The sequence below is a fragment of the Paraburkholderia sp. C35 genome (assembly GCF_003121405.1).
In the GTDB taxonomy this organism is placed as follows: domain Bacteria; phylum Pseudomonadota; class Gammaproteobacteria; order Burkholderiales; family Burkholderiaceae; genus Paraburkholderia.
In genome coordinates, this window is record NZ_QBUY01000025.1 from 1 (window position 1) to 87,389 (window position 87,389).

76 protein-coding genes are annotated in these 87,389 nt (G+C 61.5%); 32 read left to right on the forward strand and 44 right to left on the reverse strand.

The annotated features are described in order from the left end of the window. Positions 1 to 132: 132 nt before the first annotated feature. The 11 genes from DK391_RS17360 to DK391_RS17415 all read right to left on the reverse strand — a co-directional run bounded on the left by DK391_RS17360 (position 133) and on the right by DK391_RS17415 (position 12,713). The gene (locus DK391_RS17360) at positions 133 to 477 is read right to left on the reverse strand and encodes an AraC family transcriptional regulator (RefSeq protein WP_109479208.1); all 345 of its coding nucleotides are present in this window, start codon (positions 475 to 477) and stop codon (positions 133 to 135) included. Continuing rightward, the gene (locus tag DK391_RS17365) at positions 474 to 1,673 is read right to left on the reverse strand and encodes an FAD-binding oxidoreductase (protein WP_109479209.1); all 1,200 of its coding nucleotides are present in this window, start codon (positions 1,671 to 1,673) and stop codon (positions 474 to 476) included. Before DK391_RS17365 ends, DK391_RS17360 begins: the two co-directional genes overlap by 4 nt. After that, entirely contained in the window at positions 1,670 to 3,241 is a 1,572-nt protein-coding gene (locus DK391_RS45310; RefSeq protein ID WP_239482863.1) for an NAD(P)/FAD-dependent oxidoreductase, read from the reverse strand. The genes DK391_RS17365 and DK391_RS45310 overlap by 4 nt, the downstream gene beginning before the upstream one ends. Next, a complete protein-coding gene (locus DK391_RS17380; RefSeq protein WP_109479210.1) occupies positions 3,220 to 3,540 on the reverse strand; it encodes a (2Fe-2S)-binding protein in 321 nt (106 codons plus the stop codon). The genes DK391_RS45310 and DK391_RS17380 overlap by 22 nt, the downstream gene beginning before the upstream one ends. Next, positions 3,537 to 5,366, reverse strand: coding sequence for an ABC transporter ATP-binding protein (locus tag DK391_RS17385; protein WP_109479211.1), 1,830 nt, complete (start codon positions 5,364 to 5,366; stop codon positions 3,537 to 3,539). The genes DK391_RS17380 and DK391_RS17385 overlap by 4 nt, the downstream gene beginning before the upstream one ends. Continuing rightward, entirely contained in the window at positions 5,363 to 6,319 is a 957-nt protein-coding gene (locus DK391_RS17390) for an ABC transporter permease (RefSeq protein WP_109479212.1), read from the reverse strand. The genes DK391_RS17385 and DK391_RS17390 overlap by 4 nt, the downstream gene beginning before the upstream one ends. After that, on the reverse strand, positions 6,316 to 7,272 hold the full coding sequence (locus DK391_RS17395) for an ABC transporter permease (protein ID WP_109479213.1): 957 nt from the start codon (positions 7,270 to 7,272) through the stop codon (positions 6,316 to 6,318). The genes DK391_RS17390 and DK391_RS17395 overlap by 4 nt, the downstream gene beginning before the upstream one ends. A 69-nt stretch (positions 7,273 to 7,341) precedes the next feature. Beyond that, positions 7,342 to 8,964 carry an ABC transporter substrate-binding protein gene (locus tag DK391_RS17400; protein ID WP_109479214.1) on the reverse strand — a complete coding sequence of 541 codons (1,623 nt, stop codon included), beginning with the start codon at positions 8,962 to 8,964 and terminating at the stop codon, positions 7,342 to 7,344. Between the two features lie 81 nt (positions 8,965 to 9,045). Then, positions 9,046 to 10,320, reverse strand: coding sequence for an FAD-binding oxidoreductase (locus DK391_RS17405; RefSeq protein WP_109479215.1), 1,275 nt, complete (start codon positions 10,318 to 10,320; stop codon positions 9,046 to 9,048). A 31-nt stretch (positions 10,321 to 10,351) separates the two neighbouring features. Next, positions 10,352 to 11,020 carry a haloacid dehalogenase type II gene (locus DK391_RS17410; protein ID WP_109479216.1) on the reverse strand — a complete coding sequence of 223 codons (669 nt, stop codon included), beginning with the start codon at positions 11,018 to 11,020 and terminating at the stop codon, positions 10,352 to 10,354. Positions 11,021 to 11,234: 214 nt separating this feature from the next. Then, the gene (locus DK391_RS17415; RefSeq protein WP_109479217.1) at positions 11,235 to 12,713 is read right to left on the reverse strand and encodes an aldehyde dehydrogenase family protein; all 1,479 of its coding nucleotides are present in this window, start codon (positions 12,711 to 12,713) and stop codon (positions 11,235 to 11,237) included. A 239-nt stretch (positions 12,714 to 12,952) separates the two neighbouring features. Between DK391_RS17415 and DK391_RS17420 the strand changes: the two genes are divergently transcribed. Further along, positions 12,953 to 13,822, forward strand: coding sequence for a GNAT family N-acetyltransferase (locus tag DK391_RS17420; protein ID WP_109479218.1), 870 nt, complete (start codon positions 12,953 to 12,955; stop codon positions 13,820 to 13,822). Positions 13,823 to 13,886: 64 nt separating this feature from the next. Here the strand turns inward: DK391_RS17420 and DK391_RS17425 are convergent, their stop codons facing one another. Then, on the reverse strand, positions 13,887 to 15,716 hold the full coding sequence (locus DK391_RS17425; RefSeq protein WP_109479219.1) for an ABC transporter ATP-binding protein/permease: 1,830 nt from the start codon (positions 15,714 to 15,716) through the stop codon (positions 13,887 to 13,889). A gap of 143 nt (positions 15,717 to 15,859) precedes the next feature. Then, positions 15,860 to 17,233, reverse strand: a complete 1,374-nt coding sequence (locus DK391_RS17430) for an MFS transporter (protein WP_109479220.1) — start codon at positions 17,231 to 17,233, stop codon at positions 15,860 to 15,862. 302 nt (positions 17,234 to 17,535) lie between these two features. Here DK391_RS17430 and DK391_RS17435 point away from each other — a divergent pair, with 302 nt between their 5' ends. Further along, the gene (locus DK391_RS17435) at positions 17,536 to 18,051 is read left to right on the forward strand and encodes a GNAT family N-acetyltransferase (RefSeq protein WP_109479221.1); all 516 of its coding nucleotides are present in this window, start codon (positions 17,536 to 17,538) and stop codon (positions 18,049 to 18,051) included. Positions 18,052 to 18,082: 31 nt separating this feature from the next. On the opposite strand, the gene DK391_RS17440 is transcribed toward DK391_RS17435, so the two are convergent. The 3 genes from DK391_RS17440 to DK391_RS17450 all read right to left on the reverse strand — a co-directional run bounded on the left by DK391_RS17440 (position 18,083) and on the right by DK391_RS17450 (position 20,593). Then, positions 18,083 to 18,934 (reverse strand): alpha/beta hydrolase, encoded by an 852-nt coding sequence (locus DK391_RS17440; RefSeq protein WP_109479222.1) that lies wholly within the window; start codon positions 18,932 to 18,934, stop codon positions 18,083 to 18,085. Positions 18,935 to 19,141: 207 nt separating this feature from the next. Next, a complete protein-coding gene (locus tag DK391_RS17445) occupies positions 19,142 to 19,714 on the reverse strand; it encodes a hypothetical protein (RefSeq protein WP_162600840.1) in 573 nt (190 codons plus the stop codon). Between the two features lie 39 nt (positions 19,715 to 19,753). Next, the gene (locus DK391_RS17450) at positions 19,754 to 20,593 is read right to left on the reverse strand and encodes a hypothetical protein (RefSeq protein WP_109479224.1); all 840 of its coding nucleotides are present in this window, start codon (positions 20,591 to 20,593) and stop codon (positions 19,754 to 19,756) included. Between the two features lie 83 nt (positions 20,594 to 20,676). On the opposite strand from DK391_RS17450, the gene DK391_RS17455 reads away from it, so the two are divergent. The 10 genes from DK391_RS17455 (at position 20,677) to ptsP (ending at position 31,416) form a co-directional block, all read left to right on the forward strand. Further along, positions 20,677 to 21,660: a sugar-binding transcriptional regulator gene (locus tag DK391_RS17455; RefSeq protein ID WP_204117384.1), complete on the forward strand. Its 984-nt coding sequence runs from the start codon at positions 20,677 to 20,679 to the stop codon at positions 21,658 to 21,660. Positions 21,661 to 21,841: 181 nt separating this feature from the next. After that, positions 21,842 to 23,254: an SAF domain-containing protein gene (locus tag DK391_RS17460; RefSeq protein WP_275426827.1), complete on the forward strand. Its 1,413-nt coding sequence runs from the start codon at positions 21,842 to 21,844 to the stop codon at positions 23,252 to 23,254. A 12-nt stretch (positions 23,255 to 23,266) separates the two neighbouring features. Next, entirely contained in the window at positions 23,267 to 24,307 is a 1,041-nt protein-coding gene (locus DK391_RS17465; protein ID WP_109479226.1) for a thiamine pyrophosphate-dependent dehydrogenase E1 component subunit alpha, read from the forward strand. Then, positions 24,304 to 25,299, forward strand: coding sequence for an alpha-ketoacid dehydrogenase subunit beta (locus tag DK391_RS17470; protein WP_109479227.1), 996 nt, complete (start codon positions 24,304 to 24,306; stop codon positions 25,297 to 25,299). Before DK391_RS17465 ends, DK391_RS17470 begins: the two co-directional genes overlap by 4 nt. A 1-nt stretch (position 25,300) precedes the next feature. Further along, positions 25,301 to 26,692, forward strand: a complete 1,392-nt coding sequence (locus DK391_RS17475; RefSeq protein WP_109479228.1) for an acetoin dehydrogenase dihydrolipoyllysine-residue acetyltransferase subunit — start codon at positions 25,301 to 25,303, stop codon at positions 26,690 to 26,692. 143 nt (positions 26,693 to 26,835) lie between these two features. Next, on the forward strand, positions 26,836 to 27,261 hold the full coding sequence (locus tag DK391_RS17480; protein ID WP_109479229.1) for a transcriptional regulator GutM: 426 nt from the start codon (positions 26,836 to 26,838) through the stop codon (positions 27,259 to 27,261). Positions 27,262 to 27,357: 96 nt separating this feature from the next. After that, a complete protein-coding gene (locus tag DK391_RS17485; RefSeq protein WP_204117385.1) occupies positions 27,358 to 27,912 on the forward strand; it encodes a PTS glucitol/sorbitol transporter subunit IIC in 555 nt (184 codons plus the stop codon). 31 nt (positions 27,913 to 27,943) lie between these two features. After that, the gene (locus DK391_RS17490) at positions 27,944 to 28,969 is read left to right on the forward strand and encodes a PTS glucitol/sorbitol transporter subunit IIB (RefSeq protein WP_109479230.1); all 1,026 of its coding nucleotides are present in this window, start codon (positions 27,944 to 27,946) and stop codon (positions 28,967 to 28,969) included. Between the two features lie 20 nt (positions 28,970 to 28,989). Then, entirely contained in the window at positions 28,990 to 29,367 is a 378-nt protein-coding gene (locus tag DK391_RS17495) for a PTS glucitol/sorbitol transporter subunit IIA (protein ID WP_109479231.1), read from the forward strand. Positions 29,368 to 29,421: 54 nt separating this feature from the next. Continuing rightward, positions 29,422 to 31,416 carry a phosphoenolpyruvate--protein phosphotransferase gene (gene ptsP, locus DK391_RS17500; protein WP_204117386.1) on the forward strand — a complete coding sequence of 665 codons (1,995 nt, stop codon included), beginning with the start codon at positions 29,422 to 29,424 and terminating at the stop codon, positions 31,414 to 31,416. 55 nt (positions 31,417 to 31,471) lie between these two features. Here the strand turns inward: ptsP and DK391_RS17505 are convergent, their stop codons facing one another. Further along, complete coding sequence (locus tag DK391_RS17505) at positions 31,472 to 31,888, reverse strand: cupin domain-containing protein (RefSeq protein ID WP_109479232.1); 417 nt, start codon at positions 31,886 to 31,888, stop codon at positions 31,472 to 31,474. 185 nt (positions 31,889 to 32,073) lie between these two features. On the opposite strand from DK391_RS17505, the gene DK391_RS17510 reads away from it, so the two are divergent. After that, positions 32,074 to 32,670 (forward strand): molybdopterin-dependent oxidoreductase, encoded by a 597-nt coding sequence (locus tag DK391_RS17510; RefSeq protein ID WP_109479233.1) that lies wholly within the window; start codon positions 32,074 to 32,076, stop codon positions 32,668 to 32,670. Between the two features lie 21 nt (positions 32,671 to 32,691). Here DK391_RS17510 and DK391_RS17515 read toward each other — a convergent pair whose 3' ends face one another. Beyond that, positions 32,692 to 33,633 carry a pseudouridine-5'-phosphate glycosidase gene (locus DK391_RS17515; protein ID WP_109479280.1) on the reverse strand — a complete coding sequence of 314 codons (942 nt, stop codon included), beginning with the start codon at positions 33,631 to 33,633 and terminating at the stop codon, positions 32,692 to 32,694. A gap of 234 nt (positions 33,634 to 33,867) precedes the next feature. Here DK391_RS17515 and DK391_RS17520 point away from each other — a divergent pair, with 234 nt between their 5' ends. From DK391_RS17520 to DK391_RS17530, 3 genes are all read left to right on the forward strand, one after another. Then, positions 33,868 to 36,612 carry a glucosidase gene (locus DK391_RS17520; protein ID WP_109479234.1) on the forward strand — a complete coding sequence of 915 codons (2,745 nt, stop codon included), beginning with the start codon at positions 33,868 to 33,870 and terminating at the stop codon, positions 36,610 to 36,612. Between the two features lie 31 nt (positions 36,613 to 36,643). After that, positions 36,644 to 37,195, forward strand: a complete 552-nt coding sequence (locus DK391_RS17525; RefSeq protein ID WP_109479235.1) for a thioredoxin family protein — start codon at positions 36,644 to 36,646, stop codon at positions 37,193 to 37,195. Positions 37,196 to 37,310: 115 nt separating this feature from the next. Beyond that, a complete protein-coding gene (locus tag DK391_RS17530) occupies positions 37,311 to 38,330 on the forward strand; it encodes a helix-turn-helix domain-containing GNAT family N-acetyltransferase (protein WP_109479236.1) in 1,020 nt (339 codons plus the stop codon). On the opposite strand, the gene DK391_RS17535 is transcribed toward DK391_RS17530, so the two are convergent. From DK391_RS17535 to DK391_RS17565, 7 genes are all read right to left on the reverse strand, one after another. Beyond that, entirely contained in the window at positions 38,317 to 38,931 is a 615-nt protein-coding gene (locus DK391_RS17535) for an HAD-IA family hydrolase (protein ID WP_109479237.1), read from the reverse strand. The genes DK391_RS17530 and DK391_RS17535 overlap by 14 nt on opposite strands. A 96-nt stretch (positions 38,932 to 39,027) precedes the next feature. Further along, a complete protein-coding gene (gene hpaH / locus DK391_RS17540; RefSeq protein WP_109479238.1) occupies positions 39,028 to 39,831 on the reverse strand; it encodes a 2-oxo-hept-4-ene-1,7-dioate hydratase in 804 nt (267 codons plus the stop codon). Positions 39,832 to 39,853: 22 nt separating this feature from the next. Continuing rightward, entirely contained in the window at positions 39,854 to 40,252 is a 399-nt protein-coding gene (locus DK391_RS17545; protein ID WP_109479239.1) for a 5-carboxymethyl-2-hydroxymuconate Delta-isomerase, read from the reverse strand. A 29-nt stretch (positions 40,253 to 40,281) separates the two neighbouring features. Then, positions 40,282 to 41,145 (reverse strand): 3,4-dihydroxyphenylacetate 2,3-dioxygenase, encoded by an 864-nt coding sequence (gene hpaD / locus DK391_RS17550; RefSeq protein WP_109479240.1) that lies wholly within the window; start codon positions 41,143 to 41,145, stop codon positions 40,282 to 40,284. Positions 41,146 to 41,196: 51 nt separating this feature from the next. Beyond that, entirely contained in the window at positions 41,197 to 42,654 is a 1,458-nt protein-coding gene (gene hpaE / locus DK391_RS17555; protein ID WP_109479241.1) for a 5-carboxymethyl-2-hydroxymuconate semialdehyde dehydrogenase, read from the reverse strand. A gap of 16 nt (positions 42,655 to 42,670) precedes the next feature. After that, a complete protein-coding gene (locus DK391_RS17560) occupies positions 42,671 to 43,429 on the reverse strand; it encodes a fumarylacetoacetate hydrolase family protein (protein WP_109479242.1) in 759 nt (252 codons plus the stop codon). Further along, entirely contained in the window at positions 43,426 to 44,190 is a 765-nt protein-coding gene (locus DK391_RS17565; RefSeq protein WP_109479281.1) for a fumarylacetoacetate hydrolase family protein, read from the reverse strand. The genes DK391_RS17560 and DK391_RS17565 overlap by 4 nt, the downstream gene beginning before the upstream one ends. A 306-nt stretch (positions 44,191 to 44,496) precedes the next feature. On the opposite strand from DK391_RS17565, the gene DK391_RS17570 reads away from it, so the two are divergent. Continuing rightward, positions 44,497 to 44,910, forward strand: coding sequence for a heme-binding protein (locus DK391_RS17570; protein WP_109479243.1), 414 nt, complete (start codon positions 44,497 to 44,499; stop codon positions 44,908 to 44,910). Positions 44,911 to 44,978: 68 nt separating this feature from the next. Then, entirely contained in the window at positions 44,979 to 47,159 is a 2,181-nt protein-coding gene (locus DK391_RS17575) for a malate synthase G (protein WP_109479244.1), read from the forward strand. Positions 47,160 to 47,226: 67 nt separating this feature from the next. Here DK391_RS17575 and DK391_RS17580 read toward each other — a convergent pair whose 3' ends face one another. The 3 genes from DK391_RS17580 to DK391_RS17590 form a co-directional block, all read right to left on the reverse strand. Then, positions 47,227 to 48,666: an MFS transporter gene (locus DK391_RS17580; protein WP_109479245.1), complete on the reverse strand. Its 1,440-nt coding sequence runs from the start codon at positions 48,664 to 48,666 to the stop codon at positions 47,227 to 47,229. A gap of 95 nt (positions 48,667 to 48,761) precedes the next feature. Then, positions 48,762 to 49,913, reverse strand: coding sequence for a CaiB/BaiF CoA-transferase family protein (locus DK391_RS17585; protein WP_109479246.1), 1,152 nt, complete (start codon positions 49,911 to 49,913; stop codon positions 48,762 to 48,764). 8 nt (positions 49,914 to 49,921) lie between these two features. Then, complete coding sequence (locus tag DK391_RS17590) at positions 49,922 to 50,860, reverse strand: hydroxymethylglutaryl-CoA lyase (RefSeq protein WP_109479247.1); 939 nt, start codon at positions 50,858 to 50,860, stop codon at positions 49,922 to 49,924. Between the two features lie 134 nt (positions 50,861 to 50,994). On the opposite strand from DK391_RS17590, the gene DK391_RS17595 reads away from it, so the two are divergent. Beyond that, on the forward strand, positions 50,995 to 51,912 hold the full coding sequence (locus DK391_RS17595) for a LysR family transcriptional regulator (protein ID WP_109479248.1): 918 nt from the start codon (positions 50,995 to 50,997) through the stop codon (positions 51,910 to 51,912). Positions 51,913 to 51,915: 3 nt separating this feature from the next. On the opposite strand, the gene DK391_RS17600 is transcribed toward DK391_RS17595, so the two are convergent. Continuing rightward, positions 51,916 to 52,806, reverse strand: a complete 891-nt coding sequence (locus DK391_RS17600) for a hypothetical protein (RefSeq protein ID WP_109479249.1) — start codon at positions 52,804 to 52,806, stop codon at positions 51,916 to 51,918. Between the two features lie 316 nt (positions 52,807 to 53,122). Beyond that, positions 53,123 to 55,285, reverse strand: coding sequence for a TonB-dependent siderophore receptor (locus DK391_RS17605; RefSeq protein ID WP_109479250.1), 2,163 nt, complete (start codon positions 55,283 to 55,285; stop codon positions 53,123 to 53,125). 704 nt (positions 55,286 to 55,989) lie between these two features. Here DK391_RS17605 and DK391_RS17610 point away from each other — a divergent pair. Then, entirely contained in the window at positions 55,990 to 56,736 is a 747-nt protein-coding gene (locus DK391_RS17610) for an SDR family oxidoreductase (protein WP_109479251.1), read from the forward strand. Between the two features lie 22 nt (positions 56,737 to 56,758). On the opposite strand, the gene DK391_RS17615 is transcribed toward DK391_RS17610, so the two are convergent. Beyond that, complete coding sequence (locus tag DK391_RS17615; RefSeq protein WP_204117387.1) at positions 56,759 to 57,679, reverse strand: LysR family transcriptional regulator; 921 nt, start codon at positions 57,677 to 57,679, stop codon at positions 56,759 to 56,761. Between the two features lie 114 nt (positions 57,680 to 57,793). Continuing rightward, positions 57,794 to 59,182 (reverse strand): multidrug transporter subunit MdtD, encoded by a 1,389-nt coding sequence (gene mdtD / locus DK391_RS17620; protein WP_109479253.1) that lies wholly within the window; start codon positions 59,180 to 59,182, stop codon positions 57,794 to 57,796. Positions 59,183 to 59,336: 154 nt separating this feature from the next. On the opposite strand from mdtD, the gene DK391_RS17625 reads away from it, so the two are divergent. After that, positions 59,337 to 60,197: a LysR family transcriptional regulator gene (locus DK391_RS17625; protein ID WP_109479254.1), complete on the forward strand. Its 861-nt coding sequence runs from the start codon at positions 59,337 to 59,339 to the stop codon at positions 60,195 to 60,197. A gap of 41 nt (positions 60,198 to 60,238) precedes the next feature. Here DK391_RS17625 and DK391_RS17630 read toward each other — a convergent pair whose 3' ends face one another. Continuing rightward, positions 60,239 to 60,925 (reverse strand): HAD family hydrolase, encoded by a 687-nt coding sequence (locus DK391_RS17630; protein ID WP_109479255.1) that lies wholly within the window; start codon positions 60,923 to 60,925, stop codon positions 60,239 to 60,241. A 446-nt stretch (positions 60,926 to 61,371) separates the two neighbouring features. After that, positions 61,372 to 62,427: an AraC family transcriptional regulator gene (locus DK391_RS17635; protein ID WP_239482864.1), complete on the reverse strand. Its 1,056-nt coding sequence runs from the start codon at positions 62,425 to 62,427 to the stop codon at positions 61,372 to 61,374. A gap of 268 nt (positions 62,428 to 62,695) precedes the next feature. Between DK391_RS17635 and DK391_RS17640 the strand changes: the two genes are divergently transcribed. The 3 genes from DK391_RS17640 (at position 62,696) to DK391_RS17650 (ending at position 64,764) form a co-directional block, all read left to right on the forward strand. Next, entirely contained in the window at positions 62,696 to 63,529 is an 834-nt protein-coding gene (locus DK391_RS17640) for a class I SAM-dependent methyltransferase (protein ID WP_109479282.1), read from the forward strand. Positions 63,530 to 63,766: 237 nt separating this feature from the next. After that, positions 63,767 to 63,904: a DUF3563 family protein gene (locus tag DK391_RS17645; RefSeq protein WP_109479257.1), complete on the forward strand. Its 138-nt coding sequence runs from the start codon at positions 63,767 to 63,769 to the stop codon at positions 63,902 to 63,904. Between the two features lie 41 nt (positions 63,905 to 63,945). Further along, positions 63,946 to 64,764 carry an alpha/beta hydrolase gene (locus DK391_RS17650; protein WP_109479258.1) on the forward strand — a complete coding sequence of 273 codons (819 nt, stop codon included), beginning with the start codon at positions 63,946 to 63,948 and terminating at the stop codon, positions 64,762 to 64,764. Between the two features lie 72 nt (positions 64,765 to 64,836). Here DK391_RS17650 and DK391_RS17655 read toward each other — a convergent pair whose 3' ends face one another. Then, the gene (locus tag DK391_RS17655; RefSeq protein WP_109479259.1) at positions 64,837 to 65,778 is read right to left on the reverse strand and encodes a hypothetical protein; all 942 of its coding nucleotides are present in this window, start codon (positions 65,776 to 65,778) and stop codon (positions 64,837 to 64,839) included. A 127-nt stretch (positions 65,779 to 65,905) separates the two neighbouring features. Between DK391_RS17655 and DK391_RS17660 the strand changes: the two genes are divergently transcribed. The 4 genes from DK391_RS17660 (at position 65,906) to DK391_RS17675 (ending at position 72,679) form a co-directional block, all read left to right on the forward strand. Then, a complete protein-coding gene (locus DK391_RS17660; RefSeq protein WP_109479260.1) occupies positions 65,906 to 66,751 on the forward strand; it encodes a M15 family metallopeptidase in 846 nt (281 codons plus the stop codon). A 165-nt stretch (positions 66,752 to 66,916) separates the two neighbouring features. Further along, positions 66,917 to 70,762 (forward strand): type VI secretion system membrane subunit TssM, encoded by a 3,846-nt coding sequence (tssM, locus tag DK391_RS17665; RefSeq protein WP_109479261.1) that lies wholly within the window; start codon positions 66,917 to 66,919, stop codon positions 70,760 to 70,762. Next, positions 70,759 to 71,748 carry a type VI secretion system-associated protein TagF gene (gene tagF / locus DK391_RS17670; protein WP_109479262.1) on the forward strand — a complete coding sequence of 330 codons (990 nt, stop codon included), beginning with the start codon at positions 70,759 to 70,761 and terminating at the stop codon, positions 71,746 to 71,748. The genes tssM and tagF overlap by 4 nt, the downstream gene beginning before the upstream one ends. A 4-nt stretch (positions 71,749 to 71,752) precedes the next feature. Beyond that, positions 71,753 to 72,679 (forward strand): OmpA family protein, encoded by a 927-nt coding sequence (locus DK391_RS17675; protein WP_109479263.1) that lies wholly within the window; start codon positions 71,753 to 71,755, stop codon positions 72,677 to 72,679. A gap of 43 nt (positions 72,680 to 72,722) precedes the next feature. Here DK391_RS17675 and tssA read toward each other — a convergent pair whose 3' ends face one another. From tssA to DK391_RS17720, 9 genes are all read right to left on the reverse strand, one after another. Then, positions 72,723 to 73,844 carry a type VI secretion system protein TssA gene (gene tssA / locus DK391_RS17680; protein ID WP_109479264.1) on the reverse strand — a complete coding sequence of 374 codons (1,122 nt, stop codon included), beginning with the start codon at positions 73,842 to 73,844 and terminating at the stop codon, positions 72,723 to 72,725. Positions 73,845 to 73,858: 14 nt separating this feature from the next. Continuing rightward, complete coding sequence (gene tssH, locus DK391_RS17685) at positions 73,859 to 76,513, reverse strand: type VI secretion system ATPase TssH (RefSeq protein WP_109479265.1); 2,655 nt, start codon at positions 76,511 to 76,513, stop codon at positions 73,859 to 73,861. A 45-nt stretch (positions 76,514 to 76,558) separates the two neighbouring features. Further along, positions 76,559 to 77,644, reverse strand: coding sequence for a type VI secretion system baseplate subunit TssG (tssG, locus tag DK391_RS17690; protein ID WP_109479266.1), 1,086 nt, complete (start codon positions 77,642 to 77,644; stop codon positions 76,559 to 76,561). After that, positions 77,608 to 79,446 (reverse strand): type VI secretion system baseplate subunit TssF, encoded by a 1,839-nt coding sequence (gene tssF, locus DK391_RS17695; RefSeq protein WP_109479267.1) that lies wholly within the window; start codon positions 79,444 to 79,446, stop codon positions 77,608 to 77,610. The genes tssG and tssF overlap by 37 nt, the downstream gene beginning before the upstream one ends. A gap of 55 nt (positions 79,447 to 79,501) precedes the next feature. Beyond that, entirely contained in the window at positions 79,502 to 79,981 is a 480-nt protein-coding gene (tssE, locus tag DK391_RS17700; protein ID WP_109479268.1) for a type VI secretion system baseplate subunit TssE, read from the reverse strand. Positions 79,982 to 80,051: 70 nt separating this feature from the next. Next, complete coding sequence (locus DK391_RS17705; protein WP_109479269.1) at positions 80,052 to 80,555, reverse strand: type VI secretion system tube protein Hcp; 504 nt, start codon at positions 80,553 to 80,555, stop codon at positions 80,052 to 80,054. A 74-nt stretch (positions 80,556 to 80,629) separates the two neighbouring features. Next, a complete protein-coding gene (gene tssC, locus DK391_RS17710) occupies positions 80,630 to 82,117 on the reverse strand; it encodes a type VI secretion system contractile sheath large subunit (protein WP_109479270.1) in 1,488 nt (495 codons plus the stop codon). A gap of 23 nt (positions 82,118 to 82,140) precedes the next feature. Then, positions 82,141 to 82,689, reverse strand: coding sequence for a type VI secretion system contractile sheath small subunit (gene tssB, locus DK391_RS17715; RefSeq protein ID WP_109479271.1), 549 nt, complete (start codon positions 82,687 to 82,689; stop codon positions 82,141 to 82,143). A gap of 40 nt (positions 82,690 to 82,729) precedes the next feature. Continuing rightward, complete coding sequence (locus DK391_RS17720; protein ID WP_109479272.1) at positions 82,730 to 83,413, reverse strand: tetratricopeptide repeat protein; 684 nt, start codon at positions 83,411 to 83,413, stop codon at positions 82,730 to 82,732. A gap of 349 nt (positions 83,414 to 83,762) precedes the next feature. Between DK391_RS17720 and tssJ the strand changes: the two genes are divergently transcribed. The 4 genes from tssJ (at position 83,763) to DK391_RS17740 (ending at position 87,188) form a co-directional block, all read left to right on the forward strand. Beyond that, entirely contained in the window at positions 83,763 to 84,389 is a 627-nt protein-coding gene (gene tssJ, locus DK391_RS17725) for a type VI secretion system lipoprotein TssJ (protein ID WP_109479273.1), read from the forward strand. A gap of 121 nt (positions 84,390 to 84,510) precedes the next feature. Beyond that, the gene (gene tssK / locus DK391_RS17730; protein WP_109479274.1) at positions 84,511 to 85,854 is read left to right on the forward strand and encodes a type VI secretion system baseplate subunit TssK; all 1,344 of its coding nucleotides are present in this window, start codon (positions 84,511 to 84,513) and stop codon (positions 85,852 to 85,854) included. Continuing rightward, a complete protein-coding gene (gene icmH, locus DK391_RS17735; protein ID WP_109479275.1) occupies positions 85,851 to 86,633 on the forward strand; it encodes a type IVB secretion system protein IcmH/DotU in 783 nt (260 codons plus the stop codon). Before tssK ends, icmH begins: the two co-directional genes overlap by 4 nt. Positions 86,634 to 86,723: 90 nt before the next feature. Then, positions 86,724 to 87,188, forward strand: a complete 465-nt coding sequence (locus DK391_RS17740; RefSeq protein ID WP_109479276.1) for a GNAT family N-acetyltransferase — start codon at positions 86,724 to 86,726, stop codon at positions 87,186 to 87,188. The last annotated feature ends 201 nt before the right edge of the window (positions 87,189 to 87,389 follow it).

The window sequence follows — 87,389 nt, forward strand, 5'->3', positions numbered from 1 at the left end:
TAGAGGGTGGTGTTCAGCGGCTTTCTTTTGCCTACTTTTCTTTGCCGCTGCAATGAAAAGTAGGTGCCGCCCCGCACAGGGGCAACGCCTGCAGCACCACTAACAAACCGCGGATGCCAGCAAAAAAAACCCTCACCCCACCCCCTTAGCCTTCTGCAAAAAAACACTCGGCGTCACGCCACAAAACCTTTTGAAATGCCGAGCCAGATGGCTCTGATCAAAGAACCCGACTTCAGTAGCAACAACAGCCCCTGGCACGCCTGCCAGCAGAAGAGTCTGCGCACGCCGAACGCGCACACCGCACAGATACCGATACGGCGACAGCCCCACCTGCTGCCTGAACACAGTAGCAAATCGCGAAACACTAAGCGCCGACAGTTCAGCCAGTTGAGCAAGACTCACAGCCTTATCGAAATTTGCCTCGATATAAACAAGCGCATCCCGCAGCGCGATAGAAGACGACTGAATGGCACTCATGAAGAAGCCTCAACAGAAGCAGAAGCAGAATCGGAAGCCGGCGCAGACGCAACTGCATGCTGCAAAGACCCACCGCATTGAAACCGCGCAATCGAAAACGCATCGAGTGGAATAACAGAACGCCCCGTATCGATCAGTTCAGCAAGCGTCTCCCCGACACCCGGCCCAATCTGAAACCCGGACCCGCTAAATCCGAACGCATAAAACAGGCCCTGCACGGCAGAACTCGCCCCGATCACAGGCTCGGAATCAGGCAAATAACTCTCGACACCACTCCACACCCGAATCACATTCAACGCCCCGAGCGCCGGAACGAGCCGCCGGAATTGCGCCATCTGCTGCACCGTGTTTTCCGGCAACACCGACGCCCGTCGCGTGCCGATATCGGCGGGACCGGACGGCCCGCCACCCAGCACGATATTGCCGCGCGGAATCTGCCGAAAGTACACGCTCTCTTCCTTGATCGACGTGTACACACCCATCGACGATCCAAACACGTATGGCACCGGCTCGGTCACCGCCATCTGCGGCCCGCGTGCAACCAGCGGCACGGGTTCGCCAAATTGCGCCGACAGCGCATTCGCCCAAGCGCCCGCGCAGATCAACACCTGTTCCGCCCGATACACGTCGCCCGCCGCGCTCTCGACCCTGAAGCCGCCCGCCTCGCGCTCGACCCGCACGATCTCCGTATTCTCGACGACGCGCGCGCCCAGCCGCGCCGCCGCACGCCCAAACGCCGGCGCAGCCAGCCGCGGATTGGCATGACCATCGAGTGGCGAAATCGACGCGGCCAGCACCTCGCGTCCGAGGAACGGAAAGCGTCTGAACATCGCCGCGCCGTCGAGCACTTCCAGATCGAGCCCGTAAGCGCGCGCCTCCGCTGCATACCGATAAAAATAGTCGGCGTCGCGCGCGTGATAGCAAACGCGCGTATGACCGGACGCGAGACACTCCACGTCTTCACCGAGCAGTTCTTTCGAACGCCGCCACGTTTCGAGCGCGCGATTCGCCATCGCAAGCTGGGTCAGCGCGCGGCCCTGACGGCGCACGCCGCCGAAGTTCACACCACTCGCCTGCTGCCCCGTCAAGCCACGTTCGAGCACGATCACCGAACGTTGCCTGCGGCGCAGAAAGAACGCCGTCGTTGTCCCGACGATCCCGCCGCCGATCACGATCACATCGGCCCGATCCGTCATTCGCTGAACTCCTGTGCGTGGCTTTCGTTGTTTTCCGAAGCGGCGGCCGTGGCGTGCGTGGACACCAGCGACATCGGCAGCGGCTTGACGGGCGCCTGACCGCGTAGCCGTCCAACGGCTTTGACCGGCACGCGAGCTTCGGCAGCGATGACTTCCGCGCCAGCATGCGCGCAGAAGCGCCCCTGGCAACGCCCCATGCCGACACGCGAAAATGCCTTCGCGCGATTCGCCTCCTGGGCGCCCAGGTCGCGCACCACGCGCCGCAATTCGCCCGCCGTGATCGCTTCACAACGGCATACGATAGTCTCGTCGGGCAGCGTCGCTGCAAGGCGCGCGGGCCACGGGAACGCCGCGCGCAAACCCGCCGCGAAGCGCGTGTACCGCGCAAGCTCGGCGCGTAGTTGCGCAACGCCTTTTCGCTCGACGTCGGCGACACGTGTCGCGCGGCCCGTTGAGTCGCCCTTGGCGTTACCCTTCGTCGCGAGCCTTGCGTCGGCTTTCATGTCGCTCCTCGTGTCGCCTGTCGCGCGCTCCTGTCCCTGGCTCTCTGCGCCACCCAGCGCATCAGCCAGCGCCGCCAACGCAGCAAGCCGTCCTGCGCGCTCAGCGGCATCGGCGCCGCGTACGCGCGCGCCATCGCCTGCCAGATACACGCCCGCTACACTGCTGCGGCCATCCGTATCGATGTGCGGCAGCCACGTCTGTGTCGCATCGTCGAAACGGAACTCGCAGCCGGCGAGATCGGCAAGCTGCGTCTCGGACCGCAAGTGATAACCCAGCGCGACGGCATCGCATGCCACGTCCAAATTCGCGCCGCTGGCAAGCTTCACGCGCACGCCCGTCACGCCCTGTTCCGTCGAACCGTCGATCACCACCGGCGTCACGCCGCGATGCACTGCCACACGCGCGCGACGCAGCACGCGCATCAAGGCGATACCTTTGAATAACGTCGAAGGAATAGCCAGCAACTGAGGCAACGCGCGCACGCGTTGCGCAAGCGTCGAGGTGTCGAGCACGGCACTCACCGTGGCGCCCGCCTTCACGTATTGCGCGGCGACGAGATACAGCAGCGGCCCGGTTCCCATCATCACGGTGCGCGCGCCTACTGCGCAGCCCTGCGACTTCAGCGCGACCTGCGCGCCGCCCAGACTGTACGCGCCCGCATGATGCCAGCCGGACACGGGCATCAGCCGGTCGGTCGCACCGCTGCAGATGATCAGCGCATCGAATGGAATCTCGCCGTAGCGCGTGCCGCTCACCACATGCACCGCCTTCGTGCCGATATTCCACACCAGCGTGTCGGGCCGATAGTCGATGTGCGCCCGCAAGCCGTCGAAATCGTGATGCAGCGACGCGGCCCGCGCCGCCTCCGTCCCGTACAGCGTGGCGTAGGAGCGCGAGAAGCCTTCAGGCTGGCGCCGATAGATCTGGCCGCCATCACGGCGCCCTTCGTCGATCACGACCGGCCGCAGCCCTGCTTCGACCAGCGCCTGCGCGGCGCGCACGCCCGCCGGCCCCGCGCCGATCACGATCACCCGCAGTGACGTCACGTCGCGATGCGCGGCCATACGCCCTCCCCGGCAAGCGCGATGCGCGTGACGATCGACATGCCCGGCGCCGCAGGCGTCGTGCAGGCACGCACGCGCTCGCCCTGCGCGGTCCAGACCCAGCAGTCCTGGCATGCGCCCATCACGCAGAAACCGGCGCGGCGGCCGTCGCCGAATTCTGAGTCGCGCAACGCGTCCTGCGCGGTCAACAGCGCGACCATCAGCGTGTCGCCTTCGGCTGCCTGCGTGACGATGCCATCGACGGTGATGTCGAAGGTCTTGCGCCCCGTCTCCGCCACTCTGACGAAGCGCGCCTTCATGCCGCCACCGTATCGGCGGTCTGCATGCGCGTCAGCTCTGCCGCCGAATGATGGCAAAGAATCTGCGCGCCCGACGGCAGCTTCTTGATCGAAGGCGGCGTGACATTGCACTTTCCATCGATACGCGCGGTACAGCGCGTGCGGAAACTGCACAAGTCATGCGCATCCACAGACGCGGCCATGGCAGGCAATGTGCCCGCCGTCACGGCCCGCCGCGAGTCGAGCCAGCCCGGCCGCAGCGCCGGCACGGAATCGACCAGCAGCCCCGTGTACGGGTGATACGGCGGCGCCGACAGCGCATCGCGCTGGCCCGCTTCGACGCATTGCCCCGCGTACAGCACGATCACTTCATCGCAGATCGCCCGCACGGTCGAGATGTCGTGGCTGATGAACATATACGACACGCCCAGTTCGCGCCGCAATTCGCCGAGCAGATCGAGAATCGCTGCGCCGACCACGGTATCGAGTGCGGAGGTCACTTCGTCGCAGAGAATCAGCGCAGGATTCGCCGCGAGCGCACGCGCCAGGTTCACGCGCTGCTTCTGCCCGCCCGACAGCCCGCCCGGCTGACGCTTCGCCACGGCAGCGGGAAGCTTCACGAGATCGAGCAGTTCGAGCATGCGCTTGTGCGCTGCCGCGCCACGCAGGCCGTGATAGAAATTCATCGGACGCGCGAGAATATCGGCGATCGTGCGGCTCGGGTTGAGCGCCGTGTCCGCGTTCTGGAACACGATCTGCACGCGCCGGTATTGCTCCAGCGTGCGCGCCGAGAGCTTCGCGGGCAGCGGCTTGCCGTCGAGCAACACCTCGCCGCGCGCACGATCGACGAGACCCGCCACCACGCGCGCGAGCGTCGTCTTGCCGGAACCCGATTCGCCGATCACACCAAGCGTGCTACCGCGCGCGATCTTCAGGCTCACATTGTCGAGCACGCGCACGGCGGGCACGCCGTTCGCGTCGATGCGTCCGTAGCCCGCGCTCAGGCTGCGGATTTCGAGCAGCGGCGGCGGCGCATCGCTCTCTTTCACTGCCAGCTCAGGCTCGCGACGTTGCGTCGCGGCGAGCAACTGACGCGTGTAATCGTCGGCGGGTGCGTCGAGCACTTGCGCCGTCGTGCCGTTCTCGCGCACGGTGCCGCCGTTCAGCACGACGATGCGGTCGGCCATCTGCGCGACCACGGCGAGATCGTGCGATACGTACACAGCCGTCGTGCCGAGTTCGCGCACCACCTTCTTGAATGCGGCGAGCACTTCGATCTGCGTGGTCACGTCGAGCGCCGTGGTCGGCTCGTCGAACACGACCACAGCGGGATCTGTAATCAGCGCCATCGCCGCCATCAGGCGCTGCAACTGACCGCCCGACACCTGATGCGGGTAGCGCGCGCCGATCGTCTCCGGCGCGGGCAGCGCAAGCGCGCGGAACAGTTCGACGGCCTTCGCTCGCGCGGCGGCGGGCGTCATCAGCTTGTGCAGCAGTGCGGGTTCCGTCACCTGATCCATGATCGTGCGCGCCGGATTGAAGCCCGCCGACGCGCTCTGTGCAACATAAGCGACGGTGCGCGCGCGCAACGCGCGCCGTCCTGTCTCATCGAGCGACAACACCTCCACGCCGCCGATCTTCACCGAGCCGCCCGCAATCGCGCATCCGCCGCGCGCGTGACCGAGCAAAGACAATGCAATCGTCGTCTTGCCCGAACCCGATTCACCGATCAGCGCCAGCACTTCGCCCTTCTTCACGCTGAAATCGACGCCCTTCACGATTTCGACGACAGGGTCCGGCGCCGCGCCCGCGACCACGCGCAGGCCTTTCACTTCGATCATGTTCATTTGCCGCCTCCGTGAGCGCGCGCACCGCGACGGCGCAGGCTGTCGATCAGCAGATTCACGCCGATGGTCAGCGTCGCAATGGCGACGGCGGGCATCAGCACGGCGGGTGCGCCTTCCGCGAGGCCGCCGATGTTCTCGCGCACCAGCGAACCCCAATCCGCGTTGGGCGGCTGCACGCCGAGGCCGAGAAAGCTCAGGCCGCTCAGCAGCAGCACGATAAACACGAAGCGCAAGCCGAAGTCGGCGAGCATCGGATGCATCATGTTCGGCAGCACTTCGACGCGTGCGATATAGAACAGCCCTTCACCGCGCGCCTTTGCGACCTGCACGTATTCGAGCGTCATCAGGTTGACGGCGAGCGAGCGCGAGATGCGAAACGCGCCGGGAATGTACGCAAGTGCCGCGACCATGATCAGCATCGGCACCGACGAGCCGAACGCGGCGATCACCACCAGCGCAAGCACCTTGCTCGGAATCGAGATCAGCGCATCGAACAGGCGGCTGAGCATTTCGTCGGCCCAGCGCCCAGACACGGCTGCCAGCAGCCCGAAGAACGTGCCGATGCAACTCGCCGCCAACGTCGACGCAAGCGCAAGCCCGACCGTGTACTGCGTGCCGTACAGCACGCGGCTCAGCATGTCGCGGCCCAGATAGTCGGTGCCGAGTGGATGCGCTGCGCTGTACAAGCCGAAGATTTCCGTCGACGTCACCGCGCCGCCCTTGTACGGCGCAACGAGTGGCCCGATGAACGCCACGCCGAGCCAGAACACGACAATCGCAAAGCCAATCAGGCCGAGCGTCGAAAAGCGGTCAGTGAGGCGGCGCAAGGCGCTGCGTTTGACGATCGGCGTTTCGGCAGGCGTTTCCTGAACGGCATCGGCGCAAGGCCGGGCTTCGTCGTCGGGCGCCGCGTAGAGAACGGTCGTCGCGTGAGATGTGGCGGGTCGGTTCATCGTTGACGCAGCCTCGGGTTGGAGATGATTTGACACAGATCGGCGATCAGCACGAGTGCGAGATACGCCGCGCAGAACACCATCACGCAGCCCTGCACCAGCGGCATGTCGCGGTTCGTGACGGCATCGACCATCAGGCTCGCAAGTCCCGGATAGTTGAAGATCGATTCGACGATCACTACGCCGCCGAACAGATACGACAGGCTCAGCGCAACGGCATTCGCAATCGGACCGATCGTGTTGGGCAGCACATGGCGCAGCACGATGCGCATCGGCGACGCGCCCTTGAGCAATGCCATCTCGACATACGAAGCATTCAGCTGATCGAGCACGGCCGCACGCGTCATGCGCGCCATCTGCGCGACGATCACGCAGCACAGCGTCATCACGGGCATCGCGTAGATGCGCAGCAACGCACCGAACGACGTCACCTCCGACAGATACGACAGCGCCGGCAACCAGCGCAGCTTCACGGCAAACACCAGCACGGCGATGGTCGCGATGAGAAACTCGGGCACCGCGACAGTCGAGAGCGTCAGCACGTTGAGCGTGCGGTCGAGCAGCGAGCCGCGAAACATCGCCGACACAACGCCGATCACCAGCGCAACAGGCACCGACACCAATGCAGTAAGACCGGCAAGCACCAGCGAATTAGGCAACCGCGTCGCGATCAGTTCGCTGACGGGCAGATTGTTCGACAGCGACGTGCCGAAGTTGCCGCTCACCACATGCATGAGCCACTGGACATAGCGCGTCAGCGCGGGCTGGTCGAGGCCGAACTGATGGCGCAGGGCCGCGACCTGTTCGGGCGTTGCGGCCTGGCCGAGCGCCTGTTGTGCTGCGTCGCCGGGCAGCAGGCCCGTGATCGCGAACACGATGGCCGACACCAGCAACAGCGTGAGCAGCGCGAGACCGAGGCGCGCGGCGATAAGTCGTTGCGCTTGGGCTTTCATCGGATATCGCCTCCTTCGTTTGAGACCGCGCACCGCCTCGCGGCGGCGCGCCTGCATGACATGCGTCGCTCAGGCGTCGAGCCAGACGATCTCGGCGAACATGAAACCCATCAACCCCGCCAGCGGAATCGAGCCGAGGCCTTGGAGCTTCGACGAATGCGCGTCGAGCGAACTCTGGAACATCGGAATGCCGATGCCGCCGTCTTCATGCACGAGCTGCTGCATGTCGCCGTAGATCTGCTTGCGCTTCGTGTCATCCGGTTCGCCGCGTGCGGCCACCAGCATCTGATCGAACTTCGGGTTCTTCCAGTTCGCTTCATTCCACGGCGCGTCGGATTTGAAGAACTGCGTGAACAGCACGTCGGCGCTCGGTCGCGCGTTGATGTTGCCGTAGCCGAGCGGATGCTTCATCCAGTGGTTCGACCAGTAGCCGTCCGACGGCACGCGCACCACTTGCAGATTGAGGCCCGCTTGCGGCGCGACCTGCTGCAGCAGCATCGCCATTTCGACAGAGCCTTCCGCTGCCGGCGATGCGTACAGTTGCACCGGCGCGCTGCCAAGCTTCGCTTTCTGGAAGTAGAACTTCGCCTTCTCAGGGTCGAACGCGCGTTGCGGCAGACCCTTCAGGTAGTACTTGTTGGTCGGATCGATAGGCTGATCGTTGCCGATCGCACCGTAGCCGAGAAACACCGCGCGGCGGATCTGTTCGCGATCCATCAGATGCATCAGACCACGGCGGAAATCGGCCGTGCCGGTGATGCCGCCATCGTCGCGGATGATAAGGTCCGTGTACTGGCCAGTCTTCGTCTCCAGTACCGAGAAACCGGGCGTGCCCTTGATGCGCGAGGTCGAGCGCGGGCTGACGGCGTTGATCAGTTGCACGTCGCCTGACAGCAGCGCATTTACGCGCGCCGATTCGTCGCCGATACCGATCAGTTCCACTTCGTCGAGATGCGGCATGCCGGGCTTCCAGTACTTCTCGTTGCGCACGCCGACCGTGCGCACGCCAGGCGAGAACTCCTTCAGCTTGAACGGGCCTGTGCCGACCGCCGTCTTGAAGTCGGTCGTGCCGTCCTTGATGATCAGGAAGTGCGAGGTCGCGAGAATCACGGGCAGATCCGCATTGGCGCCTACGAGCGTGATCGTCACTTCGTTCGGGCCGGTGGCCTTCGCTTCCTTGATCTGATCGGCGAGCGTCTTCGCTTTCGAGGCGACAGCGGGGTCCTTGTGACGCATCAGCGAATAGATCACGTCGTTCGGCGTGAGCGACTTGCCGTCGTGGAACTGTACGCCGCTGCGCAGCTTGACCACCCACACGGTCGCGTCCTTCGTATCCAGCGATTCCGCCAGCGCCATCTTTGCGCCCAGGTGCGAATCGAGTTCCGTCAGGCCGTTGTAGAACATATTGGCGCGCACGTAGTCGGTGCCGAGTGCGCCCTTGGCGGGGTCGAGCGTATCGGCGGCGGAAGCCGACTGCGTCGCCACGCGGATCTTGCCGCCCTGCTTCGGCCTGGCTTGCGTCTGTGCGAACGCGCCACTGCTGGCCGCAAGCAGGCCGGCGCCCGTCAGCGACATCAGGCCGCCTGCTGCCATCGCGCGCAGGACGTCGCGCCGCGAGGCGCCGCGCCGCGTCAACTCTTCGAGCCGGATGCCGGCTTGGGCGACTGCTTCAGGCGATTTATCGATGCTCATGAAACTCTCCGCGTCAGAGGGTCTTGGGGAAATCAATCGGCAGCTTCGGGCTGTCTGTGTGCGTGACGTCAACCGATGACGTCAGTAGAAAACATCTTTGATCTGGTAATACGCGCCGACCAGCGGCAGGAACCACGGCTTGCCCGTGTGTCCCGGAATCGCAGGCCAGTCGAAATCGCGCCACGGGTTAGCCGCCGCATTGCCGCCGATCACCTCGGCCATCACCTGGCCCATGTGCGTCGACATCTGCGTACCGTGGCCGCTATAGCCCATCGAAAAGTAGATGCCGTCATGCTGTCCGGCGCGCGGCAGACGGTCCGCCGTGATGTCGACGAGTCCGCCCCAGCAATAGTCGATGCGGGCATGCGAGAGGCTCGGGAAGGTCTGTGCAAGGTTGGCTTGCAGGATGCGTCCGCTTTTGGCATCGGAAGGCTGCTCGGATGCGGTAAAACGCGCGCGCCCGCCAAACAGCAGGCGCGAATCGGGCGTGACGCGGAAGTAGTTGTGCATCAGTCGGCTGGTCGTGTATGAACGGCGCTGCGGCAGCAGGCGCGCCAGCAGATCGGAGGGCAACGGCTCCGTCACGACGATGAACGAGCCGACAGGTGCGAGCCTGCGTCGATACCAGCCAAACGGCCCATGACGCGACGGACCCGTTGCGATCAACACCTGGTCTGCCCGCAACGTGCCGCGCGACGACTCGATGCGATACGCGCTGTGATCCTTTGCAATCGATGTGACGGCAGCGTGCTCGAACAGCTTGGCGCCCTTGCGTGCGGCCGCGTTTGCGAGACCAACCGCGAACCTGCCCATATGCATCTGGCCGCCACGCTTTTGCAGCAGGCCGCCGTAAAAGCTGTCCGACTCGACTTCACTGCGGATCGCGTCGCGCGAGATGATCTCGACATCGGGATCGACTTCGCGGCGGATCAGTTCGGCGGTCTGTTCGAGATGCGCGAGATGATGCGGCTTCGCGGCGAGCTTCAGCTTGCCCGACGCGAGATAGTCGCAATCGATCTGCTCTTCGCGAATCACGCGTTCAACCGTATCGACAGCCGCCGCATACGCGCGATAGCAACCCTGCGCACGCTCCACGCCGAGTTGCGCGCGCAGCGCCGCGTAATCCTGCGCGACGCCCGTATTGCACTGGCCGCCATTGCGTCCCGACGCGCCGCCGCCCATCCGGCCCGCATCGAGCACGGCTACGGATGCGCCACGCTTGCCCAACGCCAGCGCAGCGGACAACCCGGTAAAACCGCCGCCGATCACAGCGACATCGACATGTCCGTCAACAGGCCCTTCGCTCGCCTGAATGCCGGCGGGCGCGGTGTCGAGCCAGTAGGAGTCGAGTTTCATCGGGTGTCCTTGCGTGGATGCGCTGCTTGAATCAAAGGCCGAGTTGCGTCGCGAGATCGCCGATCGTGTCGACTTCGTAGTACTCGTAGTACGGCGTGCTGGGCTCGTGGCCGCGCTTGACGAAGGCCTTGTGTTTGATGCCCATGTCGTGCGCCGTCATCAGGTCGTAGCGCAGGCTCGACGACACGTGCAGCACGTCTTGCGGATTGCAGTTCAGCTGGTCGAACATGTATTCGAAGCCCTGCATGCGCGGCTTGTACGACTGCGCCTGCTGCGCGGTGAACACGCGATGGAACGGCGCGCCGAGCTTGTCGACGTTGCTCTGGATCTGATCGTTCGACGCATTCGACAGGATCACCAGCTTGTACTTCTTCGCCAGACGCGACAGGCCTTCGGGCACGTCCGGATGCGGGCCCCACGTCGGCACGGCGAGGTAGAACTTTTCGGCTTCGGCTTCGTTGAACTCGATGTTCATGCGCTTGCACGCACGGCGCACCGAATTGACGATCACATCGCGATACGGCTTCCATGCGCCGAGCACTTCATCGCGGCGATAGCCCGCGAAGAAAGCAACGAATTGCTCCAGTTCGGAACCGTGCAGGCGGTCCGCGTACATCTCGCGCGCCATGTCGGCCATGCGGAACTTCGTCAGCGTGCCGTAGCAGTCGAATGTGATGTACTTCGGCTCGAAATCGATCATGGTGTCAGTCCTATCGTGTTGTGAACTCATCGGGAGTTCAGTGGCGAAAACAGGAATCGCATCCCTGTGAAAAATTTAAACAGTGCAAAAAATCCGGCTGGCGCTGATTCGACGGGTCCCGGCGATACAAACCACGCGTTTTGAGGGGCATCGGCAGCAGACTATGCGGCGGCGTTTTTCGCGCTAACGCAGCGTAGAGAATTGCCCGGATTCGTCAGACCCTCGCGTCGATCAGCACGCTCTTGAAGCGCAGGTTCGCTTCGTACGCCTGCCGCCCGAGATCCTTGCCCAGGCCCGAGCGCTTGTAGCCGCCTGTCGGGATCATGAAATCGCTGGTGCGGCCGTAGCGGTTCACCCACACCGTGCCCGCCTCGATGCCGCGCACCATGCGCAGCGCGCGGCCCAGATCGGCGGTGTGCACGCCGGCGGCAAGGCCGTAGTCGGGATGCGCGGCGAGTTCGAGCGCTTCGTCTTCGGTGTCGAAGGTTTGCAGGGTCAGCACGGGGCCGAAGATTTCTTCGCGCACGGCTGGCGTCTGCTGCGTGACGTGGGTGAGTAGCGTTGGCGTATAGAACGCGCCCGGCGTGGCTGCGTCAGCGCGCTGGCCGCCGCAATGCAGTTGCGCGCCGCTCGCCACACTGCGTTCGACAATGCCTTCGATGCGCGCCGCCTGCGGCTCCGAAATGATCGGCGGCAGCGTCGCGCCCGGCGTCCAGGTCGGACCGGCTTTCAGTTCGCTGAAGATGCGCTGGATACGGTCAGCGAGTCCGTCTGCGATCGATCGTTCGACCAGCAACCGCGAACCCGCCACGCACACCTGTCCGGCATTGGCCGTGATCGCGCCGGCAATGCGGCGCGCGACGTCGTCGAGACGCGGCGCGTCGGCGAACACGATTTGTGGACTTTTGCCGCCCAGTTCGAGCGTGACGGGCTTCGTGCCGGTTTCGGCGCAGGCCGCCATGATGGCCGCGCCCGTGCGCGTCGAACCCGTGAACGTCACCTTGGCGATGCGCGGATGCCGCACGAGCGCATCGCCCGTCGTGCGTCCGTCACCTTGCACGACATTGAAGATGCCGGGCGGCACGCCCGCTTCAACCGCCAGTTCGGCGAGGCGCAGCACGGAAAACGGCGTCATCTCCGAGGGCTTCAGCACGACGGCGTTGCCCGCCGCGAGCGCGGGCGCGATCTTCCACGACGCCATCACCAGCGGAAAATTCCACGGTGCAATCGCGCCGATCACGCCGTACGGTTCGGCGATCGTCATGCCGAGATGATCGTGATCGGTCGCCACCACATCGCCGCCGATCTTGTCGGCGAACTCCGCGTAGAAGCGGATCCCTTCGGCGGTGAACGGCACGTCCCAGTTGAAGGTGTCGCGAATGGGCCGCGTCGAGCCGAGCGCTTCGAGCGGTGCGAGCGTTTGCGCATCGGCGGCGACGAGATCGGCGAAACGGCGCAGCACGCGCGCCCGTTCGCGCGGCGCGATGCGCGCCCAGCCGCTCGTTCGCCACGCAGTCCATGCGTTCTGCACGGCACGGTCGATCATCGCCGCATCGGCCACGGGCAGCGACGCGTACACGACGCCATCGGATGGCCGCGCGACGTCGATGCGGGGCCCTGCTTCATCGACATACGCGCCGCCGATGAAATGTCCACTGCGCACGCCGATCGTGTTGGGATCGAAACGGTCCATTTGCGTGAGTCCTCGATTGCCTTCGATGCTGGAAATCGTAGGCCCGGCGCCACGGCATATTTCACCGACAAAAAAGCGTCCACAGCACAATCGACGCGTTATCGCCGCCGGAACCTCGCGTTTTGCAGCGCGTCATCGGCGGCGTGCGGGGAGGCGCGCAGGACAGGCGGATCGTCCTAGCCACGCGTGCCGTACAGTGCGAAAGTCACGGTAACTGTCTTCAGAACGAGGAGGCCGGTGTGTCCGACCCAAACCAGCATGGCCTGATCGACTATCGCCCATTCACCTCCGACGATATCGCGGCGGGGCATGCGTTATCGAGTGCCGTCAGATGGCGGCATCGTCCAGATGACTGGCGTTTTGCTGCGCGCCTGGGCCAGGGCTTCGTCGCGGAAGACGAAAGCGGCGTGATCGGCACAGCGCTCGCGTGGCGGTTCGGTAGCGAAGCCGCGACGCTCGGCATGATCATCGTCGCGCCCGAGCGGCAGCGGCAAGGCATCGGGCGCAAGCTGATCGAACTGTTGATGAAAGATCTCGGGCCGCGCACGCTGCTGATGCATGCCAGTCCTGCGGGCGTGTCGTTGAGCGGGAAGCTCGGGTTCCAGCCTGTCGGCACGATCAACCAGCACCAGGGCGCGGCGTTTCAGCCGCCGCTCGTTTCATTGCCGCCGGGTGAGCGGTTGCGCCCGCTTGGGGTGAATGACGCGCCACGGCTTATCGAGCTTGCGACACGGGCGAGTGGACTGGATCGGCGCGATCTGTTGCCCGCACTGCTCGATGTCGCGAGTGGGATTGCACTGGATCGCGACGGTGAACTGATCGGCTTCGCGCTTTTCAGGCGCTTTGGCGATGGGCATGTGATCGGGCCCGTGATTGCGCCGGATTCACCCGATGCCAGCCGCGCGAAAGCGTTGATCAGTCATTGGCTGGCCTTGCATGCGGGCATGTTCGTGCGCATCGATACGCCTGTCGAGTTTGGGCTTTCTGCGTGGCTCGAAGGGCTTGGATTGCCGCATGTCGATAGCATCGAAAAGACGATGCGCAATGGCCCGCTTCCCGTCGATGCGCAGTTGAAGCAGTTTGCGATTACGAGTCAGGCGGTGTGGTGAAGCGGCGATGATGCTTCGTTGAACCGCGCCGCCGTCGTTCGGCGTTAATGCGCGCTGCCGCACGCTATTGCGCGTCGATTACCAAGGCCGGCACACTTGAATCGGGCGAACTACACGCAGGCAGTATTTCAAGTGTCTGCGTGTGCCATTGCTCCAGTGCAGCATGATGAGAAACGCTGATGAGTGAGCTGGCCGGCAGCTGTCGAATTAGCGTTTCATACAAATGGCGTTCAGTACCCTCATCTACTGCACTCGTAGCTTCGTCCATAAAGACATAGTCTGGCCGGTGCAGCAATACGCGCGCGAAAGCAAGGCGCTGTTGTTCTCCGGGTGACAGGCGCTGTCCCCATCGATCGGACTCGTTCAGACTTGCTACGTACTGCCCGAGTCGACAGTCTTCCAACGCCTGCTTGCATCTGGCGATATCAAACGTGTCCGCCGATGCCGGATAGCAGAGTGCGTTTTGAAGCGTCCCGGGCGGCACATAAGTCTTTTGCGGAAGGAACAGCAAACTGGCATGTTGCGGCAGATTCACGATGCCCGTACCGTAAGGCCATATCCCCGCCAATGTACGCATCAGCGTGCTCTTCCCGGCACCGGACTTTCCGCGGATCAACCAGCGATCGCCGGGAACGACCTTGAAAGTCAGCGGCTGCGCGAGAAGACGCCCTTCTGGTGTGTATAGCGACAACGCCTGCACATCGAGCATCGACTGCTGCACAGACGTACGCAAGATGTTCTCGGGCCCGCACTTCTTTCCGGACGACGACGCTTCTCCACGTTCCGCTTCCTGCTGAAGTCCCGCCAGACGCGCGACAACCACACGATAATGCTGTAAAGCGGCATAGCTATGGATGAACCACGACAGCGCGCTATTGACCGCCATGAATGCGCCCGACAACTGGGTCAAATCGCCGAAGCTAATAGCATGTCGAAGATATCGAGGGAGCGCTACGAAATAGGCAAAGACAAGCGATATATAGGTGATCAGTACATTGATCGGTTCAAAGCGCAATCTGAAACGTACAATCTGCCAAAAATTAGCGCGCACCGCTTCAAATCCGGACTTCATCCGGGTGCTTTCTGTATCCGAGCCGTGATAGAGCGCAACCTGCTCTGCATGCTCGCGCACGCCGGCCATCATGAAACGAAAGTCGGCTTCGGCGCGCTCCTTCTGGAAAGTAAGCGGCATCAGTCTTCTGCCAGCCACATGCACGATCCAAGAGGTGACGAGTGCATACGCCAATGCCACCCAGACCAGATATCCAGGGACACGCCAACGGGTTCCGAGCAAACTGAAATCAATCGGTCCGGATAACGTCCATAGCACCGCGACGAATGCCACCAGCGACGCACCCGTCTTGATCAATCCGAGAAAGAGGGTCTGCGTCTGCGTGACCAGCGCGTCAATATCAACGGTGATCCGCTGATCCGGATTGTCTACCGTTTGCTCGCGCTCGATACGATAGAACGCATCCCGGGCAAGCCATCGATCGATAAACCGATGCGTTAGCCATTCACGCCACAAGATGGTGAGCGTCGAGCTAGCCAACATAGCTGCCAGCGCCATCGCCACGAATGCGGTGACGATTCCGATAAATTGACCTGCCAATGGCCAGATCACCGCTTCGTCGTAACGAGCGATTGCATCCATAAAACGGCCGTTCCACTTGTTGAACCAAACCTGCAAGCCAGCGCTGGCGAGCGCTTCTGCCAGAAGAAAGGCCAACAATCCATATGCTTTCCACCGTTGCTCGGATTTCCAGAATGGCTGCACCAGTCGCCATGCTGCACGCAACGTTCCGCCCTGAGGCAATATCGGCGAGTCCGACTCCGCCGGCTTCCGCTTTGTCGTTTGTTTATGGCCGTCTTTCTGCGATCGTCGATAGTTCATGGATGCTGCTGCGTAATCGTTTGAGGTCGCTAATCATCGGATCGCAGTATAGGTGGGCGAACCTCAAAATCCGCTTTGAAATTGCGAAAATCAGGTTCGCCTTTTTCGAACGACAGCCATCCACGCGCGGCGGGCAGCCTGACTCACTTCAACTGAACCCGCTTGATCTCTCCAACAATCAGCAGATAGCTAACGATCGCGACCACCGCGTTACACGCGACAAACACGAGTGCACCGTTGAATGAACCCGTCTCCTTGACGATATAGCCGATGATAATCGGCGTGGTAATAGCGGCCACATTGCCGAACATATTAAACATACCGCCGCTCAAGCCCGCGATCTGTTTCGGCGATGTATCGGCGACAACGGCCCAGCCGAGCGCACCCAGTCCCTTGCCGAAGAATGCGAACGCCATGATCGCCACGACGACAGCCGATGAATCCACGTAATTGCACGCAATCATGCTGGTCGACAGCAGCATGCCGACGACGATCGGCACCTTGCGTGCTACCGTCAGCGAGCAGCCCTTGCGGATCAGGAAATCCGAGAAGATGCCACCAAGCACGCCGCCAATGAATCCGCACACTGCGGGCAACGCGGCAACAAAACCCGCATTGAGAATCGACATGCCGCGTTCCTTGACGAGATAAACAGGAAACCACGTCAGGAAGAAATATGTCAGCGTCGTAATGCAGTACTGGCTGATGTATACGCCAAGCAGCATCCGGTTGGTGAGCAACTGCCTCACGTACGACGCCTTCGGCGCTTCGTTCGCAACTTGTGGTGCAGCCGCAGCGACAGCAGCGTCATTCACGGCGTCGCGTTTCTTCGGCCCATCCATGTCGATGAGCGCACCGCCCTCCTGGATATGGTCGAGTTCGGCGCGGCTGATGCGCGGGTGGTCCTTCGGGCTATACACCGTCTTCATCCACACGAGGCTCACGACGATGCCCACCGCGCCCATGAAATAGAACACGTACGGCCAGCCGAAACGATGCGTGACCCAGCCCATGATCGGCGCGAACAGCACCGTCGCGAAGTACTGCGCCGAATTGAAAATGGCCGATGCCGTGCCGCGCTCGGCGGCCGGAAACCACGAAGCGACAATGCGCCCATTGGCGGGAAACGACGGTGCTTCGGCGAGGCCCACGAGAAAGCGCAACGCGAACAGCGTCGTGACGGCAACCGATACGCTCAAGAACGTCACCGCGCCCTGCATGATCGTGAACAGCGACCAGATGAAAATGCTCGCGGCGTACACACGCTTCGAGCCGAAGCGGTCGAGCAGCCAGCCGCCCGGCAACTGGCCGACCACATATGACCAGCCGAACGCGGAGAAGATGAAACCCATGGCCACCGCATCCAGGCCGAGATCTTTCGACATCGCGGTGCCTGCCATCGACAGCGTTGCGCGGTCTGCATAGTTGACGGCCGTAACCAGGAACAGCATGGCGACGATTCCGTAACGGATGCGCGTTCTTCGCGCGGCGGTCACGCCCTGCACAACGTTGGCCATCCAAAGTCTCCTTCTTTGCACCGCGCCCAGCCGGCAAGTTTGCGCAACCTGTGATGCAATGAAACGCGCGTTGCCTCATAGGTTGTCTGATGACAGATTGAAGGCTTATACCAATATTTGCAATCCGGCGTTTACCCTGAAGCCCGGCTCGTATTCGCTATCTCGTGGACTATCTGGCATGCGGCGTCTTTTCGGTATCGTATCCTGCGACCCGAAATCAATCCTTGTTGTACGACAACGTATATCAGCGAACAACCGGCACCATCCATTTCAGCGCCGATGCCCTGCCTTAAAATCGCCCGATGGAATACGCCCGCCCCATCATTCGCCCCTTGTCCGCACCCGACGCGCTTGCCTACGGGTCGTTGCGCCTGTGCGCGATCGACGAAGCGCCCGAATCGTTCCTGTCGACGCGCGAAGAAGAGGAGAAACGCTCGATCGGCGACATCGAGGCACGCATCTGCGCGACGGCGAATCAGGTGGTATTTGGTGCGTTCGAGGGAGAGACGCTCGTCGCCGTCGCCGGGCTGCGGCGCTATCCACTGCGGCCAGTGCAGCAGAAGGGCTTTTTGTGGGGTCTGTTCGTCGCGCAGGCGCATCGAAGAAGCGGCATCGCGCGCAGCCTGATCGCGGCCGCCGTCGAACAGGCGCGTGCGATGGGCCTTACCCAGATCGCGCTCAACACGGGCGCCGAAAACGCGAGCGCAATTGCGCTCTACCGGTCCGCGGGTTTCGAGGCAGTGGAAGAAGAGCCGGACGATGACACAGCCGGCGAGGACGAAGACCGCGAAGTCGAAATGGTGCTGCGGCTGGGCTAATCGTGGCCGCTTGTGTCCGCGTGCGTGTGCGTCAGTACTCGATGAACGTACGCAGCAGCCGGTTGAATGCAGCAGGCGCTGCGGCGTTCATGCCGTGCGACACGCCCGCCATCGTGCTGCGTTGCGCGAGATAGATCCAGCCTTCGAGGCTGTCGACGTTATTGCGGAACATGCGCGGACTCTTCTGCCCATCTATCAGCAGGGTCCGGCATTTGATCTGCGCGGCTGTGTCGCGTGAATAGGCGGGCAGCGGATCGCGGAACTGCTTGGGCAGCGTGCTGGCGTTGTCGATGGCCATCATGCGGAAAGCGTCCGTGCTCTTGCGCCACGCGCCCGGCGCGCTCACGGAATCGACGAACAGTTCGAGACCCGGTTCGATCACGCCCTCTTCGATCATGCCCGCCACCTTGGCACGCAGCGCGTTCATCGCCGAAGGCAAGGACGCCTCGCGCATGCCATCGAGTTGCAAGGGGCCGCCCGGATCGGCGAGCGTCAGGGATTTGACGAGCCTTGGATATTCGCAGGCAAGCTGAAACGCGACGCAACCGCCGCGCGAATGGCCCACCAGATGCACGGGCGCGAGATCCATCGCCACGATGAATTCGGCCAGTTCACTCACGTGCGCCTGCCAGCCGAACTCATTCTGGATGCACGCTTCAGCGGCGGGCCAGTAGTGACTGAGGCTCGGCGCGATACAGCGGAAATGCGCGGCCAGCGGCTCGATCTGCGCGTCCCAATAGCGGTAGTCGCACAGTGAACCGTGCACGAACACGACAGGCTCGCCCGCGCCCCGCTCGACATAGGGAATGCAGACGCCCGAGGCGGCCGTCGCGAAGCCCAGTTGCGGATCGGCCAGCAGCGAATGGTCGGTTCGCATGTTCATGGCAGTCACTACCTTTGTGTGTATCGTGGTGTGACTACTATGCAGGATTCTGTGGCGTAAGAAAAACGCGTAATTTGGATCGGAGGGATCAGGTTTTCTGATGGCAGAGCGGCGTGATGCGGGGTTTTAGCTCGCGCGTCACACACGCGTCACACACAATAGACAGCGGAAAAGTTGGCAAATAGCGCCGCGAAGCCGACAGGTGCCTCAACGCAACGCCGCCCTCCCCCCCGCAATCCAAGGCGTCCGCCAGTCCGGCATCACGCCCATGAAATCGTCGAAGTACGCAATCGCAATCGACGCCTCTTCGATCATATTCTCGCGGAACGACTGCCAGACCTTGATATTGCCCATCTTGTTCGACGCGGAAACGATCTGCCCGCACTCCTGCGCGATGATCTTGCGCACCAGCTCAGCGCAAAAGTGCGTGAGCGTGAAACCGGCCGGCCCCCATTTCGCAATCGCGTCGTCATCGTCTTCGGCAATATGATGCTCGACGCGCGGCAGCGCTTCGACCACGCGGGCCTTCAATAGCTCCGCAAGCAGAGAGCCGACCAGGAACTGGAAATAGTCGGGTGAACTGCGACGCAGATAGCGTTCGCAACTCTCCACCGTCTGCGTCCATGAAAAAAACGCGCCCGTCAGCGCGCGCTCGTTGACCGTGAGCGCAATACCGTAACAGGTCGACGCAGACCTGCAGTATTCGGTGAGCAAAGCCTTGAATGTCGACAGCTTCGTCGATGCCTGCCACACGTTTTGTACCTGATTTCGAATACCCACGCAGTCTGGAAGCATCGGGTCCCTCGCATCAAAGGTGCTTCAAAGGTATTTGACGATCCCCGCAAATTCCTGCTGCAACGCGCGCTCAACGTTGTTCGCGCGTAGCACTGCACGCAAGCGCGATTCGCGGCTGCCGACGATATCGGCAGCGAGATGCAAGGTGTCGTCGGGATCGCCAGGCAATGACGCAGGGCACACGCTTTTTGCGCAGCCAATCAGCCCGAGCAGCACGAATACATACGCGTTCGGCTCGGCGATCAGCCACCACGGCGCGAGCACGTCAGGCAGTTCGTCGAAGCGCGCGCTGCGGATCGGGCGCCGGTTGATCAGCGCGAGCGTGAGCTTCGCAAACGTGTCGCTCGATGCGCGTAGCGCGTCCGCGCCGGCCACGGCGGGAACCCGGTCAGCACCGCTGCAGAACGCGAGAAAGGCGTCGTTGATGCGATGCTCGAAAATCAGAACGTCACGCGCGCCGGCACCAAGAATGAAGCGTTTGGCCGCTGCGTAGTAGATGGCGGAATAGCCTTGCACCAGCTTTGTGTCATCCGCGCAGTGCGCGAGACTTTCCAGTTCCACATCGAGACTCACGGGTTCTTTCCAGTGATCCTGAAGCGGCGGGATGGCATGGCCGGCATAGGTCTCGGCCGTTTCGAGCAGCGAGTCGGCCAGATGCCCCATCGAGCCGAGAAACTGCGGCAGCGGAGGCCTCGGGAAACCGGGCTGCGGTGCCGAAGGTTCCGAAATTTTCGAGGTTGCCGCGTCGGTGCCCGGCACGTTGCGCGCCGTATAACGCAGCTGTCTCGCGCAATCCACGATCGCGATGCGCACCTGGTTCAGATCTGGCGCAATATGGCGTGGGATCAACGACTTGGCTTCCATGGCGACCTCGGTGGTGCAACTTTTGAAGTTAAGATAGCACAATTGTTCAGCTACGAACGTCACTTTCGATGGAGATTCAACGGGTGCCTAAAACGACAATCAAGCCTCGTGAAGATGAACCGGAAGATCAAAGTCCCGCGCGCCGCCTACGTCTGCGCGCCACCTGGATGTACTACGTCGAGGAAATGACGCAGCATGAAATTGCCCAGCGGCTCGGCATCGGAAGAGTCACGGTGGTGCGCATGCTGGCGGCGGCGCGCGAGCGCAACGAAGTGCGAATCTCCATCGACGACAAGCTCGCCGAATGCGTCGATCTCGAACGTCAACTCGAAACACGTTTCGATATCGACGAGGCCGTGGTGGTTCCGCTGTCGTCGGCGGACGCCGATGCGACGGCGTCCGTCAGCGCGGCAACGGGTGAGTACATCTCGGGCATGGTGCGTTCGGATATGAAGATCGGCGTGGGCGGGGGACGGACGCTCGTAAACTCGCTCGCGTACATGCGCGAAAAGCCCGTGGAAAACGTGTCGGTCGTGTCGATGCTTGGCGGCATCATGAAAGCCCGCCAGTTCAACCCAGCCGAATTCGCGTGGCGTTTCGCAACGCTGTATCAGGCGGACTGCTATCTGATGACGGCGCCGCTGGTGGTCGACAGTCCCGAAACCCGCACGACGCTGATCGAGCGCTGCGGCCTGCATGACGTGTTCGAGATGGCGCGCGCGCTCGACGCGGTGGTGCTCGGCGCAGCCGGCATGGGCGCCGACGCGACCTCGCACCGCTCGCGGCTGATTTCGGACAGCGACCGCGAGTCGCTGATCGCAGCGGGCGCGGTAGGCGACCTGCTGTTCCATTTCCTTGATGCCGACGGCCATCTCGTCGATCACCCCATCAACGAATGCGTGATGTCCGTGCCGCTCGACATCGTCAGGCAGGTGCCGCAGCGCGTGCTCGCGGCGGGCGGCAAGGGCAAGGTGCGCGCCATGCGCGCGTCGCTCGGGCTGCTCAAGCCGACCACGCTGATCACGGACCAGTTCACCGCCGCGGAACTGCTCAAGTCCGACCGCTAACCGACTCTTTCCGCGCCGCCACTGTCTGTGCGGCGCAGCAATCCCTCCCCCTTCTTTCCGCTCATCCAGACTTACCCTGGGATCCCTTTTATCCCGGCAAATGCGCTTGCCGTTGAATGAACATTTCACTATTCTAAAAAACAAATGTGCATCGAACGGCACTTCGATACGACGTCGCCCGATGCCAGCCGGCTACTCCGTCTATCAGGCCAACAGCAAGGTTCGGCGCGTGAAGGCGCCCATATTTCAGGAGATATCGCTGATGCTGAACATCACTCCCAGCGGCCTCGCGGCCGACCTTCAGGCCCGCGCGAAGTCGGGCAAGCCGATCCGCGTCGGACTGATCGGGTCCGGAGAAATGGGCACCGACATCGTCACCCAGGTGCTGCAGATGGAGGGACTCGAGATCGGCGCAATCGCCGATCTGCGTGTCGATGCGGCGTGCGCGGCGGTACGTGTAGCCCGGCAGGCGGACGAGGGATATAGCGTGGTCGAAAACGGCAGCGGCATATCGCGCGCCATCGAAGCGGGTTCGATCGCGATCACACAGGACGCAACCGCCATCTGCACGCATGACCAGATCGACGTGGTGATCGACGCGACGGGCAAGCCCGCCGTCGGCGCGCAGATCGGCCTGCTCGCGATGGAGCACGGCAAGCATCTCGTGATGATGAACGTCGAAGCCGATGTGACGATCGGCGCGTATCTGCGCCGCGAAGCAGAACGGCTCGGCGTGGTCTACACGCTGGGCGCAGGCGACGAGCCAAGCTCGACCATCGAACTGATCGACTTCGTCAGCGCGCTCGGTTATCCGATCGTGGCGGCCGGCAAGGGCAAGAACAATCCCCTCAACATCGATGCGACACCCGACGAGTACGCCGCCGAAGCGAAACAGCGCAACATGAATCCGCGCATGCTGGTCGAATTCGTCGACGGCTCGAAGACGGCGGTGGAAATGGCGGCGATCGGCAACGCGACCGGCCTCATTCCCGACGTGCCGGGCATGCATGGCCCGTCGGCGACGCTCGACCAGTTGCAGGACGTGCTGTGCCCGGTCGCGGACGGCGGCATTCTCAGCCGCAAGGGCGTGGTCGATTACACCATCGGCAAGGGCGTCGCGCCGGGCGTGTTCGTAGTCGCGGAACTGGCGCATCCCCGTCTGCGCGAGCGCATGCACGACCTCAAGCTCGGCAAAGGCCCGTACTACACGTTCTATCGTCCGTATCACCTGACGAGCCTCGAAGTGCCGCTCAGTTGCGCCCGCTCGGTGCTCTATGGCAAGGCCGACATGCAGCCGCTGCCGATTCCCGTGGTCGAAGTCTGCGCGGTGGCAAAGCGTGATCTGAAGCCCGGCGAGCAACTGGATGCCATCGGCGAATACACGTCTCGGGCGTGGGCGCTGGCCGCCGACGATGCCTTCGCCAAAGACGCGCTGCCGTGTGGCCTGCTCGAAGGCGGCACGGTGAAGCAGCCCATCAAGCGCGGCGAACTGCTCACGCGCCAGAACTGCGCCGTCGATGCCAGTGCAGCCATCGTGCGCCTGCGCCAGTTGCAGGACGAGATGGTGATGGGCGCGCGCCGCGCCGCCGCCTAACAGGAGCCGGCCATGGGATATGTAGAAGACAAGGTCGTCGGCATGCCTGAGGTGTTCCGGCGCATTGAAGCGCCGATGCTGCGCGACGCGCTGCGAAAAATGATCCTCGTGCGCCGCTTCGAGGAAAGCGCGGAGCAGGCCTACATGCGCGGGCTGATCCACGGCACGATGCATCTGTCGATCGGGCAGGAAGCGTCGGCCATCGGCATGACGCTGCTGCTCAACGACGACGACTACATCACGTCGACGCATCGCGGCCACGGCCATTGCATCGGCAAAGGCGCGGACCCGAAGCGGATGTTCGCCGAGTTCTTCGGCAAGGAGACCGGCTACTGTCACGGACGCGGCGGCTCGATGCATATCGCCGATGTGAGCCGCGGCAATCTCGGCGCGAACGGCATTGTCGGCGGCGGGCTGCCTATTGCCGTGGGTGCCGCGTTGTCCATCAAGCGGCAGAAGCGCGACTCGGTGGTGGTGTGCTTTTTCGGCGATGGCGCCAACAACGAAGGCGCGTTTCACGAATCGCTGAACTTCGCGTCGATCTGGAAGCTGCCTGTGATCTTCGTGTGCGAGAACAACCGCTATGGCATGTCGATGTCGGTGGAACGCTCGACGGCCGTCGGCCATATCGCGCAGCGCGCCGCCGCATACGACATGCCCGGCGTGACAGTCGACGGCAACCGTCTGTGCGACGTGCTCGAAGCGGCAGAAACGGCTATCGCGCGGGCGCGCGCCGGCAGCGGCCCGATGCTGGTGGAATGCGAGACGTATCGGCTGCGCGGGCATTCGAAGAGCGACCGCAATCGCTATCGCACGCGCGAGGAGATCGACGCATGGGGCGCGCGCGATCCCATCGCGATCTACGAACAGCAACTGCTGGAGCACGGACTGATCGACACGGCCACCGTCGAGGCAATGCGCAAGGACGTCGAAGCGGAGATCGCCTCGGGGCTGGAGTTTGCGCAGGACAGCCCCGCGCCGGACATCGACGATCTCACGCGCGATGTCTACACCTTGAATCACGAAATGGCACAACGGGGACACCAGCCATGAGTCTCGAGCGCGAACTGACCTACGCACAGGCGATCAACGAGGCGCTCGCCATTGCGCTCGAACGCGATGAGCGCGTGTTTCTGATGGGCGAAGACATCGGCGTATATGGCGGCGCTTTCCAGGTAACGGGCGATCTCTATCAGCGCTTCGGCGCGGACCGCGTGATGGACACGCCGATTGCCGAACTGGCGGGCGCCGGTATCGCCGTGGGCGCGGCGATGACGGGATCGCGGCCCATCTACGAATTCCAGTTCTCGGACTTCGCCACGCTCGCGATGGAGCAGATCGTCAATCAGGCCGCGAAGATGCGATATATGCTGGGTGGCAACGTGTCGGTGCCGGTGGTGATGCGCTTTCCCGCAGGCTCGGGCACGGGTGCCGCGGCGCAACACAGCCAGAGTCTGGAAGCATGGTTTGCGCACGTGCCCGGCCTGAAGGTGATCCAGCCGAGCACGCCACACGACGCGAAAGGCCTGCTGCTCGCAGCCCTCGAAGACCCGGATCCCGTGATGATCTTCGAGCACAAGCTGCTCTACAAGAGCAAGGGCGTCGTGCCCGAGGGCTATTACGTCGAACCGCTGGGCAAGGCCGCGATTCGCCGCGAGGGACGCGACGTGACGATCGTCGCCACGTCGATCATGGCGATCCGCGCGCTGGAAGCGGCGCAAGCGCTCGCGGACGAAGGCATCGACGCGGAAGTGATCGACCTGCGCAGCATCCGTCCCATCGATCGCGAAGCGATCATCAGCAGCGTGTGCAAGACCTCGCGGCTCGTGTGCGTGTACGAAGGTGTCCAGCAATTGGGAATCGGCGCGGAGATCGCGGCGATCATCAGCGAAGGCGACGCGTTCGATGCGCTGGATGCGCCCATCGTGCGGCTGGGCGGTGCGGACTGCCCGCTGCCGTACAACCCGCAACTGGAAAAGGCCGCCGTACCGCAAGTCGACGACATCGCGGACGCCGTGCGTCGTCTGGTCGGCGGGAGGATCTGAGATGCCTACCGAGGTCATTCTGCCGCGCGTCGATATGGACATGACGGAAGGCTCGATCACCGCCTGGTACGCAAAAGAAGGCGACACGGTCAAACAGGGCGACCCGCTGTTCGACATCGAGACCAGCAAGGCCACGATGGAGATCGAAGCGCCTGCTTCGGGCGTGGTGCGGAGGATCAGCGCGGCGGCGGGCGATACGGTGCCAGTCGGCACGGTGATCGGCTGGATCTATGCAGCAGGGGAAGCTGTGCAGGACGCGCCTGATGCGCCGCTGGCGGCGCGCGCGGAGCAAGCGACCGGTGTGCCGACTGCCGCCGTGACGCCGCTCTCACGCAGCAACAACGCAGAACGCAGCGCGCCCGCCCGTCTGCGCGCCACACCCGCCGCGCGTCGCGTCGCGCGCGAGCATCACGTCCGGCTGGATCAGATCGGCGGAACCGGGCCGCTCGGCAGAATCGTGGAACACGATGTGCAGTCGTTCTTGCAGAGTCTGACCGCGCAGCGGGCGTCCGCAGCTTCGGCTTCGGCTGCAGCCCTGGCTTGCGCCGCAGTGGCGGTCGCCCCCTCGCCTTCCGCGCCCCTCAACCGCATCTGGCTGCAGCACGGCCGTACCGCGACGCTCGTACTCGTGCATGGCTTCGCTGCCGAGTCGAACGGCTGGCGCCCACTCTTCAACGCGATGCGGCAGGCGTCGCTGCTGCCCGATATCGGTGTGCTGGCAATCGATTTGCCGGGTCACGGCAAATCGCCCGACGACGATGCAGGCTCGTTCGAGCGCATGATTCAGGCAGTCGAAGCCACGCTGACACAGGAACAGGTCGATCATTTCCACCTCGTGGCGCATTCGTTGGGCGGCGCCATTGCGGTGGGCTTGACGGCACAGACCGGGCTGGACGTCAGGTCGCTCACGTTGCTCGCACCAGCGGGATTCGGTGAAAGTTGCAACTGGGCCTTCATCCACGGCTTGACGACGGACACGGGCGGCGCGACCCTGAAACCCTGGCTGCAGGAACTGGTGCACGATACGAGCTTCATCGACGATGCGTTCGTCGCGACTGCCGCGCAGCAGCTTGGCCGCGCGGAGCGCCGGGCAACGCTGGGACGCATCGCGGAGTTGCTATTCCGCGACGGCCGGCAGCAACTCGACATGCGGCAGGCGCTGGCGGAACTGGAGATCCCTGTGCGCGTCGTCTGGGGCAAGGAGGACAGCATCCTGCCCGTGACGCACGCCGACCGTCTGTGCGGCGCAGTCGCGCAGCATCGGCTGACGGGCGTGGGACACCTGCCGCAGGTCGAAGCGGTGAAGGACGTAGCGAGAATCGTGAGCGCGCAACTCATGACGCAATGCACACTACAGCCCAGATCGCAGTCCGCGTCGCAGTTCGCGAGTTAGATGCCGAAACACATGGATAACGTTTTCCCCGATACACGGCGCCGGGCATGCACGGTTAAGTAGCGCAGAGGTTCAACAGCCGGGCGCAAGGCACGACCGGCATCCGTCGCGCGCGGCCATCCGGCGCGGCAAGGAGACATGCAATGGAACTCGTTCGACTCGGACTGCTCCTGCTGGCGCTCATGTGGGCCTGCCAGCTCGTCGCCGCCTGGCTGCAGATGCGCTACTACCGGACCGTCGTGCGGCGCACGGCGGGGCAATGGACCAGCGGCTTTCTCGGCGCAAGCTCGTTCAAACCCAGGCTCGGGCCGGGCGCGATTGCCATCGTCGTCATCGACAACGAATCGCGCGTGTGCGAAGCGCTCAGCATGTCCGGCCTCTCCGTCTTCGCACGCTTCAGGAAACTCGGCGATCTGGCGGGCAGCCCGCTTTCCGAATTCAAGCAGCGCCTCTCCACGTCTGCGCTCAAACCCGGCGTCAAGCAGGCGTTAGGCAGCGCATTCGATGTCGCCTGCCGCACGGCAAGCGAGCGTCAACAGGCATCGACGAAAGTCGCAATGGCAGATTAGTAGCGCACGCAACAGGTTTGCAAGGCAACGATACAGAAGGGCAAGGCAGTCCATACACATAATCGTCGTTGTTGTAGTCCATCTCAGGAGAGCAACATGAATCCCTTGGATTTTCTTACGCATGCCGCCGAAGCATTTATCGCGGTGTTCAATGCGGGCGGCAAGACTTTCGTCGGCTTCGTGACGGGCATCTTGCCGACGCTGATCGTGTTGTTGACAGCCGTGTACACGATCATCGCGCTAGTAGGTGAACAACGCATTCAGGGTCTCGCGCGCTTTCTGTCGAAGAACATCATCACCCGTTACACGCTGCTTCCGCTGCTCGCCATGTTCTTCCTGACCAATCCGATGGCCTATACCTTCGGCGTGTTTCTCGAAGAAAAACACAAGCCGGCTTTCTATGATTCAGCCGTCTCGCTCTGTCACCCGATCACCGGTCTTTTCCCACACTGTAATCCCGGCGAACTGTTCGTCTGGCTCGGCGTGGCGGCCGGCATCAACAAGCTCGCGGAGACGCACGCCGCACCGTTCTCCTTACCGAAACTCGCGTTGTTCTATCTGGGCGTCGGCCTCTTCGTGAATCTGCTGAAGGGCGTCGTGACGGAAGCGATCACCCGCATGATCGCCAAGCGTGAAGGACTCAAGCTCTGAACCGCACGACAACGCATCGGAGGAGACAATCATGGACACACGTACTTTTCGCGCCGTGCGGGTTCAGCGAGGACCGAACGGCTGGGGCGGCCCGCTCGTCATCACGCCGACGTTCGAGCGCAACAAGATCGTCGCCGTGACGGGCGGCGACATTCCGAAACTCGCCCACCGGCTCGCCGAGATGACGGGCGGCACCGTGGTGGATGGCTTTCGTAATCCACCGCTCGAATCCGAAATCGCTGCCGTCGTGATCGATTGCGGTGGCACCGCGCGTTGCGGCGTGTATCCGCGCAAGCGCATCCCGACCATCAACCTCAGCCCCGTCGGTCAATCCGGCCCGCTCGCGCAGTTCATCACGGAAGACATCTATGTATCGGGTGTCGAACTGGACGGCCTGCAAACCGTCGATGACGAAACGGCAGCCAGCGCCAACCGTCTGAGCGAACCGGCGATTGCCGCTTCGGATTTCGGTGCGGCGGCCTCTGCCACGGCCTCGACGACAGCCGCCGATACCGGGCATTCGGGCGGCCTGGTCGGCGTGATCACATCGATTGGCCGCAGCATGGGCGGCGTGGTCAACATCCTGTTCAACAGCGGCCGCAAGTCCATCGACACCGTAATCCGCAACGTCCTGCCCTTCATGGCTTTCGTGACGATGCTGATCGGCATCATCAACTCGACGGGGATCGGCCTCGGGCTGGCACACGTGCTGTCGCCGCTGGCTGGCAATATCATTGGTCTGGTGGTGCTGTCGGCGATTTGCGGGCTGCCGTTTCTGTCGCCCGTGCTCGGCCCCGGCGCCGTGATCGCGCAGGTGATCGGCGCGGCCATCATCGGCCCGGCCATCGGCAACGGCACGATTCCGCCGCATATGGCCCTGCCCGCCCTGTTCGCCTATGACACGCAGGTCGGCTGCGACTTCGTGCCTGTCGGCATGGCGCTCGGCGAGGCCAAGCCGGATACGATCAGGATCGGTGTGCCTGCCGTGCTGATCAGCCGGCAGATCATGGGGCCGGTCTCGGTTCTGATTGCGTGGGTGGTGAGTTTTGCTCTTTGATCCATTTTTCGGGAAGCACAATGAACTATTACAAGACCGTTATTTCGTCGATCGGAGAAGAAGTGCAATCGCTGCTCGAAGGTGGCGTGCTGATCCTGTATTCCGATGGCGCGCCGCCTGAGCTTGCGGAAGTGTCCGTGCTGCATCGCGTGGAGCAGGCCAGTCGCGACGTGCCGCGCATCGGCTCGCTGCTGCGCATCGGCGAGGATTCCGCCGTCGTGACGGCCGTCGGCCCGACTGCCTGGAACAAGGTCAGCGAACTCGGCCACGTCGTGATCAACTTCAACGGCGCGCAGAACGCCGAACGTCCCGGCGAAATCTGCGTCACCGAAATCGACCACGAGCGGCTGTTCGACGGCATGAAGGCGGGCACCGTGATCGAGATCGTCGACGCCTGACACACACGGCAATCCGCTGAGCGACACTTCATTGAATCCAGATAAGGGCACGTCATGTTGGAAACACCTGTCGTCGTCAAGGTCCATGAAGGGCTTCACGCCCGTCCCGCCACGCAGTTCGCCAAGCTGGCGAAGGGCTTTTCCTGCTCGCTGGCCATCGGTCGCGGAGAAACCTGGACGGATGCAAAAAGCGCGGTCAAGCTGATGCTGCTAGGCGTGAAGCAGAACGAACGCATCGTGCTGCGGGCCGAAGGCGAAGACGAGCGCGAAGCGATGGGCCGCCTGGCGGAGTTTCTGGCTGATGAGACCATTGCGGCGCCCGCTTCTTCAGACTCGGGCAGCACGGGCTCTGTCGCGTCCCACAACGCCCAGCCGGTGCGGGGCGATGCCGCCAATGAAAGCCTCTCTGCGGTGCAAGGCCAATCGCTCAAAGGCATCGCGGCAAGCGAAGGACTCGCGTTCGGCAATACCTTCGCCTATTTCCGCGAGGAGATCGTGGCGGACCGTCAGTTCGTCGCGCCGCATGAAGTGGAGGACGAGCTGAGTCGCTTCGGCACGGCACTGGAAGACACGCTGCGCGCGATGCTCGCGCCGCGCGCCGATGCGGGCGAACATGAAGAGATCTTTGCCGCCATCGCGGACGTCGCACGCAGCGACGACTTCGCCGGCGCGATTCGCGCGCTGGTTGCCTCGCGCTGGAGTGCTGAAGCCGCCACGCTCAAGTGCGGCATGGATCTGGCCATCGCGTTCGCGACGTTGCCCGACGAATATCTGCGCAGCCGCGCCGATGATATTCGCGGCCTTACGCGCTCGATTGCGGCCACGTTGCTCGGCAAGCAGCAGAGTTCACTGGGCGATCTGCCCGGCCCGTGCATCGTCGTTGCCGAAGATCTGTCCGCGCCCGATCTGGCGCGCGCCGATCTGGCGAACATTCTCGGCATTGTCTGCACCTCGGGAAGCGCCACTTCACACGTTGCCATCATCGCGCGCACGCACGGCATTCCCGCGATTCTCGGCGTGGCCGCAGATCGCGACGCGCTGCGGGCGGCATCGCGCGCGGCCATCGACGGTTGCAGCGGCGAAGTGTGGCTCGATCATGCGCCCGAACTCGAACGCTCGATGTCGAAGCGGCTCGAAGCGCAGCGCGAAGTGGACGTGGCCCTGCTCGCCTATCGCGATGTCGAGCCGCAAACGCAGGGCGGACGCAAGATCCAGGTGGCGGCGAATCTGGGTTCGCTGGCAGAAATCGAAGCGGCGCAGCGCGTGGGCGCGATGGGTGTCGGTCTGTTCCGCACCGAGTTGCTGTTCCTCGATCAACGGTGCGTGCCGTCGGAAGACGAACAATACGAGGCCTACGCCACGCTGGCGCGCGCGTTCGCGCCGCAGCCCGTCATCATCCGCACGCTGGATGCGGGCGCCGACAAGCCGCTGCCCGGCATCCGCTTTCCCGAAGAAGAAAACCCGTTTCTTGGCTGGCGCGGCATCCGTATGTGTCTGGACTGCCCGGAGATTTTCGAGCCGCAATTGCGCGCGCTGCTGCGCGCCGCCGTGCACGGCAACCTCTGGGTGATGATCCCGATGGTGGACGACGTCGAGGAAGTACGCCGCGTCAAGTCGATGCTGGCTCGTCTTTCTGCGGAACTGACTACACGCGGCATCGCGCACGCGCAGCCCAAACTCGGGATCATGATCGAAACACCCGCCGCCGTGCTGATCGCCGACGATCTCGCGAAAGAAGTCGAATTCTTCTCGATCGGTACGAACGATCTGACGCAGTACATCATGGCCGTCGATCGCATGAATCCGCAGCTCGCATCGCTGTATCGCACGGACCATCCTGCTGTTCTGAAGGCGATCCGCATGGTGTGCGATGCGGCGCACCGCGCGAACATCAGCGTGGGCGTGTGCGGCGAAGCGGCGTCGCGTCCCGACATGATTCCGACGCTGGTGAGGCTCGGCGTCGATGAACTCAGCATGAGTCCATCGGCGATACTGCGCGCGAAGAAGGTCATCACGGAAATCGCCGGAGAGCGGCGGGACGCTGCGTAGTACACACGTCTTGAAACACGGTGCACGGGCGTTGCCTGGACAGGCCCGCTTTCGATTACGCGTCCGCTGCCGGATCGTAAGGCACCACTTCTTCCCGTTCATCGGGCCGGTTCCTCGCCACCACCGCGCGCGCCGGCTCCGTCATGCTCAGATTGAACGGCTGATGCGGCACGCCGGGAGGAATAAACAGAAAATCCCCCGCTTCCGTGATCACCGATTCACGCAAGCCCGGCCCATAGCGCGTTTCGACGCGCCCTTCCAGCACGTAGAGTCCCGTCTCGTAGCCGATGTGGATGTGCGGCTCGGCGTGACCGCCTGGCGGGACCACGACGAGATGCATCGACAGCCCTGTCGACCCCGCCGTGCCCGATGAAATCCCCACGAAATAAGGCAAGCGCTGCGCCGTGGCGATTTCCCTGTCGGGACGCACGAGAACGGGTTGCGCGAGTACGCGTTGTGATTCGTCTTCCATATACGACTCTCCTGGTTCGGTGAGGCGCTGCATCCACACAGATTCTATGCTGGACAGCATGCGTGCACCGGCTGATCGCGTCTTCTCGTGAAGCATTCACTGAACTCGTGACCTGGCCGTATCGAAGACTTGTTGTCGGTGTATAAGAGTCGAACGCATCGACGACCTCAACGGAGCCCTTGAACATGAACAAACGTGAGTTCCTGACCAGCGCCGTTGCCATCGGTGCCGGTGTCACGCCCGCCTTCGGCGCCACGAATGCGAAGTCTGCTGCGTGCGCGGCGGCGCCTGCCATCCTCACGATATGCGGCGCGGTCAAGCGCACGAATCGCGGGCCGCTCGATCCTGAATTCGATCCGCTGATGAGCAAGCACCTGGTCAAGTTCACCTCGGCCTATACGTTCGATTTTCCGACGCTCGCCGGCATGCCCGCCGTCACGATCCGCCCGACCATCGAATACGACGCTAAGCCGCATACGCTGAGCGGTCCGCTGCTCGCCAGTGTGCTCGAACAGGCGGGCGCACCGAACGCCGGTGACACGAAAGTTTCGCTGCGCGCCGTGGATGGCTACGCGGTCCAAACCACGCTCGACAACATTCGCGCGTGGCACTTCATCGTCGCGACGCAGATGGACGGCAAGCCGATGCCGCTAGGCGGTCTCGGCCCGCTCTGGGCGATCTACGACGCGGACAAGATTCCCGAGCTTGCGACCAAGCCGCTGAAGGACCGCTTCGTATTGAGTCCGTGGGGTCTTTATCAGATCCAGGTCTCGGACACGTAAGCGCCTGGCGGCAACGTCTGTTCACGCCGCCGCGCGCCGCGTCTGCGCCAGCGCGAGCGCGAGCCGCGCACCGACCTCCGCGTTGTGCCTGATCAGCGCGACGTTGGTTGCGAGACTGCGGCCATCCGTCAGCGCCTTGATGCGGCCGAGCAGGAACGGCGTCACGGCCTTGCCGGTGATGCCTTGCGCGGCGGCATCGGCGAGTGCGTGTTCGGTCCACGCGTCGATCTCATCGGACGGCATCGCGGCGGCTTGCGGCACGGGCGTGCTCAGCAGCACACCACCCGCCAGTCCGAGATCCCATTTGGTGCGAATGAAACGGGCCTGCTCGTTCGGATCGTCGAGTCTGAAATCGGCACGAAAGCCGCTGTCGCGCGTGTAGAACGCGGCGAAGTTGTCCTGCTCGCAACTCAGCACGGGCACGCCATGCGTCTCCAGATATTCGAGCGTCAGGCCGATATCGAGGATCGACTTCGCGCCCGCGCACACCACGGCAACAGAGGTCTTCGCCAGTTCCTGAAGGTCGGCCGAAATGTCGAAGGTTTCGGATGCGCCGCGATGCACGCCGCCGATGCCGCCCGTCACGAACACTTCGATGCCCGCCAGCGCCGCGCAGATCATCGTCCCCGCGACCGTGGTCGCGCCCAGTTCGCCGCTTGCGAGCACGGCGGGCAGATCGCGGCGGCTGACCTTGTGCACCTTGTCGGAGCGCGCGATCAGTTCGAGTTCGTCGTCGGATAAACCGATGCGGATACGTCCGTCTATCAGCGCGATCGTCGCGGGTTCTGCGCCGAGACCGCGAATGGTCGCTTCGACGTCGCGCGCCGTGCGCACGTTGTCGGGATACGGCATGCCATGCGCGATGATGGTCGACTCCAGCGCCACGACAGGCTTGCCAGTGCGAAGCGCCGCCTCCACGGGCGCGCTGAAGGTCAACCACGAGCGTGCGGTATTCGTATCCATGCCGTTGTGTTCCGCGATGTGATGCGCTCCAGTATGCAGCAGAAAACGCGCGCCACACGACGATGCGGTATCGATGCCATTTCGATGCCGAAAAACCGGTAGCCGCGCCCTTCGGATCGCCATGCAACGCGTTGACGCATATCATCATGATTCCGTCATCACGTTAGGTGCTGGCGACGGAAAGAAAAGCACAGCCGTTCATGTGTCTGACATCGAAGTCGGCCGGGAGGTGCCATGCAGCCGTTAAGCGCTATCAATCTGCTCCAGTCGAAGGAAGGTTCGCGTCTTCATGGCCCGGATCTCGCGCGTTGGCGCCGCTGGGGTCCGTATCTGAGCGACCGCCAGTGGGGCACCGTGCGCGAGGACTACAGCGAATACGGCACGGCCTGGGAATATTTTCCGCACGATCACGCGCGCAGCCGCATGTACCGCTGGGGCGAAGACGGCATTGGAGGATTCGGCAACGATCCGCTCGACTGGTGCGTGTCGCTGGCGCTCTGGAATGGCCGCGACAGGATCATCAAGGAACGGCTGTTCGGGCTGACGAACGCACAGGGCAATCACGGCGAGGACGTGAAAGAACTGTACTTTTACGTCGATGGCACGCCGACGCACTCGTACATGAAGATGCTCTACAAGTATCCTCATGAAGCGTATCCGTATCAGGATCTGATCGACGAAAACGCGCGGCGCGGCGCGGATCAGCCCGAATACGAAGTGCTCGATACAGGCGTGTTCGACGACAACCGCTATTTCGACGTGTGGATCGAATACGCGAAGCACACACCCGACGACATCGTGATGCGTGTGACGGTCGAAAACCGCGCGGACCGGCAAGCCGTGCTGCATCTGCTACCGCAGTTCTGGGCGCGCAATCGCTGGGCATGGTCGGGCAAGCCCGGCAAGCCTTCGTTGACATTGGAGAATGATGCAGCCGAAGGCGCACGCGTGATCGCGCGTAATCCCGCGCTCGGCACGACGATCGTCACGGCATCGGCGCCACAGCCTGTCGAGTGGATCTTCTGCGAAAACGACACTAACGTACGGCGCATTTTCGGCATCGAAGGCGAAGGGCCGTTCAAGGATGGTTTCAACGATTACCTCGTCGATGGCGATGAGCGCGCGATACGCCGCGACCGTGGCACGCGGGCCGCTGCGCATACGGTGATTGAACTCGGCGCACATGAACAGTCGGTGATGTATCTGCGCTGGCGTGCCGAATCTGCCGCGGAGTCCACGCCGCTCGATATGCCGGCGCTATTCGCGCGCCGCATCGCAGAAGCCGACGAATTCTACGCGGCGCTTCAGCACGATATCGCCGACGCCGACGCGCGGCTCGTCCAGCGTCAGGCGCTCGCGGGCATGCTGTGGAGCAAGCAGTACTACCAGTTCGACGTGACCCGCTGGCACGACGGCGACCCTGGCCAGCCCACGCCGCCGAAAGATCGCAGGCGTGGCCGCAATGCCGACTGGCGGCACATGTGCAACGGCGACATTGTCTCGATGCCGGACAAGTGGGAGTACCCGTGGTACGCCTCGTGGGATCTCGCGTTTCACGCGGTGGCCTTCGCGATCGTCGATCCCGACTTCGCGAAGAAGCAACTCCAGTTGCTCGTGAAAGAACGCTACATGCATCCCAACGGGCAACTGCCCGCCTACGAATGGGCCTTCGGGGACGCCAATCCGCCCGTGCATGCGTGGGCCACGTGGCGCGTCTACGAACTCGACCGCGAGATCACCGGCAAAGGCGATCACGAGTTTCTCGAAGTGATGTTCCACAAGCTGCTGCTCAATTTCTCGTGGTGGGTCAACCGCAAGGACGCCGACGATCGCAACATCTTCCAGGGCGGCTTTCTGGGCCTCGACAACATCGGTATCTTCGATCGCTCGTCGCCATTGCCGACGGGTGGACGCATCGATCAGGCCGACGGCACCGCGTGGATGGCATCGTATGCACTCGATCTGATGCAGATCGGCCTCGAACTCGCGATGACCAACACCGCGTACGTGGAAATCGCCGTGAAGTTCTTCGAGCACTTTCTGTATATCGCGGAAGCCGTCAGTTGCGGCGAGGTCTGCAATACAGGGCTATGGGACGGACGCGACGAATTCTTCTATGACGTACTGCATCTTCCCGATGGCACACGCGTACCGATGCGTATCCGCTCGATTGTCGGCCTGATCCCGCTGTTTGCCGTGCATGTGCTCGATGAACAGGTGCATGGTCATCTGCCGGGATTGCGCGAGCGTCTCGCGTGGTTCCTCGATCATCGGCCCAATCTGGCCAAACTGGTATCGCGCTGGACAGAGCCTGGTAAAGCCAATACCTCGCTGCTCTCGCTGTTGCGCGGTCATCGAATGAAAGCACTGCTCAGGCGCGCACTCGATGAAAACGAATTTCTTTCCAGCTATGGCGTGCGGGCGCTGTCGCGCGTGCATCTGAATGAGCCTTATGTATTCGATCGCGATGATGTGCATGTGTGCATCGAATACCAGCCCGCCGAATCGGAGTCGCGCGTGTTCGGCGGCAACTCGAACTGGCGCGGACCGATATGGCTGCCCGTCAACTATCTGCTGATCGAATCGCTGTATGAATTTCATCGCTATTACGGCGACGAATTCCGCATCGAGCATCCAACGGGATCAGGTCATTGTGCGTCGCTCAGCGAAGTGGCCGACGATCTCGCACAGCGCGTCACCACGCTCTTTACGAAGAACGAGCAAGGCGTGCGCCCCGTGATGGCTGCGTACCCGATGCTGCAGGCGGACCCGCGTTCGCAGGATCTCATTCTGTTCCATGAGTACTTTCATGGCGACAACGGACGCGGTGTCGGCGCTTCGCATCAGACGGGCTGGACGGGACTCGTCGCGTTGCTGTTGCAGCCTCGCATGATGCGGCTGTCGCATGTCACGCCTCATGCACAACCCGTTGCTGCGCAACAGCCGGAAGACGCGATGGCAGCTGCAATGGGACGTTAGCGCATTCACTTGACGGATCGAGGAGTCGCAGATGGCTACGGAATCTCCCCCCGGCGAACTCGGCGCGAAGGCGCCGCCGTTTTCACTGCCCGCAACCGATGGCCGCACCTATACGCTCGACAACGTGCGCCGCCCGCTCGGGCTGGTGGTCATCTTCATGTGCAACCATTGTCCGTATGTGAAGGCGGCGTTGCCGCGCATCGTGCGCGATGCGCAGGATCTGGCGAAGCTGGACATCGGCGTGGTCGGCATCAATGCGAACGACAGCAGCGCCTACCCCGAAGATTCATTCGAGAGCATGGTCGCGCTTTCCGCCGAATGGCAGTTGCCCTTTCCATATCTGCACGATGCGTCGCAGCAGGTCGCGCGGGCCTATGGCGCCGTGTGCACACCGGAATTCTATGGCTTCGATGGCGGCCTGCTGTTGCGTTATCGCGGCAGACTCGATGCGTCGCGCAAAGATCCCATGCCCGACGCGCACCGCGAACTGTTCGACGCCATGCAGCAAATCGCGCAAACGGGCCGTGGGCCGGATACGCAATATCCGGCGCTGGGTTGTTCGATCAAATGGAAAACGGCCTGAGACCTCAGTCGTCGTGTCTTCTTCTTGCCAAAGTTGCGACTCGCAACTATAGTGGCGACATGGTAGTTGCGAGTCGCAACCACTATGCCACCGCTAAGCAAGGACAGGAAAGACCGTGGATATCGTCGATACACCCATTCAATCGCGCGACAGCACCATCCTCGAACTGCGCGAGTTCTCCCGCAAGCTCGTGCGCGAACTGGGCTTCATGCGTTCGACGCTGGCGGAAAGCGACCTCGCACCGTCGGCGGTGCACGCCATTCTCGAGATTGGCGCGACGCCGGGCATGCAGGCACGCGATCTCGCGCATCTGTTGCGACTGGACAAATCCAACGCGAGCCGGCAGATCGCCAGGCTGGAAGCTGCGGGCCTGGTCGAACGCACCGCATCGAGCGATGACGCGCGTTCGTCGGAGCTTTATCTGACCAAAGCGGGTCAGCAGTTGCGCAAGCAGATCGACAAGTTCGCCACCGAGCAGGTATCGAGCGCGCTGCGCAAGCTAGCGCCGTCCGATCAGCAGGCGCTCGTGCGCGCGCTGTCGCTGTACGCAAGCGCACTCGCGCAAGACAACGACGCGAAGGAAACGCAGCCGCCCGTTACACCGCAAACGCAGATCGTGGAAGGCTATCGGCCGGGCTGTATCGGCGACGTTGCGAGTCTGCATGCACGCTACTACTCGGCGCATTCGGGCTTTGGCGTGTACTTCGAAAAGCTGGTCGCCAGCGGACTCGCCGACTTCGCGGAACTGCTGCCCGATGAAAACCGCCAACTGTGGCTCGTCTACGATAACGGACGCACGCTGGCCTCGCTCGCTATCGACGGCAATGCGCAGACACGCGTCGCGCATCTGCGCTGGTTCATCGTCGACGATTCGCTGCGCGGTTCCGGTATCGGCAGGCAGTTGATGACGCGCGCAATGGCATTCGTCGATGAACGGTTCGACGAAACGTATCTGTGGACCTTCAAGGGACTCGATGCCGCGCGGCATCTTTATGAAGCGTTCGGTTTTCAGCTTGCCGAAGAGGCGCAAGGCACGCAATGGGGCAAAGTCGTCGTCGAGCAGCGCTTCGTGCGGGGCAAGGCACTGAACGCACCTGAAGCACCGCCGAAAAAACGCCGCGCTAAAGCAGGTTAAAGCGCGCGAGTTCTTCTGACAGCGCATCGGCACTGGTGAACTTGTACGCATGCAGTCCGGCATCGATTGCGCCCGTCACGTTCGCATCGGAGTCGTCGATAAAGAGCGTCGCGCCCGCGTCGACGCCAAGCTGACGCACGCAGCCCAGATAAGCTCGCGCCGCGGGCTTCGCCGCGCCGAACGCCGCCGAAGGATACACATGTGCGCCGAATAGCTGCGCGACGGGCGGATTCAGATAGCCGATGTGATCGGTGACGAGACGGCAGTTGTTGGTCAGCACGGCGATCGCGTGACGATCCGCGACGCGTGCGGCTACCGCGAGTGTTGCGTCGTTCGGTGTGATCGATGCGTGGCGCGCCGTTAGCCAGGCATTGCGGCTCACTACGCAGCCGAGCATGTCGCCGAGTTCTCGCAAGTATTGGTCGTCGGTGATCTGGCCGGAATCGGCGCGTGCTTCGAGGCCCGAATCCCAGATTGCATGCCGTACGGCTTCAGGCGTTGCGCCCGTCAATTGCGCCATGCGTTCGGTGCGTGCCGCGCGATCGTAGTGCGACAGCACGCCTTCCATGTCGAACAGAACGAGCTTGATCGATGACGTCATGGCGCGGACTCCGCTTCAATGCACGACGCCCTCATTGTGCCTTGATGCGCTCACCGCCTGGCAGTTTTCAAAAATGCACCGCCGCCAAATACCCCATCAGACGAAATTCAGTTCGATACTGCCGAGCGGGCCGTAATCGACATGAAACCTGTCGCCCGCGCGTGCCGGAATCGGACTCGTGAACGAGCCGCTGAGAATGACATCGTCCGCATTCAGCATTTCGTCGTAAGGCGCGATCTTGTTGGCGAGCCACGCGACACCCGTCGCCGGGTGATTCAACACGGCAGCCGCGAGACCGCTCTCTTCGACTGCACCGTTCTTGTACAGCAGCGCGCCGACCCAGCGCAGATCGACGTCCGCGGGACGCACAGGGTGGCCGCCCGTCACGATGCCCGCATTCGCGGCGAAGTCGGAGATCGTGTCGAAGACCTTGCGCGGCGCTTTCGTCTCGCGGTCGAACTGTTCGATCCGCGCGTCGATGATTTCGACAGCGGGCGTCACATACGCTGTCGCGTCGAGCACGTCTTCGAGCGTCACGTCGGGCCCTTTCAGCGGACGCGCGAGCACGAAGGCCAGTTCCACTTCGACACGCGGCGCAATGAAGCGGTCGGCACGGACGTCCTGACCGTTCTCGATGAACATATAGTCGAGCAGCGGCGCGAAGTCCGGTTCGTCGATCTGCGACGAACGCTGCATCGCACGCGACGTCAGGCCGATCTTGCGGCCCTTGATCACGTGCCCTGCGGCGAGTTTCATCTTGACCCATTCGCGCTGGATCGCGTAGCCGTCCTCGATCGTCATCTCGGGATAGGCTGCGGAAAAATGCCGCAACTGCGTGCGGGTTTTTTCGGCCTGATCGAGTTTTGCAGCGAGTTCGCGGATCGTGGTCTGGTCTAGCATGATGCGTTCCGATAGTGCCGGCTCAGCCTTTGAGCCGTGCGTGCAGATTGTTGTGCTTCCAGGTGCCCGCTTCGCTGAACTCGTTGATTTCCAGCGAAAGGGCCAGCCCGTGTCGATCGAATGCATCGGCGAAGTGCTGTTTGATGATGTCGAATAGCGCATCGCCCGTGGCTTGCTTTGCGTGCTCAGAACGGCCCGCGCCGATCTTCAGGTTCGCGTGCAGGAACGCTGCTTCGGGGTTGCCGTCGGCGATAAAAAACTGTTCGCAGCGCAGCGCACGCACGCGGATGCCGCCAAGCGGAAAGACACGTTGATCGTTTTCGCGTTGCGCATCGAGACATTGCGCGAGCTTGCGGCAAAGCATTGCAATGCTCTTTTCATCCGCCAGATTGGCGCTGTATTCGAGCGTGAGATGTGGCACGTCAAGTCTCCTTTGAACGAATCGGGCCGTTACGCGGGCAGCGGTGTGACAGGAAAGATCGCATTGATCTGCCCCGTTCCCGAACTGCCGAAATAAGGCGTCACCACTTCTGCCTTGCCTTCATAGCGATCCCAACCGAGCGCGCCGAGCAGCATCGCCGTGTCGTGCATGCCGCCCTCGCCCCAGCACTTTTCGTTGTAGAGCGGCAGCATCGCGCAAAAGGTTTTCCAGTCGCCCTTTTCCCACAGCGACACGACATGCCGGTCCGTCTGTTCGAGAAACGGATCCCACACCTTGTGCATGAACTGTTCAGCCGTGCCGTTGTTCGCGAAGTGATGACTGAGCGAGCCGCTGGCGAGAATCGCCACCGTGCCGTCGTAACGCTCTTCGATGGCCTTGCGCACGGCCAGCCCGAAGCGCGCACTGGTCGGCAGGTCGTGCCACATGCACCAGCCCGCAATCGAGACCGTCTTGAAGCGCTGATCCGCGTTCATGTAGCGCATCGGCACCAGCGTGCCGTACTCGAGTTCGAGCGAAGTCTCGCTATGCGCGCGGCTTTTCACGCCCATTTCGTTTGCGGTTTCGGCGATCAGCTTCCCCAACTGCACATTGCCGGGATACGCGTACGCCATGTTGTTGATGAAATGCGGCAACTCATTGCTCGTGTAAGTGCCTGCAAATGCCGGAGCGCAATTGATGTGATATTCGCTATTGACCAGCCAGTGCACGTCGAACACGACGATCGTATCGACGCCCAGTTCGCGGCAACGGCGGGCAATTTCATAATGTCCGTCGATCGCCGCCTGACGGCAGCCCTTGTGCGGTCCGTCCAGTTCCGACAGATACATCGAAGGCACATGGGTCACTTTTGCGGCCAATGCGAGCTTGCCCATCGCGAACTCCTTTCCCTTGCGGATTGCCGATACGCGTGTCGTGCGGTGAAGTCAGACGCCCCAGCGCGGAATGTGATGCGAACCCAGCGACACGCATACGTTCTTCGGTTCGAGAAACACTTCATAGCTCCACGTGCCGCCTTCGCGCCCGACGCCCGAAGCCTTGGTGCCACCAAACGGCTGACGCAGATCGCGCACGTTCTGGCTGTTCACGAAGCACATGCCCGCTTCGATCGCCGCTGCCACGCGATGCGCACGGCCCGTGTTCTCCGTCCACACGTAACTCGAAAGACCATATGACACGTCGTTCGCGAGGCGGATCGCTTCTGCTTCGTCATCGAAGGGAATCAGGCATGCGACGGGTCCGAAGATCTCTTCCTGCGCAATCCGCATGCGGTTATCGACATCGACGAATACCGTCGGTGTAACGAAATTGCCTTGTTTCAGGGCATCGGGCAGCGACGGCGCATCGAGTCCGCCGCACGCGAGCGTCGCGCCTTCTTTCGGACCGAGTTCGATATAGCTGCGCACTTTCGCGAGATGCGCCTGACTGATCATCGGGCCGACGATGGTCTGCTCGCTCAACGGATCGCCGACACTCAAACGCTTCGCGCGCTCGATAAAACGCTCCGCGAACTTCGCGTAGATCGACTTCTGCACCAGAATGCGCGAGCCTGCCGTGCAACGCTCGCCGTTGTTCGAAAAGATCATGAACACGGCAGCATCGAGCGCGCGTTCGAAATCGGCATCGTCGAAAATCACGAAGGGCGACTTGCCGCCCAGTTCCATCGAAAACTTTTTCAGCCCCGCTGTCTTGACGATACGATTGCCCGTCGCCGTCGAACCGGTAAACGAAATGGCGTGCACATCAGGATGCGCAACGAGCGGTTCGCCCGTGTCTTTGCCATAACCATGCACGACATTCAGCACGCCCGCCGGAATGCCCGCTTCCAGTGCGAGATTGCCGAGCATCGAAGCCGTCAGCGGCGATAGCTCGCTCATCTTCAGCACTGCCGTATTGCCGAACGCAAGACACGGCGCGACTTTCCATGTCGCCGTCATGAACGGCACGTTCCACGGCGAAATCAGCGCACACACGCCGACAGGATGAAACAGTGTGTAGTTCAGATGCGAATCGGTCGGATAGGTGTGGCCATCAACACGCGTGCACATCTCGGCGAAATACGTGAAGTTGTCGGCGGCACGCGGCACGAGTTGCTTGCGCGTCTGCGAAATGGTTTGCCCCGTGTCGCGTGTTTCCGTATCCGAGAGTTCGGGCACATTCTTCGCAATCAGTTCACCGAGCTTGCGCACGAGTTTCGCGCGCTCGGCAGCAGGCTTTGCGGCCCACGCGGGGAACGCGTCTTTCGCGGCGCGCACGGCGGCATCGACATCTTCCGCCGTACCGCTTGCCACTTCGGCGAGCACTTCCTGCGTGGCAGGATTGATGGTTTCGAAGTAATCGCGCGCGGTCTTCTGCTTGCCGTTGATCAGATGTTCAATTCGCATGGCTTGTCCTGTCGGTTCACTCGCGATTGAAGTCCGCGTCGGAGACGATGACGTTGACGAGACGGCCGAGGCCATCGATTTCGCAGACGACTTCATCGCCCGCGTTCACGTTGACGACGCCTTCGGGTGTGCCCGTCAGAATGATGTCGCCGGGCGCGAGCGTCATGAAGCTGCTGAGGTATTCGATCAGCGCGGGAATGTCCGTCACCAGATCGCGTGTGTTGCCCTGCTGATGCAGCGCGCCGTTCACGTAGGTGCGCAGTTCGAGCTGCGCGACATCGGCGATGTCTGCGGCATCGACGAACCAGGGGCCGAGCACCGTGCCGCCATCGCGATTCTTCACGCGCAGATTGGGCCGGTAGTAGTTCTCCAGATAATCGCGGATCGCGTAGTCGTTCGCGATCATGTAGCCCGCGACGTACTGCATCGCATCGGCACGCGACACTTCTTTCGCGGGACGGCCAATCACCACGGCGAGTTCGCACTCGTAGTGCATGAAGGTCGCATCCGATGGCCGCCGCGTGACACCGCGATGACCGATCACACTACCTGCGCCTTTCAGAAACACGAGCGGCTCTTCCTGCTTCGAAAACTGCAGTTCTTTTGCGTGCTCCGCGTAATTCAGGCCGAGCGCGAAGATAGTGCCGGTTTCTATGGGCGCGAGCCACACGACTTCGTCTTCACGGCAGATGCGGCCATCGGCGAGACGTACTCCACGTTCATGCGGATACGCTTCGTGAATCGCGCCTGAGTAGGCAACACGGCCGCGCATCATCGCGGGTCTCCTGGTTGTGCGGTCAACGAGAAACGCAACGGCGGCCAGTCGCCGATGCCGACGCTGATCTCGTCGCCTGCCTGCGCGACGGGCGCGCCGTGCGGCACGCCCAGCGTGAGCACGTCGCCGGGGGCGAGCGTCATGAAGTCGGTGACATCGGCGATCAGATGCGCGACGTCGCGGATCGACGTCGACGTGCTGGCGATGAACGGTTCTTTTCCTTCGACGCTGATTGCGATGGAAAGCGCATTGGGATCGCTCACGTGCCGACGCGCAACGACCGTTGGACCCATCACGCAGAAGCCGTCGCGCGCGCGAAACCGCACCGACGGCCGATAAACGCTTTCGTGCGGCACGCACAGGTCCGCGACGATCGTGAATCCCGCGACGTAAGACAGTGCATGTTCTGCACTCACGCGGCACGCCGTACGCCCCATGACGATGCCTAGCGATCCACCCACCTGCACGCCTTGCGCATCGTTCGGCACCACGACGCGGGTGCGATGACCCGCGTGCGTGTTGCGCGGCTTCACATACAGCACGGGCGCTTTCGGCGGCGCCTTGTACGGCGCGGCGTGCACGGCCTCGCCGAGTGCCGCGAGCGCTGCGCGGTCGTTCAGCAACGTGCCATACACGGCGCCCTGCACAGGCGGCCTGCACGCCGCGCCGCCCGCGAGCAGCGCGCGCACGGCACTTGCATCGGCATCGCGTGCAAGCGGCTCGGCTTCGAGATGAATCAGGTGATCGTCGAGTGCGAACATGAGCTGCGGCATCCGTCATTCACTAATATCTTAGCAGTATTCGCGCGACCGCTCGTCCGGTCAAGCATATCGGCACGCAGCGCGGGTTTTCCCTGAGACCGTGCTCGCAGGTTCATCCAGCCGGTAAAAAAAACGGGAAAAACTGGTAAGACCAGTGTTCCACCGGGTCGACAAGCCGCCCAGAACACGGAACAATGGACGCCAAGTCATATATAAGACTGGACCTCACATGCACGCCCGTAGTGCGCATGGCTGGCGCCCGTCTGTCGGTTTCATTCACTTCAATCGTTTTTCAGGAATCGCAACATGCAGACAAAATCCGTGCTGACGGTCGCCGAGTCGACGAAAATCATCGAAGCGGCTCGCGCCGAAGCCGAACGCAACCAGTGGGCCGTGACGATTGCCGTGGTCGATGACGGCGGCCATCTGCTGTCGCTGTTGCGCCTCGACAACTGCGCGCCCGTCGGCGCGTATATCGCCACGGACAAGGCCCGCACGGCCGCGCTCGGCCGCCGCGAATCGAAGCAGTACGAGGACATGATCAACGGCGGCCGCACCGCGTTCCTGAGCGCGCCGCTGTCGGGCACGCTGGAAGGCGGCGTGCCCGTTGTGGTAAATGGTCAGGTGATCGGCGCTGTCGGCGTGTCCGGCGTGAAGGCCGATCAGGATGCACAAGTGGCAAAGGCCGGTGCCGCGGCCGTTGCCTCTGCGAACGCTTGAATGCCGCCACGGACGCTGCGCGGACCCTTACGAGTAAGCCCCGAATTTGCCCTTCCTGGAAACAGCCCATGACTCAATTGACCCAACGCGGCGGATTGCAGGTCGCCGCCAACCTCGAACAGTTCATCGAAAAGGAAGCCCTGCCCGGCACCGGCGTCGATAGCGCCGCGTTCTGGGCCGGTTTCGATGCCCTCGTGCACGACCTCGCGCCGAAGAACCGCGCGCTGCTGGCCGAACGCGACCGCCTGCAGGTCGAACTGGATAAATGGCATCGCGCCAATCCCGGCCCGGTGCGTGATCTGCGCGCGTATCGCGGCTTCCTCGAAAGCATCGGCTATATCGTGCCCGTGCCCGCGAGCGTGAAGGCCACCACGGATAACGTCGACCGCGAGATCGCCGAGCAGGCCGGCCCGCAGCTGGTCGTGCCGCTGTCGAACCAGCGCTATGCGCTCAACGCTGCCAATGCACGCTGGGGCAGCCTGTACGACGCGCTGTACGGCACGGACGCCATCGACGAAACCGACGGCGCCGAACGCACCGCGAAGTTCAACCCGGTGCGTGGCGCGCGCGTGATCGCTTTCGCACGCACGTTTCTCGACAGTGCTGCGCCACTCGCAAACGGCTCGCACAAGGATGCAACCGGCTACCGCATCGAGAACGGCAAGCTGGTCGTCGCGCTGAACAACGGCACGGCCTCGTTGCAGGATGAAGCGCAATTCATCGGCTATCAGGGCGATGCGAGCGCGCCGTCCGCTGTGCTGCTCAAGCACAACGGCCTGCACTTCGAGATCCAGTTCGATGCCAGCGACGCGATCGGCAAGACCGACCCGGCGAACATTAAGGACGTGCTGATGGAAGCCGCCGTCAGCACGATTATCGATTGCGAAGACTCGGTCGCCGCCGTCGATGCCGACGACAAGGTTCTGCTCTATCGCAACTGGCTCGGCCTGATGGTCGGCAATCTCACCGAAGAAGTCACGAAGGGTGGCAAGACGTTCACGCGCCGCCTGAATGCGGACCGCGAGTATCAGGGCGCGGACGGCCAGCCTGTGAAACTGCATGGGCGCTCGCTGCTGTTTATCCGCAACGTCGGCCATCTGATGACGAACCCCGCCGTGCTCGACAGCAACGGCAACGAGATTCCCGAAGGTATTCTCGACGGCGTCGTCACGACGCTGTGCGCGCTGCACGACCGCACGCACAAGCTCAACTCGCGCACGGGTTCGATCTATATCGTCAAGCCGAAGATGCACGGCCCTGCCGAAGTCGCGTTCGCGAGCGAACTGTTTGCGCGTATCGAAGACCTGTTCGGCCTCGCACGCAACACGATCAAGATGGGCATCATGGACGAGGAGCGCCGCACCAGCGTGAACCTTGCTGCGTGTATCGAGCAGGCTGCACCGCGCGTCGCGTTCATCAACACGGGTTTCCTCGACCGCACGGGCGACGAGATGCACAGCTCGATGGAAGCCGGCCCGATGATGCGCAAGGGCGACATGAAGTCGAGCAAGTGGATCGCCGCGTATGAACGCAGCAACGTGCTCGTCGGTCTCGCTGCGGGCCTGCGTGGCCGCGCGCAGATCGGCAAGGGCATGTGGGCGATGCCCGATCTGATGAAGGCAATGCTCGAACAGAAGATCGGCCACCCGAAGGCAGGCGCGAACACGGCATGGGTGCCCTCGCCCACGGCTGCGACGCTGCACGCGCTGCACTATCACCAGGTCGACGTGCAGGCCGTGCAGAAGGAACTGGAACGCACGGATCTCGCCGGCGTGCGCGACGAACTGCTCGATGGGCTGTTGAGCATTCCCGTTGTCGAACGCGCGCAGTGGAATGAAGACGAGATCCGCAGCGAGGTCGAGAACAACGCGCAAGGCATTCTGGGTTATGTGGTGCGCTGGATCGATCAGGGTGTCGGCTGCTCGAAAGTGCCGGACATTCACAACGTCGGCCTGATGGAAGACCGTGCGACGCTGCGTATTTCGAGCCAGCATATTGCGAACTGGCTGCGTCACGGTGTGATCAAACCCGAGTTCGTGCGCGAGACGATGGAGCGCATGGCGAAGGTCGTCGATCAGCAGAACGCGAGCGATCCGCACTACAAGCCGATGGCCGGCAACTTCGATAACTCGATCGCGTTCAAGGCTGCATGCGCGCTGGTGTTCGAAGGTTGCGCGCAGCCTAGCGGTTATACGGAGCCGTTGTTGCACAAGTTCCGTCTGCAGTTGAAGGCAGCGGGTGGTGCGTAATTTCTGACGCTAAGTCTGATTCGTAGCATCAGAGCCGGCCGGGTCGTAATCGATCCGGCCGGCTTTTTTAATGGCAAAGATCTTCTAGCCGCACTCCGTTAGTCTTCGGGCCAAATCCGCCAATCGAGATCATCACGACCACCATGCACGCCGTGATGCCGACGAACACGCCTGCCACACCAAACTCGCGCAACAGATGCGCGATGAAGAACCCCGACATCATCGCGCCCACGCGGCTCGCGGAATAGACAATGCCATTCGCGCGGCAACGGATGCGCGTGGGAAACAGTTCAGCCTGGTAAGCGTGATAGCAAACAGAGATGGTCTGTCCGGCGAGACTGATCAGCACGCCCAGCACGATCAGCGGCACAACCGCCTTCATCTGCCCGAACATCAATCCGAACACGACCACCGCAAACGCCGAACCGACGATCAGCCATTTGCGCTGCACCTTGTCTGCAAACAGCATCGCGAGTAACGGGCCGCAAGGCAGCGCAATCGCGATGATGAACGAATACAGCAGGCTCTTCGTCACGGTGATGCCCTGCCCGATCAGCAGCGTCGGCACCCAGTTGGCAAAACCGTAGTAGCCGATTGCCTGGCAAAAGTTGAAGACGACCAGCATAATGAGGCGCGAACGATAAGGCGGTTGCCACAACTCGGCTAACGACGCGCGCCTGTGTACAGGTTGTTCGACGACTGGCAATGGCGCAGGCAATGCACGTCCGCTTTGCCGCTCCGCAATCTGCTCCATTTTCCTGACCACACGCTCGCCGCGTTCGATGTGTCCGTGACTTGCGAGCCAGCGCGGGCTTTCGGGCACAGCCAGCCGGATCAGCCACACGATCACCGCACCGAACGAACCCAGTAAAACCACCCAGCGCCAGCCGTCGATACCCGCCAGCGTGATGGGCACAAGCCAGTACGAGAGGATTGCAGCGGCAGGCGCAGCCGCGAACATCACGGCCTGATTGAATGCCATCGCGCGGCCCCGCATATGTTGCGGCACGAGCTCGGTGATATAGCTGTCGATCGTCACGATCTCGATGCCGACACCAATGCCCGTGATGAAGCGCCACACGATTAGTCCTTCAGGCGAGGTCTGCAGCGCCATGATCGCCGAACCGATCGAATACCACAGCAGCGAAATAGTGAAGACCTTGCGACGCCCAAAACGATCCGGCAACCAGCCGAAGCAGAACGTGCCGACGAACAGGCCCGCGAAAGTCGAAGCGATAAACCCTGCAATGCCTTGCAATCCGAAAAGCGATTCCGTCGTCGTCGCCAGCAGCCCGCTCTTCGCCATGCCCGGCGCGATGTAGCCGGTGAAAATCAGATCGTAGACTTCAAAGAAGCCGCCGAGCGAAATCAGCAAGACCAGCATCCATAGATGACGCGTGACGGGCAGACGGTCCATTCGCGCCGACAACGCCGCAGCGGCGCGCGAATTGACTTGTGCTTCGGAGGGCGCAAACGCTGGATCGTCTGCTGTGATGGTGCGCTGCATGAACGTCTCCTTGATTTTCCATCGGCTTGTATTTAATTTGGATACCTGATGGTTTAATTTTCTTGCGTATCGAGTCTTGCTTGTGCGTGAGCGGTTCAGGCCGCTGCTTTGCCCGTCAACCTCGCCAGAATCTCCTGCGTGTGCTCGCCGACTTTCGCCAGCGCCTGACGCACACCGGGCCGGCGACCGCCCATCGTCAGTGGCAGCAAGACTACTTCGGTCGTATTGCCGTCGTCGGTCTGCATCGGCACGAGTCCGCCGCTCTGATTCAGATGCGGATCGTCGAACAGTTGATCCGGTCGCACGATCGGCGCATAAGGAATACCCGCTTCTTCGAGCTTCGGCGCGAGTTCGTCGGCGCGATGGTGTTTGAGGATCTCGCCGAGCCGCGCGAGCAACTCAGGCCGCACGGCGACGCGCATTGCGTTGTCGGCGAATTGCGGTTCGTTCGCAAGATCGGGCTGCGCGAGCACCTCGCAGAGCGTGACGAACTGCTTGTCGCTCACCGCGCCAATAAAAAGCTGTTCGTCGTTCGCCAATGTGAATACGTCGTACACGCTCCACGCCGATACGCGTGAAGGCATCGGCGGCGGCGCTTCATGCGTCATCGCGTACTGCTGCATATGCTGGCCAGCAAGAAACACGCAGTTCTCGAACAACGCGCTTTGTATTTCCTGTCCGCGTCCCGTGGCATCGCGTTCGCGCAGTGCCGCCAATACGCCGATTGCACCGAACATGCCGCCCATGATGTCGTTGACCGACGTGCCCGCACGCAGCGGTCTGCCTGCCGGACCCGTCATGTAGGACAGACCGCCCATCATCTGCACGACTTCATCGAGTGCGAGACGCTTTTCATAAGGCCCCGGCAAAAAGCCCTTGTGCGAGACATAAATCAGACGCGGAAACTTCTTCGCCAACGCTTCGTAATCGAGGCCGAGCTTCGCCATCAAACCAGGCCGGAAATTTTCGAGCATCACGTCGCACTGGCCGATCAGTTCTTCTGCGGCTGCGTGACCTTCCGGCGTATTGATGTCGAGCACGACGCTCTTCTTGTTGCGATTAAAGGTGCGAAAAAAGCCGATGCCGAGTCCAGGCAGCTTGCGTGTCTTGTCGCCGCCAGGCGGTTCGATCTTGATCACTTCGGCCCCGAGATCCGCAAGGATCATTCCGCAGGTCGGGCCCATGACCATGTGTGTGAATTCGATGACGCGCACGCCTTCAAGCGGCAGTCGTGTAGACATGTTCATGTTGAGCCTCAGATAGTCACGGCGTGTTGAGCAAAAGTCTTGGGCAGGCCCGCGAGCCAGAGCGCGCCATGCAGCGTTTCATCCGGCAGCCATTGCGCGACCTTCGCGCGCAACGCCAGCAGTTGCCCGATGTCGACACCTGTTTCGATGCCCATGTCGGCGAGCATGAACGCGAGGTCTTCGCTCGACGCATTGCCGCTCGCGCCCGGCGCATGCGGACAACCGCCGATGCCCGCGAGCGTCGCATCGAAGCGCGCGACGCCTGTTTCCAGCGCCGCGTAGACATTCGCAAGCGCAAGGCCGCGCGTGTCGTGAAAGTGGCCACAGCAAAAACGCTCGCCGGCGATGTGCCGCGCTTTCTCGAACAGATCGCGCACAGCAAGCGGACTCGCATAGCCGACGGTATCGGCGATGCTCACGCGGTCCGCGCCTGCATCGAGTAGCGCCTGCATGCAGCGCAGCACGTCCGCCTGATCGACAGCGCCCTGAATCGTGCAGCCGAATGCCGTGCCGATGCCGCCTTCGATCAGCGTCTTCGATCCCGCTGCGTCGCGCGCGGCGCGCATGCGCGCAACTTCTGCGATCACTTCTTCGGGCGTCTTGCGCAGGTTCGCGAGACTATGCGCGCGGCTCGCGGACAGCGGCACGAGCATCACGTCGGCGCGTGATTCGATCGCACGCTCGGCACCTTTGAGATTCGGAACTAGTACCGATACGCACAAATCAGGCAGCGTCTTCGCAAAGGCGACGAGTTCCGCCGTGTCGGCAAGCTGCGGTAAGAGGCGCGCAGGCACGAACGATCCGACTTCGATTTCGCGTTGGCCCGCAGCGTATGCATCGGCGATCCATTCGATTTTCCGCTGCGTCGGCAGAATGGTCTGAATGCTTTGCAGGCCATCGCGCAAGCCGACTTCGCGTATCACGACGTTCGAGGGGAATGGGGGCATGGAAGCTGTCTCCTTGGTCGACGGTCGTCAGATACGCCGCCGTTGTGCTAACTTTAGACATTCCATCCGATACATAAAGCGCTATTTTGGAAGCGCCAGGTTTCCCGTTCGGAAACTCACAAAACGGAGACAGCATGCGCGATATCGACCTGAAAACCTTGCGGCTGGTCGTGGCCGTCTGCGAATACAAGAACATGGCACGCGCCGCGCACGACGAGCACATCGAGCCATCTGCCGTCAGCAAGCGCATCGCCCAGCTCGAAAGCGATCTGGGCGTGCCGCTCTTCATGCGCTCGCGGCGCGGCGTGTTGCCCACGCCCGCCGGCGTCGCGCTGCTCGAACACGCCCGCAACGTGCTGTTCACGATGGATCGCATCGCCAGCGACGTCGCCGCTTTCGGCAGCGGCTTGCGCGGCAGCGTCAGCGTGTGCGCGTCGGCATCGGCGATTGCGGAAAGCCTGCTCGACGATGTCGCGTCGTTCATGAGCATGCCGGCCCACGAGAACATTCGCGTGCATGTGGAAGAGTGGCTGTCGCACGATCTCGTGCGGCGGCTGCGCGACGGCGTCGCGTCAGTGGGCGTGTGCTGGGATAACGTGGACCTGGAAGGGCTCGAGCATCGGCCGTATCGCGAGGACCGGCTTGCGCTCGCCGTGCATCCGGGGCATCCGCTCGCAAAGCGCTCGACGTTGCGCTTCACGGAAACGCTCGGCTACGAGCATGTCGGCCTGCCGCCGACCACGTCCGTGCACATGATGTTGCAGCGCGCCGCCGCGCGCGCGGGCGGCACGGTGTCGTATCGCGCGGTGGTGTCGAATTTCGATGCCGCATTTCGCGTGGTGGCCGCGAAGCTCGGCATCAGCGTGATTCCGCAGGTCGTCGGCGATACGTATGCACGCATTCTCGACGTGCGCGTCATTCCGTTGACGGATGAATGGGCGAAGCGAAAATTCGTGGTGTGCTTTCGCGACTTCGATTCGCTGCAGCCGGCTGCGCAACGCATGGTGGATCATCTCGTCGAGCGGGCGCAACCGGGGCATGCCGAGGCCTGACGCTTAGTGTCCGTCAGCGTTGGTGGCCCGACGCCAGATGCCTTCCAGCATCGCGGGCACCCATTGCTCAGCGGGGCAACGACTCCACGTGTCGGCGAGGAAGATAATTGATTCGTCACCACTCGCTTGACGGGCCTTTTCCAGTTCCAGCAACAGCAGCGTGCCTGAAGCGTATGTGCAGCCACCTACCGTCCCATCCGATGTTGCCTGACGAAGCACCATCGCGGGCGCGTAAAGGCAGCGACGGCCGGCCATCTCGGGCGTCAGTGTCGGCCGCACCGAAGGATCGAGATACAGGCTGCGCATCTGATGAACGCCTTTGACGACGTTGTGGATAGCAACGCTGACACCGTGGACGCCCGCAAGATCCCCGCCGACCATCGAAGCAAGCATCGCCTTGGCTCGCGTTACCTTGCCTGTGATCCGCCACTTGAGATTGCGCAACGTGTTGCCCGGCGCAAGCGACGCAGCGATAACCTGCGCTGCGGCCCACGTCGCACCACTCGCCTCGAACGTGGGGCTGAATATGCGGCCTATCACCTGCTGCACGAGTGGCCCGACCTCGGCGTTGGCGTTCGTGTTTCGAACCCACGCAGCCAGTGGCTCCAGCGAGTCGGGTGCCGCGCGGATATCGGGTGCGGCGGCATTGAGCTTTTGCCATAACGCGTCTTGCTGGCGTTCGCGACCGGTCGCTTCTCTCGCGCGCATGGTTGGAAAACGATGGCCGTGATGCGACAGCACCCTGAGTATGCGGCGCACCAGCAGACCATTGAGCAACGGCTTGCGTGGCCCAAAGGCACGGTCGATCGAACCGTCATGCGCAATGCGAAGAATGTCTGCGGGCTGATCTACCTTGATGACATCGACAAGACCCGGAATATGTTTGTGTTCCACGACTACGTACCTCACAAAGAAAGTTGTTCGCTCGATTCGCGTATTGCGGCGGGCCGCCAGCATTGACTGCTGCTGGCCTGTGCGCCGCACGAGCAAGACCGACGTTCGCGACAACTTCCCCGCGCCGTCAGACACGATGTCCAATCATGTCTTCAACGTCCGCGAGAATCTATCGGCTACCCGACAGGTCGGCGCCGATTGTTCACAGGCGTGGAGTTGCGGGACGCGATCCGTGGGCGGCAAGATCCCGGCCACGGGTCGACGTCCCTTCTTCAGACAATACCTTCACCTCATGTCGCCGGGCCGCGACGTCCGATCAGAAGTTCGCATGCAGATCGACGAACGCACTGAGCGACTCGCCGACATAGGCTCCCGCCGCGTTCGCGGCAATGAAGTAGCGCCTGTCCGTGAGGTTGTGAACGTTGAGATCGATACCCCATCGATGTGCGTCATAGCCGAATGCCGCATTCGCAATCACATACGATGGAATCGAATTGACGTTGGTAATGTCGCTATAGGTCTTGCTGATATAGTTGACGCCCGCGCCCACGTGAAAGCCCGGTACGCCCGCAATAGAAAAGTTGTACGTGGTCCACAGGTTTGCCATATAAGCCGGCGCGCCTTGCGGGTGATTGCCCACCGACGAAATACCTTGCGGGTTACTCGTGATAGTTGCGTCCTGCGCCGTGAAATTCGCCACGATGTGCCACGCGGAAGTGACGCTGGCATCGAGCGATGCTTCGGCGCCCTTCGTCTTCTGACTATCGAACACGACTGACTCGACATCGTTGATAGTCGTCAGTGCGGCGACGTTATCGCGTTTGACGTCGAATAGCGCGGTATTCAAGACATAGCGGTCATCGAGAAACGAGAACTTGATGCCGACTTCGTATTGCAGTGCAGACTCGGGCGCGCCAATGCCATTCTGCGTGTTCTCTGAATTGAAGTTCGCAAGATGGCTTTTCGAAACACCGACATACGGCGACATCCACGGCAGAACCTTGTACAGAACACCGATGTTCCAGCTCACGGGTGCATCGTTACGCGAATCGGTGACGCCTGCAACGAGCGGCTGGCCTTGCGTGTCGAAGCGGCCGGGCACGGTGATGTTCGGTGTCAGCGACGTATCGAACCAGTCTTTGCGCACGCCGGCTCTGAGTTTGAGCTTGTCGGTGATGTCCACCTGATCGGTTGCATACAGGCTGTAATAGTTTGCGACCAGATGATCGTTGTCGCACGAGTGCTTGGCGTCGCAAAGAAAATTCAGCCCTGCCAGCGATGTTTCCGGCGGCACGGGCGCGAAGGCATCGGGGATGTTCGGCAGATCTGCGGTGGTGCGTTCCGTGTCGATAGTCTGATGCTGATACTCGAATCCTGTCAGCAACGTGTGCTTGACCGTGCCTGTCGCGAACTTCCACACAGGCTCCAGCTGATAATCGAAACTGTTGTCGGAGTCGTCCTGCTGACGCAACTGTCGCCCGACAACCTCATTGCCGCTGACCTTCGTGCTCGTACTGTCGCCATTGCCGAGTACATCGAGACTGCGATGCAGGTATGAGAAGCGGTTATTGATTGTCAGGAAGTCATTGATCTTCCATTCATCGGTAAGCGTTGGGCGAACGTAATCGCCGTGAGCAAAGGCAAATGGCGTCGAGTACTTTGCGTCTCTCGATACGTTCGTGATGGGTGAACCATGGAAATAGATCAGACCGTAAGAGTCTGGCGTTTCGTGGATATTGCGCGCGTCGATCGAGAAATCGATCTTGTGGTTATCCAGTTTCCATTCGAACGCAGGACGTATTTCCTCGTCGCGACTCGCGAGATCGCGAAAGCCGTCGGAGCGGGAAATGGTTGCATCCACACGGTAATTCAGGCCCGAAATGCCGGTCGGACCCGTGACATAGCCGCTACCGCCTATGGTCCCGTACGAACCCGACTGTACATTGCCACCGAAATGGAATTCATCGGACGGCGTGTAGTGCACGATATTGATCGTGCCTCCAGGCGGCCCACTGCCAAACAGTGCGGAACCGGGCCCTTCGATGATCTCGATGTGATCGACGCCATTCAGAGAATGCGAAATGCCGCCCAGCAGATCGCCGTCGGAGAAGCCATCGTTGTAGATCTGCGCGTTCAGTCCGCGAATCAGAAAGTGATCGTAGTAGCCCTTCGTGTCCTGCCCACCGACGTTCACTCCACTCGCGTTACTGACGCCCTGACGCAGCATCGTGGCGCCCTGCTCGGTCAACAATGCGCGAGGTATCACCTGCACGCTCGCAGGCAGATTCTTTAGCGGCGTGCCCGTCTTGCCAAGCGCCGGTATCGCGTCCGGGTCGTTCACGTTGTCGTTTTGCGGAGTCTGACCGGTCGCTGCCGCGCGCACCTCGACGGGCGGCAACGTCGATGCATCGGTTGCGTTCGGACTGCCGGCATTCGCTGCGGGCGCTTGCTGCGCGGTCGCCGGATGGGCAAACGCCATTGCGATGAGTGAACCTGACAGGCCTGCGCCCGCCCGATTTCGTAGTCTCCGGACATCGATCCTCTTCACTTTATGTTTCTCCTGATCTTGACGTATTCGGACATGCAACCCGTCGACTGCCGATGCCGAACGGGGGCAACGCCTGCCTTAAAAATTAATCACAATGATTCGCATTCAATACACAAAAGCCAATTCCGCCCGGATCTTTGACGTGCCTGCCCTGCGCGCTGCGGATACACGCGGCTAAAGAGCCGCAAGCATTCCGTCATCCACGGTCAGCTTGTTGGCAGGCGAAACTGCCTTGCATGAACGACACGACACCGGGCGTTATTCCCTCGCACAGATCGCATGCAATTACGATTTGTTACGCGGCTACAGAGACAAGCCGCTCGTTATTACGATCATCTTTCGTTCTGTTGACGATTTCTCCAACGCCGATCGGCGCGCTTCAAATCCCCGCTCTTGCGACTGAATCATGTCGCGCCATCTCATCGTTTAATCTCATCTTTTTTTGATTAGATGTTCCGCTAATTTAGCCGATTCCGCTCATTCGTGAATAAATGCATTATTCACCTCAAGCAAGGCGATCAACGAAAACCAGCTAGCCGGAAAGGATCAGCGGTTCAGAAGGTTTGCGACGCATTTGCCATCAGAGGTTGTCCCCCATTCATCCGAACCTTCTTTATTCCTGTGAGGAAAATCAAATGAAGCTCAAGAACAAAGTGGCATTCGTAACTGGCGGCACGTCGGGTATCGGTCTGGAAACCGCGAAGCTCTTTCAAGCCGAAGGCGCTCATGTGGTTCTGGTCGGCTCGAATGAAGCGCGACTGGCCGCGGCAGGCGAGGAACTCAAAGGCAAGGCACTGCTGGTGCGCGCCGATATCCGCAAGGTGGCCGACATCGAACGTGCGGTCGAAGAAACGCGGGCCCGGTTTGGTCACATCGATGTTGTGTTCGCGAACGCGGGCGCCACCACCGTCGCGCCGCTCGAAGCCGTGACGGAGGAGTACGTCGCTGACAACCTCGCGCTCAATTTCACGGGTACGTTCTTCACGATCCAGAAGACAGCGCCGATCATCGCTCAAGGCGGCAGCATCATTGTTACGACGTCGTTCCTGAATACGATCGGCTATCCGGGTCTGTCGATTCTCGCCGCGACCAAGGCTGCGACGCGTTCACTCGTTCGCACGCTCGGCGCAGAACTCGCGCCTCGCGGCATCCGCGTGAATGCAGTCAGTCCGGGCGCAATCGCGACGCCGTTTTACAGCAAGATGGGCCTGCCTGACGACGTGCTCTCGCAAGTCGCCAGCGGCATCACGGAGAAGATTGGCCTGAAGCGTTTCGGCGAGCCCGTCGAACTCGCGAAGACAGTACTGTTCCTGGCGAGCGACGATTCGTCGTACACAACGGGCGCGGAACTGGTGGTCGATGGTGGTCTGACGCAGTTCTAATGCGTAGTCGTGTCGGACGCAGCTAGATCGATGGGCTGCGTCCGAAGTCCGCGAGTGCTTCGCGAAGCTTCGGCACGGCGAAATCGATAAAGCGTCGGAGCTTCACAGGCATCATGTTGCGGGATAGATGAACCAGATGAACGGGTATGGGTTCGACCTCGAACTCTTGCAAGATCAGTTGCAGCTTCCCCGCTTGCACGGCTGCCGCCACGTCGTGCTCGAGCAGAAACGTCGCACCGACACCGTCGATGGCAGCATCAGCTGCTGCATCCGGCGACGACACCAGCAGACGTGGTACGTCGTCAATCGTAAAGACGTTTTCCGTACCGGGGTTGCGAAAACGCCATGGCGAAAGATTGGGACTGTCGAACACGACGCACGGATAACCACGAAGATCTTCCGGCGTTTTCGGCACGCCGTACTTGTCCAGCACTTCCTTGCTCGCGACTACGACGACGCGCAACGTGCCGACTCGCGTTGCGACCAGACTGCTATCGCGCAAACGCCCAATCCGGACTGCGACGTCAGCGTGCGAATCGACAAGATCGATGTTGCGATCGGACTGTAAAAGCCGGATCCGTATTTCAGGGTACGAGGTGAGAAACTGATTGATGACGGGTAGCACCCGCAAGCGCGCCACCTGCACAGGCGTCGTCACGACGAGTTCGCCGCGCGGCGTGGTGAACTCGCCGGCAGCGCGACGCTCCTGCTCGTCGACCTGCTCCAGAATCCGTTTTGCGGAGGCGACGTACTCGGCGCCGGCATCGGTGAGCATGAGCTTTCGTGTCGTCTTGACGAGCAGCTTGGTGCCTACCAGCGCTTCAAGGTCATTGACGTTTCGCGTGAGCGTGGCAACGGGAATGCGCATTTTTCTCGCGGCAGCCGACAGACTTCCTTCCTCGACGGAGGACACCAGCATCGCCATCGCTTCCAGTCGGTCCAAATGATTCACCTGAGATTAAAGGAGAATCGCAAGTGTATCCCGTTAGCTCAGTAGCGCACTGGGAGACACTGATAGCAAGCAGGGCCGTTCAACCGTCGCGATTGTCGAGATTCGTCAGCGAGCCGCGCGCGCACCGACAGCCGGCTGCACCGGCGCTACGTCGAGGCGCCGGAACACCAGCGCCGACAGCAGCGTAATCACACCGACGCAGACAAAGCTGAGCATGAATCCCGGCGACGCCGAACCCAGGTGTGCTGAGAACAGATTGACCAGCCCGCCGCCAATCGACACGCCCAGCGCAATCGCCAGCATCTGCACCATCGAGAACAGGCTGTTGCCGCTGCCCGCGTCAGCATGGGACAGACCCTTGAGTGTCACGCTGTTCATGGCGGCGAACTGCATCGAATTCGCTGCGCCGAACACGACGAGCAGCGCGATCTCCAGCAACGGCGACGATTGCTTCGACACCAGCGCGAACCCAACGATGGTCGAACCGACGATCATCGTATTGACCAGCAGGAACGCCGAATAGCCGAAGCGCTTGATCAGCGGCGCAATCCAGCGCTTGGATACCGTGCCGGCAATAGCGGCGGGCAGCATCATCAGGCCCGAGCGCAGCGGCGAATAGCCGAGTTGCACCTGCATCAGCAGCGGCAACATGAACGGCACGGCACTCGATCCGATCCGGCACAGCAGATTGCCGACCAGGCCGACACTGAAATTCGGCTCGCTGAACAGCGCAAGCCTGAACAGCGGCCGCCGGTTGGTGCGTGCATGCGGAATGTAGGCCAACGCTGCCACGAGGCCTGCCAGCGCGAGTCCCAATGACCATTCGACGCGATGAGTGCTCATCGGCGGATCGATGGCGAGTGACAACAGAATCATGGCCAGCGACAGCAAACCGCAACCGATGAAATCGAAAGGCGGTGGATGGCTCGCGTTATCGTGCGGCAAGAAGCGCTGCACGGCGATCAGGCCGATCGCACCGACAGGCACGTTGACCAGAAAAATCCAGTGCCAGGAAATGGCCTGCGTGAGCCAGCCGCCGAGCGTCGGCCCGACAATCGGCCCGACCTGCCCGGCAATGGACACGAAAGCGAGCGCAGAGACATATTGCTCGCCCGGCACGCGCCGCAGCACGGCCAGCCGTCCGATGGGCAGCAGCATCGAGCCACCCACGCCCTGCAGCACGCGCGCCATCACGAGTTGGTCCAGCGTGTGCGCGCCCGCGCAACACAGCGAGCCGAGCACGAACACCAGGATGGCCGCGAGGTACACGCGGCGCGTGCCGAAGCGGTCGGCGAACCAGCCGGAAGCGGGTGTCAGCAGCGCCATGGTCAGCGAGTACGCGACGACGACGGGCTGCATCGCGAGCGGCGAGGCGTGGAGACTTTGCGCGATGGAAGGCAGCGCGGTGTTGACGATGGTGGTGTCGAGCGCCTGCATGAAGAACGCGGCGGCGACGACCCAGAGTAGCGCGGTGTGTGAGGAATCGCGGGTCATGATGAGGTTCAGGCGGGCGCAGCGAAAGCCGTTTGTCAAACAGCGTCGCGAGGTCGGCGCCCCAGATGCAGCAATCATGGTATCGATTTCAACGGCAATCGGGAAGTCACCTGAAGGCATTGACTGTCATCGCCAATGCCGATGACAATGCCGCATGCTCAATCCCCTCTGGCTACGGACATTCGCGACCGTCACCCAATGCCGCAGCTTCACGGAAGCAGGCCGACGGCTCGGTCTGAATCAGTCGAGCGTCAGCGAACATATCCGGCGCCTCGAAGAAAGCGTCGGCAGGCGGCTTTTCGTGCGCGACACGCATTCGCTCGCGATGACCGCCGATGGCGAAGCGCTGCTCGTGCACGCCAACGTGATCCTGCAGGCCATCAGTCGCGCGGAATCGCAGTTCCGCAAGCCGCGGCTCAAAGGCCGCGTGCGTCTGGGCACCTCCGACGATATCGCGCTCAGCGCGCTGCCGAACGTGCTGGGCGCGTTCCGTCACGCGCATCCCGATGTCGAACTGGACATCACGATCGGCATGACAAGCCGGCTGTACGAGTTGCTCGATGCCGGCGCGATCGATCTGCTGGTCGGCAAGCGGCGCCTCGGCGAGCGGCGCGGCACGCCGCTGCTGCGCTCGCGGCTCGAATGGATCGCACGTCCCGGCACGATCGTCGATCTCGAACAGCCGTTGCCGCTGGTGCTGGTTGCCGAGCCGAGCGTGACGCGCGCGGTCGTGCTGAATGCACTGGCTGAAAAGGGCTTCGGCTGGGAAGTGGTGTGCACCAGCAGCAGCCACGCGGGCTGCATCGCCGCGGCGCGCGGTGGACTCGGATTGACGGCGAAATCGCAGTACGTGTCCGCGCGCGGCCTCGCGCCGCCTGTGAACAGTGCAAGTCTGCCCGCGCTGCCCGATGTCGAATTTATCGCGCTGGCCGCGAAGCGCCTCAGTCAACCTGCGGGCACGCTGCTGGAGTTGCTGCAAGGCAGCGATCTGAGCGGCGAATGGATGAGTGAATAGCGCGCTTCGCGTTGCTTTTTCGTTGCCTTATTGTTGATTTATCAGCGGCCTTTCGCCGTCAACGCTTCGAAATCGATCGAGGTCAATTCACCGATTCTTTCGATCGTAATGTCAGGATCGGGATACTTCGCGATTTCCTTCGCGTCGAGCGCATAGTGGCCTTGGCGCGGGAAAATCGTTGTCAGCCGGTCGCCCCACTGCTCTTTCATCGCGGTCAGAATGCGCAGCTTGTCGTCGACCATCACATAGTGACGCGCCGGATAGTGCGCGATCACGTTATCGAGCATCAGCTCCTTGTGAATGTAGATCATCACGCGGCCTTCGACTTCGTCCCACAGGCCCGAACGCGACACCTTGCGCGGCTGGAACACGACGTCGCCATCCGACAGGATCGCCGTCCTGCCGAACTGACCCGCGTAGCGCAGCGCATCGAGCGCGCCGGGAAACACGCGGTTCGCAAACGGATAGTCGATCAGATAACACGACATCAGCAATAGCTGCGTATCGTCCTGATGCTCGTTGCGGTAGCGCTGCAAGGTGCCGAGATAATCCGCGTAGCCGAGCTCGCTGCGCAGCTCTTCGAAAAGCTGCCAGTAACGTGCGCTATTTGCTTCGCCGAACTGCTTTGTCATGTGCGTGCGCAGATCGGTCAGCACGTGATCGTTGTCGAGCAACGTGTTATCGACGTCGAACAGAAAGACAACGTCGTTGCCTGCTGGTGTGTCCATTCGCGTTACCTCGCCTCGGTTGTCTGTGTCGGTTGGGCACGGGGAAGGCGGCACGCATGAGCCTGGTCGGGGCTCGCGTGGCGCTGCCATGTTGCGCTAAGAGCCACGAAGCGCGAGGAAGTTCGCGAAGGCCGGTTGTGCGCGATCAGCGCAAAGACTAGCACCGTCGACCGGTGCGCGCTGCGAATGGTGCCAGGTGGCGTTGATCTGCCGATGTGGCGACAACCCTACGATGCCGTCGCAAAGGCGCTTGAATGCCCCGTAAAACGCGTATAGCGGCCCTCTGACTGTCGACCGCGGGTTGGCGACAGCCGACTCGGTGGTTGCTTGCGGCAGACAGTTAGTTGCGATTTGGCGAGTCGAGAATAAGCCATAAATAGCATCCGATGCAGGCCAGCGTCGTGTCGCCGCGAAAGCCGTCAATATGCGCGCCCGTTCAAGCGCCCTTACCCCGTCACGATGCCCTGCTCCGGCGAATCGAGAAGCACGCGCGGCCCGGCGCCGCCATCCATCGCATCGCGACTCTGCGCCATCCCTTTGCTGCGCCGCCAACTGGCGGGCGGCATGCCGAACTCCCGTTTGAATGCACGATTGAACGCAGCCTCCGACTCATAGCCCACCTGCTCCGCCACCGCCGCGAGCGTCGGGTTTCCATCGCGCAACGCCTGCGCAGCGATCTGCAGGCGCCAGCGAGCGAGGTACTGCATGGGCGGTTGACCGAGCAGTTCTGTGAAGCGCTGCGCGAGCGCCGAACGCGAGAGGCCCACCTTGCGCGCGAGTTCTTCGACAGTCCATCCATACGCGGGCTGCGCGTGCAGCATGGCCAGCGCGCGGCCGACGAAGCGGTCGCCGACACCCGCCAGCCAGCCTTTGCGCTCAGACGGCAACGCCTCGATATAGCGCTGCACCGCTTTGACGAACAGCAGTTCCGATAACCGCGCGAGCACGATCGCACTGCCGACACGCCAGTCGGCCGCTTCGACCGCCGCCAGTTTCAGCGACGATTCGAGCCACGCCGATTGCGGATCATTGCGCATGTCGACCTTGAAGATACGCGGCAACGCCGACAGAACCGGGTTGGTCAACGAATCGTCGCAGGCGAGAAAGCCACAGATGATCCGCGTATGTGCACCGCCGCCACCGAACCTCAACGTCATGACCTCACCCGGCGACGTGCTCAAATATTTCGACACCAGTTCTTCCGAAGGCGCAGGTGTCAGGTCGAGCGAACTGCCCATCAGATGCGCTTCGCCTTGCGGCACCACGAGAAGCTCGCCTGCTTCGACATGGATCGCAGAAGCAGGATCATCGACGAGCGATGCCTCGCAGCTTCCTTCCGTGATGAGGTGATACGACACGATACGCTCGGAGCGCGGCAGGAACGCGGCGCACATGTCCGGCGTGACTTCACCGACAACGCACCATGGCGCAGTTAAGTCGGCGTTTAGATATACCGCGCCACCTAAACGCACGACGCGAAGGACATCTGAGAAAGCATCCATGAGAGCGCCCATCAGTTTCGGCGTCCTGCGCAAAACATCTGGACGCCTGGTCATTCCTCGATACCGCTTGCGTGCCGATACTAGCACTCACGCAACGCTGCAATAAAGCATCGTGAAGCGCGTTCTTCGTACGAAGAAAAAGCGCCCATCCATCGAATCCACCCGATCGCCGCGCGGGCAAGTGCAAAGCAGACATTCGCGGCGTCATCAGAGATGCAGCATGACCCTTCAAATGCGCTTCGCTGCATTCGTCTTTCAGGAGTTGTCCATGTCCGCTGTTGATTCCGCCCTCGCACCCGTCGCCGATCTGTCCGCCATCAAGGTTCGCCAGCAGGCCGCCTGGTCGACGGGCAACTATGCAGTCGTCGGCACCACGCTGCAGATCGTCGGAGAGAACCTCTGTGAAGCGCTCGACGTGCGCGCGGGGAGTCGCGTGCTCGATGTCGCCGCAGGCAACGGCAACGCGACGCTCGCGGCCGCACGCCGCTGGTGCGAGGTCACGTCGACGGACTACGTCGCCTCGCTGCTCGATGCAGGCCGTGCGCGCGCACTAGCTGAAGGACTCGCGGTGCAGTTCGAGCAAGCGGACGCTGAAGCACTGCCCTACGCGGACGCGTCATTCGATATCGTGCTGTCGACCTTCGGCGTGATGTTCACGCCCGATCAGCAGCAAGCGGCCAACGAACTCGTGCGTGTCTGCAAACCGGGCGGAAAGATCGGCCTTGCGAACTGGACGCCCGACAGTTTCATCGGTCAGGTGTTCAAGACCATCGGCAAGTACATTCCGCCGCCGGCAGGTGTGAAGTCGCCTGCGCTATGGGGCACGCAGGCGCGCCTCGACGAACTGTTCGGCGATTTCGCCCGGAACATGGTCGTGAGCAGCCGCGATTTCACGTTCCGCTATCGCTCGGCGCAGCACTTCATCGATGTATTCCGGACTTTTTACGGGCCGATGAACAAGGCATTTGCCGCGCTCGAAGGCGAGCATCAGAAGGCTTTCCTTCACGATCTGATGACGCTGATCGAAAGCCGCAACCGTTCGCGCGACGCAACACTGGTGCTGCCGAGCGAGTATCTCGAAGTGGTGATTGAGCGGCGGTAAATCGGTTTGCACGCGGGTTGCGTCGCGCGTCACGTCCGGGTGTTGGATTCAGTCCGACGCCCGGCCAGCAACCTGTCGGTTGCGCGACGACGGTTCGCTCGGCTTGCATCGGCGAAAACGGCACACGTCACCATCGCACAAGGCTTGCAGCGACATGGCATGGACTCTGCAAGCAGGCAGTGTTGATGCGGCGTCGATGCCAGCACGCGAACGCCGCCATGCTCCACGGAGGACGACATGTTCATCTATCTATTCATGCTGTTGAGAAAGGCACTAGACCGTGCCGAACATAGCCGGCGCGACGCGTATCTCGCCACCGCAGCCGATATGGTCGAACTAGAACGGCGCATGCAATCGCTTGAACTCGACCGATGACGCGACCTCGCGCCATTCACCCATCCACTCGATAAAACGCCATGAATAAGGACGCCGCATTGCAAACCTTCTCCTCCGCAACATCGGTGATCGCATTGCATTGCTCTGGCTCGGGCGCATCGCAATGGCGCAAGCTCGGCGAAGCACTCGGAACACGTCATGCGATGGCGGCACCCGAGCACTACGGCTGCGATAGCACTGGACCGTGGAGCGGCGAGCGTGCATTCACACTGGCTGACGAAGCCGCGCGCACCGTCGGCATCATCGATGCAGCGCGCGGCAAGGTGCATCTGGTTGGCCATTCATACGGCGGTGGCGTTGCGTTGCGCGCGGCCCTCGAACGACCTGAGCGCATCGCGAGCCTCACGTTATACGAACCCTCGGCATTTCATCTGCTCAAGATGATGGGATCGTACGGCGCACATGCACTCGCTGAAATCGTCGCGATCTCGAAGCGCACCGCCGATGGCGTGAGTTGCGGCGACTATCGCGGCGCGGCCGCTTCATTCGTCGATTACTGGGGCGGCCGTGGCGCATGGGAAGCGTTGCGTCCTTCCGTGCAGGCAGCGCTCACGCGCTGGGCGCCAAAGGCACCACTCGATTTCCGCGCACTACTCGACGAACGCACACCACCCGCCGCCTACACACGTTTGCGCGCGCCGGCGCTGATCATGCGCGGCCAGCATGCGCCCGTGCCGACGCGTGCGATTGCGGAGCGCCTGCCGATGCTGATGCCTGCGGCGCGTCTGACGATCGTCGATGGTGCGGGACATATGGGGCCGATCACGCATGCGGAGAAGGTCAACTCGGCGATCGTGCGGCATATTGCGGAGGTGGATGAGACGGCTCGAATGGGCTAATGCATGTGCGCGGCCTGAAATGAAAAGCGGCGCACGCGGCGCCGCTTCACGCATACCTACAATTACAACGGCTCAAGGCTGCCGCGCCTGCGCCGAAGCCGCCGGGCAATGCGGATCCTTGCCCCAGTGTCCATCGCAAACACGCCAGCGGCAAATCTGTTCCTCGAAGAACCCATGTTCGCCGCATTCGCTGATGCGTTCGGCGAGTGTCGCGTTGGCATTACCCGACGCACTCACCTTCTTCGACGCGGCCTGACCGTCTACCGCTTTCGTGCCATTTGCGGAAGCCGGCCTGGTGCGCGCGACGAGCGCAGCCAGCAGATCGGCATCGGAATCGTCCTTCGCTTCCGGCTTGCTGCCCTGCTTCTTCGCGCGTGACGCGACGGCTGTTTTGCTTTCCTTCGCGTGCCGCTCTTCGGCAAGTTGCCGCTTGTCGTGTTTGTCGCGCTTCGCTTTCGATGCCGTATCGGAATGTTGCACAGCGGCCGCGCTCGCAGGCTTCGCATTTGCGGCGATTGCCGCCGACGCCCCTTCATCCGATGCACCCGCACCGTCCGCCAGTGCGCGCGACAACCGGCTGCTGTCATCGTTCGATGCCTGCGTACGCGATGCATCCTTGCTCGCATCATCGTCGGCCACGATGGTCGCGGGTGCATTAGCCTGTGGTGTATTGGCAGGCGAGCTTGCCGGCGCAGCCGATGCATTCGCCGTTACTCCGCTCGCCACCTTCACGCTCGCGGCCATCACAGTCGATGCGCCGTTCGCCGCTGTCCTGTCGGCATTCGCACCCGCTGCACGATGCTGCAACTGATAGGCGCCCACGCCACCTGCAGCGATCACGAGTGCCGCCACGACGATGGGCAACGTGCGCGAGCGCTTCGGTCTGGTGTTGGCGGAAGGATCGACGCGACCTTCCAGATTGGCAAGAATGCGCGAACCACCTGCCTGCCCATCTTTGGCAGGCTCGGACAGCAAACTTGGCGGAACTTTAGCGTTCGAATCAGGCGCACTCATTCACTGTCTCTTCAAATCTGGTTAATATCTGCGATGCTAATGTGTAAAAGCCCCTCCCCGGGGCACGCCTGATTCTAAGATCAAGCATTACAAAAAACAATTGTTGTGAATTTCCGGGGTCTTTCCTTTGATTGCCGTCGCACTCGTCTTCTATTTCGCCATTGCTGTTCTCATTGCAGCAATCGCTCTATTGCCGCCAATCCGTCTGGCAATCTTCGGTGGCATAGCCGATTTGCATGCCCGCTTCATGCAGCGGGCATCGAATAACGCATTGAAGGCTAAAGCACAATTAAGCTATTCGGCAAAAATGTCTCAAGCGACAATTGCCGATATGCAAAACTTACTGGCTAAACGGCGCTTGCTGATTTTATCGACGGCAGGTATTCTTGCGACGCCGCCATTAGTGGCTATTGCATTACGCGGCAAACAGTTATTCCAGTTCGATGACATTTCCAGGTCACCGGACGAAAAAATCGCCCAATTGCTCAATGGCGAACAGCTGGTGCCGCCTCCGCCGCTGCCGCCCGAAGCCTTTGCCACACAGGAGGTCGAGCAGATCCGGCCGGCGCTGAAAGATGCAAGCCGCGACTGGAACCTGCTCGATGCGGATTTCCGGACGCGTCTATTGCTCGTTTATAAAATCATGCGCGAGCAACATGGCTACGAAATGGCTTTACTGGAAGGTTACCGGAGTCCTGAAAGGCAAAACCGTCTCGCGCAAATGGGTAGCAATGTCACCAATGCCGCTGCATTCCAAAGCTATCATCAATACGGCCTCGCGGCTGACAATGCCTTTTTGCGCGACGGCAAGATCGTCATTTCCGAAAAAGATCCCTGGGCCATGCGTGGCTATCAGCTATACGGTCAAGTCGCCGAACAGGTGGGACTGACATGGGGCGGACGCTGGAAAATGATGGATCTTGGACACGTCGAATATCACAAGCCCGGTTTCGTGATCGGTCGCAATCGCTAAATGTTAAATCGCGCTTTTGATCCGCCATGTGACATGCACATTGCGTCATTCAACATTTTATTCACGACGCATTGAAACGCATGAGCAAACAGTCGTTAAAGGCTGATTGCACTGCATTAGACGTCTTTTCACACGCTATTCCTATCATCAAGACCTGACAGGCTTATGCAACGCTTCCTCAACGGGTTGACCTCCAGACGCACGCTGACCGTGATTGGCGTACTCGCGTTCGCGGCCGTGCTGTTCGTCGGCGCGGATTACTTCGAGATCGATTTCATCTGGCCAGCCATCGCGGTCGGCGCGCTGATTGCGCTGTTACTGATCGTGTGGATCGTCAAACGTATCCGAATTCATCGCGCGAACAGCAAGCTGGGCGAGATGCTCGAGCAGCAGGCGCAGGCGGGCAGCGAAGCGACGGCCACCACACCCGCTGCGGCATCGCCGCTGCGCGGCGCCGATCTCGACGTGCTGCGCACGCGTCTCGTCGATGCCGTGAAGACCATCAAGACGTCGAAGATCGGCCAGACCTCGGGTGGCTCGGCGCTGTATGAATTGCCGTGGTACATCGTGATCGGCAACCCGGCAGCGGGCAAGAGCAGCGCGGTGCTGAACTCGGGCCTGCAGTTTCCGTTCGCCGACAAGAACGACGCCGTCGTGCACGGCATAGGCGGCACGCGGAACTGCGACTGGTTCTTCACGACGGAAGGCATTCTGCTCGATACGGCGGGGCGCTATTCCGTGCATGAAGAAGACCGCACCGAATGGCTCGGCTTTCTGGGGCTGCTCAAGCGTTATCGTCCGAAAGCACCGATCAACGGGATCATCGTCACGGCGAGCATCGCCGAACTGACGGGCAACAAGCCGGAGTTCGCGATCAATCTCGCGAAGAACCTGCGCCAGCGCGTGCAGGAACTCACGGAAAAGCTCGAAGTATTCGCGCCCGTCTACGTGATGTTCACGAAGGCCGACCTGATTACCGGCTTCACCGAATTCTTCAGCGGCAGCGAGCGTCACGAATACGACCGCGTATGGGGCGCTACCCTGCCCTACGAACCGGACGAGAAGCGCGATGTCGTCGCACAGTTCGACCAGCATTTCGAAGATCTGTATGAAGGCCTGAAGGAAATCAGCGTTGCACAACTGTCCATCAGCCGCGGCAACGCGCTCTCGCCGGGCCAGCTGAGTTTCCCGCTCGAATTCTCGACCATCAAGCCGTCGCTGCGCGCGTTCATCGCGACGCTGTTCGAGAACAACCCGTTCCAGTACAAGCCGATTTTCCGCGGCTTCTATTTCACCAGCGCATTGCAGGAAGGCGAGACGAATAGCGCCGCTGCGCAGCGTATCGCCAACCGCTTCGGTCTTAGCGCCGATGCGTTGCCGAAGCCGCAGAGCACGTTTTCGAAGAATGGCTTCTTCCTGCGCGACCTGTTTTCCAAGGTCATTTTCGCCGACCGGCAGACGGTGCGGCAGTTCGCCAGCCCAGCCAAGGCCCGTTTGCGTTATGCGACGTTCTTCGGCTTCGTCGTGATTCTCGCGCTCGCGATGGGCGGCTGGACGTGGTCGACGATCGGCAATCAGCAGCTTGCAGCCAACGTGCAGGCCGACCTCGACAACGTCATGCGTATGCAGCAGGGCCGCAACGATCTGCAATCGCGCCTGCAGGCAATGGACGTGCTCGAAGACCGCATCGAACAACTCGAACAGTTCCGCCGCGAGCGCCCGCTGTCGGTTTCGCTCGGCCTGTATCAGGGCGATCGTCTCGAACAGCGTCTGTTGGCCGAGTACTACAACGGTATCAAGCAGATCATGCTGACGCCCGTTTCGCAGAGCCTTGCGTCCTTTCTGAAAGATGTCGACGCGCATCCCGACCAGCTCGCGCCAATGACCCACACGCCCGACTCCGGCGCGATCCCCGTGTCGGCGCATACGGCGATGACATCGGCGGCACAAGGCGGCCTGTATAGCGATGCCTCGCCGACCAACGTCGAGGATGCGTACAACGCATTGAAGACCTACCTGATGCTGTCCGACAAGCGTCACGTCGAAGCGGCCCATCTGACCGATCAGGTCGCGCGCTTCTGGCGCGGCTGGCTGGAACAGAATCGCGGCAACATGCCACGCGACGAGATGATCAAAAGCGCCGAGCGCATGATCACCTTCTATCTGTCGCGCGTCAGTGACGACGACTGGCCGATGATCGACGCGAACCTCTCGCTCATCGATCAAACGCGCGACAACCTGCGCCGCGTGGTGCGCGGCATGCCGGCACGCCAGCGCGTGTACGAAGAGATCAAGGCACGCGCATCGACTCGCTTTGCGCCGATGACCATCGCACGCATCGTCGGCGAGAACAACACGGGGCTGATCGCAGGCAGTTACGCGATTCCCGGCACCTTCACGCGCGATGCGTGGTTCCAGTACGTGCAGCCCGCGATCCGCGATGCCGCGACCAAGGAACTGCAGGCGAAGGACTGGGTGCTCAACACTTCCGCACGTGACGATCTCACGCTCGAAGGCAGCCCCGAACAGATCCAGAAGGCGCTGGTCGGCATGTACAAGACCGAGTATGCACAGCACTGGCAGAAGTTCATGCAGGGCATCGCGGTCCAAAGTTTCGGCAACTTCAATCAGGCAGTCGATTCGATGAACCGTCTCGGCGATCCGCAGGATTCGCCTATTCGCAAGGTACTCGAAACCGCGTACGAGCAGACGTCGTGGGACAACCCATCGCTCGCGAACGTTGCGCTGAAGACTGCGCAAGGCGGCGTCGTGAACTGGGTCAAGCAATGGTTCTCGCGCAGCCCTGCTGCACAGCTCAATGCCAATGTCGACATCAACGGCAAACCCGTCGATCTGCCGATGGGCCCCGTCGGCGCGGACTTTGCGGGCCTCGCGCGCATCGTCGTGAAGAATGGCGATGTGTCGCTGCTGCGCGGCTATATGGATTCGCTGTCGAAGGTGCGCACGCGCTTCAACGTGCTGAAGAATCAGGGCGATCCGGGTCCGGGCGCGCGTCAGTTGATGCAGCAGACGCTCGACGGCAACGGTTCCGAACTCGCCGACTCCCTCAAGTACGTCGACGAACAGATGCTCACGGGTCTCACCGACGCGCAACGCAAGGCGCTGCGCCCGCTGCTCGTGCGTCCGCTGATGCAGGCCTATGCCGTCGTGATCCAGCCCGCCAGCGCGGAAGTCAACAAGGTGTGGAATGCGCAGGTGTATCAGCCGTTCCAGGCATCGCTGGCAAACAAATATCCGTTTGCAGGCGACGCAAAGGTGGAGGCAGGTGCGGGCGAAATTGCGCAGGTGTTCGGCCCGGATGGCAGCGTTGCGAAGTTTGTCGGCAATACGCTCGGCCCCCTCGCGGTGCGGCGCGGCGATACGCTGACTGCGCGCACGTGGGGCGACATGGGCCTCGCGCTCACGCCCGACTTCACCAACGGCTTTGCGCGCTGGGTCGCGCCGCTGGCAGGCGGCGCGGCGGGTGGCGCACAGGGTTCGTCGGAACCGCAGACGGTGTTCCAGATCCTGCCGCAGCCGAGCAGCGGCACCACGGAGTACACGGTCGGCATCGACGGGCAGCAACTGCGCTATCGCAACACGCCGCCGCAATGGACCAACTTCGTGTGGCCCAATCCGTCGGGTTCGCCGGGCGCGACGCTGTCGGCCACAACGTTCGATGGCCGCACCATTCAGCTGGTCAACGAACCGGGACGCTATGGTCTGGAGAAGCTCATCAATAGCGCACAGCGCAAGCGCCGCCCCGATGGCACGTTCGATCTCACCTGGACGCAAGGCAACGTGACCGTGGCCGTGAGCATGCGCATCATCAGCACCTCACAGGCAACGGCAAGCGGCGATGCGCCTCAGCAACAGACGCTACGCGGCCTGAAGCTGCCTTCGTCGGTCGCGGATGTGGGCGCAACCACGCCAACGCCGATGGCAACGGCAGTCACGCCACTCACGGCGACAGCGGCTATTGCAGCCACCAACAACGGGAGCGCGCAATGAGCCAGACCGTGCAGGCGCAAATCGCCTATTTCGGCAAGATTCCGTCGCGCGGCGACTTCGTGAAGAGCGCGCACAATCCGCAACTGTTGCAAACGCTCGACCGCTGGATCGCGCAGGCCATGGAACTGCTCGCGGAAGACCCGCGCTGGAAGATCGTCTACGAAAGCGCGAAGCCGATGCACTTCGCGTTTCTCGGTTCGCGCAGCAAGCTCGCCATCGCCGGGCATATGGTGGCGAGTCAGGATCAGTCGGCGCGGCGCTTCCCGTTTCTCGCGGCAACCGCACTCGAAGTAGACCGTCCGCTCGCCTTCTTTGCGCGCAGCCCGCTTGCGTTCGCACGGCTATGGTCGCGCGTGGCCACGCAAATGAAGCCTCTGCTGGATGCGACAGAACCCGCGGGTGCATTGCAGGCACTCGGCGACACGCAGGTGCCCATCGAGATCGCCGGTCCCGGCAATCCGCACGACGGCACCTTCAACGATTTCGTCGAGCATCAGACGCTGTCCGGTCTCGAACAGATGTTGCTTGCGAGTGGCCACCCCGTGCGGCTGCGCGGCGCCATGCTCGCGCTCGGTTCGCTGTTGCGGCCCGTGATGACGAGCGGAACGTCGCACCTGGAACGCGGGCTCACGCTGCCTTTGCCGAGTGATCCGTTCTATCGCTCGCTGGTCGCGGCGTTCTGGCTCGAACTGATCGCGCCGTTCGTGGCGCATGCGGATTTCGAACTGGCCATTTTTATCGGCACGATCGCGCAGCGCGAACGGCTCGTGATCGGCTTCAATGGCGCATCGGCAAAAACGCTGCATAGCGTCGTCGATCCGCAGGCGTACGCACAGCACAACATCGACATCGACGATCCCGAATGGATCGACGAACACGCACAAAACGACCATGGCATCAGCAAGCTCGTCAGCTACCTCGATCAACCGCAACTCTCGCTGCGTGTCAGCATCGACACGTTCCGCGAAGCGTTCGCCGGAGCATGACACCATGACGACGCGCATCAGACGCAACGTGATCGCAGCGGCACTGCTCGCGCTAACGGCAAGCGGCTCTGCACTCGCCGACAATGCAGGCCCCGCGAACGTCACACCCGTCGATAACAGCGGCGTTCAGGTCCGCACTACTGTGCTGCCCGCTTCTGGTTCCGCCGCTATGTCGAACACCTCTGCGCCTGTTGCGACGGGTGCAGTCACGTCTGCACCGCCGGCGGCCAATGCGGCGCCCGGCCAGGTCGTGGTCGGCGGCAAGTTGCCGGACGAAGCCACCAAGGCTGCAGTGCTCGCTCGTTTGCGCGACACGTATGGCGCGGCGAATGTGGTCGATCAGATCGAAATCGGCGATGTCGCCACGCCGCCCAACTGGAGCGCGAATGTACAGAAGCTGATCGGGCCGGAGTTGAAGCAGATCAGCAAAGGGCAACTGAAAATCGACGGCACGTCGGTCGAAGTGAAAGGCGAAGTGCGTAATGAAGCACAGCGCCAGCAGCTCGCCAGCGACATGGCGAACGCATTGAATCCGACCTATACGGTCAAGAACGCGTTGCGCGTCAGTGCATCGGAACAGGGGCTGCTCGATCAGACGCTCGCTAACCGCACCATCGAATTCGAAACGGGCAGCGCAACGTTGACGCCTCAAGGCCGCACGATTCTCGATCAGATGGCGGCCGTGCTGGCGAGGATCACGACACGGCAGGTCGAGATCATCGGGCACACGGATACATCGGGTAACCGCACCACGAATATCGCGTTAAGCCAGGCGCGCGCCGATGCTGTGAAGGGTTATCTCGTCGCGAAGGGTATTTCGCCACAGCAACTGTCGACGCTCGGCGTTGGACCCGATCAGCCGATTGCGTCGAACGATACGGCTGATGGCCGCGCGCGCAATCGACGCATCGAATTCCGCGCGGGCTCCTGACGTTGCACAGCGCGCTGTTCTGATGAGCAGCGCGCTTTCGTATCTAGTTGTTCTCTTCGGGCTTCACGCCCAGCATTTCACGGATGTGAGCGAGCGAGCCGTCGTCCTTGACGACCGTTGCGAGCCATTGATGCAATGGCATATCCGCCCACTCCGCAGCCTTGTCGGCGAGATACGCAGCAGGACTGTGCGGCTCCGTGTGTCGAAAGAAACGGGCCACGGCGCGCAACTGCGCCACTGCCTGTGCACGGGTTTGAATGACGCCCGGCGTCGGATTCGCTACGTTCGTGGTCGGCATGGGCAACGGCGGCTCCCCTAGCGGCGCCGCTCGAAACGACGGCTCGCTGCGTTCTTCGACAGCGTGGGGTTGTGATTGCGTCTGCGGCGCAGGTTGCGCCGTCGTGGTTGCACCGACATCTTTCGCAAAGCGCTCGACCAGTCGATACACGGCTTCATACGCATCTTTCGCCTGACGGAAACTCGGCGCGGCGTCGCCCGCGTGGCGCTCCAGTTCGCTTTCGAACGACAGCATGGCCGCCTCGAATGCGCGGAGATCCGCAAGCAGCACCGTGTAGAACGCGGGCTGCGTGGCCCGCTTCGACATCTCGATCTGCTCATTCGACGGCTTGCCACGTGCAATATCGTCTGCATGTTCAGGGTCGCGTTTGACCGCCTGCGCGACGTGCGTGGCGACATCCCAGTCCAGCGTGCTGAATGCACTGCCCGGCGCCTGCGTGACGGGAAGCGCGCGCAGCAATTCCGCCGTGCGCACTACCAGCCAGCCGATATTCCCCAGCCGGTACTCGGCGTCGTCACCATCAACGAGTGGATGCAAACCCTCCCAGTAACGCTCGCATAGCCCAGCCAGCAGCGAATAGCCTTGCGTAAGACCTACCGCGCCTTCTTCTATTGCCAGTGCTTCCGTGAGCCACGCAGCAAGACGCAGATCTTTGGTCTGTGCTTTCAGCAACGCCGTGCATTGTTCGATGACGAACGACCAGTCGGCTTCCTTGATTTCGGTAACCCATTCGCCCTGGTCCAGCGATGCATCATCGAAACGGCGCGCGTGCTGGATCGCATCGAATTCAGCCGAGAACAGCAGATCTTCGCCGCAAGGCGAGGCATCGCTGATGGGTTCAAGCAACGTAGTGAAATTGGTCGACATGATTGCGGAAAATCTCAGACAACGGTGTATTCGAATTCGCCTGTTTCCGTGGCGCGTGCGCCGATCCGGCTGATCAGCGCGCCATCGGCAATACGCTCCAGCACCTGCTGCGCGATTTCGGGCAGCAGCGTGCCATTCAGAATATGATCGACATTACGCGCACCGGAATCCACTTCGGTGCAGCGCGCCAGCACGGCATCGACGAGTGATTCATCCCATTCGAATTCGGCTTTATGATTCGCTTCGATTCGGCGGCGAATCCGTTCGAGCTTCAATTCGATGATCTCCACGAGCACGTCATCGGAGATCGGATAGTACGGCACGACTTTCATGCGGCCGAGAAAAGCAGGCTTGAATGCCTTGTACAGTTGCGGTCGCAGCGTTTCGGCCAGAGCTTCGGCATCAGGTATGTCTTCCGCGCTCTTGTTGAGGCACGCCTGCATCACAGAAGAAGAACCGACATTCGACGTGAGAATGATCAGCGTATTGCGGAAATCGATTTCGCGTCCTTCCGCATCGTCCATCGTGCCTTTGTCGAATACCTGGAAGAACATTTCGAGTACATCCGGATGAGCCTTCTCGACTTCATCGAGCAAGACTACCGAATACGGATTGCGCCGCACTGCCTCTGTCAGCACGCCACCTTCGCCATAACCGACATAACCCGGCGGCGAGCCTTTGAGACCGGACACACTGTGCGCCTCCTGATACTCGCTCATGTTGATGGTGATCATCTTGCGCTCGCCGCCATACAGGATATCGGCGAGTGCGAGCGCCGTTTCCGTCTTGCCGACACCTGAGGGTCCAACGAACATGAACACGCCGCGCGGTTTGTTCGGGTCTTCGAGATTCGCGCTCGCGGTACGCACGCGTTGCGCGACTGCTTCGAGCGCGTGGTCCTGACCGATCACACGCGCCGTCAATAGCGGCTGCAAATTCAGCACCGTGCGCAGTTCGTCCTTCACCATGCGGCCAAGCGGAATGCCCGTCCATGACGCCACGATTTCAGCTATTACGTGCGCATCGACTTGCAACGGGACCATCGGCGTTGTCTTCTGCAGTTCTGCGAGTTCTGCAATACGTGTGCTCAGCGTTTCGCGCACACTGAAGAGTTCATCCTCGTTGCTTTTGCCCTCACGTGCTGCATCGATTTTTTCGCGCGACGCGATGATATCGGCAACGATCGTGCGCTCCTTTTCGTATCGCGTCTGATCGTGTGCCAGCCGTTCGAGATCCGTCGCACGCTGCTCGCGCAATTCCGTCAGGCGTTTGTCGTGCGATGCGCCACTCGCCGATTCGCGTTCCAGAGCCGCAATTTCCGCGTCGATGCGCTCGAGACGCTTGCGCGTGTCGTCGATCACGGCGGGCGTCGCGCTCTGCGCAAGTGCGACTTTCGCGCACGCTGTGTCAAGCACGCTGATTGCCTTGTCGGGCAACTGACGTCCACTGATATAGCGATGCGACAGGCGCACGGCTTCCGTAATCGCACTATCGAGAATGCGGACGTTGAAGTGCTTCTCCATGAGCGCAGCCATACCGCGCAGCATGGCAGCGGCGAGTACTTCATTCGGCTCTTCGATCTTCACGACCTGGAAGCGTCGCGCCAGCGCTGCGTCTTTCTCAAAGTACTTTTTGTATTCGCTCCACGTAGTGGCGGCAATGGTACGCAATTCACCACGCGCAAGCGCCGGCTTCAGCAAGTTGGCTGCATCGTTCTGCCCTGCCGTGCCGCCGGCGCCAATAATCGTGTGCGCTTCGTCGATAAAGAGAATGATGGGATGCGCACTCTTCTTGACCTCGTCGATCACGCTCTTCAGGCGGTTCTCGAACTCGCCCTTCACACTCGCTCCCGCTTGCAGCAACCCCATGTCGAGCACATGCAGCGCGACGCCGCGCAATGGCGGCGGAACATCGTCGGCGGCGATGCGCAGCGCCAGCCCTTCGACCACAGCCGTTTTACCCACACCCGCTTCGCCTGTCATGATGGGATTGTTCTGGCGGCGGCGCATCAGAATGTCGATGGCCTGGCGAATCTCTGCATCCCGGCCAATCACGGGGTCGATATGACCGTCACGCGCACGTTGCGTCAGATTGGTCGTGTAAGTATCTAGCGCAGGCGTTTTCGAAGCTGCATTGACGCGTGCGATTTCATCCGAAGGCAACGCGCTATCTACCGGTGCCGCGGCAATTTCGCTTTCACGCGAGCCATGCGTCATTTCATCGAACTTGTGCTTCAAGTCCGTCACGCGCACTTGCGTGAACAGTGACGACATACGCTGCGCGAATTGCGCGAGATCGGGTGCACTCAGCAATGCGAGCAGCAGATGCCCCGAACGAATGCGCGTGATCTGCGAGTCGAGCGATGCGATCAGCCACGCCTGTTCGAACAGCGCAATCAGATGAACAGAAAACACAGGCGTGCGCGTATTACCCGTCTTCAGCCGCTCCAGTTCACGCTCGAGGTCTGCCCGCAACGCATTGACGTCGATGCCGCTTGCCCGCACGACCAAAGGCACATCCGTCGCTGCCTCGTCCAGCAATGCGCCGAACAGATGTTCCAGATCGACCTCGTAGTGACCGCGCGACAGACAGCGGCTGGCCGCCTGTTCCGCAGCCTGACGGCAGATCGGGTTGAGTTTGGCGATCAGGGTTTTCAGTGGCGTGCTCATGGCGTACGGTCCGATGTGTCGTGTGTCGTTGTTCTTTAACTGCCGTCAGTGGATCACGTGCAGTTCATAGCGGGCGTCCGCGCGATCTTCAGCCGTGTCGTGCGTGCAGAGAAACGCGTCCCAGCCCAGGCGCGAACCTTTGCCGAGGATGCTCGGGCCGACGTCCTCATGACGCAGTTTCAGCTTCACTTCGTATTCGAGCGTGACGCCGGCCAGCAATGTCAGCATGCGCTCCAGTGCAACCGCGCGTTCTGCGCCGGGCAGAAACGCTTCATAGTCCGATTTCTTCAGCGGGCCGAGCACGAGACGCACGCGCATGTCGCGCTGCCACACTCGCGTGCCCGCGAGCGCTGTCGCGCCAAGCGTGGCGTTGACGCTGCCGAGCACCGTCAATTGATCGAGCGGCACGTCATACCATTTGCCAATGAACTGCTCGACCTGCACGGGGACATTGAAGTACTCGGACAGGTTGCGCTGCAGATAGGCCCCCGATACAGGCCGATGCCTTGCCGCGAGCGCATACCCCGCAATCGCTTCATCGAACAGCGCGCCCTCGCCGCCTTGCAGGCTCGCACGCGTATCCGCATCGCCGACACCCGCCAGCGAACGCAGCAGCGGCAAATAGCGTTCATCGCGATCGAGTTCATAGTGAAACGGCAAGCGGTACTTTTTCCATGCCGCATAAAAGAGCGCCGTCGCACGGCTCGAAAAGATGTCGAAGAACTCGCGTGCCGCACGATCACGCGACACCTGCTCGCGGTTGATCAGTTGCTCCGTGTAGTTCAGCGGCAACGCGCCTTGTCCACCAAGCAAGCCGAAGAATGCGGGTGTCAGGTCGACCTTTTCGATCGAATCGTCGCGCAGCGCCGCAGTACGCTGCGCCTTCTCTTTGAGCGCATTGCCGTCTTCGTCATACGGCACGGCTGATTGAATCTCGCTGGGTGGAAACGCCAGCGATAAGGTCGTGCGAAACGTCATGCGTTGTGCGACAACATCGCCCGTACGCTGGGACGCTTCCTGCCCGAACCATTTTTCGAGCAGACGCACCGCCTGAAAGAATTCAAAGCGATGCGGCTCGTCGAGCAACTGCTCGACTACGCCAGGATCGATTCGCCGCTGCGCGGTTTGCATCGCAAGATCTCCTCGCCCGTGCGCTTCGACACGACGACCAGTTGCACAAAGCTGTTCAGGTGAACATAGAGCCCAAAGAATCGATCGATCACGCCGACAAACGAAGCGAGACTGGCACCGACAAAATGTTCTTCATCCACGGTCAGCCGTACCTCGATGCCTCGCACGAAGGTCGCGAATGGATTACCTGGCAACCACTGCACCGCTGCCCGCTGGTCGATACCTGTAATGCCGTCCACATGACGCGCGGAGACCGCCGTGCGCCGCAAATCGTAGAGCGCGAGCATTTCCTTGAGCGCGGACAGGCCGCTGCCCGCAAGCGAAACATGGTTGAGCGCGAGATGTGAAATCAGACGCCAATGCGCCGAGCGGCCTCGCTCGAAACGAACGCTCGGTGTCGGGCGGCGTAGCAGCGTCAGCGTGCTCGCCAGTGAGCCGCCTTCGAGGAACAGATCGCCGCCTTCGAGGCCCGCTGCGAGTTGCGCAGGCAGATCGCGATTCGTACAGGTGAGATCGACGCTGAGTGTGTCCGTTTGCGGCGCCGACGGTTCGAAGTCGATATCGACGATCGAGATTTCCGTCTCGTAGCCCGGACTCTTTTGCGCAACCCAGTCATTACGGCGCGCGAACCAGTAGTGACCCGCTCGCTGCGCTTCGCCGTGATGCAGCGAATAGAACGGGCGAAATTCTGTTACCGATTCACCATCGGCCTGTTGACGCACCAGCTTCACGGAATCGATCGAATAGACTTCATACGCGAATGCTCGCCGCGCTTCCGCGACTACGGGATATGAAACGGCCTGGTGACTGATACGAATCGGCTCGCCGTGCTGCCTGAACAGATTGACGACGGGTGTGCAGAAAAGCCGCAGATTCTGCGCAGACAATGCATCGAGTAATCGCGCGACGTTCGAGTCACTCCGGACGTCTTTCAGCACCACATGCAGCGTGATGCGATGGCAGCGGCCGCTTGCGCGCAGCATCGCCGCGAGATCGAAATCGGCGAAACTGAATTTGTCGGGGAACGCAAAGTACTCGGTCAACAGCCGGTACGCGGGATGCGACTTTGCCGGATAGTCGATCAATGCATCCTGTTCGTCGAAACCAGCCTGTTCCAGCGGCACGTTGCGCAATGCCTTCCATACGCCGTTGCGCTCGGGTTCGACATACGCCGCGATGGCGTGCATGAAAAGACAATCGGATAACGCCGCCACGAACGACTGCTCGCCGTGCAAATGCGTGCGCAAAGTACTGAGCTTCAGCGCACCGAGATCGAGTTGCGGTGCGGTCGATTCGAAAGTAATCGACAGCAGGCCAGTCGCACTGGCGGGCAGTACCGTCGCGCTCGGCGCCATGGCAACTGACGTGAACTTCGCTTCCGAGATGCGAATGGGTGCGAGCGTCACGTCATACGCGGTTCGAAAACGGCATTGCACGCCGCGTATCGGGCGTGACTTCAGTTCAGTGCCGCGTTCGATAGTGGCCGGTTGCGTCAGATTGCTGACGCCGCTCGACAAACCGAATTGTGCAATCGAGCACGAAGGAAATGGCCGCAGATAGTGCGGATAAAGCACTTCAAAAAGTGCTTCGGTGAATTCGGGGTAGTCGTCGTCGAGTTTCTTGTTGATGCGTGCGCCCAATAGCGCGAACGACTCGATCATGCGCTCGACGTGCGGGTCTTCGCAATGCTCGCCCGTCATCGCAAGGCGCGCGGCGATCTTCGGATAGCGCTCTGCGAAGTCTCGCGAATAGCGCCGCAAAAACGACAACTCACGCTCGTAATACGGCAGCAGTTCTTCCATCACTCCATCCCCGAGCGAGATCTTTCCGCTTCGGCCTGATAGCAGGCCCGCGGTATCACAGCTTCGCGCGTGCGCGCGTCACCGAATATTGCAAGGTCGACGGATGCAGCATCGCGTCGAAACTCACCGGCTCTTCTGCCGGATGCACCACCAGCAAAGCCTGAATGGCAAAGTACAGCGCATTAGTAGACTGCTCGTTCAATTCCAGCGTGACGGCCACCTGTTGCAGGCGCGGCTCGTGCCGTCCAATTGCCTGCTGGATCGACTTGCAGATAAACATGCGGTCATAGTGGCTCGCCAGACTCAAACCGGAGAAGTCATTCAGCCCATAGGTGAGCACCGAACGCTGGCACTCGGGCAACGCGGCCAGTTCGGCTTCCGTCAACGCAATGCGCGTGTTAAGAATCGCCTCGACATCGCGCGCGACATTCGACTTCAACTCTTCCAGCGACAGTTGCCGCATGGCGGCGGCTGCCGGCACATGCGGTTCGTCGTCGAACAGCTTGTCGAAGAAACTGGGTTCGAATCGCTTCATCGGATTGCGTCGAGCGGCATTAACAGCGCAAGCGGGTTCGCTGACCAAACGGCACGCGAACCCGCCGTCATCAGACCGCGTACGTCTTGTCGTTCTTCGTCAGGCTCCACGCGCCTTGTGCATTGCCGCCCTGATTGCCGCCAATCTTCTGCTGCGTGTACTTCCATTGCACGGCAGCGTACTTGAGCGAAAACGCTTCAGTCGGCAGACCTTCGCCGACCACGCTCGGTGCGATGCTCGAGATGATCACGTACTTGAGCTTCACTTCCAGGTATTTGATGCGATTACCTTCGCCGTCCGAGCGCATGAAGTCGATCGTCACTTCGTCGAAGGTCGTGCCGCCCGAAGCGTGCTGATACAGCAGTGGGCTGACCACGTCGATGTCTTTCGTGAACTCCATGTCGGCGTGTTCGCAACGCTCCGACGTGTGACCACCCGCCGTCGACGCCGTTGCCGAACGCGGCTGCGTGATCGCATGCGTCCACGAGTCGATTTCGATCCAGCCTTGATGGTCCTTGTCGGCAGATTCTCCCTTGATTGCAGGATTGCCGAACTTTAAGTAGATGTCCTTCATATTTTCGCGACTCCCCAAAGAGGTGGTTTTCACAGCGACCCGGGCGGCCTACCCGGGCGCACTGATTCCGTTTATCAATTAGCCGGCTTAGGCAGGTCCGCCACGAGGCGCAAGGAAATCGAGAGCTCGTCCAGCTGGAAGTGCGGGCGCAGGAACGCGACCGAACGATACGAGCCGGGTTTGCCCGGAATTTCCGCGACCTGGATCGAGGCCTCGCGCAGCGGGAACTGCGCTTTCTGTTCCTGGCTCGCGTTGTCGTCGAGCAGCACGTATTGCGAGATCCAGCGGTTCAGAAACACTTCGACGTTTTGCGCCGATGCAAAGCTGCCGATCTTGTCGCGCATCATCGCCTTCAGGTAGTGCGCCACGCGCGATACCGAGAAGATGTACTGCAATTGCGCGGAGAGCACGGAATTCGCATTCGCGCTATCGGTGTTGTACTTTTTAGGCTTCTGCACCGACTGTGCAGCGAAGAACGCGGCGTAGTCGGAGTTCTTGCAATGCACGAGCGGAATAAAGCCGAGATCACTCAGTTCTTTTTCGCGGCGATCGGTGATGGCGATTTCAGTCGGACACTTCAGCGCGATTTCGCCGTCGTCGGTCTTGAAGGTATGCGTTGGCAGATCTTCGACCAGACCGCCGCCCTCTACGCCGCGAATCGCTGCGCACCAGCCAAAGTCGTCGAATGCTGCCGTCAGGCGTGCGGCAAACGCCCACGCCGCATTGCACCACAGGTATTTGCTGTGATCGGTGCCGTCCACGTCTTCGACGAAATTAAAGCCTTCCGCAGTGGCGCCGTCTTTCGGATTGAACGGCAGACGCCCCAGAAAGCGCGGCAATGTCAGACCGACGTAGCGCGAATCTTCTGCGTCGCGGAATGACTTCCACTTCGCGTATTCGACGGTGTCGAACACCTTGCCGAGATCGCGCGGCTTGCCGAGATCCGCAAAGCTCTCGAGTCCAAGCAGTTCGGGCGACGCCGATGCAATGAACGGCGCGTGCGCAGCCGCCGCGACGTGCGACATCTGCTCGATGAAGTACATATCTTCCGGCTGACGCGTCACTTCGAAATCGCCGATCAATGCTCCGAACGGCGAGCCGCCGAAAGTGCCGAACTCTTCTTCATAGACCTTTTTGAAGAGCGCGCTCTGGTCGAATTCGATTGCCGTCTTGAAGTCACGCACGAGGTCGCGCTTCGGCGCATGCAGCGCCTTGATCTTGATCGTCGAGCCGGTATTGCTTTCCTTGCACAGGTAATCCAGCCCACGCCACGTGCTTTCCATGCGCTGAAATTCAGGTGCATGCATCACGGCACTCAATTGATCGGAGATGAGACGGTCGAGTTCTGCGACGCGCGCGTCGATGGTCGCCGACAGGTTGTCCGACACGATCACCGTGCCGTCCAGTACCTGATTGACGAGTTCGCCGATCAGATCTTTCGCGCGTGCGTGCTCGGATTCGGATTTCGCTACCTTGCTCTTCTCGACGATTTCATCGAGTAGCGATACGCCTTCACCCGCCTGCGCATCGGAATAGTGGGCTGCAGCCGCTTGCTGATTCATGTTACCCCCGGTGCCTGATGAGGCTACTTGTTCTCGTCGGTATGCGATTCGCCGTCTGCGCTGCCGCCTTCGGCATGTTGCGTCGTGCCAGCGAGCGCCTGCAATTGCTGCGTATTCTTCAGCACTTCGCCGAGCAGATCTTCGAGCTTGTCGTTGCCCGCCAGCTTGTTGCGAAGATCAGCGAGCTTCGAGCGTGCGTCGAGCAGCCGGCGCAGCGGTTCGATCTGCTCGACGACTTCGTCGGGATTGAAGTCGGCCATCGAACGGAATCGCAGATCGACGCCGAACTTTCCGCCCGCACCACTCAGGCGGTTTTCCACCTGAAATGCCGCACGCGGCTCGATCGCCTTCATGACGTCGTCGAAATTATCGCGGTCGATACTGACGAACTTGCGGTCGCGCAGCTTCGGCTGCTCGACTTCCGATTGCCCGGCGAGATCAGCCACCACGCCGACAACGAACGGCAGCTCTTTGACTTCGATCGCATCGCCGCGCTCGACCTCATAGGTCAGTTGGACGCGCGGCGGCCGCACTTTCTGCAAGCGCTTCTGAATACTTTCTTTCTTGGCCATCGTCGGCTCCCGGGTGCGTGTAGTTCAGACCAGCGTGTTATCAGCGCAGTGCGCTAAAGGGATCGGACGCGCCGCCGCTTTGTGCGGCTTTCGCCGGCGCAGCAGCGGGCGCGGCGGGCGCTTGCGCAGGGGCCGTGGGCGCCGGCGGCGTGGCCGCGCTGCTATCCGCGGAATCGGTCGCCTTCGGCGCCTGCTTTGCCACGTGGCGCACCACGCGGCGCTTCTTCACGACCTGCTTGTCGCTCGGGTCGGGCGGGAACAGCGTCGCTTCACCGAGCGTGTCGCGCAGCTGCTTCGCCAGCGTTTGCGCGTCCGATTTCGCATCGCCTGCGAGGGCTGCATCCTGACGCAGCTCGCCCAGCGATTGCGTGGCGACGCGCAAGCCCGCGACGGCCAGCACGCTCTTCGCCTGACGATCTGTCTGGTCGCGCTGCAATGCTTCCTGCGCGGCAACGATGGCCTGGCCGTAATGGCCTTGCGTGAACTGGATCTGCGCAATACGCGACCACGGCTCTTCACGCGTCGGATCGGTTTTGGCCAATTGCTGATAAAGCGCGATGGCGCGATCCTGATCGCCATTCTTCGCTACGGTATCTGCGTCGCTGAGCGCCTTATTAAATGCTTCAGGCGTGGGCGGAGTGGAGTTTCCCTGCGTGGCGCATCCGGCAATCATGCCGCATACCAGCACTGCCCCAGAAAGACTGGTAAAGAGCCGATTTTTCATCGTTGTTTCACCGCCGTTGCGAATTTTATAATCAGGAAGAAAACGGTTTTGCTTTGCACTAAGTGCGCGCGTATAGTACAGGCCAATTTTTATTAATTCAACTTTCATCTGCAGAAGGAAAACTCAGAGAAGGCGTCAATACAATAACGTTAAGTCGACCGGTAAATTATTGCCATTCGCCATTCATCGCGCATCAGTTTGTGGCAATAATTTCCTGACGCTTCTGGTATTGCCGGGCATTGAATCCGTACTTCATCCCGGCATGCGCAGGGTGAAAACGAACCACTTATCGACCGTTTTTAATCGACAATTCGACGGGGCGACCGGCTTGAATGCCGGTCTATACAGAATGAATACGCGCGCTATCCGGGTTGCATCGCTTATTGCATTGAGTGCCGGCGCCGGCACGCTGCTGTCGGGCTGCGCAGCGGGCGTCAGCGTGCTTGGCGCGGCCGCCTCGTCGGCCTTGCAGGCCGCGGGAATCGGCAAGCCGGACGTACCTGACGCACAAAAGCCGCCGCGCAATATCGGCTTGACCTTATATGCCGCGCCCAATCTGAACGCGGCAAACGACCGGCGTCCGCTCGCACTCGTCGTGCGTCTCTACACGTTGAAAGATCCGACCTCTTTTCAACAGGCGCCCTTCGATACATTTACCGATCCGACCAAAGAAAAGAGTACATTGGGCGGTGATCTGCTAGGTGTGCGCGAGGTCACGCTCATTCCCGGCCAGCGCTATACCGTCACGGAAAAGGTGTCGCACGAAGCGCAGGCATTCGGTATCGTTGCGCTATTCCGCGATCCTGCCATGCAGCGCTGGAAGTTTGCATTCGATCCGGGAAAGTCGGAGAAATCCGGCATAATGATCGGGCTACATAACTGTGCAATGACTGTGACAAACGGCACCGTGATTCCGCCAGAACAGGGATTGCCCGCGCAACCGTTGAATTTGCTGTCATCGGTCAGTTGTGGTTAAAGATGACGTTTAAATGTCATTTAACAATTAACAAAAGCATGTGGTAAAACCACGAATTGCCGCTTATTCGGGCATTACCATTCACGCTTAAAGATGTGATTCGCATACAGACAGGTTCGCGATGAGTTATTCCGCAAAGGTGCTCTGGGGGGAAGGCCTTTTTCTGAGGCCGCAGCATTTCCAGCGACAGGACGCGTACCACGAGGCACGCCTGTTCGAATCGATCCAGGCCATACAACCCTACAACTGGGGCGTGCGTTCGGTGCGCTTCGACCGGGACGCGCTGGGCAGCAACGTGCTGCGTGTCAGCGAACTGTCGCTCGTGTTTCCCGATGGCGCGCTCTACGCGGCACCGCAAGCCGACGATCTCCCGCCGCCCGTTGCGCTCGACACCCTGCCTGACGGCATCAACGAATTCACGTTCTATCTTGCGCTGCATCCCGTGCGCGAGACGGGACAGAACTATGCGGCCGATTCAGATGGCTTCATCTCGCGCTACGTCAGCCGGCAGACGGTCGTGCCGGATCATTTCACCGACGCCGCCGAAGCCGACATCACGTTCCTGAAAACCAGCGTCAAGCTGATCGCACACAGCGAACCGCGTGACCAGCTGCTTTCCGTGCCGCTCGTGCGCGTGCGCCGCACGGCGACGTCGGGTTTCGAACTCGACGAAACCTTCGTGCCGCCGTGTCTCGCCATCGAAGCGTCGCCGCTGCTGCATCAGAGGCTGCGTCAACTGATCGACGCGTTGCAGGCCAAGGTGAATGCGCTGTACGGCTTTCATCGCGAGCCGACCAAGAACATCATCGAATTCCGCTCGGGCGATATCGCATCGTTCTGGCTGCTGCATACGGCAAGCGCGGCCTTTGCCGCGCTCGCACATCTGTACCAGCATTCGGCACTGCATCCCGAGCGGCTCTTTCAGGAGTTGCTGCGCCTCGCGGGCCAACTCATGACGTTCTCCAAGGGCTATGCGCTCGCCGATCTGCCTGCCTATCGTCATGACGATCCGGGTCCGGGCTTCGCGCGTCTCGATGGCATTCTGCGCGACCTGCTGGAGACCGTGATCTCCACGCGCTACTTCGCCATTGCGCTCGAAGAAGTGCGTCCGTCGTTCCATTCGGGACGCCTCGACTCGGGCAAGATCGACGACAAGACGCAGTTCTTCCTTGCGGTGTCGGCAGATCTGCCCGCTGTCGAGTTGGTGGACGCCGTGCCGGCGCGCTTCAAGGTCGGCGCACCCGACGACGTCGACAAGCTCGTGCTGTCCGCGATGCCCGGCGTGCGGCTCGCGTACACACCGCAGGTGCCGCCCGCGATTCCCGTGCGGCCGGGTGCATGCTATTTCTCGCTGGAAGCACGCGGCGCGTTGTATGAGCGCATGTTGCAGGCCCGCTCGACGATGATCTACGCGCCGTCGGGACTCAACGATCTCAAACTCGAACTGATCGCGGTCACACCATGAGCTACGCCCCTTCCCTGTTCGACACCGCTACGCAACCGTCCGCGGTGCCGCCGTCCGTCTTGCAGCCGAGCTATCAGGTTCGTTCGCTGCTGGATCTGCTGTACGACGGCTTTTTCATGCTGTTTCTGTTGAAGAACGGCCGCGAGCCTGGCAATGCCACCGAGTTCATGAATCGCATCCAGCAGTTCCTGAATGATTTCGAACGCGGCGCGAAGAAGCTCGAAGTTGCGGCGGAAGATGCGTACGCGGCGAAGTTCGCGTTCTGCGCAGCCGTCGATGAAATGGTGCTGTCGTCGCCGTTTGCGATCCGCACGGAGTGGGAGCGGCGTCCGTTGCAGCTTGCGCTATTTGGTGAGCAACTGGCTGGCGAGAAGTTCTTTCAGCATCTCGAGGAATGCCGTGCGCAAGGCGCGGCGCGGTTGCAATCGCTCGAAGTTTTTCATATGTGCCTGTTGCTGGGATTTCAGGGCAAGTACCTACTGGAAGGGCCGGAAAAGCTGGCGTATCTGACTGCGCGGCTCGGCGATGAAATCGCTCACATGAAAGGCAAGCGCGCGCCATTCGCGCCGCACTGGACGCTGCCCGATCAGATTGCGCATCGGCTCAAGCGCGAAGTGCCGTTATGGACGATTGGCGCGGTGTTTGCGCTGGTGGGACTCGTCGCGTTTCTTGGCCTTAACACCTATCTGAAGGATGCGACGTTGCGCACGCTTGCGCCTTATTCGCAGATCATCAAGCTCGGGCCGCAGTCGGCGAATCTGACTATCTCGTTGCCGTGATCCGTTGCCCGCTTCGAGCGGGTTTTTTCTGTCCGTGAATCGCGATTCGTGTCTACACTGCAAGCATGACGCATCGGCAGGAAGACTTCGATGACTGACATTCAGCCGGCACGCTTTCCCGAGGACCTGGATGCCGTACGTGCGATTTTCCGCGAGTACGCGGACAGTCTCGGTATCGATCTGGGGTTTCAAGGATTTGAACAGGAACTGGCTTTATTGCCTGGCAAGTATGCTCCGCCAGGCGGTGTGATCCTGCTCGCGTGGCAAGAAGATCGCGTGGTCGGCAGCGTCGCATTGCGGGGTTTCGAGCACGACATCTGCGAGATGAAACGGCTTTATGTGCGCCCTGAAGGGCGTGGGCAACAGCTTGGTCGACGACTTGCACAGGCGGTTGTGCACGCTGCGCGTGAAGCAGGATACGGGAACATGCGGCTCGATACGCTGCCGTCTATGCAGGCTGCGCAGCGGCTGTATGCTTCACTTGGGTTTCGGCCGATTTCGGCTTATGTGTTTAATCCTGTTGAAGGGACACAATTCCTTGAACTTGAGTTGTGAGCGGCGCAAGGCCGGGGTGCTCGGTCGTGCGTGTGGTTTTTGCTGTTTTTTTTTCGCTGGCATCCGCGATTTGTTAGTGGTTCTTCAGGCGTTGCCCCTGTGCGGGGCGGCACCTACTTTTCTTTGCCGCCGCAAAGAAAAGTAGGCAAAAGAAAGCGGGCTAACACCGCCAGATCTAGTTCTTGCCTGCGGGCCCCCAAC

Coding starts and splice junctions, on each gene's coding strand:
- DK391_RS17360 (WP_109479208.1), bottom strand. CDS start 477: ATGAGTGCCATTCAGTCGTCTTCTATCGCGCTGCGGGATGCGCTTGTT.
- DK391_RS17365 (WP_109479209.1), bottom strand. CDS start 1,673: ATGACGGATCGGGCCGATGTGATCGTGATCGGCGGCGGGATCGTCGGG.
- DK391_RS45310 (WP_239482863.1), bottom strand. CDS start 3,241: ATGGCCGCGCATCGCGACGTGACGTCACTGCGGGTGATCGTGATCGGC.
- DK391_RS17380 (WP_109479210.1), bottom strand. CDS start 3,540: ATGAAGGCGCGCTTCGTCAGAGTGGCGGAGACGGGGCGCAAGACCTTC.
- DK391_RS17385 (WP_109479211.1), bottom strand. CDS start 5,366: ATGAACATGATCGAAGTGAAAGGCCTGCGCGTGGTCGCGGGCGCGGCG.
- DK391_RS17390 (WP_109479212.1), bottom strand. CDS start 6,319: ATGAACCGACCCGCCACATCTCACGCGACGACCGTTCTCTACGCGGCG.
- DK391_RS17395 (WP_109479213.1), bottom strand. CDS start 7,272: ATGAAAGCCCAAGCGCAACGACTTATCGCCGCGCGCCTCGGTCTCGCG.
- DK391_RS17400 (WP_109479214.1), bottom strand. CDS start 8,964: ATGAGCATCGATAAATCGCCTGAAGCAGTCGCCCAAGCCGGCATCCGG.
- DK391_RS17405 (WP_109479215.1), bottom strand. CDS start 10,320: ATGAAACTCGACTCCTACTGGCTCGACACCGCGCCCGCCGGCATTCAG.
- DK391_RS17410 (WP_109479216.1), bottom strand. CDS start 11,020: ATGATCGATTTCGAGCCGAAGTACATCACATTCGACTGCTACGGCACG.
- DK391_RS17415 (WP_109479217.1), bottom strand. CDS start 12,713: ATGGACCGTTTCGATCCCAACACGATCGGCGTGCGCAGTGGACATTTC.
- DK391_RS17425 (WP_109479219.1), bottom strand. CDS start 15,716: ATGAACTATCGACGATCGCAGAAAGACGGCCATAAACAAACGACAAAG.
- DK391_RS17430 (WP_109479220.1), bottom strand. CDS start 17,233: ATGGCCAACGTTGTGCAGGGCGTGACCGCCGCGCGAAGAACGCGCATC.
- DK391_RS17435 (WP_109479221.1), top strand. CDS start 17,536: ATGGAATACGCCCGCCCCATCATTCGCCCCTTGTCCGCACCCGACGCG.
- DK391_RS17440 (WP_109479222.1), bottom strand. CDS start 18,934: ATGAACATGCGAACCGACCATTCGCTGCTGGCCGATCCGCAACTGGGC.
- DK391_RS17450 (WP_109479224.1), bottom strand. CDS start 20,593: ATGGAAGCCAAGTCGTTGATCCCACGCCATATTGCGCCAGATCTGAAC.
- DK391_RS17460 (WP_275426827.1), top strand. CDS start 21,842: ATGCCAGCCGGCTACTCCGTCTATCAGGCCAACAGCAAGGTTCGGCGC.
- DK391_RS17465 (WP_109479226.1), top strand. CDS start 23,267: ATGGGATATGTAGAAGACAAGGTCGTCGGCATGCCTGAGGTGTTCCGG.
- DK391_RS17470 (WP_109479227.1), top strand. CDS start 24,304: ATGAGTCTCGAGCGCGAACTGACCTACGCACAGGCGATCAACGAGGCG.
- DK391_RS17475 (WP_109479228.1), top strand. CDS start 25,301: ATGCCTACCGAGGTCATTCTGCCGCGCGTCGATATGGACATGACGGAA.
- DK391_RS17480 (WP_109479229.1), top strand. CDS start 26,836: ATGGAACTCGTTCGACTCGGACTGCTCCTGCTGGCGCTCATGTGGGCC.
- DK391_RS17485 (WP_204117385.1), top strand. CDS start 27,358: ATGAATCCCTTGGATTTTCTTACGCATGCCGCCGAAGCATTTATCGCG.
- DK391_RS17490 (WP_109479230.1), top strand. CDS start 27,944: ATGGACACACGTACTTTTCGCGCCGTGCGGGTTCAGCGAGGACCGAAC.
- DK391_RS17495 (WP_109479231.1), top strand. CDS start 28,990: ATGAACTATTACAAGACCGTTATTTCGTCGATCGGAGAAGAAGTGCAA.
- ptsP (WP_204117386.1), top strand. CDS start 29,422: ATGTTGGAAACACCTGTCGTCGTCAAGGTCCATGAAGGGCTTCACGCC.
- DK391_RS17505 (WP_109479232.1), bottom strand. CDS start 31,888: ATGGAAGACGAATCACAACGCGTACTCGCGCAACCCGTTCTCGTGCGT.
- DK391_RS17510 (WP_109479233.1), top strand. CDS start 32,074: ATGAACAAACGTGAGTTCCTGACCAGCGCCGTTGCCATCGGTGCCGGT.
- DK391_RS17515 (WP_109479280.1), bottom strand. CDS start 33,633: ATGGATACGAATACCGCACGCTCGTGGTTGACCTTCAGCGCGCCCGTG.
- DK391_RS17520 (WP_109479234.1), top strand. CDS start 33,868: ATGCAGCCGTTAAGCGCTATCAATCTGCTCCAGTCGAAGGAAGGTTCG.
- DK391_RS17525 (WP_109479235.1), top strand. CDS start 36,644: ATGGCTACGGAATCTCCCCCCGGCGAACTCGGCGCGAAGGCGCCGCCG.
- DK391_RS17535 (WP_109479237.1), bottom strand. CDS start 38,931: ATGACGTCATCGATCAAGCTCGTTCTGTTCGACATGGAAGGCGTGCTG.
- hpaH (WP_109479238.1), bottom strand. CDS start 39,831: ATGCTAGACCAGACCACGATCCGCGAACTCGCTGCAAAACTCGATCAG.
- hpaD (WP_109479240.1), bottom strand. CDS start 41,145: ATGGGCAAGCTCGCATTGGCCGCAAAAGTGACCCATGTGCCTTCGATG.
- hpaE (WP_109479241.1), bottom strand. CDS start 42,654: ATGCGAATTGAACATCTGATCAACGGCAAGCAGAAGACCGCGCGCGAT.
- DK391_RS17560 (WP_109479242.1), bottom strand. CDS start 43,429: ATGATGCGCGGCCGTGTTGCCTACTCAGGCGCGATTCACGAAGCGTAT.
- DK391_RS17565 (WP_109479281.1), bottom strand. CDS start 44,190: ATGTTCGCACTCGACGATCACCTGATTCATCTCGAAGCCGAGCCGCTT.
- DK391_RS17570 (WP_109479243.1), top strand. CDS start 44,497: ATGCAGACAAAATCCGTGCTGACGGTCGCCGAGTCGACGAAAATCATC.
- DK391_RS17575 (WP_109479244.1), top strand. CDS start 44,979: ATGACTCAATTGACCCAACGCGGCGGATTGCAGGTCGCCGCCAACCTC.
- DK391_RS17580 (WP_109479245.1), bottom strand. CDS start 48,666: ATGCAGCGCACCATCACAGCAGACGATCCAGCGTTTGCGCCCTCCGAA.
- DK391_RS17585 (WP_109479246.1), bottom strand. CDS start 49,913: ATGAACATGTCTACACGACTGCCGCTTGAAGGCGTGCGCGTCATCGAA.
- DK391_RS17590 (WP_109479247.1), bottom strand. CDS start 50,860: ATGCCCCCATTCCCCTCGAACGTCGTGATACGCGAAGTCGGCTTGCGC.
- DK391_RS17595 (WP_109479248.1), top strand. CDS start 50,995: ATGCGCGATATCGACCTGAAAACCTTGCGGCTGGTCGTGGCCGTCTGC.
- DK391_RS17605 (WP_109479250.1), bottom strand. CDS start 55,285: ATGGCGTTTGCCCATCCGGCGACCGCGCAGCAAGCGCCCGCAGCGAAT.
- DK391_RS17610 (WP_109479251.1), top strand. CDS start 55,990: ATGAAGCTCAAGAACAAAGTGGCATTCGTAACTGGCGGCACGTCGGGT.
- mdtD (WP_109479253.1), bottom strand. CDS start 59,182: ATGACCCGCGATTCCTCACACACCGCGCTACTCTGGGTCGTCGCCGCC.
- DK391_RS17625 (WP_109479254.1), top strand. CDS start 59,337: ATGCTCAATCCCCTCTGGCTACGGACATTCGCGACCGTCACCCAATGC.
- DK391_RS17630 (WP_109479255.1), bottom strand. CDS start 60,925: ATGGACACACCAGCAGGCAACGACGTTGTCTTTCTGTTCGACGTCGAT.
- DK391_RS17635 (WP_239482864.1), bottom strand. CDS start 62,427: ATGGATGCTTTCTCAGATGTCCTTCGCGTCGTGCGTTTAGGTGGCGCG.
- DK391_RS17640 (WP_109479282.1), top strand. CDS start 62,696: ATGTCCGCTGTTGATTCCGCCCTCGCACCCGTCGCCGATCTGTCCGCC.
- DK391_RS17645 (WP_109479257.1), top strand. CDS start 63,767: ATGTTCATCTATCTATTCATGCTGTTGAGAAAGGCACTAGACCGTGCC.
- DK391_RS17650 (WP_109479258.1), top strand. CDS start 63,946: ATGAATAAGGACGCCGCATTGCAAACCTTCTCCTCCGCAACATCGGTG.
- DK391_RS17655 (WP_109479259.1), bottom strand. CDS start 65,778: ATGAGTGCGCCTGATTCGAACGCTAAAGTTCCGCCAAGTTTGCTGTCC.
- tssM (WP_109479261.1), top strand. CDS start 66,917: ATGCAACGCTTCCTCAACGGGTTGACCTCCAGACGCACGCTGACCGTG.
- tagF (WP_109479262.1), top strand. CDS start 70,759: ATGAGCCAGACCGTGCAGGCGCAAATCGCCTATTTCGGCAAGATTCCG.
- DK391_RS17675 (WP_109479263.1), top strand. CDS start 71,753: ATGACGACGCGCATCAGACGCAACGTGATCGCAGCGGCACTGCTCGCG.
- tssA (WP_109479264.1), bottom strand. CDS start 73,844: ATGTCGACCAATTTCACTACGTTGCTTGAACCCATCAGCGATGCCTCG.
- tssH (WP_109479265.1), bottom strand. CDS start 76,513: ATGAGCACGCCACTGAAAACCCTGATCGCCAAACTCAACCCGATCTGC.
- tssG (WP_109479266.1), bottom strand. CDS start 77,644: ATGCAAACCGCGCAGCGGCGAATCGATCCTGGCGTAGTCGAGCAGTTG.
- tssF (WP_109479267.1), bottom strand. CDS start 79,446: ATGGAAGAACTGCTGCCGTATTACGAGCGTGAGTTGTCGTTTTTGCGG.
- tssE (WP_109479268.1), bottom strand. CDS start 79,981: ATGAAGCGATTCGAACCCAGTTTCTTCGACAAGCTGTTCGACGACGAA.
- DK391_RS17705 (WP_109479269.1), bottom strand. CDS start 80,555: ATGAAGGACATCTACTTAAAGTTCGGCAATCCTGCAATCAAGGGAGAA.
- tssC (WP_109479270.1), bottom strand. CDS start 82,117: ATGAATCAGCAAGCGGCTGCAGCCCACTATTCCGATGCGCAGGCGGGT.
- tssB (WP_109479271.1), bottom strand. CDS start 82,689: ATGGCCAAGAAAGAAAGTATTCAGAAGCGCTTGCAGAAAGTGCGGCCG.
- DK391_RS17720 (WP_109479272.1), bottom strand. CDS start 83,413: ATGAAAAATCGGCTCTTTACCAGTCTTTCTGGGGCAGTGCTGGTATGC.
- tssJ (WP_109479273.1), top strand. CDS start 83,763: ATGAATACGCGCGCTATCCGGGTTGCATCGCTTATTGCATTGAGTGCC.
- tssK (WP_109479274.1), top strand. CDS start 84,511: ATGAGTTATTCCGCAAAGGTGCTCTGGGGGGAAGGCCTTTTTCTGAGG.
- icmH (WP_109479275.1), top strand. CDS start 85,851: ATGAGCTACGCCCCTTCCCTGTTCGACACCGCTACGCAACCGTCCGCG.
- DK391_RS17740 (WP_109479276.1), top strand. CDS start 86,724: ATGACTGACATTCAGCCGGCACGCTTTCCCGAGGACCTGGATGCCGTA.